Here is a 111,213-nt window from a genome sequence, read left to right as displayed (position 1 = left end):
AAGGTGCACAACCTGGCGCCGGCTCCCGGTGCCAAGAAGGCCAAGACCCGTGTGGGTCGTGGTGAGGCGTCCAAGGGTAAGACGGCCGGCCGTGGTACCAAGGGCACGAAGGCCCGTTACCAGGTCCCCGCTTACTTCGAGGGTGGCCAGACCCCGATGCACATGCGACTCCCCAAGCTGAAGGGTTTCAAGAACCCCTTCAAGGTGGAGTTCCAGGTCGTCAACCTCGACAAGCTCAACGAGCTTTTCCCCGAGGGTGGCGTCGTCACCCCCGAGACCCTGATCAAGAAGGGTGCCGTCCGCAAGGGCCACCCGGTCAAGGTCCTGGGCCAGGGTGACCTGACCGTCAAGGTCGAGATCAGCGCCAACGCCTTCTCCGGCACTGCCAAGGAGAAGATCGAGGCTGCTGGCGGAACTGTCACGGTTCTCTGACAGTTCTACTAACGTAGAGCCTGTCACGTGGGAGCGCGGCCGGGTCGCCCCTTCGGGGTCCCGCCCGCGCTCCTGCTGTTTCAGCCCTACGTGTAAGGACTGCCGTGGAGGCTGTTAGGCTGCCACGGGTTTTCGCATCGGCGCAGGCCCTGCGACCCCTGATTGTCGAAAGAGGAACCATTCGTGCTTGGCGCGTTCGCATCAGCGTTCCGTACTCCGGACCTGCGCAAGAAGCTGCTCTTCGTTCTCTTCATCGTCGTGATCTTCAGGGCTGGGTCCCAGATCCCGGCTCCTGGTGTTCACGTCGCGAACGTCCAGCAGTGTCTTGACGCGGCTCAGACCGGTGACAGCGCCGGCCTCTACAACCTGGTCAATCTCTTCTCCGGTGGCGCGCTGCTGCAGCTGACGATCTTCGCGCTCGGCATCATGCCGTACATCACCGCGAGCATCATCCTGCAGCTGCTGGTCGTGGTGATTCCCCGCCTCGAGCGCCTCAAGAAGGAGGGCCAGGCCGGGCAGACGAAGATCACGCAGTACACCCGCTACCTGACCCTCGGTCTCGCGGTCCTGCAGGCCACCGGCATCGTCGCGCTGGCCCGCTCCGGCGACCTGCTCCAGGGCTGCACCCAGCCGCTGCTGCACGACGACGGCACCGCCACCTTCCTGGTCATGGTCATCACCATGACTGCCGGCACCGCGGTCATCATGTGGCTCGGCGAGCTCATCACCGAGCGCGGCATCGGCAACGGTATGTCGATCCTCATCTTCACCCAGGTCGTCGCCACCTTCCCGGCCACCATGTGGGCGGTCAAGAACGACAAGGGCTGGTGGACCTTCGCGATCGTCATCGTCATCGGTCTGGCGATCATGGCGGCGGTCATCTTCATCGAGCAGGCCCAGCGCCGGATCCCCGTCCAGTACGCGCGGCGCATGGTCGGTCGCAAGATGTTCGGCGGCTCCTCGACCTACATCCCGCTCAAGGTGAACCAGGCCGGCGTCATCCCGGTCATCTTCGCCTCGTCGCTGCTCTACCTGCCGGCGATGGCGGCGCAGTTCAACCAGAACGCGCAGAACCCGCCGGTGTGGGTCGACTGGATCAACAACTACTTCGTCCAGGGCGACCACCCGGTCTACATGGCGACGTACTTCGCGCTGATCATCTTCTTCACCTACTTCTACGTGTCGATCACCTTCAACCCGCCGGAGGTCGCCGACAACATGAAGAAGTACGGCGGCTTCATCCCAGGAATTCGGGCCGGGAAGCCGACCGAGGACTACCTGTCCTACGTTCTGTCCCGTATCACACTGCCGGGCTCGCTCTACCTCGGTCTGGTTGCGCTCATCCCGCTGATCGCGCTGGCGCTCATCAACGCGAACCAGAACTTCCCGTTCGGTGGCACCTCGATCCTCATCATGGTCGGCGTCGCCCTCGACACGGTGAAGCAGATCGAGAGCCAGCTCCAGCAGCGCAACTATGAAGGGTTCCTCCGATGAGACTGATCATCATGGGCCCGCCGGGCGCCGGTAAGGGCACCCAGGCGAAGTTCATTGCCGAGCACTTCGAGATCCCGGCGATCTCGACCGGCGACATCTTCCGCGCCAACGTCTCCCAGGGCACGCCCCTGGGTGTCGAGGCCGCGTCCTACATGGACAAGGGAGAGTACGTCCCGGACTCGCTCACGAACCTGATGGTCCGCAACCGCATCGACGAGCCCGACGCATCCCAGGGATTCCTGCTCGACGGCTACCCGCGCACGCTCGCGCAGGTCGAGGAGCTCGACGGGATGATCAAGTACACCGGCCACGCGCTGGACGCAGTGGTCGTGCTGACGGTCGACAAGGACGAGATCGTGCAGCGGCTGCTGCAGCGTGCCGAGCTCGAGGGTCGCGCCGACGACACCGAGGACGTCATCCGTCGTCGCCAGGAGGTCTACCTCGAGGAGACCGCGCCGCTGATCGAGGTCTACAAGGGTCGCGGCCTGGTCCACGAGATCGACGGCATGGGCGATGTCGACGACGTCACCAAGCGGATCTTCGACGAGCTCGACATCGTCCCTGAGTCCTGAAGCAAATATCTTGTACGCAACGGGGGAGCAGTGGGCTTCTTGAACAAGGTCCAGATCAAGACCCCTGAGCAGATCGAGAAGATGCGTAAGGCCGGCCTCGTGGTCGGCGAGACGCTCGAGGTGCTCCGGGCCGCCGCGCGGCCCGGAGTCACCCTTCTCGAGCTCGACGCCATCGCCGAGGACTCGATCCGGTCCCGGGGTGGCGTTCCGTCGTTCAAGGGCTACCACGGCTTCCCGGGCTCGATCTGTGCCTCGGTCGACGAGGTCGTGGTCCACGGCATCCCGGGTTCCCGGGTGCTCGTCGAGGGCGACATCATCTCCATCGACTGCGGCGCCATCGTCGAGGGCTGGCACGGCGACGCAGCGATCACGGTGGCCATGGGCTCGGTGCCCGAGAAGGTCTCCGAGCTGATGCGCGTCACCGAGGAGTCCATGTGGCACGGCATCGCCGCTGCCCGCCTCGGTGGACGGGTCACCGACATCTCGCACGCCATCGAGACCTACGTCGACTCCCAGGGCGACTACGGCATCCTCGAGGACTTCAGCGGCCACGGCATCGGCACCGAGATGCACATGGAGCCGTCGGTGTTCAACTACGGCAAGCCCGGCAAGGGCGCCAAGCTGCAGCGCGGCATCGCGCTCGCTGTCGAGCCGATGCTCACCCTCGGTGGCCCCGAGGTCACCACCCTCGAGGACGACTGGACCGTCGTGACCGACGACGGCTCCTGGGCGGCCCATTTCGAACACACCTTCGCGCTCACCTCCGACGGCGTCTGGGTGCTCACCGCGCTCGACGGTGGCGAGGAGATGCTCGGCAAGCTCGGGGTGCCCTGGGGCGGTCACTGAGCCGCGCGATGACCGAGATCGTGCGCTTCGCCGCAGTCGCTGAGGTCGACGCCGATCTCGGGCTGCTCACCAACGCGGAGCGGGCGCGCCACGAGCGGCTGGTCGCCGATGCCGACAAGCAGGCGTACGCCGCCGCGCACGTCCTCGTCCGCGAGTGCGCCGCGAAGCTGCTCGGCACCGCGCGCGAGGAGATCGTGATCGAGCAGCGCTGCGCCCGGTGCGACAGCACCGAGCACGGAGCTCCGTCGGTGGCCGGTGCCGAAGCGGTCCGGGTGAGCCTCAGCCACGCCCGCGGCCAGGTCGCCGCGGTCGCAGCCACGCGCCGCTGCGGCATCGACGTGGAGAAGGTCTCGCGCGGGCCCGACCGGGCGCTCTCACCGCGCGAGATGGCCTGGGTGGCGGGGCAGGAGGATGCTGCGTACGCGTTCATGCGGTTGTGGGTGCGCAAGGAGGCGTTGGTCAAGGCGGGCCACGGCAGCATGGCGGCGGCGCGGCGCCTCGACGTGCTCGCCGGCGGCCCGTCCGGCGACGCTCCGGCGGACCAGATCGGAGAGGTCCGCCTCACCCAGTGGGAGGGCTCCGGATTCCTCGGCGCGGTCGCGATCTGTGCCGACAGGCGGACCGAAAACTGATAGGAAACTGAACGAATGCCGCTTATCCACGCGTTTGACTAGCGGATATGCGACATCACCTATCAGTTGACAGAGAAAGGGACCTCGGCATCTCGCGTGTCGGCCCCGACTGTGAGTAACTTGGTCAGCCCGCGGGGACAGAGAGAGCCCCGTACTCGGGAGGAAGAACCGGATGAGTACGCAGTTGCGACCACCAACGGCGGCGCGACCCAATCCATCAGCACGGACGCGAAGCGCGATCATCGACCGCCTCAGTCCTGAGGACATCGACATGTTCTGGGACCAGATCGCCACCTCGCTCCCGCTTGTCGAGGAGACGGGCGCCGGCGCAGCAGACGACGACGTGATCGTCACCTTCTGCTGGCGCGATGACGAGGCCGAAGAGGTGCTCCTCTTCGCCAACCGGCTGACCGACGAGCGTCATCTCGACGAGACGATGCTCGAGCGGAAGACAGGCACTGACCTGTGGCACGCCTCGTTCCTGATGAAGGGCGACTGGCGGGCCTCGTACTCCTTCCTGTGCAAGCACCCCGGTGAGCCGGCCCCGTGGGAGAGCGGCGGCCAGGTCGAGCTGCGTGCCGTGCTGCACCGCGGCTACCTCGACCCGCTCAACCCCGACTGGTGCCACAACCGGCAGGGCATCAAGCAGTCGGTCGTCTCCCTGCCCGATGCTCCGCTGCAGCCATGGCTCTTCCGCCGCGACGACGTCGTCGGCGGCACGGTCACCCTGGAAGCGGGCCCCGACGGCCGCGACGTCTGGCTCTACGACCCCGCCGGCGCCGATCTCAACGTCGACCTGCCGCTCGTGATCGCTCTCGACGGTGAGATCTGGACCGACCACCACTCGCTGCCGACCACGCTCGACAACCTGATCGCCGACGGCCACCTCCGCCACGTACGCTGCGTCCTGCCCGCCTCCGGCGGTCGCGACAAGCGCTGGGAGGAGCTCGCCGGCGGCGAGGGTGCCGACTACATCGTCAATCAGCTGCTGCCGTGGGTGCGCGAGCGTCGTGCGGTCACCGAGGAGACGTACGTCGTGGGCCAGAGCCTCGGCGGCGTCACCGCGCTGCGTGCCGGTCTGACCTACCCCGAGTACATCCACGGTGTCGCCAGCCAGTCGGCCTCGCTGTGGCTCGACGACCTCGCGGACGCGGTCACGGCGGACGCGAAGACCCGTGTGCATCTGGCGCACGGCACCCAGGAGTGGGTCCTCGACGAGCTCCACCACGACCTCGTCGACCGTCTGCGTGCCGCCGGGATCGACGTCACCTCCGCCGAGCACAACGGTGGCCACGACTACGCCTGGTGGCGCTCGGCCGTCGCCGACGGTCTGCGCGCGCTGCTGCCGCCGGAATAAGGGACGCCCCGGGGCGGGTTGAGACTTCACGTGAAGCTGAGCGTTCTCGACCTCGTCCCGGTCCGTAAGGACCAGTCCTCCGCAGATGCCCTGGCCGCGACGCTGTCGTTGGCGAAGGTGGCCGACGAGCTCGGGTACGAGCGTTACTGGCTCGCCGAGCACCACAACATGCCGGCGGTCGGGTCGACCAACCCGCCGGTGCTGATCTCACTGGTGGCCGGCGTGACCGAGCGGATCCGGGTCGGGTCCGGGGGAGTGATGCTGCCCAACCACGCACCGCTGGTGGTGGCCGAGCAGTTCTCGCTGCTCGAGGCGGCGTTCCCCGGGCGGATCGACCTCGGCATCGGCCGGGCGCCCGGGACCGACCCGGTGACCTCGTGGGCGCTGCGTCACGGCGCCGGTGGGGTGAGCGACGACGCGGTCAACCGCTTCCCGGAGTACCTCGACAACATCGTCGCGATGATGGCGCCCGAGGGCGTCGGGCTGATGGCCGGTGGCCGCCAGCACGTCCTGCACGCGACCCCCTCGGCCGCGTCGGTCGCCGAGCTCTGGCTGCTCGGCTCCTCCGACTACTCCGCGCGTCTCGCCGCCGAGAAGGGCCTGCCCTACGTCTTCGCCCACCACTTCGCCGGCAACGGCACCGACACCAAGGCGATGATCGAGCTCTACCGCTCGACCTTCGAGCCCTCCGAGCTCCTGAGCGAGCCGAAGACGTTCCTGACCGTGAACGCGAGCGTGGCCGAGACCTCCGAGGAGGCCGACCGCCGAGCGCTGCCCCAGCTGCTGACCATGCTGAAGCTGCGCACCGGCCAGCCGCTGACCGCGCAGCCCAGCATCGACGAGGCCGAGAAGACGGAGATCCCCGAGGCCCACCAGGGCCTGGTCGACACGATGCGCAGCCGTTGGATCATCGGCTCCGCCGCATACGCGAAGGCGCGCCTGGCCGGGATGGCCGAGGAGTACGGCGTGGACGAGGTCATGGTGAACCCGGTCGGATCGGCGTACGAGGGGACGGACCCGCGCACCGCGCCGGCCCGTGAGGAGACGCTGCGCCTGCTGGCCGGCTGAGTTGGGTGGCCCCGTAGGATCAGGGCACCTCGTCGCGAGGTGACGGCGCGCCTGAGCCACTTGGGACGAGGGACCTAGGACACTGTCTGCTTCTGGGTGCGTAACTCTGCGCTCGCGCACCGGTTGTGCCAGTCTGATCACCGCTCTGTTTCCTTCTCCACATTTGAAAGTGCCGCCTCATGACACGCTGGAGCCTGCGCTGGTTGAAGCGCCGGGGGCCCCAGACTGCGACGCTCGCTGAGCAGTCAGATCCGGGTCTTGCTCGCTCATTCCCTCCGACCGGGGGTCAGGCCGTGCCCTTTCCCCCGATGCCATCGAACCCCGCCATGCCACAGATCTCCTCCACGCCACCACCCCTACAGGTGGAAGAGGAAGAGGCCTGGCCCGAGATCATGGAGCAGTTCGGGCTCCACCTGATCAGCCTCGCCGAGCAGATGCGCATCTCGCTCGACGGGCTCGAAGCCGACGAGGACGACCCCGACCGGCTGAAGCAGCTCTATGAGGTCGACCACGCCGTCACCCGCATGCGGCGCGCGAGCCGCGACATGCGTACGCTCGCCGGCCGTGCCGAGGACGAGATGGGCGGCATCGACACCTCGCTGCTGGACATCATCCGGATGGCGCTGTCGGGCATCGAGCGCTACAACCAGGTCACGATCGGCCGGGTGAGCGACCTCGCCGTCATCGGCTACGCCGCCGACGACGTCTCCTGCCTGATCGCCGCGCTGCTGGATAACGCGACCAAGTACTCCCCGGGTGCGGTGACGGTCAACGTCCACCTGGCCGACGCCGGCGACGTGCTGTTCCGCATCGAGGACACCGGCATCGGCATCCCGGAGCGGTCGGTGGGGCGCCTCAACGCGCTGCTGGCGGGTCCGATAGTGGAGCTGGTCAGCAAGTCCGGGAGCCACACCGGCTTCCCGGTCGTGCACCGGATTGCCCGAAAGTACGACATCGACGTACGCCTCGCCACCCGCCCCGCGCCCGGCAACGGGATGATCGCGATGGTGACTGTGCCGGCCCAGCTCCTGTGCGAGGTGCCGGTCACGCCGCTCGAACCGGCCGAGCTGCCGAGGACCTCGAGCGCGAGCAGCGTCGCGGTCCTGCCTCCGGCTCCGCGGCGGCGGGGACCCCATTCCGTACCGCAGCCGGCTGCTCAGCCCGCGCGGATGGAGACGCGACCGTCCTCGCTCGAGCCCGTGCGCCGGCCGGTGCCACCGGCCGCGCACCAGGTCGCACCACAGACCGGGCAGCAGCCTGCGATCCAGCAGCCGGCGGCCCAGTTCGCGCCGCCGCCCATCGAGCAGCCGTCGCCGGATATCTCCGCCGACACCATGAAGACGCCGCTCCCGATTCCCGGTGAGACGGATGGGGCGGATGAGACGAACGAGGCCTCCGTGCCCGCTGAGCAGAGTGGCCCAGTAGAGTCGGGCGCGCTCCCGCGCCGGGAGCCGGTCAGCCTGCGCAGCAAGCAGACCGTGCCCGAAGCAGCCGTTGGACCGCAGACCGAAGAGTCCTCGCCGGAGGACCAGTCGGCGGCCCGGCACTCCTTCGCCGACGATCTCGACGCGTTCTCCCTTGGTAGCTAAGACCCAGCAGTGAAAGGAACCCTTTCGTAATGGAAAGCCCGGTCGTCCCCCGCGACCCCAAGGAATTCAGCTGGCTGATCGACAACTTCGCCAGCTCCACCCCAGGTGTGACCCATGCGCTCATCGTCTCCTCCGACGGACTCCCGCTGATCGGTGCCGGCGGCATGTCCGCCAACGTCGCCGACCCGCTCGCCGCGATGACGGCCGGAGTGATCAGTCTCGGCAACAACATCGCGCGCGAGGTGGGCGAGCCCGGCTGTGACCAGGTGATGCTGAAGTTCCACACCGGACACTTCCTCTTCATGGGCATCGGCGACCTCGCGGGCTTCGCTGTCCTCGTCGGCGCAGGTGCCAACCTGGGCGTCGTCGCCCACAAGATGGCCCAGATGGTCGACGCCGTCGGCCACGTACTCACCCCCCAGATGCGCGACGAGCTGCGCCAGATGACCGTCAGCTCGATGGCGGGGGAGCGCGCGTGAGTCGCAACCCTTGGGTGCGTCCCTACGTGCTCACTGGCGGCCGCACCAAGACCAACCACCAGCTGTACGTGCACACGCTGGTCTCGGCGGCGCACTTCGACGCGCGCGCGGCCGCCAAGCTGACGCCCGAGTCGCGCCGGCTCTACGACCGCGTGCGCCTAGGGCCACAGTCGGTCGCGGAGCTGTCCGCACACTGCGGGATCTCACTCGGGGTGACGCGCGTGCTGCTCGAGGATCTTGCCTCGACCGAGCACCTGCAGATCAATGAGGGGGCTTACGACTCCCCGTTCGACCACCGTCTGTTGAAGAGAGTTATCGATGGCCTTTCCGAGCTCGGCTGACCGCCCGGCACTGACCGTCACCTCTGCAAAGCTCGTGATCGCGGGCGGGTTCGGCGTCGGGAAGTCGACCCTGGTCGCCTCGGTCTCAGAGATCCCGCCGGTCAATACCGAGGCGTGGATGACGCAGGCCGGTGAGTCGGTGGACCCGCTCTCGGACGCGAGCGCCAAGACGACCACCACGGTCGCGATGGACTTCGGCCGGGTCACCCTCGCACCCGACCTGCTGCTCTACCTGTTCGGCACCCCGGGCCAGCCCCGGTTCTGGCCGATGTGGGACGACCTGTGCCGCGGCGCCAGCGGTGCCGTCGTACTCGTCGACACCCGCCAGCTCGACGCGTCCTTCCCGGCGGTCAACTACTTCGAGAACGACACCGACGTCCCGTTCATCGTGGCGGTGAACCTGTTCGACGGGAAGCTGACCCACTCCCTGGAGAAGGTGCGCGACGCGCTCTGCCTCGACGAGCGGACGCCACTGGTGACCGTGGACGCCCGCGACCGCAGGTCGACGGCCAAGACATTGGTCGCCTGCCTCTCGCACACGATGAAAACCACCCCCACACGCGCCTGAGCCCGGAGGGCGTCCCCACTCCGAAGGAGTTTCATTGCGCAAGATCCTGATCGTCGGCGCCGGACAGGCGGGCATGCAGCTCGCTCTCAGCCTCCAGGCCGAGGGCTACGAGGTGACGGTCATGTCCGCGCGTACGCCCGATGAGCTGCGCGACGGCTGGCCGACGTCGACGCAGGTCATGTTCGACCCTGCGCTGCAGTACGAGCGCGTCTACGACCTCAACCTGTGGGAGGACGAGGCGCCCCGCATCCCCGCGGTGGGCATCTCGGTCAGCCCGGAGCCCGGGGTCCGCGCGCTCAAGTTCGACGGGCCCTGGGAGCCGTACGCCATGTCCATCGACCAGCGCCTGAAGATGTCCTCGTGGCTGGAGCTGTTCGAGGACCGGGGCGGCCGGATCATCTACCACCCGGTGATGACCTCCGACCTGGCCGGCCTCGCGTCGATGTACGAGCTGACCCTGATCGCGGCAGGCAAGGGCGAGATCGTCGAGCTGTTCGACCGCGACCCGGTCCGGTCCAAGTACGACACCCCCGGCCGCGCCCTCTCGGCCATCTATCTGCACGGCATGGTCGAACCCGACGACTTCCCGGCCGGGAGCATGCGGATCAACGTCGCGCCCGGGGTGGGGGAGCTGTTCGTGATCAGCGCCCTGACCCAGTTCGGGCCGAGCCGGGTCGCGTTCGTCGAGGCGATCCCCGACGGTCCCTTCGACTGCTTCTGGGACCGCCCACGCCCCGACGAGCACCTGCGCCGGCTGCAGCACGTGATGCTCGAGCACATGCCGTGGGAGGGAGAGCTGATGCTGGACTGCGAGCCCACCGACGCCCGCGCCTCGCTCTCGGGCGCCTTCACCGGCACGATCCGCAAGCCGTACGCCGAGGTCGCGAACGACACCTTCGTCTTCGGCATGGGCGACGTCGTCGTGGTCAACGACCCGATCGCGGGCCAGGGCTCCAACAACGCCGCCCACTGCGCCGGTATCTACACGCAGGCGATCCTGGACCGCGGCGACCAGCCGTTCAGCCCCGAATGGATGCAGGCGACCTTCGAGACCTTCTGGGAGACCCGCGCCCAGCACTCGACCGGCCTGACCGACGCGCTGCTCAACCCGCTTCCCGACCACGTGCAGCAGGTGCTCGGCGCGGCCACGCAGCACCAGGCGGTGGCGGACCGGTTCACCCGGCTGTTCCCGCACCCCGAGGATCTCGGCCCGTTCCTCGGCGACCCGGAGGCGGCGCTCGCGTACGTCGCGGAGGTCGCTCAGGCGGACGCGGCCACCCGGGCTTGACGATTAGGGCATTGCTGTTCTAGGGGTCTAGGCTTGGTAGTCGGTCCAACGTGGGTCTGTCTCGTCGTGCCTCGCGGCTGCCCGGTCAGCGCGCTTCTGTGCGCTCGCGGGTGAGACATGCAGATGGCTTCACGAGGTCCACTCCGAGTATTCGGAGAGGTTCCCGGACCGCCCGCGGGTCATCCGATCCGTGGTTTGAACGGTAGATGACCGACCAACAGATTGCAGAGGGCATGCCGAAGAAAGAAGGCGTGATCGAGATCGAGGGCACCGTAGTGGAGGCCCTCCCCAACGCCATGTTCCGTGTGGAGCTGAGCAACGGACACAAGGTTCTCGCCCACATCAGCGGCAAGATGCGACAGCACTACATCCGGATCCTTCCTGAGGACCGCGTGGTGGTGGAGCTGTCTCCCTACGACCTGACGCGCGGTCGGATCGTCTACCGGTACAAGTAACCAGCCGACGATCAAGAAAGGGCTGACATGAAGGTCAACCCGAGCGTGAAGAAGATCTGTGACAAGTGCAAGGTGATCCGTCGCCACGGCCGCGTCATGGTGATCTGCGAGAACCCGCGCCACAAGCAGCGCCAGGGCTGAGCCCAGCTCGCAGCAACAACTGAATATTCGCATCGAGTCGCTAGGACGCTGAATCAGGTCCGAAGTCACCTCCGGAGCAGAGGCCGGAGCCCGAGGGTGCCACCCCGGGGCGCGACCCGACCGACACCTCTGATGAAACGTAAGGAACACAATGGCACGCCTCCAAGGTGTTGACCTTCCGCGCGACAAGCGTGTGGAGATCGCTCTCACCTACATCTACGGCATTGGCCGTACCACCTCGCAGAAGCTCCTCGAGGCCACCGGCGTCAACCCGAACACCCGGGTGCACGCTCTGGCTGAGGACGAGCTGGTCAAGCTCCGTGACGAGATCGAAGCCCAGGGCATCCAGACCGAGGGTGACCTCCGTCGTGAGGTCCAGGCTGACATCCGTCGCAAGATCGAGATCGGCAGCTACCAGGGTCGCCGCCACCGTCAGGGCCTTCCGGTCCGCGGCCAGCGCACCAAGACCAACGCTCGCACCCGCAAGGGCCCGAAGCGCACCGTCGCCGGCAAGAAGAAGGCCAAGTGATCCGACGCGCTCTGCGCGTTGATCCGGCTTTCGCCTCGATCTCACAGACCAGCCAACACAGGAGTTAATGCATGCCTCCGAAGACCCGACAGGGTGCGACGAAGGTTCGTCGCAAGGAGAAGAAGAACGTCGCTCAGGGCGAGGCCCACATCAAGAGCACGTTCAACAACACGATCGTCACGATCACCGACCCGACCGGTGCGGTGATCTCGTGGGCCTCGGCCGGCACCGTCGGTTTCAAGGGCTCGCGTAAGTCCACCCCGTTCGCCGCTCAGATGGCCGCCGAGGCCGCTGGCCGCCGCGCCATGGACCACGGCATGAAGAAGATCGACGTCTTCGTGAAGGGCCCGGGCTCGGGCCGCGAGACCGCGATCCGCTCCCTGGGTGCGATCGGCCTCGAGGTCGGCACCATCCAGGACGTCACGCCGGCCCCGCACAACGGTTGCCGTCCGCCCAAGCGCCGCCGCGTTTGATCCCCACCGAGACATAGAAGGAGACTGAAGAGTAATGGCCCGTTACACCGGACCCATGACCCGCAAGTCGCGCCGTCTCGGTGTCGACCTTGTCGGCAACGACGCGGCGTTCGAGAAGCGCCCCTACCCTCCCGGCCAGCACGGCCGTGGCCGCATCAAGGAGAGCGAGTACCTCCTCCAGCTTCGTGAGAAGCAGAAGGCTCGCTTCACCTACGGCGTGATGGAGAAGCAGTTCGCTTCCTACTACGCCGAGGCCCACCGTCGCGGTGGCAAGACCGGCGACAACCTCCTGGTGCTCCTCGAGGGCCGCCTGGACAACGTCGTCTACCGTGCCGGCTTCGCCCGCACCCGCCGCCAGGCCCGCCAGCTGGTCGTTCACGGCCACTTCCTGGTCAACGGCAAGAAGGTCAACGTGCCTTCGTTCCAGGTCTCGGCTCACGACGTCATCGACGTTCGCGAGAAGTCGCTGGAGATGACCCCGTTCATCGTGGCTCGCGAGACCCACGGCGAGCGCGTCGTCCCGGCCTGGCTCGAGGCTGTCCCGAACCGGATGCGCATCCTGGTTCACCAGCTCCCCGTCCGGGCTCAGATCGACGTCCCGGTCCAGGAGCAGCTGATCGTCGAGTACTACTCGAAGCTCTGATCAGACCCACGCAGTAACCACGGTGAGTCCCCGGCGTTCAAACTTCACAGAAGACGTACGCCGGGGCCTTGCCGCCCCCACAGCCTTCCGTCATCACCCCTTGAAGTTCGGGTCCGTCAAATAGCGGTCGGCCCGGAAAGGACAAATCAGTGCTTATCGCACAGCGCCCCACCCTGTCGGAAGAGTCCGTCGAGGAGTTCCGCTCCCGTTTCGTGATCGAGCCCCTCGAGCCGGGCTTCGGTTACACGCTGGGCAACTCTCTTCGCCGCACCCTGCTCTCCTCGATCCCCGGTGCGTCGGTCACCTCGATCAAGATCGACGGCGTCCTCCACGAGTTCTCGACCATCGAGGGCGTCAAGGAGGATGTCACCGAGATCATCCTCAACCTCAAGGGTCTGGTCGTCTCCTCCGAGCACGACGAGCCCGTCACCATGTACCTGCGCAAGTCCGGTGCCGGTGACGTCACCGCTGCCGACATCGCGCCGCCGGCCGGTGTCGAGGTGCACAACCCCGACCTGAAGATCGCGACGCTGTCCGACAAGGGCAAGATCGAGCTCGAGCTGGTCGTCGAGCGTGGCCGTGGCTACGTCTCCGCCGTTCAGAACAAGGGCGCCGAGAACGAGATCGGCCGCATCCCGGTCGACTCGATCTACTCGCCGGTCCTCAAGGTCAGCTACAAGGTCGAGGCCACCCGTGTCGAGCAGCGTACGGACTTCGACAAGCTCGTCATCGACGTCGAGACCAAGCCGTCGATCGCTCCCCGTGACGCGATCGCCTCGGCCGGTAAGACCCTGGTCGAGCTCTTCGGTCTGGCCCGTGAGCTGAACGTCGACGCCGAGGGCATCGACATCGGCCCGTCGCCGGTCGACGAGCAGCTCGCCGCCGACCTCGCCCTCCCGGTCGAGGACCTGCAGCTGACCGTTCGCTCCTACAACTGCCTCAAGCGCGAGGGCATCCACACCGTGGGTGAGCTCATCTCTCGCTCGGAGCAGGACCTGCTCGACATCCGCAACTTCGGCGCCAAGTCGATCGACGAGGTCAAGCTGAAGCTGCACGAGATGGGCCTGTCCCTCAAGGACAGCGCTCCGGGCTTCGACCCGTCCGCCGCCCTCGCCGCCTACGGCGACGATGACGACGACGCGTTCGTCGAGGACGAGCAGTACTGAGTTTCCACCAAAACCGCCCCGTGAGGGGCGTCTACCCCGGTACCTGATACGGCCGGAGAGAAGGAGCAGGCACGATGCCTACCCCGAAGAAGGGTGCCCGTTTCGGCGGCTCGCCCGCGCACCAGAAGCTGATCCTCTCGAACCTCGCCACCGCGCTGTTCGAGAACGGCCGCATCACCACCACCGAGGCCAAGGCCCGGCACCTCCGCCCCGTCGCGGAGAAGCTGATCACCAAGGCCAAGAAGGGTGACCTGCACAACCGTCGCGAGGTCCTCAAGACCATCCGCGACAAGTCCGTCGTGCACACCCTCTTCACCGAGATCGCCGAGCAGTTCTCGGAGCGTCCGGGTGGCTACACCCGGATCACCAAGATCGGTCCCCGCAAGGGCGACAACGCTCCGATGGCTGTGATCGAGCTCGTCAACGAGGCCTACGAGCCGAAGACCAAGGCCGCTCCGGCTGCCGCGGCTCCGGTTGAGGCTCCCGTCGAGGAGGCTCCGGTCGAGGAGACCGCCGCCGACGAGACCGAGGTTGCTGCCGAGGAGGCTCCCGCTGCGGAGACCACCGAGGACGAGGCCAAGGCCTGATCTGTTCTGAACTGTGGCCCGTCACCCGCGAGGGTGACGGGCCACTGTCATTTCCCGGCGCCCTGCTCGGTCCTGGCCAGTAGCCAGCAGACGACCCCGCCGACGACCATGACCACCGTCGTCGCCACGGTGGAGAGGGCCGACAGCAGCTGCGCCGCGGCGAAGTCGTCGAGAGCCATGGCCGGCGTCAACGCGAGGGACAGGGGCACCTGCACCACGATGAGCAGGAGATAGGTGACGGGGAGCCCGATCAGCCATCGGCGCCCGGTCCAGGCGGCGCATCCCCAACCGGCGAGGACCAGCAGAAGAATCACTGGCGCGACAAGGCCGATGACGACCGGGTTGTAGAACTGGAACAGCTGGACGAGGCCGTGCCAGAGCACGGTGCTCAACAGCCAGGAGAGCATCGGCAGCACGATGCCGAGGAGCCGGCCCGTCGGGGTGCGGGCGATGACTGCGGCGCCGCCTGCCACCACGGCGTACAGCAGCGCGTTGAGCACGATGGTCACGATGGCGATGACGTTCATGGCGGCTGTGGTGCCGCCGAGAAGATACATCAGGACGAACCCGATGACGGCGATCGCGATCTGCAGGATCACCACCGCCGCGATCACGACGATGGTGGTGGCCATGGTCGATCGAGGGGCAGACCCGGTGGTGTGGGTCGGTGGCAGCGGCGTCGGGGGCGGCGGGGGAGACGGCACGGCGTGGCTCATGGCAGGCAGCCTGCCGGACTCGCTGTGCGCCTGACCACCCCTTTCAGCGACGGGTTTCAGCGTCCGGCGTCAAAGGCTGGCGAGGAACTGGGTGCCGTCGAGGCTTCCGGGCTCGGCGCCCGTGCGGGCGATGTCGTGGACCGCGCGCTGGATGGCCTCGTTGGCCGGGGTCGGGACGCCATGGAGACGACCGAGCAGCACGATCTCGCCGGAGAGGTAGTCGATCTCGACGCCGGTGCCGCGGGTGAGGCTCTGCCAGGTCGAGCTGTTCTTGGCACGGGCGCGTCCGGTGATGTGGTCGGCTCGCCGAGTACGGTCCTGGTCGGCGGTCACGACGTTGATGTCGGCGGCAGCGAGGACCGACTCCGCCTCGGCCAGGCAGCGGGCGTAGATGTCCTCGTCGCTCGGGCCGGGCGCGATCGCGGCGTCGATGCCGTTGCCGAGGTTGTTGAGGAGCTTGCGGTGCTTCCAGGCCATGATGTCGGCGCGCGGCTCGCTCAGGAACCCGGCCTTGACCAGGTCGTTCGCGATCCCGGTGGCGGTCTCGTCGACGCCGGTCGGGTAGCGGCCGATGTCGAGGATGCCGGGCTTGTTGCTGGAGTCCTGGACGACCGTGCCCGGGGTCAGGAAGGTGGCGGGGAGGACGACATGGATGGCGTACGTCCGGGCGAAGCGCCGCAGGATCCGCGGCTCGTTCGCGACGCCGTTCTGCAGGGAGACGACCGGGGTGGCCGGCGGGGCGTACGCCGCCAGGTCCTCGAGCGCTGCCTCGGTCTGCTGGCCCTTGACGCTGAGGAGAACAACGGTGTCCTCGGTCCAGGCGACGTGGCTCGCGTCCGCGACGGCGGGTACGTCAAGGGTGAGCACGCCGTCGGGTGTGTCGAGGCTGAGGCCGGTGTCCTGGATCGCGCGGAGGTGCTCGCCGCGGGCCACCAGGGTGACGTCGATCCCTGCCCTGTGCAGCAGGCCGCCCACGACGCCGCCGACCGCTCCTGCTCCGAAGATCACGTAGCGCATGGGCAGAGTCTGGCAAAGCGCCCTCGCGCATTCCGCCCGGGGCAGGTGTTGCTGGGACAATGAGTGACGTGCGCATCAGGATCGACCTCGCCTACGACGGCACCACGTTCCACGGCTGGGCGACCCAGCCGGGGCTGCGTACCGTCCAGGGGGAGCTCCAGAACGCGTTGGCGACCGCGCTGCGGGTGCCGGCGACGGGGGAGCGGTCCCAGGTGTGGGTGACGGTCGCCGGGCGTACCGACTCGGGCGTGCACGCCCGCGGACAGGTCGCCCACTTCGACATCGACCCCGACGTGCTCGAGTCCTCGCGAGGACGGTCCGAGCAGTCGCCGATCGACTCGCTGGTGCGGCGCTTGAACGGGATCCTCCCCGCCGACCTGCGCGTTCGTGCCGCCGTCGAGGCGCCGGTGGGCTTCAACGCCCGGTTCTCGGCGCTGTGGCGACGCTACGTCTACCGGATCGTCGACGACCCGGCGTACGTCGACCCGCTGCAACGCGGACACGTGCTCTACCGGACGCGGCCGCTCGACTTGTCGCTGATGAACGTCGCCTCCGCCGACCTCATCGGGCTCAACGACTTCGCCTCCTTCTGCAAGCCGCGCGAGGGCGCGACCACGATCCGCGATCTGCGCCAGCTCAGCTGGGAACGACGCCCCGACGGGATCATCGAGGCGACCGTCCTCGCGGACGCCTTCTGCCACTCCATGGTGCGCTCGCTGGTCGGGTGCCTGATGGTGATCGGGGAGGGCCGCAAGGACGTCACCTGGGCCAAGGAGTCGCTGGCCTCGCGTTCGCGGTCCTCGTCGATCCCGATCGCGCCGGCCAACGGTCTGACGCTTGAAGAGGTCGCGTACCCGCCCGACGAGATGCTGGCGGCCCAGCACGAACGCACCATGAATCGCAGAGAGGCGAGCGAGCTTGACCGGGACCGATGACGAGCACTACTTCTCCGCCGACCCGTCGGTGCCCTTCGAGCGGATCCCAGTCTCGACGACCGTGTGGGACATGGATCTCTCGCTGGTGTCGGGGTCGGGGGTCTTCGCCAAGGGACGCCTCGACATCGGCACCTCGGTGCTGTTCAAGGAGAGCGAGCCGCCCTCGCTGAAGCCCGGTGCTCGGGTCCTCGACCTCGGCTGCGGCTACGGCATGATCGGCCTCGCCCTGGGTCTCGCGGTGCCGGAGGCGTACGTCACCGGCGTCGACGTCAACGAGCGCGCGGTCCTGCTGGCCAACGAGAACGCGGCGAAGCTGGGTCTGGGTGATCGGTATCGCGCCGCGGTGCCCGCCGAGATCGACCCCGAGACGACCTACGACGAGATCTGGAGCAACCCGCCGATCCGGATCGGCAAGCAGGCCCTCCACGAGCTGCTCCTCACCTGGCTTCCGCGTCTCGCTCCTGACGGCCGAGCGGTCATGGTCGTCGGCAAGAACCTCGGCGGCGACTCGCTGCAGCGCTGGATCACCGACCAGGGCTACCCCACCACCCGTATCGGCAGCGCCAAGGGCTTTCGCGTCCTGGAGACCCGCCGCTCCTGAACGGTCCAGATGCCGGTTTCCGCCGTCTCGCGCGTCTCGCGGCCGGTGGCGCGGGGTGCGCTGCCAGACTCCGTCCATGACCAGCCCCGCGATGACGACCCCCGCGCTGACGAACCGCCAGCGCCTGGCCCGCTCCTACAAGGCCTGGGGCGTCTCCGCGCTGTTGAGCCTGGTGACGGTGCTGCCTGTTTACCTTGCCGTCACGAGCTCCGGGATCGAGCTGTCGCGGCTGATGAGCGTGCCGGTGATGGTCGTCGTGGGGCTGATCGGGCCGGTGGTCGGGGCGTACCTGAGCATGCGCTTCGGGCTCGGTCGGTTCTGCACCGGGGCCGCGTTCGTGATCATCGCTACCCCGATGACGAGCCTGCCGCTGCTGGCGATCCCGGCGTACGTCCTGGCGCCCTGGATCGCCGTGGCGATCACTGAGGAGCCGGCGCCTCAGCGCTGAAACGGCTGAGAGATCAGGCGGGACCGGATCCTCAGCCACTTGAGTATCCGTGCGGATGTGCCTTCCGCATTGTTCAGCCAGGCTCGATAGGTGAGCAGACCGGACCCCACCTGGCACGGCAACGTCATCCGTTCGTACGTCGCGTGGCTGGTCGCTGGGGCGTTGGCCCTGGCGGCAGCGTGGCCTCTGTGGCACCAAGCGCAGACCGATTCGGGATTGGTCGGGTTCGGAGCGTTCGTATGGTCCTTCATCGTGCTTCTGGTCGTCGGGATCGTTGCCGGTGTGGTGCTGAACCGCGTCCTCGCGCTGCCGTGCGCGAGTGGCTTGGTCACGCTGGGGTCCTTGGGGCTGGCGTCCTTGGCCATGCTTGTCGATGACCGGCTGGCGTGGACCGTGTTCGTTCTTTCTCCTGGCGTCGGCGCAGCAGTGGCCGCAATTCCGGCGGCTTCGAGTCCCACCGTCGAGCGGATCTGCGTGGGGGTCTATGCGGCGTTGCTGGTGTTGGTGGTGGCTGGCCTCACCTGGGGGTAATGCCCCGCCGCGTCTGACCCCGCCGAGTCGGCCCGACCTAACACAGATTCCCGCTGAGTCGGCGCGTTAAGACGCGCCGACTCGACGGGAATCTCGGTTAGAACGAGCCGACTCGGCGGGAGTCGCGGGCCAGGGGCGTCGCCTACCGACGTACGGCGACAGTTTGGTGACATCGGGCACGGAGTGAGCCTTCGGTGCGGCAGGGTCCGCACGTGAACGTGGGCGAAATGGTGATGGGTCTGGGGAAACAGATCGGGAAGACGTACGCGGTCTTCCTGATCGGCATCGCGGTAGCGGTCGCCGCCGCGGCACAGATCCGCTTCGCCAGCCTCGGGCCGGAGTGGATGCCGGACGAGGCGCGAAGGGCCTATGTCGAGGGCCTGGTGGTCACGGGCACGACGTGTCTCTGGATCGCGGTCACCATGATCGCCGGCGCCATCGCGCGAGTCGCTCTCCCGGCCTTGCTGACCCTTGGCGTGACGTTCGTGATCCTCGCGTACCAACACGGGACGCTGGACCTGCAGTTCGCACGGATGCTCTTCGACTCGCCGGGGTTTGGGCCGTTCCTGGGAGACGTCGGCAAGGTCGTGATCGGACCGGTTCTGCTGGCGCCGGCGATCGGGTCGCTCGGCGGACGTGACCTGTGGCGGCTGCTGGGCCGGATCCTGGGACAGGTCCCGCGCCGGGTCCGGATCGCCGTCGTTCAGGTGGGGGTTCTTGCGAATGATGGGCTGGGCGGGATATGAAATCGCGAAGTATCGGGTCCAGAGGGCCGGCGACGTCTGGGAGGTGTACCTCAGCCCCGATAGCAACCCCGGCTTCAGGCGATCCGCTCATTCCGCAGTCGACGATGGAACCTCCCCCGCTGAGATCGCCATGGAGCTGGAACCCGGAGCCCCCGACGAGCTCGCCCGGGCCAACTGTTGGGCGTGCCCTGGGTAGTTCGGGTAGTCGGGGATCAATCGGTCGGTTACTCGCAGGTAGACCGACCGTTTGATCCCCGACTATCGGCTGCCCGGGGAATTGAGTACGTGTGCTCATGCGCGGATTCACGCCGGTCAGCACGCTCTGTGCATGAGCAGATCAGACCCCACCTGGTATGGCGCCATCCTCCTTTCGTACGCAGCCTGGATCGTCGCGGTGGCTCTGGCCGTGGCTGCGTGGCCGATGTGGCGATGGGTGTTGAACCTCGAGGGCTGGGGCGACCCGTTCGACAGGTTTGGGTGGGTGATCGTCGCCTTTGTGACGGTCGTGGCTGGCGGCGGTCTCGTGCTGACGAGGTTGTTCGGGCTGCCAGGGCTGAGCGGATTGGTGACGCTGGGATGCCTTGCGCTCTCGTACCCGGCAGCTGCCATCGACCCGACCCTCACCGTGATTCTTCTGGCCTTCGCACCCGGGGCCGGTGCCGCTGTCGCCGGGACGCCTGAGGGACAAGATCCGGACAGCTGATGGATTCGGGCGGTTGGGCCTTCAGGCGGGGACGGGGTCCTTGGCCAGTAGGACCGGGAGGCGGTCGAGGCTGTAGACGACCGAGAGGTCGCGCCAGCCGAGGTCGCCGGGGTCGTCGGTGGCCATGGCCAGGTCGGGGAAGCGGCGGGCGAGGCCGGTGAGGGCGGCGCGGAGCTCCATGCGGGCCAGCTCGGCGCCGACGCAGCGGTGCATGCCGTGGCCGAAGGCGAAGTGCATGGTGTCGGCGTTGCGGAGGTCGAACTGCTCCGGCTTCGGCATGACCGCGGGGTCGCGGTTGGCGCCCGTGAGGCTGACCAGGACGACGGCGCCCTTCTTGACCGGCACGCCGAAGAGGTCGTGGTCCTCGCGGGCGAACCGCGGGAAGGCGAGCTGCACCGGGCACAGGTAGCGGAGCAGCTCCTCGACGACCTTGTCGACCTCGGCCCTGTCGCCGGAGCGGAGGATCTCGTACGCCTCGGGGTTCTGCATCAGGACATAGGCGCCCATGGAGAGCATCGAGGCGGAGGTCTCGTAGCCGCCGAGGAAGACGCCGTCGGCGAGGCCGCCGAGCTCGACGTCGTCGTACTCCGCGCCCTTGTTGCGGATGATCTCGCCGATCATGCCGTCGCCGGGGTTGGCGCGCTGTTGGCGGACCTGCTCGATGAGGAACGTCCTGGTCTCGGTCGCGGCGCCGAAGGATCCGGCGCCACCCTCCGACAGGTCGAAACGGGCCATGCCGAGCTTGTGGAACTCCTCGCGTACGTCCTCGGGCATGCCGAGCAGCTCGCAGATCACCCGGAACGGGATCTCGAAGCCGAAGTGCTGGACCAGGTCGACCTCGGGGCCGTGGGACTCCATGTCGTCGAGGGCGTCGGTGACGATCCGGTCGATCATGTCGGTGAGACGACCGAGGCGGCGCATGGTGAACTCCGGGGTCAGCAGGCCGCGGAGCTTGGTGTGGTCGGGCGGGTCGGTCATGCCGAGGCCACCGATGCCCTCGGCGTCGGTGCGCTTGCGGGTGCCGAGCAGGTGGCGCATGTCGTTGGAGTAGGCGTTCTTGTCGGCCAGGACGTGCTTGGACTCGGCGTGCCCGGTGACCAGGACGATGTCGAGGCCGAGCACCGAGCCGAGCTTGGTGACCGGCGCCTGCTCGCGGCTCTCGGCGAGCAGCGGCACCGGGTCGACGCCGTCACGGCGCAGCGGGAAGGTCAGGTGCTCGGGGATCTTGCGCAGCGTGGTGATGTCGGGAATCGGCGACTCCTTGTCCCGCATCGCGAACTGCAGGGCAAGCTTGCGGACGCGTTCCGTCAGCGGTCGCGTCATCGCCCGTAGAAAGGAGGGCACCTGGGCAGCAATCGGCATGCGGCCCAGTCTGGACCATCGTCAATCGCCGGTCATCAGGAATACCCCTGGTTTGAGGGTGTGTCTTGGCTCACCTCTCGGGGGCGCCCCGAATCACCCGTGGAGCACGGTCCTGAACAGCGCACACGTCTCCTCGATCGCGAGCTGTGCGGCCTGCGAGTGCTGGCCCATGGCGAAGAAGCCGTGGATGAGTCCGTCGCAGTGGTGGTAGGTCGTGGGGACCCCTGAGCTCTCCAGCGCCTTGGCGTACGCGATGCCCTCATCGCGCAGCGGGTCGAACTCCGCGGTCACCACGACCGCCGGTGCCAGACCCTCCAGGTTGCCCTTGATCGGGCTCAGCCGCGGGTCGGCGCGATCGGCGTCGCCCACGTAGTTGTCGGAGAACCACTTCATCGTCGGCAGCTCGAGGAAGTAGCCGTGGCCGTTCTCCGCGTAGGACGGGTAGCCGCTGGTCATGTCGGTCGCCGGGTAGATCAGCAGCTGGCCGGCGAGCTCTCGCCCCTCGGCGCGGAAGACCTGGGCGACCACGGCCGACAGGTTGCCGCCCGCGCTGTCGCCGGCGACCGCGACCCGGCCGTCACCGCCGAGCGTCGCGGCGTTGTCACTGACCCAGCGAGCGGCGGCCAGCGCGTCGTCGTAGGCGGCGGGGAAGGGGTGCTCGGGGGCGAGCCGGTAGTCGACCGCGACTACCACGGCGTCGCAGATGGTGGAGAGGTTGCGGGCCTGGTCCTCATGGGTGTCGAGGTCGCCGACCACCCAGCCGCCGCCGTGGAACATCACGATCGTGGGCAGCGGGCCCTGCGTGGTGGGGCGGTAGATGCGTACGTCCAGGTCGCCGGCCGGGCCTGGGATCACCGCGCTCTCCACCGATCCGACTGGTGGAAGTGGGATGCCCTCGCCCAACGCACGGTAGAGCGCTCGTGCCGTCGGCGGGTCGAAGGACTCCAGGGGCTGGCCCTTCGCGAAGAGGGTGAGCAGGTCAGCGATCTGGCTGTCGAGCGGAGGCATGGCGACAGTCATATCGCTAATAGCCAAAATGTGTCGAGCGTCACGTTCTACTGATGGGACCGCTTTACATAGAACGTCTGCCGGACGGCTCTACCGACACGGCGGGAATAACCATTCGACACGGGTGCCAGACTGGACGGTTGTGGGACATGTGGACGTTGCTGGAGTGAGATTCCAGCTGCCTGACGGACGAGTGCTGCTCGAGGACGTCTCCTTCCGGGTGGGTGAGGGCGCGAAGGTGGCGCTGGTCGGCGCCAACGGCGCCGGGAAGACGACGCTGCTGCGGATCGTCACCGGTGAGCTGACCCCGACGGCGGGCTCCGTCGTGCGCTCGGGCGGCCTCGGGGTGATGCGGCAGATGGTCGGCAAGGGCTCCTCGACCGTCGGTGAGCTGCTGCTCTCGGTGGCGCCCGCGCGGGTGCGCGAGGCGGCCGCGGCCGTGGACGCGTGCGAGCTGGAGCTGATGTCGTCGGACGACGAGCGGCTGCAGATGCGCTACGCGACCGCGCTGGCCGAGTACGCCGACGCTGGCGGCTACGACATCGAGGTCGTCTGGGACGTGTGCACCATGGCCGGGCTCGGGGTGCCGTACGACCGCGCCCGCTACCGCTCCCTGGACACCCTCTCCGGCGGCGAGCAGAAGCGGCTGGTGCTCGAATTCCTGCTGCGCGGCCCCGACGAGGTGCTGTTGCTCGACGAGCCGGACAACTTCCTCGACGTGCCCGGCAAGATCTGGCTGGAGCAGCGTATCCGGGAGTCTCCGAAGACGATCCTCTACGTCAGTCACGACCGTGAGCTGCTGGACAACACCGCGACCAGGGTGGTCACGGTCGAGCTCGGCGCGTCCGGCGCCGGCAACAGCACGTGGACGCATCCTGGTGGGTTCGCCTCCTACCACGAGGCCCGCAAGGACCGGTTCCTGCGGTTCGAGGAGCTGCGCCGTCGCTGGGACGAGGAGCACGCCAAGATCAAGGCGCTGGTCCTGCGGCTGAAGGTCAAGTCGGAGTACAACGACGGGATGTCCAGTCAGTACAGGGCGGCCCAGACACGGCTGCGGAAGTTCGAGGAGGCCGGGCCGCCCGTCGAGCAGCCACGTGAGCAGGCGGTGCAGATGCGGCTGCGCGGCGGGCGCACCGGCAAGCGGGCGGTGGTCTGCGAGGCGCTCGAGCTCACCGGACTGATGCGCCCGTTCGACCTGGAGGTCTGGTACGGCGAGCGGGTTGCTGTGCTCGGCTCCAACGGCTCAGGTAAGTCCCACTTCCTACGGCTGCTCGCTCGCGGTGGCACCGACCCGGACGTGGAGCACCGCCCGGTCGAGGACACCCCCATCGAGCCGGTCCGCCACCGTGGGAAGGCCAAGCTCGGCGCCCGCGTGCGGCCGGGCTGGTTCGTGCAGACCCATGCGCATCCGGAGCTGGTGGGGCGTACGCTGCTCGACATCCTGCACCGCGGTGAGGGCTCGCCCGACGGGCGAGGGCGCGCGGGTATGGGGCGCGAGGCCGCCTCACGGGTGCTCGACCGCTACGAGCTCGCGCACGCCGCGGAGCAGACCTTCGAGTCGCTCTCGGGCGGACAGCAGGCGCGCTTCCAGATCCTGCTGCTCGAGCTGAGCGGCGCCACCCTGCTGCTGCTCGACGAGCCGACCGACAACCTCGACGTCCAATCCGCCGAGGCGCTCGAAGCAGGGCTGGAGTCGTTCGAGGGCACCGTCGTCGCGGTCACCCACGACCGCTGGTTCGCCCGTGGCTTCGACCGTTACCTGGTCTACGGCGCCAACGGTGATGTCTATGAGTCCCCGGAGCCGGTCTGGGACGAGACGAGAGTGGAGAGGTCCCGATGAGTGAGCTGGTGATCGAGCGCGTCGACCCGTTCGAGGACGACGTCTTCGACGCGTGGTACGACGTGATGACCGCGTCGTGGCTCGACGTACGCGGCCCCGACGCGGACCTGTGGGCGCGTGAGGAGCAGCGCGTCGAGCTGCAGCAGCAGACCGAGAAGACCGACCGGAGGGCGTACGTCGGCCGTGTCGGTGGTGAGGCGGTCGCCGCCGCCTGGATGGCGATGCCGCTGCTCGACAACCTCCACCGGGCGACCCTCGTGGTCGCCGTGCTGCCGGCCCACCGGCGACGGGGCCATGGCACCGGTCTGCTCGACCATGTCGAGGCGGAGGCGCGCGCCCAGGGGCGTACGTCGTTCACGGGTGAGGTCTGGTGGTCCTGGGCGCTCGGGTCCGGCGGTGAGGGATCGCCGGGACGGGAGTTCGGAATCGCGCGGGGCTATGCGCCCGCCCTGGTGGAGGTACGCCGCCTGCTCCGGCTCCCGGTGGCGGACGACGTCCTCGACCGGCTGGCGGCGGAGGCTGCGGCGAAGCACGGGGACTACACGCTGCGCTCCTGGGTCGGCCGGGTGCCCGACGACATCGTGGAGAGCTGGGCGGTGCTCGACGCCAGCCTGGAGACCGAGGCGCCGACCGGCGACCTGGACATCGAGGCGCTCGAGCCCGACGTGGCGAAGGTGCGCGAGACCGAGGAGCTGGTCGCGGCCCAGAAGCGCACTCTCTACCACTCGGTGGCGCTGGACGCCGACGGCCGGGTGGTGGCGTACACGGTGATCGGCTACTCGAGCCTGGACGGCAACAGCTATCAGTGGGGCACCCTGGTCGAAGGGGCCCACCGAGGCCACCGGCTCGGCCTGGCGGTCAAGGTCGCCAACCTCAGACTGCTCCAGTCCGAGCGGCCCGAGGTGCCGACCCTGACGACCTACAACGCCGAGGTCAATGCCCACATGATCCAGGTCAACGAGGCCATGGGCTTCGAGCCGGTCGAGTGGCTGTGCAGCATCCAGAAACAGGTCTCCTGAGCACGAGAGCGCCTCATCCCGGTCAGAGACGGGGATGAGGCGCTCGCCGTGATGGCACCCCGCGACGCTGGTTCCCTGCGGGCCCCAGCGTCTCGCGGGGAGATCAGGACGCGTCGGAGTCCAGGGTGACCTTCGCGGTCTGCTCCTCGCCGTTGCGTGACCAGCTGACCTCGACCTCGTCGTCGGGGCGGTAGGAGCGGACGGTCGCCACGAGGGAGTCGGATCCGGTGATGACGTGGTCGTCGACCTTGGTGATGATGTCGCCCTTCTCGAGGCCCGCCTTCTGGGCGGTGCTGCCCTCGCCGACCTCCTGAACCTGGGCCCCGGTGACCGAGGTCTGACCGTTCTGGGCCTGCGGGGCGTCCGAGACCGAGATGCCGAACTGCGCGTGGGTGGCCTGCTCGCCCTTCTCGAGCTGCTCGACGATCGGGCGGATCTCGTCGATCGGGATGGCGAACCCGATGCCGATCGAGCCGGCGTCCTCGCCGTTCGCCCCTGTGCTGGAGCGGATCGACGCATTGATGCCGACGAGGTTGCCGTTGAGGTCGACGAGCGCGCCACCGGAGTTGCCCGGGTTGATCGCCGCGTCGGTCTGCACCGCGGGGTAGACGGTCGCCGCACCGCTCTGGTCGACGCCGACGTTGACCGGGCGGCCGAGCGCGCTGACGATGCCGGTGGTCACGGTGGAGTCGAGCCCGAACGGGGAGCCGATCGCCACGACGCTCTGGCCGACGGTCAGGTTGGAGGACTTGCCGATCGTGATCGGCGTCAGGCCGGAGACGCCGCTCGCCTTGATCACGGCGGTGTCGGTGAGCGGGTCGGTCCCGAGGACCTCGGCGGAGGCCGACGTACCGTCGTTGAAGTCGACCGTCACCGTGCCACCGTTGGCCGCGAGCTCGACCACGTGGTTGTTGGTCAGGATCGTGCCGTCGGAGGAGATGACGACCCCGGAGCCCGAGCCGGAGCCCTGCTGCGATGTGACCTCGATCTTCACGACGGAGGGGAGCACCTTGGCCGAGACCTTCTCGATGCTGCCCTCGGGGGCCTTCGCGTCGACGACCTGCGAGGTGGCCGGGGTGTTCGCCCCGCCGCCGATGCCGTCACCGTTGAGGGCGCCGTAGACGGCCGCGCCACCGACGCCGGCGGCACCACCGGCGACCAGGGCACCGGCGAGGACCGCGGCGACGAGCCCGGTGCGGCCCGCGGCGCGCTTCTTGATGGGAGAGCCGGGGGCGGCGGGCACGGCCGGCATGACGGAGGTCTGGGCGGGCGGGGGCGCGAACGGACCGGCGGGAGGCTGGGTGGGGCCGGCCGGAGCCGGGGGAGTCCACTGCGGCGGGGTCCCACTCGGCTGCGGAGGAGGGATTTCGGTCATGTCTTCGAGTGTGGCCAGCGTCCCTGTGAACCGGCTGAGACGCGGCTATGCGGTCTCGAAGAGAAGACTCAGGACCCTATTCGGCCTCGATCCGCAGGGTCACCTGCTTGAGCAGAGCCGCCAGTTCCGTACGCCGCTCCGGGGTCAGCGTCTCCAGAAGTCTGGTCTCGGCCTCGCCGCGCAGGTCCATCGCCCGCCGCCAGATCTCGATGCCGGCCTTCGTCGCCTCGACGCTGATCTTGCGACGGTCCTCGACCGATGCCGTACGCCGCACCCACCCGGCCTTCTCCATGCTGTCGAGCCGGCCCGTCATCCCGGCCGGGCTGATGTCGAGGTCCTTCGCGAGAGCCGTGGGCGAGGCGTGGCCGGGGGTGTCACGGATCATCAGCATGTGGAGTGTCTTGTATTCGAAGTCGGCCAGTCCGACCTCGCCGGCTGCCGCGGCGCGGGCGTCGTTGAAGAACTTCGCGATGAACCCGATCCGCACCGTGATCGCCTCGATCTCGTCGTCGAAGTCGATGTCGAGCCAGTGGTCGCGCCAGCGAGCCACGTGCCGATCGGCCCGGTCCTCAGGGAGGTCGTCATCGAGCGTCTCAGAGGGTCGCAACTCGGACATGATCTGATCCTACCCTTCGCCGGCTGATAATTCGTTGACGAATAGTTCGCCAGCGAAGTACCTTCGGGGTATGACCGCCACGACCGAGCCACCGACGATGCCCCCGGCCAAGCGTCGTTCGCCGCTGCAGCATCGCAACTTCCGCCGGCTCGTCACCGGGACGGCGTCCTCGTCGCTGGGCAACGCGATCACTCCGGTGGCGCTGGCGTTCGCGGTGCTCGACCTCGGCGGGACCGTCACCCAGCTGGGCATCGTGGAGGCGATCTTCGCGACCTGCCAGGTGGTGACCACGCTGGCCGGGGGAGTGCTCGGCGACCGGGTCTCGCGCAAGCTGATGATGGAAGGCACGGCGGCGATCAGCGCCGTCGTGATCGGCGCACTGGCGGCGACGGTGATCCTCGGGTGGGCGACGATCCCCTCGATCGCGGTGATGGGTGGTCTCGCGGGCATCATCGCGGCGCTCAACCAGCCCTCGGCGATGGCGATGACCAAGGTGGTCGTGCCCGCGGAGGATCTCGGTGCCGCCGTCTCGCTCCGGTCGCTGCTCCAGACCACCGCCTCGACCGTCGGCTACGCCCTCGGCGGTGTGCTCGTCGCCGCGGTGGGATCAGGCTGGGCGATCATGGTCGACGCGCTCACCTTCGCCATCGCCGCCGTCGCCTACGCCGGGATGCGGGTGCCCCATGAGCGCCCGCCCCACAAGGCGTCGATGCTCGGCGACCTCGCCGAGGGCTTCCGCGAGGTGATGCGCCACTCGTGGCTCTGGTTCCTCATCCTGCAGGCGCTGCTCTACCACCTGTTCTGGTCGGGGGCGCACAGCGTGCTCGGCCCGATCGTGGTCGGCGAGGGCATCGGCCGGGCTTCGTGGGGCTTCGCGCTCGCCGCCCTGATGGCCGGCTTCATCGTCGGCGGCCTGTTCTGCCTGAGGTTCCGCCCGCGCCGGCTGCTCTCCGTCGGTGTGTTCTTCCTCGCGATGACCGGCCTCTTCCCGATCTCGATGGCCGTCTCCGACACGCTCTGGCCGATCCTCCTGGGCGCGTTCCTGCACGGGTTCGGGCTGCAGGTCTTCGACATCTTCTGGCAGATCGCGATCCAGCAGGAGATCCCCGAGGAGAAGCTCTCCCGGGTCTACTCCTTCGATATCGTGGGCTCGTTCGTCGCCCGCCCCCTCGGGCTCGCGCTCGTCGGCCCGGTCGCGGTCGCGGTGGGCTTCGACACCTGGCTGTTCGTGGTCGCCGCGGTGATCTCCGGCAGCGCCCTGATGTCGATCTCCTTCGCGGGCGTACGCCGTCTGGAGCGCGCGCCCGAGCAGGCCCTCTAGAGCGGGAGGCCGAGCGCGACCAGGTCCTTGCGGAGCTGCTCGGCCCCGGTGAACTGGATCGCGTGCATGCCCAGCGCTGCGGCGGCGGCCACGTTGGCGATGCTGTCGTCGATGAACGCCAGCCGGTCCAACGGCATCCCGGCGCGCTCGGCGACCAGCTGGTAGATCGCCGGGTCGGGCTTGGCCAGGCGCACCTCGCCGGAGACGACGACGTCGCCGAGCAGGTCGATCACGTCGTACGTCGCCGGCGCATGCGGATAGAGCTCGGCCGACCAGTTGGTCAGCCCGAGCTGGGCAAACCCGACCGCGGCGAGCTCGCGGACCATCTCATGGGTGCCGGGGACCGGCCCCAGCAAGGAGAGCGGGAAGTTGTCGACGTACGCCGCTCCGGCGCTGAGCCACTCGGGCGCCGCATCCTCGAGCACCGTGAGGGCCTGGGCCCAGGTGCGGCCGGCGTCCTGGACGTGGTTCCACGACCTGAAGTCGAAGGACTCCATGAACCTGCGGGCATCGGCGTCCCCGACTCCGGCCGCGATCGCCGGGAGCGGGTCCCAGCGGATCAGGACGTTCCCGAAGTCCCAGACGACCCCGTCCACCACGGGGGTGGACGGGGTCTGCGTGTCGGGGACCGTCACGCCCAGCGAACGTCGCGCGGGACGAAGGTGAGTCCGCGCTCGCCGGTGTAGATCTGCTTCGGACGAGCGATCTTCTGCTCCTTGTCCTGGACGAGCTCCAGCCACTGGGAGAGCCAGCCCGGCGTACGCCCGATGGCGAACAGCACGGTGAACATCTCCGGCGGGAACTCCAGGGCCTCGTAGATCAGGCCGGAGTAGAAGTCGACGTTGGGGTAGAGCTTGCGCTTGACGAAGTATTCGTCCTCGAGCGCGATCTTCTCCAGCTCCATCGCGATGTTGAGCAGCGGGTTGGTGCCCGTGACCTCGAAGACGTTGAGCGCCTGCTGCTTGATGATCGTCGCGCGCGGGTCGTAGTTCTTGTAGACCCGGTGGCCGAATCCCATCAGCCGCTCGTTGCCGGCCTTGACGCCCTCGATGAAGGCGGGGATGTTCTCCACCTTGCCGATGCGGCGCAGCATCCGGAGCACGGCCTCGTTGGCGCCGCCGTGGAGCGGGCCGAAGAGGGCGCCGACGCCGGCGGCCACCGAGGAGTAGGGGTCGACCTGGGTCGAGCCCACGCTGCGGACGGCGTTGGCCGAGGCGTTCTGCTCGTGGTCGGCGTGCAGGATGAAGAGCGTGTCGAGCGCCTTCTCGATGCGGTCGTCCGAGGCGTACTTGCTCTCGCTCATCTTGAAGAGCATCGAGAGGAAGTTGCCGGTGTAGGACAGGTCGTTGTCCGGGTAGACGTACGGCTTGCCCTGCGCGTGCCGGAACGCCCATGCGCCCAGCGTCGGCATCTTGGCGATCAGCCGGATGATCTGCAGGCGGCGGTTGTCGGGGTCGGAGATGTTCGCGGCGTCCGGGTAGAACGTCGACATCGCACCGACCGACGCCATGAGCATGCCCATCGGGTGGGCGTCATAGCGGAAGCCCTGCATGAACTCCTTGATGTTCTCGTGCACGAACGTGTGGAAGGTGATCTCGTGCACCCACGCGTCGTACTCCTCCTTGGTCGGCAGCGCGCCGTGGACCAAGAGGTAGGAGACCTCCAGGAAGCTCGACTTCTCGGCGAGCTGCTCGATGGGATAGCCCCGATACTCGAGCACGCCCTTGTCACCGTCGATGAAGGTGACGGAAGATCGGCAAGAAGCGGTGTTGACGAAGCCGGGGTCATAGACCGCCAGGCCAGGACCTTCTTCGTCGGTGGCCGGGTCAGCGGCCTTGATCTTCCCCAGGTCGGCGGCGCGGATGGTGCCGTCGGTGATCGGGATGTCGTACTCCACCCCGGTGCGGTTGTCACGCACTGTTAGAGATTCGGTCACGATCAGCAACGGTAACCCTCTTGAAATCCCCTACGTAACTCGGCGTCCCACCCATTGGCCGATTTCGAGTCAGAGTCGGAACCTGTCACGCGCCGGTTTGGTGTCGCCGGACGGCTCGTCGTCGCCGAACCGGGTCAGCGCATCGCGCAGCCGATGAAGGTCGAGAGCGGTCTGCACAGACCGCTCGTTGAGGGTGTCGTCCTCTCCTCGGAGCGCACGCAGCGCATCCTGGACCTCGGTCTCGCTCGGCTCCCCGGTCATGGGGACATAATCTAGGTGCCCGGACCAAGGCTCGCCTAGTGCGGATCGTCCACGACCTGCTGGTCGGTGCCGTGGGCCACACGCCACAGCAGCAGCGTGACCGCCGCGCGCTGCCGTCCCCGCCCCTTGGTGGGCGAGTAGCCGAGCTGACCACTCAGCCACGTCAGCCGCTCCTGCAACGTCGAATGGTGCACGTGGAGCATCGCGGCCGACTGCCGCAGGCTCGGCTGGTCCAGCACCGCGTAGAGGGTGTCCACGACCCACGGATGACCGGCGAGCAGCCCGTGCAGACGTCGTACGTCACCCACGCCCGCGGCCTCGTCGGCGCTGATCCGCTCGGCGATGACGGCAAGTGCGCCGAGGTCGTCGTAGCGGACCACCGCGGGCGCGAGACCGCCGACGTCGGCGGCCAGCCGGAGGGCCGTCCGCGCCTGCTCCAGCGCGGTCGGCAGCTGGAGCGGATCGGGGGCTACGGCGGCCCCCGCGCTGATGCCGTCCGGGATGGTGGGCGTGCCAGGAAGCAGGGCGACCACCAGGGCGCCGACCGTGCTGATCAGCGTCGCCCGCAGGTGGACCGAGGTGCTCAGTACGACCGTGACGGGGCCGGTCAGGCCGAGCCGTGCGACCGCGTCACGCCGGTCGGAATCGGTCGCGTCGGGGTCGCACGCGATCCTGACCAGCCCGCTGGTCGAGGGGTCGGACGAGCCGGTGCTGAGCGCCTGCAGGGCGCGGGCGGCGCGCTCGAGGATGAGCGCGTCGAGCGGGCCGGCGTCCCCGGTGCGCTCCAGCCAGAGCCAGGAGCCGGGCTGGCCGGGGATCGGTGCGTGATGCCAGCTGCCCTCGGTCTCGCCGGTCAGTGTGCGGCCGTCGGGCGCGAACCGCTTGACGAGGCCGCGGGCGGCGTCGTGGAGCCCTGCGGGGGAGCCGGCCAGCGCCGCCGCGGCGCGTACGACCGCGGCGGTCGAGGCCCGTTCGTCCGCGAGCCGGTCGAAGTGGTCGATGACGCGCAGCGCACTGGCCGTGTCGTCGTCGACCACCTCGAGCTTGCCGATCAGATCTCGCACCTGAACCTCCCTGGCCTACTCTCGCCCACGGAAGGCGAGCAAGCCAGCGGATCAGGCCTCGAGTGCCCTGCGGACGAACTCGTCACGGGTTGCGATCGAGGCACGGGAGACCGCGGCGTGCCCGGCCATCATGTCGAACCCGTGGAACCCGCCGCCCCACATGTGGAGATCGACGCTGACGCCGGCCTCCGAGAGTCGGCGCGCATAGGTGAGCGTCTCGTCGCGGAAGGTCTCCGTCGAGCCGGTGTCGATGTAGGTGCGGGGGAGGCCGGCGAGATCCTCGGCGCGCGCGGGCGCTGCGTACGGGGAGACGTCGGGGCCACCCCGGCGTTCGCCGAGCAGTGCCGTCCAGCCGAACAGGTTGGCCTCGCGGTCCCAGACTCCCTCGTCGTCGAGCATCCTGCTGCTGTGAGTCTCGAAGCGGTCGTCGAGCATCGGGCAGATGAGGATCTGGTGGCTCAGCTTCGGGAAGGACCGGTCGCGGGCGAGCAGCGCCGTGCCCGCGGCGAGGCCGCCGCCGGCACTGGCTCCCGCGATCATGAGGCGCTCGGGGTCGATGCCGAGCTCAGCGGCGTTCTTCGCGGTCCAGACCAGGCCGGCGTAGCAGTCCTCCACGGGCGCGGGGTCGGGATGCTCCGGGGCGAGGCGGTACTCCACCGACACGACCACGGCGGTGCCGTCTGCGACGTTCGGGAGGAAGGCCTCCACGCCGAACACCCGATTTCCGATCACCATGCCGCCGCCGTGGATGTGGTAGATCACCGGGCGCGGCGGCCCGTCGACGGTCGGGCTCAGGATCAGCAGCGTGATGTCGGGGGCGCCCTCCGGGCCGGGAACCTGCCGCTCCTCGACCCTGACCGCGCCGCCGACGGTCAGATCCGCCGGCTCCATGCCGGGGAACCCGTCGGCGCTCTGCTGCCGTATCAGCGGGAGGATCTCCGCCGAGAAGGGCGGGATGCCCTGGCGTACCGCCTCGAGGACCGGCACGAGCTCGGGATCGAACGGCGGCCGGATGGGGGTGTCGGGGTAGATCTCGCTGGTGGTCGTCTCGGTCATGGCCACTCCTTCGTCGGGGGTGCCCCCAGCCTCCCTCGTGACCGTTGACGACGGAACCCGGCCTGTGGCGGGAATCACATCCGCTGCCCCCGCCATCCGGCGGGCCGGGTGCGGCGAGAAACCGATGTGCGGTCGAGGGGTACGCCGGGGGAGAATGGGTGACCTCATGTCCGAGTCCGACCAGCCCGCCGCCACCTCCGTCGCGATCACCTACCCTGCCGAGCTGCCGGTCACCCAGCGCCGCGAGGACATCGCCGCGGCCATCCGTGACCACCAGGTCGTGATCGTCGCCGGTGAGACCGGGTCGGGGAAGACGACGCAGCTGCCCAAGATCTGCCTGGAGCTCGGGCGCGGGTCCGCCGGGCTGATCGGCCACACCCAGCCGCGCCGGATCGCGGCACGGTCGGTGGCCGAGCGGATCGCCTCCGAGCTCAACACCTCGCTAGGGGACCTGGTCGGCTACCAGGTGCGGTTCATGGACAAGTCCTCGGCCGCCTCGCGGATCAAGCTGATGACCGACGGCATCCTGCTCGCCGAGCTGCAGCGCGACCGCGACCTGCGCCGCTACGACACGATCATCATCGACGAGGCCCACGAGCGGTCGCTGAACATCGACTTCCTGCTGGGCTACCTGCGCCGGCTGCTGCCGCGGCGGCCGGACCTGAAGATCATCATCACCTCGGCGACGATCGACCCGGAGCGGTTCGCGGCCCACTTCGCCGAGCCGTCGGGGGAGCCGGCGCCGATCATCGAGGTCTCCGGCCGCACCTATCCGGTCGAGGTCCGCTACCGGCCGCTGATGGAGCTCTCCGAGGAGGACGAGGAGGGCGAGGTCGTCGTCCGCGACCAGACCGAGGCGATCGTCGACGCGGTCAAGGAGCTCTCGGCCGAGGGGCCGGGTGACGTCCTCGTCTTCCTGCCCGGCGAGCGCGAGATCCGGGACGCGGCCGACGCGTTGTCGGATGCGCTCGGGCTGAACAAGGGGCGCTCCGGGACGGGTCTCGTCGAGATCATCCCGTTGTTCTCGCGCCTGTCGGCCGCCGACCAGCATCGGGTCTTCTCGCCCCACACCGGCCGCCGGATCGTGCTCGCGACCAACGTCGCCGAGACCTCGCTGACGGTCCCCGGGATCAAGTACGTCGTCGACACCGGCGTCGCCCGCATCTCGCGCTACTCCGCCCGCACCAAGGTGCAGCGGCTGCCCATCGAGCCGATCTCGCAGGCCTCGGCGAACCAGCGGTCGGGACGTACGGGGCGGGTCGAGGCGGGCATCGCGATCCGGCTCTACTCCGAGGAGGACTATCTCGGGCGGCCGGAGTTCACCGACCCGGAGATCCTGCGCACCAACCTGGCCTCGGTCATCCTGCAGATGGCCTCGCTCGGACTGGGCGACATCGCCCGGTTCCCGTTCGTGGAGGCGCCGGACCGGCGCAACATCACCGCCGGCGTACAGCTTCTCGAGGAGCTCGGCGCTATGCACGGGCAGCGGCTGACGAAGCTGGGCCGCCGGCTGGCCAGGCTGCCGATCGACCCGCGGCTGGCTCGGATGGTGCTCGAGGCCGAGCGGCTCGGGTGCGTACGCGACGTCATCGTCGTCGCTGCCGCGCTCTCGCTCCAGGACCCACGCGAGCGGCCGGGGCAGGACCATCCCAAGGAGCAGGCGCAGGCCGACCAGCTGCACGCGCGGTTCAAGGACGAGACCTCCGACTTCCTCACCTGGCTCAACCTGTGGCGCTATCTGAAGCAGCAGCAGCACGAGCTCTCCTCCAGCGCGTTCCGGCGGCTGTGCAAGCGGGAGTTCCTGCACTACGTACGCGTCCGGGAGTGGCAGGACCTGGAGTCGCAGCTGCGTCAGGTGTGCCGGGAGATGAAGATCGACCTCGGCAAGGGGCACCGCGATGTCATCGAAGCCAGCGAGGACGCGGCCGAGGACAAGGTGACCTACGACGCCGACGGGATCCACCAGGCGCTGCTCTCCGGGCTGCTCTCGCACATCGGGGCGCTGGAGGAACGAGACAAGAAGGCGGAGGCGGCGGCCGGAAGGGACCGACGGCGGCCGGGTCCGCGGGAGTACGAGGGCGCCCGCGGGGCGAAGTTCGCGATCTTCCCCGGCTCGGCGCTGCACCGGAAGAACCCGCAGTTCGTGATGTCCGCCGAGCTGGTCGAGACCTCCCGGCTCTGGGCCCGGCAGAACGCCTCGATCAAGCCCGAATGGGCCGAGAGCCTCGGCCGTGACCTGGTCAAACGCACCTACTCGGAGCCGCACTGGTCGCAGAAGCGTGCCTCGGTGATGGCACGGGAGAAGGTGACCCTCTACGGCGTGCCGCTGGTCGCCGACCGTCCTGTCGCCTTCGGCAAGATCGATCCCGAGCTGAGTCGCGAGCTCTTCATCCGGCATGCGCTGGTCTACGGCGAGTGGCGTACGAATCACCGCTTCCTGCGCGACAACGCGAAGCTCGTCGAGGAGGCCGAGGAGCTCGAGCACCGCGCTCGGCGCCGCGACATCGTGGTCGACGAGCACGCGCTCTTCGACTTCTACGACCGCCGGCTGCCGGCCTCCATCGTCTCCGGCGCCCACTTCGACCAGTGGTGGAAGCAGGCCCGGCGGGAGGCGCCCGACCTGCTCACCTTCGAGCTGTCGATGCTCACCAACGACGCCGCGGGCGAGGTGACCGAGAGTGACTTCCCGGCCGAGTGGGACGCCGGGCCGCTCACGTTCTCGCTGAGCTACCACTTCGAGCCGGGCGCGGCCGATGACGGGCTGACGATCGACGTACCCGTCGCCACGCTCAACCGCGTCGGCGCCGACGACTTTTCCTGGCTGGTGCCGGGGCTGCGCGAGGAGCTGGTGACCGCGCTGATCCGGTCGCTTCCCAAGCCGCTGCGGGTCAGCTTCGTGCCCGCGCCCGACAAGGCGCGCGCCTTCCTGAAGGAGACGCCGCCGGGGGAGGAGCCGCTGCTGACCGCGCTGGAGCGCTGGGCGCGCTCGACCGCGGGCGTACACATCCCCCGCGAGGCCTGGGACTGGGACAAGGTGCCCGAGCACCTGCGGCCGACCTACCGGGTCGTCGGCGAGGACGGTCGCGAGACGGCGAAGGGCAAGGACCTCGATGCGCTCAAGGCTCCGCTCGAGGGCGAGTTCGAGGCTGCGATCGCCGAGGTCGCGGCGTCGGCTGGTCACACCCGCACCGGCGAGACGAGCTGGGTCTTCGGTGACATCGCCGCGACCGTGACCGAGAAGCGTGCCGGTCACGAGGTCACGGTCTTCCCGTGCCTCTCCGACGAGGGCACGACTGTCGGTCTCGTCGTCGCCGGATCCGCGGAGGAGGCCGAGGCACGTCATCGTCTTGGCGTCGTACGCCTGCTTCTCCTCGCTCTCCCGAATGTGGGCAAGCAGGTCGTCGACGGGCTCTCCACCATGGAGAAGCTCGCGCTGGCCGGATCGCCCTACCCGAGCGCCGCCGAGCTCGTCGAGGACTGCCGCGCCGCCGTCGTCCGTCAGCTGGTCGATGCCCGTCCGCTGCCGCGGACCCAGGAGGCGTACGCCGCCGTCCTGGCCGCCGCCGGCACTCCGGCCGACCTGGTCGCGGCCGTCCGCGCGGTCCTGGCCGACGTGATGCGGGCGCTCGAGGCGTATCGCGAGACCGACAAGGCGCTCTCCGGGCGGGCCGACATGTTCCAGCTCCCCGCGCTGACCGACATGAAGGACCAGCTCGCGCGGCTGGTGCACCGTGGGTTCGTCGCGGAGGCGGGCGCTCAGCAGATCAGGCGGTATCCGACCTATCTGAAGGCCATCGTCGAACGCCGCCGCAAGCTCGACGCCGACCTGCGCGCCGACCGGGCGACCCACGACCGGATCGCGTCGCTCCAGGACGCCTACCTGCACCAGGTCGAGGCGCTGGCCGAGGGCCGGCCGCCCGGTCCGCGGCTGCGCCAGGTGCGGTGGATGCTCGAGGAGTACCGCGTCCAGCTCTGGGCTCAGCATCTCGGCACCGCCGAGAAGGTCTCCGACGCGCGGATCCGCAAGCTGCTGGGGTAACGCCGCAAGGCTGTTACATGCGGGCGGCGGCCGCTACGCTCGATCCGATGTCCAGAGAGTTTCATTCGCCGATGCGTCCCGGGGACGGCTTCTTCGACTCCCTCCTCGGGGGCGCCGACCCTGCCCTGGTGCAGGAGGCGGCCGACGCGGCGGCGACGGCGCTCGTACGTGGGGCGCGGGACAGCGACGACCCCGCTGTCGCCGAGCGGATCCTGCATCTGGCCGAGTCCGAGGGCATCGAGACGATCGCGGAGGTCTGGTCGAGCTCGCCGGCTGAGTCGCTGGCCGGCTGTCTGTGGCGGCTCTACCTGCTCCGCAGCTGGGTCTACGCCGACCCGGTCGGTGCCGCGCGCGAGTTCGAGGCCGGGCGGGCGAAGGCCCAGGTCGCGCAGGTCGTGGCTGGTGTCGCGGAGCCTCCGGGCCCGCAGGAGCTCAAGGCGATGGTCGACGAGGTGCTGCGCGGCATCGCCGGCAGCGACTTCGCCGTGGTGCTTCTCCGTGCCGCGGCGTTCTCCCGCGTCATCGCCGCGGGGCGGGCGGCCCTGGACCCGGACGCGGACGCGAAGGACGTACGCAACATGCTGCAGCTCTCCGAACAGCTCGAAGCGGCGGGTCACGCGGAGCTGGAACAACGATTGCTCTGAGGTGCTGTAGCCTCCTGTCCGCTTTGATGCGGAGGAGGTTGGGGGCACCGTTACACTGGTGACCGAACACGTCGGGCTGCGGCAGCCCCGGGTCCCAACTTCAGCCGCTTCGAGCGGCCTTGCGCCGTGAGGCGCTCCCGGTCCGGCGTGTTCATCATCTTTTCGGTGCACCTCGGCTGGGCGGCCATGACGCCAGCCACCGACCAAGGAGCCGAAGTGACCGACACCCAGCCCGCACCGCGCGAGAGCGCCATCTCCTACGAGCCCGAGATCGGTGACGGCAACGCCGACCCGGGCGAGGTCGTGTGGGGCTGGGTGCCCTACGAGGACGACGAGACCCAGGGCAAGGACCGGCCCGTTCTCGTGATCGGCCAGAAGGCCGGCGTACTCCTGTCTCTGATGCTGACCAGCAAGGACCACGACCGCGACGAGGCGCAGGAGGCGCGGAACGGGCGGCACTGGATGGACGTCGGCACCGGCGGCTGGGACCGCCAGGGCCGGCCCTCCGAGGTGCGCCTGGACCGGCTGATCCGGATGGATCCCGCGGATGTACGCCGTGAGGGCGATGTGCTCGCCAAGGAAATCTTCGATGATGTGATCAAGGCCGCACGCGATCACCTCGCCTGAGGCCGGTCCTGGAGCATCCTTCTCAGGAAGTGTCCAGGTACGTATCGTAAAGTGAATCGCTGGTAAACCGGGTCTGTGGTTGCATCACAGACCCGGTCCTGGTGTTGAGATGGAGGAAATGGTGCGGCGCACGCGGCTGGCAACGGCGCTTCTGGTGACGGTTCTCTCGGCGTCCCTCGCCGCCTGCGGTGGCGGTGATCCGGCCTCGAAGCCGTCACCGAGCACCACGACGAAGGCGCCGACCAAGGTGAAGCTCGTCTTCGGGGTCTCCGGCCACAAGACGCTGGTCGACACCTACAAGCAGCTGGCTGCCGAATACACCCAAGAGGTCCCCAACGTCACCGTCGAGGTGAAGTCCTGGCCGACCGCCGACCAGCTCACCGCAGCGGTCAACAGCGGCGAGAAGGTCGACGTGGTGCTCACCCCGCGTGCCGACGTCGCCGCGTTCGCCGAGGACAAGCGGATCCAGCCCGTCGACACCCTGCTCGAGGCTCGCAACGTCGACTTCGGCGACAAGTACTCCCGCGAGGCGATGGAGGACTTCTCCGTCGAACGCCGCCTCGAGTGCATGCCCTACTCGGTCTCCCCGCAGGTCGTCTACGTCAACACCGGGCTGATCGACTTCGACGCCATGAAGGAGGAGGGCCTGCCCACCCCCAGCGTCCGGGCCGATGGCTCCCTGCGTGGCTGGACCGTCGAGCAGTTCAGCTCGGCGATGACGTATGCCGCCGAGCACAACAAGGGCGTCCGGGGCACCTACGTCGAGCAGAACCTCACCGCGCTGATGCCCTGGCTCGCCGGCGCCGGCGCGACCCTCTTCGACGACCCGCTGGCTCCGACGACCACCGCGCTCGAGGATTCGGCCGGGGCCTACGAGGACCTGGTCGAGGCGATGACCCAGCCCAACGTGCTGGCCACCGCGAAGGACCTCAACGGGCGCACTCCGTTCCAGGCATTCAAGCAGGGCCGCCTGGTGGCGCTGGTCGGTGACCGTTCGCTGGTCTCGGACCTTCGGGCGACCGACGCGATGGAGTGGGACGTGATGCCGATGCCGGGTGGCAACGGCACCACCGGCGACTACGCCGGACTGTGCATGGGCTCGGAGACCGCCGACCCCGACGCCACCGCCGACTTCCTCACCTACCTCATCTCGACCGAGTCGGTCGTGAAGATGGTCCGCACCGGCCACTTCGTGCCGGTCAACTCCGAGGTCGGCTACGCCCCGGTCTTCACCCAGCCCGAGCGCAACCCCAAGAACGCTCGCATCTTCACCGACACCGTGCGTGACATGCAGGTCCTCCCCGAGGCCACCCAGCTCGCCCAGCTCCAGAAGGTCGCCGCCGTCGCCGTACGAGGCTCCTTCGCTGTCGCCGAGCCCGATCAGATCGAGGACTACGCGGTCCAGATCGACGAGCTCTCCAAGACCGTCTTCCCCCAGCCCACGCCGCTCGCTTCTCCGTCCCCCTCCATCTCACCCAGCTCGTAGCCGCCGAGGCGTCACCCCGGTCGCCCGAGGCGTCACGTACGTCGGTCGAGAAGTCGGTTAGGTCGGTCGAGCCGTCACGTCGACGCCAGCTCGGCCGTCCTGGGTGACGCTTCGGGCGACGTACGTGACCTCTCGGCCGACGCGCCTGACGTCTCGCCAGGGGGTCTACGCCCGGGTCAGGCTTCGATGTCCGCGTGCAGGACGGCGTCGGTGAGGAGCGGGGCGGTGAGGGCGATCTGCCAGCCGCGGGCGCCGAAGCCGGAGAGGAGCTCGATGATGTCGTCGAGCAGGGCGCCGGGGTCGCGGGTCTTCGGGGGCGTCCACATGGCGCGGCGCAGGAAGTCGGGAGTGAGCAGGTTCTCGGCAGGGAGGCTGCGGGCCTCGGCGAGGGCGTTGACGGACTCACGTGCCAGCGCGAGACGACGGGCGGCGACGGGATCCTTGTCGGCCCACGCGCGCGGCGGGGGAGGACCGTCGGAGCGTGGCGACCGCACCGGGAGCTCGTCCTCCTCCATCGTGACCGCGCGGTTGAGCGCCTTCACCCAGGAGGTCGCGTAGCGCTCGGCGCCACGGCCGTGGAAGCCCTTCAGCCCGAGCAGCGCGCCCTTCTCCTGCGGGAGATCCTGCGCGGCGGCGACGATCGCGGCGTCGGGGATGATCCGGCTCGGGGTGACGTCACGCTGCTGCGCGATCCGGTCGCGCTCGGTCCACAGCTCACGCACCGCGGCGAGGCCGCGGCGGCCGCGGACGCGGTGCATGCCGGAGGTGCGTCGCCAGGCATCGGTACGCACCGGCGCCTCGAACCCGCGCAGCCAGTCGAACTCCTGGCGGGCCCAGGCGTCCTTGCCCTGCGCGACGAGCTCGGCAGCCAGCGCCTCGCGCAGCTCGACGAGGACCTCGACGTCGAGCGCGGCGTACTCCAGCCAGGCGTCCGGCAGCGGACGGGTCGACCAGTCGGCCGCGGAGTGCTCCTTGAGCATGGTGAAGCCCAGGACCGTCTCGACAAGAGTGCCGAGCCCGACGCGCGGATAGCCCAGCAGCCGTCCCGCGAGCTCGGTGTCGAAGAGGGCGGAGGGGTGCAGGCCGAGGTCGCTGAGACAGGGGAGGTCCTGGGTGGCGGCGTGCAGGATCCACTCGGTGCCCTCGAGCGCGTCGACCAGCGGCTGCATCGTGGTCAGCCCGATCGGGTCGATCAGCCAGATCCCGGAGCCTTCACGGCGCAGCTGGATCAGATAGGCGCGGTTGGAGTAGCGGTAGCCGGAGGCGCGCTCGGCATCGATCCCGACAGGACCCGAGCCGGCGGCGATGGCGGCAGCGGCCTTGACCAGGCCCTCGTCGGTGTCGGTCACCGGAGGCAGCCCGTCGCGCAGGGTCAGTAGTGGCGCCGGAGCAGCATCTTCTGGTGTGTCCGGCCCCGTCTCGGCCTCGGTGTTGTCTTCGATCACGCGCCTCGCTGCCCTCGCCGGCTCGGTATGACGGTGACGCCCTCCGGCACCGGAGGAAGTCCCGCGGCCGTGCAGAGCAGCTCGCCCCATGCCTCGGTGTGTGGTCGCAGGTCCAGGTCGCCCGAGGCCGTGCCGACCGGCGTCCAGGAGGCGCGGATCTCGATCTGCGCAGTGCCGTCCTCGTCGGCCATCCCGCCGTAGGACTCGGTGGCGACGCGGGTCACGGTGCCCGCCGCGGCGACGTGCTCGGCGCCGTGACCGGAGAGCGCGTCGAGGAGCCAGGACCAGCCGACCTCACCCAGCAGCGGGTCGCTGATGTGCTCGACGTCGATATCAGCCCGTGCGTATGCCACCAGGCGGAACGTGCCGGGCAGTCCGTGCACCGTGCCCCAGGCGTCGTTGCCGTCGGGGTCGTGCAGCAGGATCAGCCGTCCGGTCGCCACGTCGACGTCGTCGACGGTCACCTCGGCGGAGAGCGCTGCGGCGTACGGAGCGATCCGCTGGGGCGCCGGCATCTCCTCGGCCAGCACCTCGGGTCTAAAGGTCGCGGCGCGCATCCCTTCCGCGGCGGACCGGAACACGGCGGGACCGGTCTCCGGTCCCGCGGCGGGACGCGACTCTCCACGGACGACCATGTGAACAGGGTATGTCTTCTGCGCGATTCGCGATGTGCGTACACGCCGCACCGGATGGGACCATTGCCAGGTGGCCGCTGAACACACCTCTGGGAAGACCCCCGACCTGCTCGCATCTTCCCCGTTCCTGCAGGCGCTCGCAGGGCAGAAGCCGAGCCGTACGCCGGTGTGGTTCATGCGCCAGGCCGGCCGGTCGCTGCCCGAGTATCTGAAGGTCCGCGAGGGCATCGGCATGCTCGAATCGTGCCAGGACGCCGACCTGATCACCGAGATCACCCTGCAGCCCGTACGCCGCTACGGGGTCGACGCGGCCATCTTCTTCTCCGACATCGTGCTGCCGCTGAAGGCGGTCGGGGTCGACCTCGACATCAAGCCCGGTGTCGGCCCGGTCATCGCCAATCCGGTGCGCACCCTGGCCGACGTGGAGGCGATCCCGGACCTGACGCCGGAGCACGTCACCTACATCACCGAGGCCGTCCAGAACCTCACCGGTGAGCTGGCCGGCATCAACGGCGGCACCCCGCTGATCGGCTTCGCCGGCGCCCCGTTCACCGTCGCCTCCTACCTGGTCGAGGGCGGCCCCTCGAAGGAGTACGCCAAGACCAAGGCGCTCATGTTCGGTGCCCCCGATGTGTGGGACGCCCTCATGCGCAAGATCGCCGGGATCTCCGGCGCGTTCCTGGAGGTCCAGGTCCGCGCGGGCGCCTCCGCGGTGCAGCTCTTCGACTCCTGGGCCGGCGCCTGCACGCCCGCCGACTACGAGCGTCACGTGCTGCCCTACTCCACGCAGGTGTTGACCCGGATCGGCGAGCTCGGCGTCCCGCGGATCCACTTCGGCGTCAACTCCGCCATGCTCCTTCCGCTGATGGGCAGCGCCGGTGCCGAGGTCGTCGGTGTCGACTGGCGTACGCCGCTGGACTGGGCGATCACCCAGCTCGGCGACGACTTCGGAGTCCAGGGCAACCTCGACCCCGCCCTCGTCTTCGCGCCCACCGAGGTGATGCTCGAGCAGGCCGGGAAGATCATCGAGACCGGGCGGCGCGCCAAGGGCCACATCTTCAACCTCGGCCACGGCGTCATCCCGACCACCGACCCCGACCAGCTCGCCCGGCTCACCGAGTTCGTGCAGAGCTACGAGCCGGCCGAAGGCTGAGTCGAGGGCTGCGAGCGGGCAGCCGTCTCGGCCAGCAGGTCGAGGAGGCTGCGCGCCCCCGAGGTCGTACGCGCGTTGTGCCGTCGCACCGCGACCATCGTGACGCGTGAGCGATCTCCGGCGAGGGGACGTACGGTGATGTGCCCGCCGGTCTCGCGTGGGTCGCCGACGACGCTGTAGTCGGGCAACAAGGTCAGTCCGAGGCCCTCGCCGACCATCATCTTGCCCATCTCGGCGCCGTCGGTGGCGTGCCAGTGGTGGGGGAGGTCCCGGCCGAAGACGCGGTGGGCGAAGCGATACATCAGGTAGCCCGAGCGCATGCCGACGAACGGCTCCTCGCGAAGCTCCTCGACGGTGATCTCCTCGTACGAGGCGAGCGGGTGGACTGCGGGCAGCACGACGATCGGCCGCCCGTGGAGAAGCACGCTGCCCTCGACCGTCGGCGGCAGATCGTCGCCGTCGAGCAGGTTGACCAGGCCGATGTCGATCGTGCCCTCGACGAGGGCGAGGTAGATGTCCTCCTGCACCATCGTGCGCACCTCGACGCTCGTCCGCGGATGCTCGTCGGCGAATCGCCGCAACGTCGGTAGCAGCACGGTCGAGGTGCCGGCGTGGACGGTGCCGACCCGCACCGAGCTGACCCCGGCGTGCTGGTCACCGGCGGCCAGGCGGAGGCGGTCGACGGCCTCCAGGACGTCGGCCATGGAGTGCAGCAGGTCCTGGCCCTCGCGACTGATCCGTGCCCCGGCGCGGCGGCGGTCGAGCAGCGTCACGCCGAGCTCGCGCTCGAGCTTGGTGATCGCCTCGCTCAGGGCGGGCTGGGAGATGTGGAGCTGCTCGCTCGCGCGGCGCAGCGAGCCGTACTGGGTCACGGCCGCGATGTACTCCAGCTGCTCGATCCTCACGCTGTCCTCTCGTCGGTCGGTGATCGGTCATCCCGAGCGGGTGATCGGTGATCGCTGGCGTCCAGCCCGCCTCACGCTGTCTATTCTCCAGTAATTTGGTCGACTAAAGACGGAAACGTTCACGACGCAAGACTGAGAGGGCGCGATGACAACCGAAGCTGTACGCAACGCCGCGGAGTTCGGCGCGGCACCCACGACCCCGGAGGGCTGGGTCGACCGTGCCCGCGAGGTGGCCACCAGGCTCTCTGCGGACGCGGTCGCCCGCGACCGGGCCAACCAGGTCCCGACGTACGAGGTGAACCTGCTCAAGGAGAGCGGCCTGGTCACCCTGCTCGGCCCGTCCGAGCACGGCGGAGCCGGCCAGGACTGGACGACCGCGCTGCGCGTGGTCAGGGCGGTCGCGGCGGGCGACGGCTTGATCGGGCAGCTGCTCGGCTACCACTACCTGTGGGCCTGGGCGGCGCGGCTGGTCGGCAACCCGGAGCAGATCGCCGCCGTCGAGCAGCTCTACACCGAGAACAACTTCTTCTTCGGCGGCGCGGTCAACCCGCGCGACGATGACCTGGTGATCAGGGTCGAGGGCGACGAGCTCGTCTTCACCGGCCGCAAGTCGTTCTCGACCGGCGGAAGGATCTCCGACCTGACCGTGCTCGAGGGGGTCATCGAGGGCACCGAGAAGCACGTCTTCGCGATCGTCCCGACCCAGCAGGAGGCCATCGTCTTCGCCGGCGACTGGGACAACCTCGGCCAGCGGCTCACCGAGTCCGGCGGTGTCGAGATCAACGGCGTGCGGGTCCCCTGGGAGTCCGCGGCCGGCTACGTGAAGCAGGAGGACGGGACGTACGACTTCGTCCCGCGGGTCTACAACACGCTCAACGTGCCGATCATCCAGCTCATCTTCACCAACTTCTACCTAGGGATCGCGGAGGGTGCCCTGACGACCGCGGCGACCTACACCCGCGACACCACCCGCGCCTGGCCCTACGCCGGAGACGTCAAGGAGACCGGGAGCGAGGAGTTCTACATCCAGGAGACGTACGGCGACCTCACTTCGAAGCTGTGGGCGGCCCAGGCGCTGGCCGAGCGGGCGGCGGGCCTGATCGAGGCCATCAACGCGCACGCCGACGAGGTCACCGAGCAGGAGCGTGGTGAGGCGGCGGTCGTGATCGCCGCGGCCAAGCAGGTCGCGATCGACGTCGGCCTCGAGATCGGCACCAAGGTGTACGACCTCACCGGTGCCCGGGCGACCTCCAACAAGGTGGGTCTGGACATCTTCTGGCGCAACATCCGCACCCACTCGCTGCACGACCCGGTGGCGCACAAGCGGGCCGAGGTGGGCCGCTACGCGCTGCTCGGGGAGATCCCCGCGCCGACCTGGTACACGTGAGCCGGCCCTGGGTGATCTGTAGGGCCTCTCGCCTCGACACCGCCTGATAGGCGGCACCTATCACGGGATCTGGGCCACTGATCAGCACGGCCGGTGGTCCACATCGGGAGACCCGGTCCCGCCGTCTGTTTAATCAGATAAGTTTAGTAGACATTAGCGATCCAAGGAGACCAGCATGACTTCACCGGCAACTGAGCCCCTGAAGTTCGCCTACTGGGTGCCCAACGTCAGCGGCGGCCTGGTGGTGAGCAAGATCGAGCAGCGCACCGACTGGGGCTACGACTACAACAAGAAGCTGGCTCAGCTGGCCGAGAACAACGGCTTCGAGTACGCCCTGTCACAGGTGCGCTACATGGCCTCCTACGGCGCGGCCTACCAGCACGAGTCCACCTCGTTCTCGCTCGCGCTGCTGCTGGCGACCGAGCGGCTCAAGGTGATCGCCGCCGTCCACCCGGGGCTCTGGCAGCCCGGCGTACTCGCCAAGTTCCTGGCCACCGCCGACCACATCTCCGGCGGACGCGCGGCCGTCAACGTCGTCTCCGGCTGGTTCAAGGACGAGTTCATCCAGCTCGGCGAGCCCTGGCTCGAGCACGGCGAGCGCTACCGCCGCTCGGAGGAGTTCATCCGCTACCTCCGCGAGATCTGGACGAGCGACGCCGCCGAGCTCAACGGCGACTTCTACCGGCTGCACGACTTCGACCTGAAGCCGAAGCCGCTGGCCAGCGAGGGCCGTCCGCACCCGGAGATCTTCCAGGGCGGCAACTCCTCCGACGCCAAGGCGATGGCCGGCCGGGTCTCGGACTGGTACTTCGCCAACGGCAACACCCCCGAGGGCCTGGCCGCGCAGATCAGGGACGTCAACGCGGTCGCCGAGCCGCTCGGCCGCCGGGTCCGGTTCGGGATCAACGGCTTCATCGTCGCCCGCGACACCGAGAAGGAGGCCAAGGACACCCTGCGCGAGATCATCGACAAGGCCGACCGCGAGGCCGTCGAGGGCTTCGGGTCCGCGGTCAAGCAGGCCGGGCAGTCGACCGGTGACAAGACCGGGATGTGGCAGGACTCCAGTTTCGAGGACCTGGTGCAGTACAACGACGGCTTCCGGACCGGGCTGATCGGCACGCCCGAGCAGGTCGCCGAGCGGATCGTGGCGCTCAAGCGCGCCGGCGCCGACCTGATCCTGGGCGGCTTCCTGCACTACCTCGAGGACGTGGCGTACTTCGGCCAGCGGGTGCTGCCGATCGTGCGCGAGCTCGAGGCGCAGCAGCTGGAGTCCGTGGCTTGAGCACCACCGAGATCGCCCGCCTCGACGCCGAGACCGCGCCGCTGGTGGCGCGGCGGCTGGCCGACGAGCTCGCGCTCGGCGACGGCGGACGCGACCGGGTCAGGGCGCTGCCCTACGACCAGGTCAAGGCGTACGCCGCTGCCGGGCTCGGCGCGCTCACCGTCCCCCTCGAGTTCGGTGGTCCGGCGCTCCCTGCGACGACCGTGGCGGAGGTGTTCCGGCTGGTCTCGTGGGGTGATCCCAACGTCGGCCAGGTCCCGCACAGCCACTTCGTCTTCCTCAACCAGCTCCGGCTGAACGGCACCCGCGAGCAGCAGCAGCGGATCTACAGCGAGGTGCGGGCCGGAGCTCTGGTCGCCAACGCGCAGTCGGAGTTCGGCACCAAGCACGTGCGGGACATCCGCACGACCCTCACGCCCGCTCGGGAGGAGGGGGAGTGGCTGCTGAACGGCGAGAAGTTCTACTGCACCGGCTCGCTCTTCGCCGACTATCTCGCCGTGCTCGCGCGGCGTGACGTCGACGGGCCGTTGCAGGTGGCGTGGGTCCGTACGGAGACCGACGGCGTCGAGATCGTCGACGACTGGGACGCCGTCGGGCAGCGTACGACCGGGTCGGGCACGGTGCGGCTCACCGATGTCTCCGTGGCCGAGGAGTGGGTGACGCCGTTCGCGGTCACCTTCGACGTCCCGACGACCTACGGCGCCTTCGCCCAGCTGCTGCACGCGGCCATCGACGCCGGGATCGCCCGTCGCGCTCTCGACGAGGCCTCCGAGTTCGTACGCACCAAGTCCCGTCCCTACGCCGACGCCGTCGCGCTCGCCGGAGCTGAGACGGCCGCGCAGGACCCGCTGGTCGTCCAGGCCTTCGGCGAGATGGAGCTGGCCGTACGCAGCGCCGAGGCGCTCCTCGCCGAGGCCGCGCGACGCGTGGACGAGGCCGACGCCGACCTCACCGAGGCGTCGGCCGCGGAGGCGAGCCTGGCCGTGGCCGCCGCCCGCGCGTCGACGGCCAAGGTGTCGGTCGACGTCACCAGCCGGCTGCTCGAGGTCTCTGGCACCCGGGCGGCTCTGACGTCCACCAACCTCGACCGCCACTGGCGCAACGCGCGCACTCACACCCTCCACGACCCGGCCGCGTGGAAGGTCCAGCACCTCGGGCGGTGGGCCGTCGACGGCACCGCACCGCCGCGTCACGGCCAGATCTGACATCCCTACATCCCCCTCGAAAGGCAGCAGCGATGAGCACCCTCAAGTTCCACTGGTTCCTCCCGACCAACGGCGGCGACGGCCGTCACGTGATCGGCGGCGGTCACGGCGTCAGTGCGCTGGCGTCGGGCCGCCCCGCGACGGTGCCCTACCTCGGCCAGATCGCCCGCAGCGCCGAGCAGCTCGGCTTCGAGGCGGCGCTGACGCCGACCGGCGCGTGGTGCGAGGACGCCTGGGTGACGACCGCGATGCTCAGCTCCCTCTCGGAGCGGCTGAAGTTCCTGGTCGCCTTCCGGCCCGACTCGGTCTCGCCCTACCTGGCCGCGCAGATGGCGGGCACCTTCCAGAACCTGTCCGGGCAGCGGCTGCTCCTCAACGTCGTCACCGGAGGTGAGGACCACGAGCAGCGGATGTACGGCGACTTCCTGGCCAAGGACGAGAGGTATGAGCGGTGCGGGGAGTTCCTGCACATCGTCCGCCGGCTGTGGGCGGGGGAGACGGTGACCTTCTCGGGCAAGCACCTCTCGGTGGAGAACGCGCGCCTCGAGCAGCGGCCGACGCCGGTCCCGGACGTCTACTTCGGCGGCTCCTCGCCCGCCGCACTGGAGGTCGCCGCCGACTACGCCGACGTCTACCTGACCTGGGGCGAGCCGCCGGCCGCGGTCGCGGAGAAGATCGCGAGGGTGCAGAAGCTGGCCGCCGACCGGGGGCGCGAGCTCCGCTTCGGGATCCGGCTGCACTCGATCGCGCGCGAGACCTCGTCTGCCGCGTGGGCCGAGGCCGACCGGCTGCTGGAGAACATCTCGGACGAGGACATCGCACGGGTCCAGGCCGGGCTCTCCCGCAGCGTCTCGGAGGGGCAGCGGCGGATGCTGGAGCTCAACCAGGGTTCGCGCGACGGGCTCGAGGTCTACCCCAACCTGTGGGCGGGCGTCGGCCTGGTCCGCGGTGGTGCCGGGACCGCGCTCGTCGGCTCCTACACCGAGATCGCCGACCTGATCGAGGCCTACCACTCCGTCGGGATCTCAGAGTTCGTGCTCTCCGGCTACCCGCACCTGGAGGAATCCTACTGGTTCGGCGAGGGCGTCCTCCCCGAGCTCGCCAGCCGCGGCCTGTGGTCCCATCCCGCCCCGGTCGCCGGCCGAGGGGCAGCGGTGCCCTTCGGTGCCGCGGCCCAGTAGGGAGGATCCTGATGTCTGCTGTCACCGCCAATCCGAAGCGGGTCGCGCTCGCGGCCTCGGTCGGCGCCACCATCGAGTGGTACGACTTCTTCCTCTACGGCACCGCCGCCGGTCTCGTCTTCGACCGGCTCTACTTCAACGGGCTCAGCGGCACCGCGGCGACCTTCGCCTCCTTCGGCACCTTCGCCGTGGGTTTCCTGGCCCGCCCGGTCGGAGGGCTGATCTTCGGCCACTTCGGCGACCGGATCGGTCGCAAGACCATGCTGATCTGGACGCTCGTGATCATGGGAGTGGGTACGTCGCTGGTCGGGCTGCTCCCGACGTACGACTCCATCGGGGTGCTGGCCCCGATCGCGCTCGTGGTGCTCCGGATCCTGCAGGGGATCGGCGTCGGCGGTGAGTACGGCGGCGCGGTGCTGCTGGCCACCGAGTACGCGCCGGCCGGGCGCCGCGGGCTCTACGGCAGCTTCGCGCACATCGGTGTCCCGGGCGGTCTGGTGCTCGCCTCCGGGGCGTTCGCGGTGGCGTCGCAGCTTCCCGACGAGGCGTTCCTGGCGTGGGGATGGCGGGTCTGCTTCCTGATCTCGATCGTGCTGCTCGCCATCGGCGCCTGGATCCGGCTCTCGATTATGGAGACGCCCTCGTTTCAGGAGGTGCAGCAGGAGAAGAAGGTCTCCAAGCTGCCGGTCGGGGAGCTCTTCCGGCGTCAGCCGCGCACGCTGCTGCTCGGGATGGGGACGCGGTTCGTGGAGGGGTTCACGTACAACCTCTACTCGGTCTTCCTGCTCTCCTACGCGGTGGCGGACGCGGGCCTGAGCCGGTCGGTGGTGCTCAACGCGATCATGGCCGGCGCGCTGCTGGGTGTGGTCATGACCGTCGTCTCCGGAGCGCTCAGCGACCGGTTCGGACGCCGCCCGGTCTACACGGTCGGGGCGGTGCTGGGGCTGGTGATCGCCTTCCCGGTCGCTGCCGCGGTGCAGTCCGGTGCGGTGGTGCCGTCGGTGGCGGCCTTCGTCGGTGGGCTGGGCCTGGTCTACGGCACCGTCTACGGGCCGCTGGCTGCGTTCTGGAGCGAGCTGTTCGACACCCGCTACCGGTTCTCCGCGCTCAACGCGCTCTACCAGATCTCAGGAGTGGTGGCCTCCGGGCTGACGCCGCTGATCGCGGCCGGCCTGGTGGCGCTCTCCGATGACCGCTCGCTGTGGTGGGTGGCCGGCTACAACGTCGTGGTCGCCGTGATCAGTCTGACCTGCATGTGGCTGCTGCCGGAGACCCGTGGCGAGAGGCTGCGGGACACGGCCGTCGACGAGGCGCGGGCTGTGCCCGCGAGAGAGGTGGTGGCGTGATGTCCGGTCCGCTGCGTACGAATCAGGATCTCGACCCGGCCGCGTTGCGGCAGGCCTTCGGGGTCTTCCCCAGCGGGGTGGTGGCGGTCGCCGCGGTTGTCGACGGACGTCCCGTCGGTCTGGCCGCGTCATCGTTCACCTCGGTGTCCCTGGACCCGCCGCTGGTCTCCTTCTCCGTGGCCCGGACCTCGAAGACGTGGCCGGACCTGCGGCGCTCCTCGCACCTGGGTGTCACCGTCCTCGCCGAGCACCACGGCGAGGTCTGCCGCCAGCTCGCCGGCCCCGTCGACTCCCGCTTCGACGGCCTCGTGGTCAGCTCATCCCTCGACGGAGCCCTCACCCTCGACGAGGGCCTCGCGCAGTTCGACTGCACCGTCTACCGCGAGGTCGAGGCCGGCGACCACATCGTCGTACTCCTCCAGCTCCACGCCGCCGACCACGGCGCCGGCCAACCCCTCGTCTTCCACCGCTCCAACTTCGGAAAGCTGGCCAGCTGACCCCCTCGCGCCGAGGCGTCAGGTACGTCGGCCGAGACGTCACTTCTGTCGGCCGAGTGCGCACTTCGGTGCCGTCTCGGCCGACGCGGGTGACGCCTCGGCACTAGGGTGCGGCTGTGGATACCTTCGGAGTCGCAGCCCTCGTCGGTCTGATCCTGCTCTACTTCGTGATCGAGTCGTCGGCGAGCAGAACTCGAGCGGAGTTCACCCGCCGGCTGAACAGACTCGAGGAGAAGGTCGACCTGCTCCTGAAGCACGATGGGCTGGAGGAGCCGCCGGCGCCGCGCCAGGACGAGGTCGTCGCGCTGGCGCGCGCGGGCAAGAAGATCGAGGCCATCAAGGTCTACCGGGAGGCGACCGGTGTGGGGCTGCTCGAGGCCAAGGAAGCGGTCGAGCGGCTCACCTGATCCAGGCGATCAGGGGGATGCGAGACTTCTCCTGTGCGTGTCATCGTCGTCGGAGCAGGGATCGCCGGGCTGACCGCGGCCCGCGATCTGTCGCTGAAGGGCCACCGGGTCACGGTGCTGGAGGCATCCGACCGGGTCGGAGGAAAGATCCGCGGGGAGTCCGTGGCCGGGCAGACGGTCGACGTCGGCGCCGAGGCGATGCTCAACCGCCGGCCCGAGGGCGTATCCCTGGCTCGTGAGCTCGGCCTCGACGTGGTCCACCCGACCGACGCGAAGTCTTCGATCTGGTCGCGCGGCGCGCTACGGCCGATCCCGCGGTCGATCATGGGCGTACCCCTCGACCTGGCCGCGTTGGAGTCCTCGGGCCTTCTCTCGGAGGAGACCCTGGAGGTCGTACGCCGCGAACCCACCCTCCCACCTGCGAAGACGGACGAGGACATCTCGGTCGGTGACTTCATCGCGTCGCGCTTCGGGGACGAGACGGCCGACCGGCTGGCGGAGCCGCTGCTCGCGGGTGTCTACGCCGGCCATGCCCGCGCGATCTCGGTGAAGGCGGCTGCCCCGCAGCTGTTCATGCTGGCCGAGAAGGGGTCGCTGCTGGAAGCCGCGGCCGCGCTCCCGAGCTCGACGGTCCCGGTCTTCGCCGGGATCGACGGCGGCATGTCCCGGTTGCCCGCGATCCTCGCCGGGGGCCTCGACATCCGGCTCAACACCCCCGTTGACACCGTCACCAGGACCCCGCAGGGCTTCTTGATCGAGAGCGGCGGCGTCGTGGAGGCCGCCGACGCCGTCGTGGTCGCGACACCCGCTCCGGTCGCCGCGAAGCTGCTCCGCTCGACCGCTCCGTCGGTCGCGCGCGAGCTGTCCGGGATCGAGACCGCGAGCGTCGCCGTGGTGACCTTCGCCTTCCCCGACCTCCCCGCGGAACTGGCCGGCAGGTCCGGATTCCTCGTCCCGCCCGTCGAGGACTGCGCGATCAAGGCCTCCACCTTCTCCTTCGCCAAGTGGGCCTGGGTGGGGGAGCGCGGCAACTACCTGCGTACGTCCATCGGACGCCACGGCGAGCCACCCTCGGACGATGACGACCGGCTCGTCGCCGACTCCCTGGCGGCCTTAGAGCAGATCGCCGGCATCACCGCGAAGCCGACAGATGTGCACGTCCAGAGCTGGGCCGACGCCCTTCCGCAGTATCCGGTCGGCCACCTCGACCGCGTCGCCCGCATCCGCCAAGGTCTCCGCGGCGTACCCGGTCTGGCCCTCGCCGGGGCCTCCTACGACGGCGTCGGAATTCCCGCCACGATCGGCTCAGCTCATCGCGCCGCGGCCGAGCTGGGGTGAACATCCCGCAGGAACTCGATGATCCCGTCGAGAGCTTCCCGGGCGGCCGGCGCGACCCCGGGGAGCGACATGAACCCGTGGAACGCGGTGTCGTAGTCCATGAGCGAGACGGAGGTCCCGGCGGCACGGAGGGCATCCGCATACCGCGTGCCGTGGTCGCGGATCGGGTCGTGCAGCGCCGTGATGATGTGTGCCTGCGGCAGGTCGGCGTGCGACGCAGCACGCAGGGGAGAGGCCTGCCACGACTCGTCCCCGTAGCGCTCGCCCATGTAGAGGTGTCCGAAGGTGCTCATCTGCGTCGAGGTGAGCACCGGTCCGTTGGCGTTGGCCGCCTCGGATGGGAACTTCTCGTACATCTCCACCGCCGGGTAGATCAGCACCTGCGCACCGATGGCGGGACCGCCCGCGTCACGTGCCATCAGCGAGACCACGGCCGCCAGGTTGCCGCCGGCGCTGTCGCCCATCACCGCGATCCGTGACGGGTCTCCGCCCAGGTCAGCGGCGTGTTTCGCGACCCACTCGACGGTGGCCCAGGCGTCCTCGACGGCAGCCGGGAACGGATGCTCCGGCGCCAGCCGGTAGGACGGCGCGACCACGATCGACCCGGTCCCCGCGGCCACGTGCGAGGAGACCCAGGCGCTCTGCTCCGGTGTCCCGAGACACCAGCCGCCGCCGTGGAAGTTGATGACGACCGGCGCAGACTCGCTGACGTCATGAGGCGTGTAGATCGCGAAACGGCGCCCGTCGACGTACGTCTCCTTGATCTCGACGTCCGCGGGACGGCCGAAGAGGAACGCGGTGACCGGCCCGGTGCGGAGCCCCTCGCGCTGGGCGCGCAGGGCGATCATCTCCTCGGCGTTCAGCGGTGTCTTGACCAGGCGCTCCTGGAGAAAGGCGAAGATGCGGGTACGCAGCGGCAGCATGCCCACACCCTAGAGGCCGGACGATGGAGCCCGAAGGGGATCGGCGAACGGCCGTAGCGCAAAATGGGGCCATGACCGACCCGCAGGCCGACATCAAGTCCAACGCAGCCAAGATCAACGAGCTCAACGACACGATCCGCTACACGATGTGGTCGGTCTTCTCCCTGGAGGAGACCCTCGGCGACGCCGACCGCAAGGCCGAGGCGGTCGAGGTCGAGGAGCTCTTCGCCGCCTTCGCGGGCGAGGACATCGTGGTGCGCGGCACCTACGACGTGGCCGGCCTGCGCGCCGACGCCGACGTGATGTTCTGGCTGCACGCGGAGTCCTCCGACAAGCTCCAGTCGGCCTACCACCGCCTGCGCCGCACCGCCTTCGGTGGCCGGCTCGTGCCGGTCTGGTCGCAGATGGCGCTGCACCGCCCCGCCGAGTTCAACCGGAGCCACCTGCCCGCGTTCCTCGCCGACGAGCGCACCCACGACTACGTCGCGGTCTACCCGTTCATCCGCTCCTACGAGTGGTATCTCCTCGACGACAAGGAGCGCCGCCGCCTCCTCGCCGAGCACGGCCAGATGGCGCGCGACTACCCGGACGTACGGGCCAACACCGTCCCGTCCTTCGCCCTCGGTGACTACGAGTGGATGCTTGCCTTCGAGGCCGACGACCTCTCCCGCATCGTCGACCTGATGCGCCACCTCCGCGGCTCCGAGACCCGCCGTCACGTACGCGAGGAGGTGCCCTTCTACACCGGCGCCCGCGTCGAGATCGGCGACCTCCTGGAGCGCCTTCCCTGACGCTCGCCTCACCGGTCAGAAGATCTCGGAAATTCACTGTCCGGCCCTGTACGTCTCCACTAACCTCATCTGTCGCGGTGGCTCCTGCTCGGGTTCGTGTGCCGATCCCGTCATGGGCTTATGACATGTCCGCATGACGACGGGGAGGGCTGAGACGTGGGGATGACCATCCCTGGGGAGCTGGATTTCGTACTCGACCTGCTCGGGTACGAGTGGCCGAACGTCAACGAGGACGCGGTCCGCGATGCCGCACAGCTGCTGCGAGGTCTGGAGTCAGACCTTCGCGGCACGCTCGACGAGCTGGAGATCCGGGTCAACGAGCTCGGCGACGGGGCCACGGCACAGTCGGTGAATGCGCTGATCAGGGCGTGGACCGATAACCGGACGGCCAACATGGATGGGTTGCTCGACGCACTGCCCGGGGTCGCAACGGGGATCGATGTCGCCGCTGATGCGATCGTTGCGCTGAAGATGAAGGTCATTGCCGAGCTGACGATCACGGCGGCACAGATCGCTGCAGCCGCCGCGACCGCTGTGGTCACGGGGGGCCTCAGCGTGGTCGGCAACGCAGCGATCATCGCCGCTCGGAAGAAGGCGCTCGACATCGCCACCGACATCGCGATGGAAGGGGTGATCGGTGAGGTCGCAAGCATGGTGACCGAGCCGCTGACCGGAACGATCACCGAACTCGCCATGTCGATCGCGGAGGCTCCGATCGTGACCGACGGCGAGGCGACCGCCGCGACCAAGCTCAGCTACGACCTGATGGAGCAGATCGCCACGGCGCTCAGCGACTGTGGCGCCGACCAGTACGACCTTTGCGCCACGTTCGCAGCCGAAGTTTCCGCCCTGCCCTTCTTCGAGTCCTAGGAGACTTCGATGGCCAGAAAGATGGATGACGTCGTCGAGGAGCTTCGGGAGGCGGCGACCAAGACTCTCAGCGACGTCGGACAGTCCCTGAAGAAGAACGCTGACGACGTCGCCGACGGGATTCGGAAGCACGCGGATGCTCGTCGTGACCTGGACAGCGACATGGCCAGGTCCGGCTCCGACCGTCCGGGCGGCAACACGCAGAACGCCACCACCACGGATGGCTCCTCACGCAACGGAGACCGGGACCAACAGGGTTGTGGTGACCCGGTCGACGTGGCCACGGGCGCGGTCTTTCTGCAGCGGACCGATCTGACGCTCCCTGGCGACCTCCCGTTGATCCTTAGCCGGAAGCATTCGAGCGACTGGACTTATGGTCATTGGTTCGGCCCTTCATGGTCCTCGACGTTCGACGAGCGGATCGACGTCCACACCGACGTGGTGGGTCGGCGTGCAGCGGTCGTGGTGGCTGCTGACACCAGAGCGCGCGTCTTCAAGAACCTCACGGCTGGTGTGGAGGCCCGCCCGGTCGCGGGTGGGGCTCTGCGGCTGCAGGTCAGCGAGGACGGTGAATACCGTCTGCTCGACGCCGCGACGGGGGTGACCCGCCACTACACCGGCGTCGGCGGTGCGGGTGGCACTGCTTGGTTGTCGTCGATCACGAACGCCTCGGGTGATTGGATCCGGTTCGCGCGTGACGAGCAGGGTGCGCCCGCAGAAGTCACCCACAGTGCCGGGTATCGAGTGCAGGTCGCCACCGCCGAGCATCGGGTCACCGGTCTGACGGTGACCCGTCCCGACGGCACCGATGCGGTGCAGGTGACGGGCTACCGCTACGACGTCAATGGCGATCTGGTCGGGGTCGTCAACGGTTCCGGCGAGGAGCTGGAGTTCGGCTACGAGCACCACCGTCTGACTCGCTGGGTCGACCGCAACGGCACCTTCTACGACTACGTCTACGACACCCAGGGTCGCTGTGTCAGCCAGGGTGGCTCCGACGGCGTCATGCGGAACACGTTCGAGTACGGCGAGCCCAACGCCAGCGGCCTGCGTGAGACCAGAGTGACGGATTCTCGTGAGAACGCCACCGTCTTCAAGATCAACACTCGGTTCCAGGTCGTCGCCACGGTTGACCCGTTGGGAGCCGCGACCAGTTCGGAGTGGAGCGAGCAGAACCAGCTCCTCGCGCGTACCGACCCGCTCGGCCGCCGCGCGACCTTCGCCTACGATGAGGCCGGCAACCTCACGGAGGTCACCCGCCCGGACGGCAGCCAGACCACGATGGAGTGGATCGACACCCTCGCGGGGCCACGCCTGGCACGTCAGGTGCTGCCCGACGGCGCAGTGACGACGCTGGGCTACGACGAAGCCGGACGGCGCATCTCGGTGACCGACGCGACCGGAGCGACCACCGGGTTCTGCTACGACGACCACGGCCACCTGGCCTCGGTCACCGATGCCCTCGGTCGGGTCCGTGCCATCGAGACCGACGCCGCCGGTCTACCGCGGCGGGTGGTCGAGCCCGACGGCCGCTGGGCCGAGTTCGAGCGCGACCACCTCGGCCGGGTCGTCGCCAGCACCGATGCGCTCGGTGCGCGCACGGAATACTCCTGGACCGTCGACGGCCAGCTCGCGTCCCGACTGCTTCCGGACGGCTCCACGGAGTCCTGGACGTACGACGGCGAGGGCAACCCGGTCTCTTACACCGACCCCGTCGGGCGCACCACCATGACCAGGTTCACCCACTTCGACATGCCCGCCGAAGTCCTGGCTCCCGACGGCTCGATCACGCAGTACGCCTACGACCCCGAGCTCCGCCTTACCAGCGTCACCAGCCCCCAGGGCACGACCTGGCGCTACGAGTACGACGAGGCCGGCCGACTCGCGACCGAGACCGACTACAACGGCCGGACGCTCACCTACGCTTACGACGCCGCTGGCCAGATGGTCGAGCAGGTCAACGGCGCAGGTCAGCGGTTGGCCTACGACTATGACGCTCTCGGCAACGTGGTCACCGAGCAGGCCGATGACCAGACCACAACGATGGCGTACGACCCACTCGGTCGTCTCCTGCGTGCGACCTCTCCAAGCGTCGATCTGGTCATCGAACGCGATCCGCTCGGCAGGGTGCTCGCGGAGTCGGTCAACGGTCGGCGCGTGGCCAAGACGTACGACGCCCTCGGTCGGCCGACCCGTCGCTCGACACCTGCGGGCGTCGAGACTGAGTGGTCCTACGGTCTCGGCCTCGCCCCGGAGCGGATGACCGTCGCCGGCCAGGAGATCGCCTTCGAGCACGACCTGTCCGGTCGCGAGACCCGGAGAACCACAGGCGAGCTCGTCCTGGAGCAGACCTGGGACCTCCTCGGTCAGCCCCTGACCCAGCGCCTCGAGCGCAGCGACTCTTCCTCACCGGCGGATGTGCTCCAAGAGCGCACCTACGCCTACGAGTCAGTGGGCCGTCTGATCGGCGTCGATGACAAGATCACCGGCGCCCGCCGCTTTGAGCTCGACCTCGCTGACCGGATCACATCGGTCGCCCTGGACGACTCGGTATCTGAGGTCTACACCTACGACCCCCTCGGCAACATCACCCGCTCCGCCACCGGCGGCGGTGACACCGAGCGCCGCGATTATGAAGGCACGCTCCTCACCCGCGCCGGCCGCAGTCGCTACGCCTACGACACCCAAGGCCGCCTGGTACGCCATACCCGCAGCCGTCTCTCAGAGAAGCCAGATACCTGGCTCTACGAGTGGGACGCCAACGACCGCCTCACCGCCGTTCGCACCCCCGACGGAACCCGCTGGACCTACTTTTATGACGCCCTCGGGCGCCGCGTCGCCAAGCGCCGCCACGCCGACAGTGGCAGCGTCGTCGATGAGATCCTCTTCGCCTGGGACGGCGCCGTCCTCATCGAGCAGGCCGGTGGACGCGGCCATACGCTCTCCTGGGCACACCAGGGTTACCAGCCCCTCGCCCAGGTCGAGCTCACCCAGGGCGAGGTCGACGCCCGCTTCTACTCCATTGTCACCGACCTCGCCGGCGCGCCGTTGGAGCTGGTCGACTCTGATGGGGAACTGCACTGGCACGCGCGCCGGACGATCTGGGGCGTCTCGCTCGATGCGTCAGCCACGCCGCTCCGCTTCGCCGGCCAATACATGGACGAAGAGACCGGCCTCTACTACAACAACCAGCGTTACTACGACCCTGGCACTGGTCGTTATCTTTCTCAGGATCCGCACGGGCTCGCGCCCGCGCCAAACCCAAACACCTACGTCGGGAACCCAACGACCTGGATGGACCCGGTCGGACTGGCCCCGGATGGATCCCTCAACGGGTCTTTCGCCAAGATGTACGATGGCGGCGGCGGAGTGATGGCCGACCTCAACGACGGTGTCTTGTCGATGGCGATCGAAAAGGGGGCTGGCAGTCCATCCGGTGGCCAGATGTTTGGAGAGGTGATGGACCACTTCGGTGCGTCAAACGTCCGTGCCTTTGACGCCAAGTGGGTCACGGCGATGCCGACCAACTTGGATGCATTTAACGCAAATCTTCGAGCCGGGATGTCATATGCAGACGCTGCACGCGGAACGTTCACTGGCCACATGGTCGGCAGATACGGTTTGACAGACGTGGCCGTCGACCCGAGTTCGTTCTCCGGTTCGTTTGGCGAGTACACGAATGTCGCATTGCGCTTCCAACGCCCGGGAGGGTGTCGTGGGTAGTGAGGACAGACAGGACCACGAGGACCTTCGCGCCATGATTCGACAGGGGGCCACGTTCTTGGACATCGTCGCCTACTTGCGCGATCGCGAGTCTGGACGGATCACGCCCTTTGGCGTTCTGGCTGCTTTGCAACAGGAAGCGAACTTGTCCTTCGTTGACACCAGGGATGTGCTGGAGTACTTCGATCCGCAGATGCATCCGATAGTTGATGCAGACGAGATCGAGCGGCGGTGGGCCGAAATCGTTGGGCGGACTGACGAATGACATGGCCGCCTCGTCGTCCGGCGACACGAGCGTTCGCGGGCGTGGGCTGAGAGTGGCCCATGGGATCACCCCAGCTGCGAACTAGCCCCGCAAACGAGTGGGCGGCGAAGAGGATCGTCGAGCTGGTGGGCGAGGATGACATCGAGGTTCGGTTGGTCTGGTCTGACGTTCCGGGTGCGACGCCGCATCCTGATCCGATGAACATCTGATCGAGGAAAGGCGTGAAGATGGACGAACTGATCGCGCGGGGATTCTGGGGTCCGCGGCAGGAGCCACCGGATCAGATCGCCGACAAGCTGGTGGCGTTTCTCGCGGCTCTGGACGACGTGGTCGGCGAGACCCTTCGGTGGTCGTCACTCCACCTCGCGAGCAGGCTGATCGCCGAGCCTGCGAACGCCCTGCAGGTGATATCCGACGCCTTCCATCGCAACACCGACGCTCCGCATCTCGGGGTGACCCAGGCGTATGAAGCCCGTGGAGAGAGGATCGAGGACTTCTCGATCACTATGACTGTGGGCGGATACTCCGAGACCCCGAACGTACGGAACACCTTCGTGCTCAAGGGGCGAGGAGAGGACGCGGAGGCGTTGGCGGACCCGATCTTGCGCCAGCTCGTCTCGGTGTGGGACCCGGACTGGGCCGCTGTGGCCCCGAGGTCCATCATGCGCCTGCTTTCCGAGGTGCATCCGGTCGGCGAGCCTGGCCCGAAGATGGGATGCCTGACCTACCTTTCCGCGGGGAGGGCGCAGGCGCTACCGAGTGGCATGGACAAGCACCTCGAGAAGCTTGACAACGGCGGCGTCGTCATCGGCTCTGGTGAGCCCGATGGCTTCCTGTCCGTGGAGAAGGTCACCGAGTTTGCCAAGGTGCTCCGCCTCAGCGCCGCCTTCTCGCCGACGCCGACCGATCGCAGCAAGCTCTGAGCAAGCCCTGAGCCGGCTCAGCGGCGGCCTCGCAGGCGCGCCAGGGCGCTCATCCCGTGGTAGATCACGATCGCGGCGATGGTGCCCAGCGCGATGCCGGTGAAGGTGAGGTCGCCGAAGGTCAGGGTGAGGTTGCCGATGCCGATGACCAGGGCGACGGCGGCGGTGAACTGGTTGACCGGGTCGGCGAAGTCGACCCGGTTGTCCAGCCAGATCCGGATGCCGATCAGGCCGATCAGGCCGTAGAGCGCGACGGTGATCCCGCCGAGCACGCCGGCAGGGATCGTGTTCAGGAGAGCCCCGAACTTGGGGGACAGTGACAGCAGGATCGCCACGACGCCGGCGACCCAGTAGGCCGCGGTCGAGAAGACCCGGGTCGCGGTCATGACGCCGATGTTCTCGCCGTACGTCGTGGTCGCCGAGCCGCCGAAGCCACCGGCGATGGTGGTGGCGAGGCCGTCGGCGAAGAGGGCCCGGCCGGTCTCGCGGTTGATGGTGTCGTCGCCGGCGAGGTGGGCGACGCTGCGTACGTGGCCGACGTTCTCGGCGACGAGGACGAGCACGACCGGCAGGAACATGGGTACGACCGACCAGGACACGGTCGGCGTGGAGAAGTCCGGGAGCCCGAACCAGGCAGCGTCCTGGAAGGCCGAGGTGTCGATCTGGCCGAAGAGGAGCGCAGCGATGTAGCCCACGACGACACCGACCAGGATCGAGAGCCGGGCGATCAGCCCGCGGAAGGCGACCGCGACGACCAGCACGGTCGCCAGGGTGATCGCGGCGACCACCACGGCCCCGTTTTCGGGGTTGGCCGGGTCACCGCCGACCACGTTGTTGGTCGCGGCCGACGCCAGGTTGAGACCGATCAGCGCGACGATCGCACCGGTCACCACCGGGGGCATCAGCGCCTCGATCCAGCCGGTGCCGGTGACCATCACGATGACGCCGACCAGCGCCAGCAGCGCCCCGGTGACCAGGATGCCGAAGAGCGCCGACCCCATCCCGCCGCCGCCCATCGCGGCACCGATCGGCGCGATGAAGGCGAACGAGGAGCCGAGGTAGCTGGGCAGCCGGTTGCGCGTGATGAGCAGGAACAGCAGCGTGCCGATGCCGGAGAAGAACAGCGTCGTGGTCGGCGGGAAGCCGGTCAGCAACGGCACCAGGAACGTGGCGCCGAACATCGCGACCACGTGCTGGCCGCCGAAGCCGATCGTCCGGGGCCAGCTCAACCGCTCCCCGGGCTTGACGATCGCCCCCTCGCGTACGTTCTTGCCGTCATCGTGCAGATCCCAGCCGAGTCGCATCTCGCACCCTCTTCAGCTCTCGTACGGCGCCGTTCGCCGCGTGCCGAACGATAGGGCCGAATTGAGCGAGGACGGAAGCCAGGCACTCCGTAGGGTTGGACACATGACGATCCGTATCGGAGTCCAGATCCAGCCCCAGCACGCCGACTACGCCCAGATCCGCGATGCCGCCCGGCGCGCGGAGGAGATCGGCGTCGACATCCTCTTCAACTGGGACCACTTCTACCCGCTCTACGGCGAGCCCGACGGCAAGCACTTCGAGGCCTGGACCATGCTCGCGGCCTGGGCCGAGCAGACCACGCGTGCCGAGATCGGCTGCCTGGTGACCTGCAACTCCTACCGCAACCCCGAGCTGCTCGCCGACATGGCCCGTACCGTCGACCACATCTCCGACGGCCGGCTGGTCTTCGGGATCGGGTCCGGCTGGTTCGAGCGGGACTACACCGAGTACGGCTACGACTTCGGCACCGCCGGCTCGCGCCTCGACGCGCTCGGCGTGGCGCTCCCGCGCATCGAGAAGCGGTGGTCCGAGCTCAACCCCGCGCCCGTCCGGAAGATCCCGGTCATGATCGGTGGCGGCGGGGAGAAGAAGACCCTGAAGTACGTCGCGAAGCACGCCGACATCTGGCACTCCTTCTCCGACGTGGCAACCCTGGAGCGCAAGCGCGGCGTGCTCGCCGGCCACTGCGAGGCGATCGGCCGCGACGTGAACGAGATCGAGATCTCGACCGCGGCCGACAGCTCGGAGGCCGCCAAGCCGCTCTACGACGCCGGTGCCCGGCTGTTCACCTACGGAGTCAACGGCCCTGACTACGACCTCAAGCCGCTGGAGGACCTCGTCGCCTGGCGTGACAGCCAGTCGAGTGCAACCTGAGCCCTGCCTCGGACGTCTGTAGGTCATGTGGCGATATGGGTGGGTGCTGCTCCTCGTGGCGGCGAGCGCGTGTGGGAACGACCAGGTGCTCGACCCTGCCGCAGGGAGCGGCACCGTCCGCTCAGCGGGCACCGTGACGGTGCTCGACGACGGCGGTGGGCCGCAGCTGTGCCTCGGGGCGATCCAGGAGTCGATGCCGCCACAGTGCGAGGGGCTCGAGGTGACCGGCTGGGACTGGGCCGACCATCCCGAGCACGAGGAGGCCGGAGGCACCCGCTGGGGCGACTTCCAGGTCACCGGCACCCTCAATGACACGACGTTCACTGTGACCGAGGCGGTGCCGGCCGCCGACGCGTCGGTTCCGCCGGCAGAGGAGGTCGTCGACTTCAGCAGCCCGTGCCCCGAGCCCGAGGGCGGCTGGAAGGTGATCGACCCTGAGCGGACCACGATGGAGACCCAGGAGGCGACCGTGTCCGCTGCGCACCGGTTGCCTGGCTTCACCGACCTGTGGCTCGACCAGACTCGGGTGGCGCAACCGATGAACGACCCGCGCAAGCTCATCCTCAACGTACGCGTCACCAGTGATCCTGCCGCGGCCGAGAAAGGGCTGCGCAAGACCTGGGGCGGGATGCTCTGCGTCTCGCGCGCGACGGTGTCGAAGGAGGAGCTCGCCGATATCCAGGACGAGCTCGAGGACCAGCCGCACTACCTCGGCAGCGGTCTGTCCCGTGGTGCCGTCCACCTGCGTGTGCTGCTCGACGACGGCAGTCTCCAGCAGCGCCTCGACGAGACGTACGGCAGGGGCACGGTCATCCTCGAGCGCGCCCTCTTCGAGCCGGTCGGGTGAGCCGTCAGGCGACGACCGTCCCCGTCGTCGCCTGCAGGTCCGCGTACGCCTTCGAGAGCTGCTGCGTCATCGGCCCGCGCTCGATCGGCCGGCCGTCGAGGGAGACCACCGGGGTGAGTCCGCCCATCGTGCCGGTGACGAAGGCCTCGTCGGCCGTGTGGGCGTCGGTGAGCGAGAAGTCGCCGACATCCACCGGCAGACCCAGCTCCGCCGCGAGGTCGAGAACAGTGGCGCGAGTGATCCCCTCGGGGCACGCACGGGTCGTCGAGGTGCGCAGCACCCCGTCGCGTACGTGGAAGAAGTGGGTCGCGTTGGTCTCGGCGATGAAGCCGGCGTCATCGAGCATCAGCGCGTCGTCGGCGCCCGCGTTGTTGGCCTCGACCTTGGCCAGGATCGACGGGATCAGGTTGTTGTGATGGATCTTCGGGTCGAGCATGTCGGCGCGCGGGCGGCGCTGGGCCGCGGTGATCAGCGTGATCCCCGAGTCGTCGTAGACCGGCGACTTGAACTCGGCCAGCACGATCAGCGTCGGACCCGACTGGTTGAGCCGCGGGTCCATGCCGGAGGTGACCTTCACCCCGCGCGAGAGCGTGAGCCGGATGTGGACGTCGTCGCGCATCTCGTTGGCCGCCAGGCACTCCCGGATCGCCTCGGTCATGAACGCGTCGGAGGGAATGTCCGAGAAGGCGAGAGCCCGCGCCGAGCGCCGCAGCCGCTGCAGGTGCTCATCGAGCTTGAAGATGCGCCCCCGGGTGAGCCGCAGCCCCTCCCAGACGCCGTCGCCGCCCTGGGCGAGCGAGTCGAACGGCGAGATCCGCGCCTCCAGGCGGTGGCTGAGCTCGCCGTTGATCCAGACCTGGAGGTGGTCGTTGCGGGGGTCGTAGGTCTGCAGCATCAGTCGCCGTTCTTGATATCGGGAGCCATGACATAGGGGGCGAGGCGATCGTAGTAGGGCAGGCAGCGCTCCAGCAGCGGCGCCAGGCGCGAGGGCAGCGGGTCGGCGGCGCCGGGGGAGGAGGCCGCGAACCCGGTCGACGCCCACACCCCGGAATACCAGTGCGGGGCCCACACGCCGTCGGAGTCGCGCGGGCCGGCCGGCCACGACAGCATCGCCTCGTCGAAGCCGATCCCCAGCGCCTCGCACAGCCCGACGAGAGCCGCCCGCGGCGAGGCCAGGATCGAGGCGGCATCGACCACCGGCCCGCCGAACTCCTCGAAGAGCGCCACCTGCTGCGGCAGCCCGAGGTCCTCCAGCGTCGGCTCCTCGCGGACCTTGGCGTACGAGGTCAGCACCCGCTCCGGGTCGCGGACCAGGAACGCGTGCGAGAGCCCGGCGAAGGCGCCGTGGTCCATCTCCGGGAGCAGGTGATGGGTCATGTGCTTCTGATACTGGACCGCCGAGCCGACCGGCCCAGACGTGATCTCCTTGGCCACGACCCGCCAGTCGTTCGGCTGGGAGGCGAGCACGTCGTCACGGCCGGGATGGTCGAGGCCAGTGGACGAGAGGTAGGCGGCGTACAGCGGCTCGTCGAGAACCGTGCAGTCCGGCCGGTTCTCGAACGAGCGCATCAACGCCGTGGATAGGTTTCTCGGTCCTGACCACATCGCGATCCGCACAGTCACGGCGCAACGCTAGCCGGGTCAGGCCTGGTCGGCAGGCTCCAGCGAGATCGAGATCGAGTTGATGCAGAACCGGTCGCCGGTCGGGGTGCCGTAGCCGTCGGGGAAGACGTGGCCGAGGTGGGAGCCGCAGTTGGCGCAGCGGACCTCCACCCGGTCCATCCCGTGCGACTTGTCCTCGATGTACTCGATCGTCTCGCTGATCGGCTGGTAGAACGACGGCCAGCCGCAGCCGGAGTGGAACTTGGTGTCCGACTCGAACAGCTTGGCCTTGCAGGCCTTGCACGAGTAGACGCCCTTGGTCTCGGTGTCGGTGTATTCACCCGTGAACGCCCGCTCGGTGCCCGCCTGGCGCAGCACCGCGTACTCCTCCGGCGAGAGCTCTGCTCGCCACTCCTCGTCGGACTTCTCCACGTTGTAACCCATGGTTGAAATGGTACGTCTGGGGTGGGAGCAGAACTCCATTGCCAAAGTCGAGCAATCTACTATACTTAAACTCACGACGCTTCTGGAGGAGGCCACCTTGACCGCCCTTGCCATACAGCCCCTGCTGGACGCCATCCGCACCTACGCCGAGGACGACCTGCTCGCGCGGGTGCAGGTGCCCGAGACCGGCCGCGAGTTCCACCTGCTCCACCGCGACGACGAGGTCGAGGTCTGGATGATCGCCTGGTCGCCGGGCGCCAGCACCGGCTTCCACGACCACGGCACCGCGACCACCGCCTTCACCGTCCTGACCGGCAGCCTGGTCGAGCACAACTGGCTCGGTGGTCTGCAGATCGCCGACGTCGGCCCGGGCGACGCCCGCGCGCACGACGCCGGCCACGTCCATGACGTACGCAACGTCGGCTCGCGCCCGGCGATCAGCCTGCACGCGTACGCACCGAGGCTGGACGCGATGCACAACTACCGCTTTCACGGCGACCGGATCAGCCTGATCGGTGCCGAGCCCGGACGCCCCTGACGCTCAGAAGCCGGTGATGCAGTAGGGCAGCGGGCCGCCGTCGGCCATCGCCGCCCAGGTCTCGATCGCCTCGGGCGAGCCGGTAATCCGGCCGGCGGCTGCCAGGGTGCGTACGTCGACGCCGCCGAGATACAGGGCACCGAGGGTGTCCGCGGCGAGCTCCACGGTCGGGGCTACGTCGGTCCGGGTGACCTCGGCCGTGCCGTCCTTCACCGCGACCCGCCAGGCACCGGCAGCGTGGCCGAGCGGGTCGTCGACACCGAGGACGACCTCGCCAGCGGCGTACCAAGGGCGTGCCTGCAGGGCCACCGGCACATCGAGCACGCGCATCCACAGCATGTCGTCGATCTCGGCGCTCTTGACCGCGAACGGCTCGGCGAGCGCCCAGTAGAGCGGGTCCTGCAGCGGCGCCCGGTTCCAGGAGACCCGCTCGACGAGGTCGATGTCGGCGAGGAACCGCCACAGCTGCAGGTAGGCCGCCGGGGTCAGCGCCACCAGGTCGACGACCCGCGCCATCCGCAGCCCGGAGTCGTTGCGCTCGTCGGCGGTCTTGTAGATCGCGTAGCCGTCGGGCGTGCCGGAGGCGTCCAGGTGCAGCACGGCGCGCTGCTTCGACTCGCCCTTCGAGTCGCCGCCGAAGTCGTAGGCGCTGGATAGCCAGGGCTCGTAGAACTGCGGCCGGGTGACCGAGCCGCGGGTGCGCTCCTGGAAGGTGCCGTAGATCTCGGCGACCGTCTTCCAGGCGTCGGCCGGCTCGACCATGGTCACCGAACCGTCATCGGCGGGCACCTCGGGGCGGTAGCGGAACTTCGCGGTCACGTCGACCTCGACCTGGCGCAGATGGGTGGCCGTGCCGAACCCGAAGCGGCCGTAGATCGACCCCTCGGAGACGGTCAGCGCCGCCAGCGGCACGCCCGCGGCGACCGCATCGGCGAGCGAGACCGTCATCAGCTTGCGCAGCAGTCCCTGGCGCCGATGGGTCGGGGAGACGGTCACATCGCTGATCAGCAGCGTCGGCAGGCTGACGCCGCCGCCCACGTTGACCGGTGACGTCCAGGAGGAGAACGTCGCGACCGGGATCGTGGCCGAGGAGAACTCCGAGTTCTCCGTCCACGCTCCCAGCAGCGTCACCGAGTCGGAGCGGGTGTGGTCGCGCCAGACCTGGATGCCGTCGTCGTTGCCTCGGGACTGGTGGAAGCCACGTCGCGTGCCTTCGTACCACCCCTTCAACAGGGCCTCGTCCCCGTCGAAGGGGTCGAGGCTGCGGAAGACGAGGCCGGGGTGCTCGAGCGCGCTCATGTTCAGAACGTACGCCGCCGAGCACCCCGATCTCGACTGGTTATTCCTCCGCCGGGCCGGTGGCGGGCACCGGAGTGACCACCTGCTTGCGCCGTCGGGAGAGGAGCCAGACGGGCGCGATGAGGAGCAGGAGGACCGGCGTCCACGGGATGATGGCGCCGAGCGCGACCGCGAGGACACGGGCCGAGTCGCCCAGCGCCTCCCAGCCGGCGCTCAGCCCGGCCAGGAAGCCGGGGTCGTCGTCGGAGGAACCGCCGGGACCGGCACGGTCGATGTTGACCGTGATGGTCGACAGCGAGGTCTGGTCCTCGAGGGCTGCCTGCTGGGCGAGCAGCGAGTTGAGGTCGGCTTCGCGGCGGGCGAGCTCGGACTCGATCGCGATGACATCACCGATCGCCTCCGCGCGGGAGAGGAGCGTACGGATCCTCTCGATGCTCGTCCGGGCGTTCTTCACCCGCACCTCGGTGTCGACGACCTCGGTGGTGACGTCGGTGGACGTGGTGTTGGAGTCGACCAGGGTGGCGGTGTCCTCGAGGTCGGCCATCGCGTCGTCGAACGACTTCGAGGGGATCCGGAGGACCATCCGGGCATAGCTGGGTCCGTCGTCGTCGCTGTCGCTGGTCTCCTGCTCGGTGACCTGGCCGGCGTACCTGTCGGAGATCTGCTGCACCTGCGTACGTGTCTTTCCGACGTCCTTCGCGTCGAGCGAGACGGAGCCGGTGGAGATGATCGATGCTTTCGTGACGGCCTGCTTCGGAGCCGCGGCGTCCGCATCCTCCGCAGCCATCTCCGGACCTGCCGCCTTCCCGGCTGATTGGTCGGCCAGCGACTCGACCGAGCCGGAGTCGGCGGAGGCGCCGTCCGATCCGTTCGACCCGCCGCAGGCGCCGAGGGCGAAGATGCTGACGATGCTGATCACAAGGGCCGCACCCGAGATAGGCCTGACCTTTGCTGTTTTCATGCCCCTAGTACGCCCGGGGGCATGAAAACGGTGCGGGCGACGGCTAGTCACTTCGGGCCATCTCCTTCGGTCCATCTCCGGATCAGCTCGTCGCCGCAGCCGCCACCAGATCGGTGGCCTGCGCAACGATGTCGGCCCGCATGTCGGCCAGCGGTTCGCCGGTGGCGTCCCCGTCGAGGACCGGTACGTGGATGTGACCCTGCTTGGTGTCGGCCTGGAGCGCGTCGCGGAGGGCGGTGGTGCGGTAGGCCGACTCGTTCGACAGGTAGTCACCGCCGCCACCGGCGACCGCCGTGGAGCCCGGCGTCGGGTCCTCCCGGGTGACCGGCGTGGTCGATCCGGCCGGGATCTCGGTGACGACCCGGTTGATGTTCACCGGGAAGGTGCCGGGCACGGCCGCCTTCATCGCCTCGACCGGCAGCGTGGTCCGGGTCCACTGCGGCTGCGGGTCGGCATGAGGAAGGTCCTCGGGGATCGGGATCGTCTCGTTGACGCTGACCCGGTCGTTGTCGGGGAAGGTGCCGCGATGGGCGCCGTTCCAGACCTCCAGGTCGAAACGGCCGGCGCGGCCTTGGCTGATGGTGATGGCGGTGTCCACGTCGCGCTTGCCGGGGATCAGGTGGGGCAAGAAGGCGCGCTCGACGATGCCCTGGGCGAACGGCTCCCACAGCACCGGGAACACCACGGTCTGGATCTCGACGGGCCCCTTCGCCGTGTGCACGACGCGCCCGTCCATCGCCAGCGCCGTCGCCCCGGACGGGTTCGACTGGCGGATGTTGCGATCGAGGGTGAACGGGTCGAATCCGGAAGCCAGCACCTGCCGTGACCGGCCGGACCCCCCGCGCGCGAAGGCGGTCGACTCGATCCCGCGCGAGCTCCGATCGAAGGCCGCCAGCACCTTCGCCCGGGTGTCCTCTGACCAGGTTCGGTACGCAGGAGCGACCCGCGCGATCTCCAGCTCGCCCGCCAGTCGGGCCCAGTAGAGCGGCCGGTCGTCGCTGCGCGGCAGGTCGCCGCCGGCGTCACCGCGGCCCTGCACCCGGTCGACCGCGCGCTGCCACAGCGCCTGGCCGGCGAGCCGTGCCGCAGCGGTGGCGGCCCTGCTGCTGCCCGCGTCGCAGACGGCCGTCCTCACCGCGCGGGCGACGTCGTCGAATCCGGAGCGCGCCAGGATGTCGATCACCGCCGGGTCGGCGAGCCGAGTGTGCTCCACCCGGGTGTCGGGCGAGGCGACCGTCCCGCACGCCGGGCCGGTGCTCGCGGTCGCAGGCGCGCCGGTGAGGCCGAGGGTGATGGCGGCGGCCAGGGCCGCCGTGGCGGCGGTCAGTGCCGTGGTTCGAGTCGACATGGGGGTCCTCCGAGATCGTGGCGGTCGCCGTACGTTGGGGCGGATCATGCCGGTCTCAAGACGTACTGGCCAGTGAGTTGCGGATGTCGTCCGGGCGATTTCGCTGGGGGAGGGGCTTGGAGCGGGCTAGGTTGGCGCCATGGCGAAGACACCGGCGGCACACGTGCAGGCAGGCGAGCGCGAGGTGCGGATCTCCAGCCCTGACCGGGTGATCTACGAGGCGACCGACCGCACCCCCGAGGTCACCAAGCTGATGGTCGCAGAGTTCTTCGCGACCGTCGGCGACCCGCTGATGCGGGCGCTTCGCGATCGCCCGACTGCTCTGGAGCGCTGGCCCGACGGCTGGCGCGAGGGCATGAAGCTGGCCACCGGGCCCACCGACAAGGAGGGTGACGGTTTCTACCAGAAGCGCACACCCAAGGGTGCCCCCGACTACCTCGAGGAGGTCGAGATCACCTTCCCGAGCGGGCGCAAGGCGCGAGAGATCTGCCCCACCGAGCCCGCTATCCCGGTCTGGTGCGCCCAGATGGGCGCGCTCACCTTCCACCCCTGGCCCGTCCGTAGCGCTGACGTCGACCACCCCGACGAGCTGCGCATCGACCTCGACCCCCAGCCGGGCACCGACTTCGCCGACGCCGTGCGGGTCGCCGGCGTCGCCCGGGAGACCCTCGAAGAGTTCGGCCTGCGCGGTTTCGTGAAGACCAGCGGCAACCGTGGCGTACACATCTACGTGCGCATCCGGCCGGAGTGGACCTTCGAGGATCTGCGTCACGCCGCGATCGGTTTCGGCCGTGAGCTGGAGCGTCGCGACGGGGGAGTGACCACCGCGTGGTGGAAGGAGGAGCGCGGGGAGCGCATCTTCGTCGACTTCAACCAGAACAACCGAGATCGGACCATCGCTTCGGCCTACTCGCTGCGTCCCAAGCCCGGCGCCCCGGTCTCCACGCCGCTCACCTGGGACGAGCTGGCCGACCTGAAGGACCCGCGCGAGCTCAACCTCTTCACCGTCCCCGACTTCCTCGCCGACGGCGACCGCTGGGCGGAGATCGACGACGAGGCGTACGACCTCACGCCGCTTCTCGAGCTGTGGGAGAAGCTGCCCGGAGGCGAGCTCAACTTCCCGCCCGACTACCCGAAGATGCCGGGGGAGCCGCCGCGCGTGCAGCCGAGCAAGAAGGTCGCGTCCCACTGGGACGAAGAGGGCAACCGGATCGGCGACAAATAGCAGAAGTGCCCGCTCAGCGCGGATCCCCCGATCGCACGAGCAGGCACTTCCTCGTCGCTGGATCCCCCCGGAACAGCGAACCCCAAGATACTAGGGGAATGTGGTCCACAACTGCCAGGTGGAGCCGGTAACAGAGCGGTAACCTTCGGTGTGTTGCGGTCACTTCTGTTGATTCGGCTGTCATGGGGACGAAACGCTTCACATGCCGCTGATTCCTTCGCCTTCGCCGGCCTGCTCGTCGAAGTTCTCGTGCTCGATCAGGTGCAGCACCGGGACGTGGAGGTGGCGACGGGCCTGGTGGGTCCAGTCGACGTGGAAGAACTCCGCGACCACGTGCGGGCGGGTCATGATGATCGCCTCGCGGCCGTCGACCGCCGCGACCTTGGCGCGCAGCGCCTTGACCGGGTCCTGCACCAGCTCGCCGTGGGCGGAGGCACCGGAGGTCTTCAGGACCTTCAGGGTCTGCTCGAGCGCCTTCTCGGCCTCTTCCTTGGCCTCCTCGCGCACCGCGTCGAGGTCGATCTCGTTCATCATCATCGCCGAGCCGAGATATTCGGCCGCGCTGAGCGTGCCCATCGCCGACTCGATCCGTGCGGCGGCATCTTCCAGAGGCAGCAGCACGTGGTAGACCGGGTCCTCGACTCCCTCGTGGAGGGAGTGGACCCGGGTCGCGTCGTCGAGGGTGATTGCCTGCTCGACAAGGAGAACGACGTCGTAGCTCATGGCCCCGACACTAGCCGGATTTAACTGTGCTGTTTAGCAGGGACCTCCGAGCACTTCCGACAGATCGTACGCCACGGGTTCCTCGAGCTGCTCGTAGCCGCACGACTCCGGGTCGCGGTCGGGGCGCCAGCGCTTGAACTGGGCGGTGTGCCGGAACCGGCGTCCCTCCATGTGGTCGTAGCCCACCTCGAGCACCCGCTCCGGCCGCAGCGGGGTGAAGGAGAGGTCCTTCCCCTGCGACCAGCGGCTCTGCGTGCCGGGGACGCGGTCGGGGTTGGCGGTCAGCCACTCGCTCCAGCGCCCCCACGGGTGGTCCTCGATCGGGACGACCAGCTCCTGCAACTCCTGCCACAGCTCGGCGCGTCGCGCGGCGGTGAAGGACGCCGAGACCCCGATGTGCTGCAGCTCCGGCTGACCGTCCTCGCCGGGGGCGTACAGACCCAGCAGCAGGCTCCCGAGCAGCGGGTTCTCCGGCGTCGAGGTCTTGTGCTCGCGGTAGCCGGCCACGACCACGTCAGCCGTACGCGAGTGCTTGATCTTCAGCATCGTCCGCTTGTCGGGGACGTAGGGGGCGTCCAGCGGCTTGGCCATCACCCCGTCCAGACCGGCGCCCTCGAACCGGGTGAACCAGTCCTGGGCGACCTCGGGGTCGGTCGTCGTCGTGCAGAGATGGACGTTGTCCGAGCTCACCTCGGCGAAGACTGCCTCTAGTGCTGCCCGCCGCTCCGTCAGCGGTTCGTCGAGGAACGACTTTTCGCCCAGCGCGAGCAGATCGAAGGCCGCGTACGCAGCAGGCGTCTCCTCCGCCAGCAGGGTGATCCGCGACGCGGCCGGGTGGATCCGCTGCTGCAGCACCTCGAACTCCAGCCGGTCCCCGATCGCCACGAAGATCTCCCCGTCGAGCACGATCTTCTCCGGCAGCGCCTTCCGCAGCGCCTCGGCCACTTCAGGGAAGTAGCGCGTCAGCGGCTTGGTGTTCCGCGACGCCAGCTCCACCTCGTCCCCATCCTTGAACACGATGCACCGAAACCCGTCCCACTTCGGCTCGAACGCATAGCCGCCGTCGGCCGGAACTCCCTTCGCAGGCTTCGCGAGCATCGGCAGGATCGGCGGCATCACGGGAAGGTCCACGTCGCCACGATAGGTCAGTTGATGTGTGGTCGCCGCCTCATTCGGTCGGCTCAGGCGTGGGCGCCCTGGACTTCCTTGGCCGCGGCCTTGATGTCGTCTGCCTCGACCTGCTCGAGGGTGGACTCCACGATGGTCTCCGCCCGCTCGAGCGCCTTGCGGATCTTGATCTCGCCGGGGTCGGAAACCAGGGCGAGCAGGCCGGAGTGCCCCGGCGTGATCGCATTCTCGAGCTTCTGCTCGAGCTCGTGGTTGTGGTGGCGCTGCCGCAGCTTTCCGACGATGGCGCCGGCCCCGCCGGCCACTGCGGCACTGCCGAGGATCGACGGCGGGAAGATCACGCCGAGCGCAATGCCGCCGACGACGCCCCACTTGAGGCCTGACTTCGTGCTGTGGTCGGTTGCCTTCTGGATCTCCAGCCGGCCCTCGGTCGTACGCCTGACCACGATGACGCCCTCGATCTCGACGCTGCGGCCGTCCTCGACCGACTTGAGGGTCTCGTACGCCTCCCACGCCATGTCCGTGTCACTGAAGTCCGCGATGATGAGGGTGTAGGCGCCGTCGGACACGGACGCCGCGTTCACCTCGAGGTCAGGGTTGTTGGTCTCGTCTGCCATGACATCCGCTCCTTGGTGGTTGAGATTCCACTCTCGAACGGTCATGACTTGGCGGCATCACCCGCTGCGGGTGGGATGGTGCGCTGCGCTGATCATTGGCCTGCGCCAGAACCCCACGCCCAGGTGAGAAGCAGGGCTCCCAGGATCGACCCGATCAACCCTGTCGCCTCGCTCAACTACCCGGTCAATCGATGGCGAGCACCAGTTTGCCGGTGTTGATGCCTTTGAAGAGCCCGAGCAGGGCATCGGGGAAGGCCTGCACGCCGCCGTCGAGGATGGTCTCGCGCGCCACCAGGGTGCCGTCTGTGATCATCTGGCCGATCTCAGCGACCGCCTCGGGGTAGCGGTCCTCGTAGTCGAAGACCACGAAGCCGGTCATCGACGCACGGAAGACCAGCAGCGACATGTAGCGGCGCGGGCCGTCGGGCAGCTTCTCGGCGTTGTAGCTCGCTACGGCGCCGCAGATGACCACGCGCGCACGCGGGGCCAGGTTGGCCAGCCCCGCGTCGAGGATCTCGCCGCCGACGTTGTCGAAGAAGACGTCGACACCATCGGGCGCGACCTCGCGGAGGCGCTTGAGCGGGTTCTCGGCCTTGTAGTCGATCGCCTCGTCGAAGCCGATCTCGCGCAGCCACGCGCACTTGTCCGGTCCACCGGCGATGCCGATCACCCGGGCGCCGCGCGCCTTGGCGACCTGGCCCACGACGCTGCCGACCGCACCGGCCGCGCCGGAGACGAGCACGGTGTTGTCGTCGGCGAGCTTTCCGACGTCGAGCAAGCCGAAGTACGCCGTCATACCGGGCATGCCGAGCGCACCGAGCCATGTCGGGGCAGGGGCGAGATCGGTGTCGATGCGGGCGAGACTCGTGTCATCGGCCGGGGTGCACAGCGCGTGCTCACTGACGCCGAACAAGCCCGTCACCGCGGTGCCGACGGGGTAGGCCGGGTGCTCGGAGGCGAGGACGGTGCCTGTGCCTTGGGCACGCATGACCTCGCCGATGCCGACGGGCGGGATGTAGGAGCGGGCGTCGTTGAGCCAGCCCCGCATCGCCGGGTCGAGGGAGAGGTGGTCGACCTTGACGAGCACCTGGCCGGTGGTGGGGTCGGGAAGCTCTGCGGTGGTCACCGCCCAGGTGCCGGCGTCGGGATAGCCCTGCGGCCGCCGGGCGAGGCGTACCTGGGTGGTCGCGGTGGTCACGCGCCCGCCTCTGCCGGGTGCTCGGTGAAGCGACCGATGGACTCGGCGACGCAGATCGGTCCGAGCTCGGTGCCGACGAGATCGGTCAGCTCCTTGATCGTGGTCGGTCGAAGGATCGGGGACTCGGTCATGGATGACCTCCTGGGAGCGGCGAGTACGCGGTCTACGAGCAGATGTGACGAAATGTGACGTCTGACACGTTAGGCCAATATTGAAGTTGATGTCATGTTTGACCAACGATGCGGCGTAGGTCACACTCGGCCCGTGCCGGGCTGCCGTCTCGGTACGCGTCTTCCCAGGTGAAGGAGCCTCATGGACCTCGACAACCTCTTCTCTCTCACGGGTCGCACCGCGATCGTCACGGGCGGCTCGCGCGGCATCGGCCGGATGATCGCGGAAGGCTTCGTACGCTCCGGCGTCCGCACCTACATCACCGCCCGCAAGGCCGAGGCCTGCGACCGCACGGCCAAGGAGCTCTCCGAACTCGGGCACTGCGTCTCGATCCCGGCCGACGTGTCGTCGACCGCGGGCATCGCCGACTTCGTCGCCGCCTTCCGTGAGCACGAGTCCCGCCTCGACATCCTGGTCAACAACGCAGGCGCGGCGTGGGGGCAGCCCTTCGAGGAGTTCACCGAGTCCGGCTGGGACAAGGTGATGGACCTCAACGTGAAGACGCCGTTCTTCCTCACGCAGGCGCTCAAGAGCGAGCTGGTGGCGGCTTCGGCCGACCATCTGGCCAAGGTCATCAACATCGCCTCGATCGACGGCATCTCGCTCAACCCGGCCGAGACGTACTCCTACCACGCCTCGAAGGCCGGCCTGATCCAGCTGACCCGCCGGATGGGCGTGCGGCTGATCGAGGACGGCATCGTCGTCTCGGCGATCGCGCCGGGCGCGTTCGCCTCCAACATGAACAAGGAGGCCCGCGACCACGCCGACGAGATCGTCGACCACATCCCGGCGAAGCGGATCGGGGCGGCGGAGGACATGGCCGGCGCCGCGATCTTCCTTGCCTCGCGGGCGGGCGACTACGTCGTCGGCTCCACGATCACGGTGGATGGTGGGGTGACCCACGCCCGATGAGCGGGCTCCCCACGACCGTCCACGATGTTGAGGTCGGATTCAGTTAAGGTGATCTGCGGGTGTCAGTCGCGGGCGTGGAGGTCGTCCGGGCCAGAGCGGAGGAGCCGACATGTCGATCATCGAAGGTGAGGTCGACAAGACCGAGGACGAGGTGGGCCGCCAGCCGGTCACCCGCAGGGGCGCCCGTACGCGGCAGGCGCTGGTCGCGGCGGCCCGGGTGGTGTTCGAGCGCGACGGCTATCTCAACGCGCGGCTGACCGACATCACCGTCGAGGCGAAGTGCTCCACCGGCACCTTCTACACCTACTTCACGGGCAAGGAGGAGATCTTCGCCGCGGTCATGGAGGCCGCGAAGAACGAGATGCTCCACCCGGGCACTCCGCACGTGAGCGATGACGAGGAGCCGGGCGTCATCATCGAGGCCAGCAACCGTGCCTATCTGGAGTCCTACCGGCGCAACGCGAAGCTGATGCAGCTGCTCGAGCAGGTGGCCAACATCGACCCCGACTTTCGTGCGATGCGCCAGGCGCGCGGCCGTACGTTCGTCGAGCGCAACGCCAAGGGCATCGAGGACCTGCAGCGCCGAGGGCTCGCCGACCCCGCCCTCGATCCGATGATGACCTCGCGAGCCCTCTCCGGCATGATCAGCAGGCTGGCGTTCAACGCCTTCGTGCTCCATGAAGGCGAGGACTTCGACGAGTTGCTCCGTACGGCCACGCGGGTCTGGTGCAATGCGCTCCGCATCGACTACCCGGTCGATCGCACGAGCTGACCCGCGCGAGGGAGCGCTGTCGCGGTCACACCGCGACGGCGTCCCGCATACGACGCAGCTCGACCCTGGCGATGGTGCGCTTGTGCACCTCGTCGGGACCGTCGGCCAGCCGCAGGGTGCGCTGATGGGCGTAGAAGCTGGCCAGCGGGAAGTCGTCGGTGACCCCGCCGCCGCCGTGCACCTGGATGGCGCGGTCGATGATCTCGAGGGCCATGGTGGGAGCAAGGACCTTGATCGCGGCGATCTCGGTGCGGGCCTTCTCGTTGCCGACGGTGTCCATCAGCCATGCTGTCTTGAGGACGAGCAGGCGGGTGGCCTCGATCTGGATCCGGGCCTCCGCGATCCAGTCCTGGATGTTGGCGCGGTTGGCCACTGGCTCGCCGAAGGTCTCGCGGGTCTGGGCTCGCTTGATCATCAGGTCTAGCGCACGCTCGGCCATGCCGATGGAGCGCATGCAGTGGTGGATCCGGCCGGGGCCGAGGCGGGACTGGCTGATCATGAAGCCGTCGCCCTCGCCGGCGAGCAGCGCGCTGACCGGCACCCGGACGTCCTCGAAGAGGATCTCGGCGTGGCCCTCGCGGTCGAGGTAGCCGAAGACCGGCAGCCCGCGGACGATGGTGACACCCGGGGTGTCGATCGGCACGACCATCATCGACTGCTGTCGGTGGGTGGGCGCATCGAAGTCGGTCTTGCCCATCACGATGAGCACCTTGCAGTTCGCGTGCAGGGCGTTCGAGGCGAACCACTTGCGGCCGTTGAGGACGTACTCGTCGCCGTCGCGGTCCATGCGCAGCTGGACGTTGGTGGCGTCCGAGCTGGCGACGGCCGGCTCTGTCATGCAGAACGCCGAGTTGATCTTGCCGGCGAGCAGCGGCCTGAGCCACTTCTCCTTGTGCTCGGCGGTGCCGAAGAGCTCCAGCACCTCCATGTTGCCGGTGTCGGGGGCATTGCAGTTGGTCGCCTCGGGGGCGAGCAGCGGGCTGCGACCCATGATCTCGGCCAGCGGGGCGTAGTCGAGGTTGCTGAGCCCGGGGGAGCCCCACTCCTCGTTCTTGTGCGGGTGGAAGAGGTTCCACAGGCCCCGCTTGCGCGCCTCGGTCTTGAGCTCCTCGAGGATCGGCGGATGGAAGTTCGGGTTGCCCGACTCGATCATCTGGACGGTGTAGACGGGCTCGGCCGGATAGACGTGCTCGTCCATGAAGGCGAGCAGCTTCTCGCGGTACTCCTCGCAACGCTCGGACAGCTTGAATTCCATGTCTGTTTCCTTGTCTGTATCGATGGGCGCTCGGTCAGTCGAGCGCGGAGGGGGAGCGGAGCGGGCCGAGGTCTTCGGTGGCGTGCCACCCGACCGGGAAGGTGGGCGTCTTCTTGTCCACGAACGCCCTGACGGCGTCGACGTGGTCGCTGGTGAGGCCCGTGGCCTTGTGCAGAGGCACCTCTGCGTGCATGGAAGCCGCGAGGTCCTCGGCGGGTGCGCGCAGCAGGTTCTGCTTCATGGCGCCCAGCGCGTGCGAAGGCCCCGCCGCCAGCCTGGTCGCCAGCTCGCGGGTCTTCGGCTCCAGCTCGTCCTCGGTGACGATCCAGTTGACCAGGCCGAGCTCGGCGCACTGCTCGCCACGCACGCGCGGGTTGAGGAAGAGCAGCTCTCGAGCCAGGGCCGGGCCGACCAGCTGGTGCAGCAGCCAGGTGACGCCGAAGTCACCGGCGAGGCCGACGCCGCCGAAGGCCGTGGCGAACACGGTGCGCGTGCTGCCGATGCGCAGGTCGGCGGCGAGCGCCAGGCCGATCCCGGCACCGGCGACCGCGCCCGGGATCGAGGCGAGCACCGGCTTGGCGCAGCGGTAGAGGCGGCCGACCGTCTCCTCCTGGACCCGACGCTGGGCGTCGACCGAGGCCTCGTCGACCACGGCGGCGCCCCCGCCCTCTCCGCCGGACTCGTGGAAGCCCTGGACGTCACCGCCGGCGCAGAAGGCACCACCCGCACCGGTCAGCACGATGGCGCCGACCGCGGGGTCGCTCTCCATCTGCGCAGTCGTGGCTGCGAGCCCCTGGAGCATCTCGTGAGAGAAGGCGTTGCGCCGATCCGGCCGGTTGAGCGTGATCGTGCCGACGCCGTCGCTGATGTCGGTCAGGACGGGGCTCGTCTCTGCTGCTTCTCTCACGTGGACTCCAAAGTTGAGTTCAGATTCAGGTTCAAGTTAGTGACCGGCCCCTGCCGGGTCAAGACAGATCGAGGAGTTGCATGCTCGTCGGTCGGTTAGTCTGTCGGGACATCGTCCCGAGGGAGTGAGTCCGTTGACAGTGCAGGCGCAGCGACGTACTGGTCGTCCGCCGTCGATGGTGGACGGCAAGACCGTGCCGCAGCGGATCCTTGCCGCGGCCCTCGAGTTGTTCGCGGAGAAGGGGTTCGAGAGCACCTCCGTCCAGGACGTGGTGGTCGCGGCGGGCGTCACCAAGGGCGCGATGTACCACTACTTCAGCTCCAAGGAAGACCTGCTCTACGAGATCTACGGCAGGGTGCTCCGGATGCAGAAGGAGCGGCTCGACAACGCCGTCGCCCAGGAGGGGCCGGTCGAGGACCGGTTGCGCGCCGCCTGTGCCGACGTCGTCGTCACCACGGCCAACAACCTGGAGAGCACCACCATCTTCTTCCGCTCGCTCCACCAGATGAGCGCAGAGAAGCAGCAGGAGGTGCGCCGCGAGCGCCGCCGCTACCACGAAACCTTCCGTGGCCTGATCCTGGAGGGCCAGAAGGCCGGCGTCTTCCGCGACGACATGAGCGCGGACCTTTGTGTCGACTACTTCTTCGGCTCCGTGCACCACCTTCCGATGTGGTTGAAGCCGAGCGGCCCGATGTCGGTCGAAGAGGTGGGCAGGTCGTTCGCGGACCTGTTCCTCGGCAGCCTGACCAGCCGCTGAGCTCGCGGGCCCGGCAAGGTCCGGTCCCGCTCTGCGAGATCGCTGTCCGGGCGGGTTGACCCTGTGCCGTGATTGACCTCACACTCTCATACCAACTAGCCGGTATGAAAGAGAGGTCAGGATGTACGAGACTGCGAAGGGCGGAGCCGATAAGGGGCCGCTGCGCAAGCTGATGGCCGCGGGAATGGTCGGTAGCGCCATCGAGTGGTACGACTTCTTCATCTACGCGACGGCCGCCGCGCTCGTGTTCGGGCCGGTGTTCTTCCCGGACGCGTCGCCCCTGATGGGCACGCTGCTGTCCTTCAGCACGTTCTGGGCAGGGTTCGTCGCCCGCCCCATCGGCGGTCTCGTGTTCGGGCACTTCGGCGACAAGGTCGGCAGGAAGCCCGCCCTGGTGGTCTGCCTGGTGATGATGGGCGCGGCGACGTTCACGATCGGTCTGATGCCCTCGGCGGCCAGCATCGGCGTCGCGGCGCCGATCCTCCTGGTGGTGCTGCGGTTCGTCCAGGGAATCGCGGTCGGCGGTCAGTGGGGTGGTGTCGCGCTCCTGCTCACCGAGAGCGCGGGCACGGGCAAGCGGGGCTTCGCCGGCAGCTTCGGTCAGATCGGCGTACCTCTCGGTGTCATCCTCGGTAACGCCGCCTTCCTGATCGTCGGAGCGTCTCTGTCGGATGCGGCCTTCGTCTCGTGGGGCTGGCGGATCCCGTTCCTGGCCAGCGCGCTGCTGTTCCCTGTCGTCATGTTCATCCAGCTCAAGGTCGAGGACACTCCGGTGTTCCGCGAGCTCCAGGCCAAGGCAGAGGAGAGCGCCCAGGCGGTCGTCAAGGCGCCGCTGTCGCAGGCGCTGCGCACCCACAAGAAGGAGATCCTGTTCGGTGCCGGTCTGCTCTTCGCCACCAACGCGATGTTCTACATCACGATCGCGGGCCTGCTCGACTACGGCACCCGCGAGCTCGGTCTCGCGCACGCTTCGCTGCTTCAGGTCGTGCTGGCGATGTCCGCGCTCATGGTCGGGGTCACGATCGCGGGTGGCTGGCTCTCTGACCGGATCGGGCGCCGTCCGCTGATCCTGATCGGCAGCGCCCTGATCACTGTCTGGGCCTTCCCGTTCTTCTGGCTGGTGAACACGGCTTCGATGCCGCTGATCATGCTGGCGACGCTGGTGGGTGGCATGGGCTGCACCATGATCTACGGTCCGTTGGCGGCCTACCTCGCCGAACTGTTCGAGCCGAGCGTGCGCTACTCGGGAATGTCGCTGGCCTACCAGCTGGCCGCGATCGTCGTGAGCGGAGGTACGCCGTTCATCATGACCGCGCTCCTTGCAGCGACCGGCACGACTGCGGCGGTGTCCGGCTTCCTACTCGTGATGGGCCTGGCCACCGTGGTCTCGGTGCTGGTCCTGCCCGAGACCAACCCGCGGGAGGCCGCGAGGCGCGGCAAGAGCGCGGTCAACCACGCCGTGGCGCCCTAACGGCGCGCCACCAGCACCAACCCCACGAAGCTCACATCACGAGAAACGGACCGTCACGACTCTGTCCTGATCGTTCGTCTACCGGGCGCAGGCGCTGGTCGGCACCGCCTCGATGTGAGTTTGGTCATACCCCGAGAACCGTTGACGTGACGGCGATCACTGGGGCAGGCTATTCGCAATCCCACTAAGCAACTGCTTAGTTTGTATGAGGAGGCCCCATGCCGGAAGCTGTCATCGTCGCCACTGCCCGCTCGCCGATCGGTCGGGCGGTGAAGGGCTCGCTCAAGGACATGCGTCCTGACGACCTCGCCGTCCAGATGGTGCAGGCCGCTCTGGCCAAGGTGCCCGAGCTCGACCCGCGTGAGCTCGACGACCTGATGCTGGGCGTCGGTCAGCCCGCCGGGGAGTCCGGCAACAACCTCGGCCGAGCGGTCGCGGTGCTGGCGGGGATGGACCACCTGCCCGGCACGACCGTGAACCGCTACTGCTCCTCGAGCCTGCAGACGACGCGGATGGCGCTGCACGCGATCAAGGCGGGAGAGGGCGACGCCTTCCTCTCCGTCGGCGTCGAGACGGTGAGCCGCTACTTCAAGGGCAACGCCGACGGCCTGCCCGACACCCAGAACCTACTCTTCGCCGACGCCCAGGCGCGTACTGAGAAGCTGGCCGGCGGCGGGGAGACCTGGGCCGACCCTCGGGAGCGCGGCGCGCTCCCCGACCTCTACATCGCGATGGGCCAGACCGCCGAGAACGTCGCCCAGCGAGACGGCATCACCCGCGAGGACCAGGACGCGTTCGGCGTACGCAGCCAGAACCGCGCCGAGCAGGCCATCGCCGACGGCTTCTGGGCCAAGGACATCACCCCGGTCACCCTGCCGGACGGCACGGTGGTCAGTGCCGACGACGGTCCCCGCGCGGGCGTCACCCTGGAGGCCGTCTCGGCGCTCAAGCCGGTCTTCCGCCCCGACGGCACCGTCACCGCGGGCAACTGCTGCGCGCTCAACGACGGCGCCGCCGCGGTGGTGGTCATGTCCGACACCAAGGCGAAGCAGCTGGGCCTGACCCCACTCGCGCGGATCGTGAGCACCGGCGTCAGCGGCCTCTCGCCCGAGATCATGGGCCTCGGCCCGGTCGAGGCGTCCCGGCAGGCGCTGGCACGCGCGGGCCTGACGATCAACGACATCGACTTGGTCGAGATCAACGAGGCCTTCGCCGCCCAGGTCATCGGCTCGGCGCGCGAGCTGGGGATCGACGAGGACCGTCTCAACGTCAATGGCGGGGCGATCGCGGTCGGCCACCCGTTCGGCATGACCGGTGCACGCATCACCAGCACGCTGATCAACTCTCTCCAGCACCACGACAAGCAGTTCGGCCTCGAGACGATGTGCGTCGGTGGTGGCCAGGGCATGGCGATGGTGCTGGAGCGGCTCTCTTGACGGCCCGATGAGCCGCTCGATCGACCCTCGAGCGCGTCGGCCTGCCGCCCGGACAGGTCTTCTTCGTGAACGACGCTGAGCCCAATGTGCTGGGTGCCCGCGCGCTCGGCATGCAGGCCATCCAGCACACCGATCCCGAGTGCACCCGAGCCACGCTCGCCGGGCTCGTCCCCCTCTCCCCGACACCACCAGGAGTGAACACATGACCCGCACCGCCATCGTCACCGGAGCTGCCCGCGGCATCGGAGCCGGCGTCGCCAAGCGGCTTGCCGCCGACGGACTCTCCGTCGCCGTGCTCGACCTCGACGAGACCGCCTGCAAGCGCGTGGCCGACGAGATCGAGGCCGCCGGTGGACGTGCCATCGCCGTCGGTGCCGACGTCGCCGACGAGGAGCAGGTGGCCGCCGCCGTCGAGCGAGTCGTGAGCGAGCTCGGCGCCCCGACCGTACTGGTCAACAACGCCGGGATCATCCGCGACAACCTGCTCTTCAAGATGAGCGTCGACGACTGGGACTCGGTCATGAGCGTGCACCTGCGCGGCTCGTTCCTGCTCACCCGCGCCGTCGAGAGCCACATGCGGGAGGCCGGCTGGGGCCGGATCGTCAACCTGTCGAGCACCTCGGCGCTCGGCAACCGAGGCCAGGCCAACTACGCCGCCGCCAAGGCCGGAGTCCAGGGCTTCACCAAGACGCTCGCCCTCGAGCTCGGCCGCTACGGGGTGACCGCCAACGCGATCGCCCCCGGCTTCATCGAGACCGAGATGACCGCCGCCACCGCGGAGCGTGTCGGGGTCCCGTTCGAGGAGTTCAAGAAGGGCGCCGCCGCGCAGATCCCGGTCGCGCGCACCGGGAAGCCGGAGGACATCGCCCACGCGGTCTCGTTCTTCGCCAGCGAGGGCGCCGGGTTCGTCTCCGGCCAGGTGCTCTACGTCGCGGGAGGGCCGAAGTCATGAGGACCTTCAACGGGATCGAGGAGCTCCAGGGGGCGGTCGGTACGCACCTGGGCCACTCCGAGTGGCACACCGTCGACCAGAAGCAGATCGACCTGTTCGCCGACGCCACCGGCGACCATCAGTGGATCCATGTCGACGCCGAGAAGGCGGAGGCAGGGCCGTTCGGGACGACCGTCGCACACGGCTTCCTCACCCTCTCCCTACTGCCGATGCTCGCCGCCCAGGTCTACCGGCTCGAGGGCGTGAAGATGGGCGTCAACTACGGCGCGAACAAGCTCCGCTTCCCCTCCCCGGTGCCGGTCGAATCCCGCGTACGCGCCGGCGTGGAGCTGCTCGCCGTCACCCCGAGCTCGCTCGGCTACCAGGTCGCCACCCGGGTGACCATCGAGCGCGACGGCGGCGACAAGCCGGCCTGCGTGGTCGAGTCGCTGGCCGTCGTCGTGCCCTGAGCCCGTCCTCCCAACGAAGGAGCAGTAGAACAGATGTCGTTCAACCTCGCCACGATGCTGAGGGAGTCCGCTACCGCGCGGCCCGACAAGCCGCTGGTGCACGCCGGCGACACGGCGTTCACCTACGCCGAGGTCGACGCGCTCTCGGGGAGGCTCGCGGCGTCGCTGCGGACCCGCGGTCTCGAGCCGGGCGACAAGGTCGCCGTGCAGCTACCCAACCTGCCGCAGTTCCTGATCAGCTACTTCGGGATCCTGAAGGCGGGCATGACGATGGTGCCGCTCAACCCGCTGCTGGCCAGTCCTGAGGTGGCATACCACCTCGAGGACAGCGACGCCCGGATGCTGGTCACCTTCGAGTCCTCCGTCGGAGCAGGCCTGGCCGGGGCGCGGGCGGCCGGTGGCGTACCGACGTACGTCGTGAGCGTTGGTGAGGGCGCTGCGCCGGAGGGCGCGCGCTCCTTCGACGAGCTGCTGGCCGGCGAGGACGACGGCGACGTCTACGCGACGTCCGCCGACGACACCGCTGTGCTGCTCTACACCAGCGGCACCACGGGCAGGCCGAAGGGTGCCGAGCTCACCCACTTCCAGCTCTACATGAACTGCACCGTCTCGGGCGAGCTCTTCCAGGTCAGTGCCGACGACGTCTCGCTCGCGGTGCTGCCGTTCTTTCACGTCTTCGGGCTCTCCAGCGTTCTCAACAACGTCGTCCGGTTCGGTGCGAGCCTGGTGCTGCTGCCGCGGTTCGAGGCGAAGGTCGCTCTCGACGCGCTCGAGAGGCATCAGTGCACCATCTTCGCCGGCGTGCCGACGATGTACGTGGCGCTGCTCCAGGAGGAGCTCGGCAGTCGCGACCTCTCCGCGCTGCGAGCGTGCATCTCCGGCGGCGCCTCGATGCCTGGTGAGGTGATCCGGGAGTTCGAGGAGAAGGTGCGCGGCGTCGTGATCCTCGAGGGCTACGGACTCTCGGAGACGGCGAGCACGACGACGTTCAACATCAGCGCCGAGCAGCGAAAGGTGCACTCGGTTGGCAAGCAGATCTGGGGCGTAGAGGTGCGCGTCGTCGACCCCGAAGGCAACGCACTGCCACCGGGCGAGGACAACGTAGGCGAGATCGTGGTGCGCGGCCACAACGTCATGAAGGGCTACTACAAGCGGCCCGATGACACGGCGAAAGCGATCAGGGGCGGCTGGTTCCACACCGGCGACCTCGGCTACCAGGACGACGCGGGTTACTTCTTCGTCGTCGACCGGCTCAAGGACCTGGTCATCCGCGGCGGATACAACGTCTATCCGCGCGAGGTGGAGGAGGTGCTCTACGAACACGCGGACGTCGTCGAGGCCGCCGTTGTAGGCCGTCCCGATGACCGGCTGGGTGAGGAGGTCATTGCCTTCGTCGCCCTCAAGCCCGGCGCCACCGTCGGACCGGCGGAGCTCACGGCACACTGCAAGGAGCGGTTGGCCGCCTACAAGTATCCCCGCGACGTCCGGGTGCTGGAGGCGCTCCCGAAGGGCGCGACGGGCAAGATCCTCAAGCGTGAGCTGCGGAACTGAGCCGCGGGATCAGGATTCTTCGCTCACGGTAGCGACCGGTGAGCCGGGCGCTGCCGGTCAGGCGCTGCGGGTCTGGAGCCAGATGCGGTAGCGGCGCAGTTGCTGGCGTACGCGGGCCATGCTTGCGGCCGAGGCAACGGCCTTGACCCCGATCCGGACCGGCGCCAGATCGACGCGTGCCTCGGCATCGTGGCGCCAGGTGGACGAACTCGAGGCGATCTTCACTGGCCTTGACGCGACCTGCGCCAGAACCCCCACACCCAGGTGAGAAGCAGGGCTCCCAGGATCGACCCGATCAACCCGGTCGGGTGGAGATCGAGGCCGTTGCCGGTCGCGAGGCTGAGCCCCAGACCGCCGACGAAGGAGCCCAGGAGGCCCGTCACCGCCGCGGTGGCCCAGTCGATCTCCTTCATCGAACGACCGAGAAGGAGTTGTGCCACGCCGCCTGCCACGATGCCGAACAGGATGATCGCGATGATGAGCATGTCGGCAAATCTATAGCATCCAAATGCGTTCTTTTCGGTGTTCGGCGACTCGAAGCGATCTTGAAGCGCAGATGCAGAGAAAGACGTGGCCCAATCGCACTCAATTGCTGATTCCGAGCCGAATACGCGACGAGATCTGACAAACCGAATGGTCAATCTAGGGGACGACAGAGTGGTCGGCGAGACCTAGTTTGGATAGAACTCAGGACGCGCCCAGAAGAAGTCTCCGACGCCTGAGCGGTGATGAAAGCGAAGGTGGCGCCATGCGCCGGATTCTCATCGCGTTGATCATGTGCTTCGGGCTGCTCGTCAGCGGCGCGCCCTACGCCTCGGCGAGCCCTCCCGAGCAGGACCGGTGCCCGACGGACCGGCCGACGCTGTACGACGTGACCATCGGCAACACCAACGTGGCGGACTTCGGCAGCGACGGGCACGTCTGGGCTCTTGACGACTACCTCCAGCACGTCCAGGTGTGGAAGATCGGTCAGAAGCACTACTGCTTCCGCATCGAGTACGACGGGACCTGGACCAGCTTCGCGGGCGTCAGCCCGGGCGGCACCGGAACGATCAGCGAGGGCCTCACCGGCACGTTCCACGGAATCCGGTTCGCCCGGTTGACCGGAGAGTTCAACCCGCAGTATCCGCTCAGCGGCCACGTCGCAGACTTCGACTGGCAGTGTGGGGCAGACGGCACCTGCACCGGGCCGCGGCCATCGCCCGGCATGTACTTCTCGCCCATCGTCAGCTTCAACATCGTCTGGTCGGACTTCGTCGCGACCAGTCCATCCAACGGCACCTGGCACCAGACCCAGTACGGCGACTTCGGCGACATCACCGGCTGACGTCAGGCGCTGCGGGTCTGGAGCCAGGTGCGGTAGCGGCGCAGGGCGCGGCCCTGCAGAAAGGTCTCCTTGGCCAGGGCGAGCCTGGGGTCCAGGGCGGGGCGGGTGCGGCGGCCGGCGCCGAGGCGGCGCAGCTGCTGGCGTACGCGGGCCATGCTCGCCGCCGAGGCGACGGCCTTGTCCTCGATCCGGACTGGCGCCAGGTCGACGCGTGCCTCGGCGTCGTGGCGCCAGGTGTTCGGCAGGTCGGGGTCGACCGCCAGGGCGCTGCCCATGCCGACCAGGTCGACGCCGCCGGCGAGGACCTCCTCGGCGACGGGACGCCGGACGATGCCACCAGTGAGCATCAGGGGCAGCGGGCTGGTCCGGGCCAGGTCCTCGGCGAGGGTCAGGAAGTAGGCCTCGCGGGCCTCGGTGCGCTCGTCCTTGGCCTGGCCGGTCATGGCCGGGGCCTCGTAGCTGCCACCGGAGAGCTCGACGACGTCGACGCCCAGCGGCGCCAGCATCTCGATGACCGCCTTGGCGTCCTCGGCGTCGAATCCGCCACGCTGGAAGTCGGCGGAGTTGAGCTTGACTGCGACGGCGAAGCCGGGGGAGACCACGGCGCGTACGGCCCGGACGATGTCGAGCAGGAGCCGGGCCCGGTTGGCCAGATCGCCGCCCCACCGGTCGGTACGCTGGTTGGCCAGCGGCGAGAGGAACTGGGAGAGCAGGTAGCCGTGGGCGGCGTGGATCTCGACGCCGTCGAAGCCTGCCTTCTCGGCCCGGCGGGCGGTCTCGGCGAACCGCGCGACCGTCTCCTCGATCTGCGTCGCGGTCATCTCGACGGGCTGGGCGAACCGCTTGGTGTTCTTGCCGACGTCGACGCGTACGGCCGAGGGGCCCCAGGCGACGCCGGGCATGTCGGCGCGCACCTGGCGGCCGGGGTGGTTGATCTGCATCCACACCTGCGAGCCCCCGCTCTTCGCGGCGGTCGCCCACTCCTGGAACGGGGCCAGGGGCGACTCCGCGTCGAGGACGACACCACCGGGTCCGGTGAGCGCCTCCGCGTGGACCATGACGTTGCCGGTGATGATCAGACCTACCCCGCCCTGGCTCCAGCGGCGGTAGAGCCGGACGAGAGGGGCGTCCGGGAGTTGGCCGGCCGCGGCCATGTTCTCCTCCATGGCGGCCTTGGCCAGCCGGTTGGGGAGCACGGAGCCGTTGGGAAGGGTGAACTGCTCGAATACGGATGACATGAACTGCTCCTGAGTGCGGTATGTTTACGGTGCTCACATGAGCGTAGAAAGGAATGTAAGCAGTGTCAACTTCTGAGAAGAGTGGCTATCACCACGGCGACCTCCGGGCCTCGCTCCTGTCTGCCGCGATGCGGATGCTCGAGGATGGCGAGCCGTTCTCGCTCCGCGCGCTCGCGCGGGAGGCGGGTGTCTCGCCGACGGCGCCGTACCGCCACTTCAAGGACCGTGATGCCCTGGAGTCCGCGCTGGCTGCCCAAGGGCTGCGCGACCTGAAGGCCGACCTGACCGATGGGCGGGCCCTTCCGGAATCTGCTGCGGAGTTGGGCGAGTTCGCCGTCGCGTACGTCGAGTTCGCGCTGCGTCGGCCGGCGCTGTTCCGGGTGATGTTCGGTAACGCGTGCGACACGGGCAGCGAGGAGCGGGTCCAGGCTGCCGCGGAGATCCATGACCTGCTGGCGCTGGCCATGACGAGGGTCTTCCCCGATGTCGACGCGGATGCCCTCGCCTCGGCCGGCTGGGCGCTCGCGCATGGGATGGCCTACCTCTATATGGACGGCAAGCTCCAGGCGCAGTCGGTCAACGAGGTCGGCGACCGCGTGCGGGCCGCCTTCGCTGCGATCCTCGCTGCCCGCGCCGACTAGCGGGGCGTGGCGCTCGCCACGCCGGTCGGTGTTGACGCTGCTTACATTGCGCCGTAGGCTCTTGATGTAAGCATTGTTAACATTGAGGAGTCTTCGATGGCTGCAATCGAACACCAGCCCCGGCAGACGGTGACCGCCCAGCTGGGCGAGCGCACGGTCGAGGTGCCCCGTGGCGAGTTCTACGACCGCTACCAGATGAATCCCGACCTCGACGAGATCGCCCGCGACCCACGGGTGAGCGGGGTCGACTTCTTCCGTCCCCTCGCCAAGACCCGCGTCGACTCGCCGATCGGCCCGACGTACACGCCCAACTTCTACTACCGGATGTCCTCGGCGCGGCTGACCATGCTCGCCCGTTCCTCGGCGATCCGAGCCCGCCTTCCCGAGGAGCTCGAGCCGCTCGAGCTCGCTCCGGGGATCGGGCTCGCCTCGGTCATCTTCTTCCGCTACGACGTGTGCGACATCGACTTCTACACCGAGGCCGCGGTCGGCGTCGCGGTGCGGCCGGCGCGGCACGGACGGCTCGGTCTCGTCGACCTCGTCGCCGGCCTCAAGAACGACCACCTGCACTCGTACGTCTTCTCACTGCCGGTCAACACCGAGATCGCGCAGGTCCGTGGCCATGACGGCTACGGGTTCCCGAAATGGGTAACCGAGCTCGACGTGGAGATCAACGCCTCGACCAGCACTGCGCGTGTCGCCAACGACACCGGTGGGGTCGACGTCGCCTTCTCGGCGCCCACGCCGGCGCAGACCGGGTTCCGGTCGGGTGAGCGGGTCTCGTCGCTGACCTCCTACACGAAGGTCGGCGATCGCTGGCAGTCGACGCTCAACCAGACCAACGTCCTCGCCGCGGGCAGCTCGAGCCTGCCGCGCGGTGTCGAGCTGGAGCTCGGTGAGGGGCGGATGTCGGACGACATCAGATCCCTCGCGACCATGCGTACGCTCCGCCTCGACGTCGCCACCGAGGCCCAGGCCGCCCTCCACATGCCCGTGCCGACCTCGGTCCGGGCCACCGCCCAGCGTTCCGACCGTTCGGAGATCTGACATGTCCATCGACCACGCTGCCGCCGCGACCCGCACTCGCGGTCTTCCCGCCTCGATCACGCCCGCACTGCTGCATCGGCTCGCCGGCCAGGTCACCGCCGCTCCGGGGGCGGCCGCCGTCACCAACACCGCTCCGTACACGGGCGAGCAGCTCGCCGAGCTCCCGACCTCGACGCCGGAGGACGTGGAGACCGCCTTTGAGCGGGCGCGAACCGTGCAGGGCGGCTGGGCGGCGACGCCGATCGCCGACCGTAAGCGCATCCTGCTCCGGTTCCACGACCTCGTCCTCGAGCGCCAGGACGAGGCGCTCGACCTGATGCAGGCCGAGAACGGGAAGACCCGTCGCGACGCCTTCCTCGAGGTCACCGACATCGCGATCACGGCCCGCTACTACGCGCGCAGCGTCGAGCGTCTCCTTGCGCCGAAGCGGCGTCGCGGGGCGTTTCCGCTGCTCACCCACACCACCGAGCTGCACCACCCCAAGGGTGTGGTCGCGGTGATCTCGCCCTGGAACTACCCGCTCAGCATGGCGGCCGGCGACACGATTCCGGCGCTGCTGGCCGGCAACGCCGTCGTACAGAAGCCCGACACCCAGACCGCGCTGACCGCGCTGTGGGCGCTCGACCTGATGAAGGAGGCGGGCCTGCCCGAGGACGTGTGGCAGCTCGTCGTCGGGCGTGGCCGCGACATCGGCGACCCGCTGCTCGCCGGCGCCGACTATCTGATGTTCACCGGGTCCACCGCCAGCGGGCGTCAGCTGGCGCGGAGTGCGGGTGAGCGCCTGATCGGCGCCTCGCTCGAGCTCGGCGGGAAGAACCCGATGATCGTCCTGCCCGATGCTGACATCGACCGCACGGTGACGGGCGCGATCGCAGCCTCCTTCCCCTCCGCCGGACAGCTCTGCGTGTCGGTCGAGCGGATGTACGTCCCCGACGAGATCTACGACGAGTTCGTCTCCCGGTTCGTGGCCAGGACCAAGGAGCTCCGGATCGGTGCTGCCTACGACTACAGCATCGACGTCGGCAGCCTGACGACCACCTCGCAGCTCGACACCGTCTCCACGCACGTCGAGGACGCGGTCGCCAAGGGCGCGACCCTGCTCGCCGGCGGGACACCTCGACCCGACCTCGGTCCGCTGTTCTACGAGCCGACGATCCTCGCCGACGTCACCCCGGAGATGACCCTGTTCGAGCACGAGACCTTCGGCCCGGTCGTCTCGATCTACCGCTACACCGAGATCGACGACGCGGTCAGGATGGCCAACTCCACGGCGTACGGCCTCAATGCCAGCGTCTGGAGCCGCGACGGCGCCAAGGGCCGGGCCGTCGCGGCCCGCATCCACGCCGGCACGGTCAACGTCAACGAGGCGTTCGCCGCGGCCTGGGGCAGCATCGACGCTCCGATGGGCGGTATGGGCGATTCAGGTCTCGGACGCAGGCACGGCGCCGACGGGCTGCTCAAGTACACCGAGGCCCAGACCGTCGCCCATCAGCGGTTCCAGGGATTCTCCCCGCCCAGCGCGATCAACCACGATCAGTGGTCGCGGATGCTTACGCTCGCGCTGAAGACACTACGCAGGACCGGCGTTCGGTGAGTCGAGCGTGCCGTCAGCACACGGAGGAGACCAGGGTATGACCAAGCGCATCCTGAACGTCGTCACCAACGTCGGTCACTACGACGACCCGTCCCATCCGACCGGTCTGTGGCTCTCCGAGCTCACCCACGCCTGGCAGGTCTTCGAGGAGCACGGCTTCGAGCAGACCCTCGTCAGCCCTGCCGGGGGAGCGGTGCCCCTCGAGCCGCGGGCGCTGAAGTTCCCCAGCTACGACAAGACCGCCAAGGCCTGGCGTGCCTCTCCGGAGCGGATGGCCCTGCTCGAGAACACGCTCAGCCCCGACCAGGTCGACTCCGCCGACTACGACGCCATCTACTTCACCGGCGGCCACGCGGTCATGTACGACTTCCCCGACAGCGAAGGGCTCCAGCGCATCACCCGCGAGATCTACGAGCGCGGCGGCATCGTCTCCTCCGTCTGTCACGGCTACTGCGGTCTGCTCAACACCCGCCTCTCCGACGGGTCCTACCTCATCGCCGGGCGCAAGATGACCGGTTTCGCCTGGCAGGAGGAGGTCCTCGCGCGGGTCTCCGAGCTCGTGCCATACAACGCCGAGGACGAGGCCAAGAAGCGTGGTGCGCTCTACGAGAAGGCCAAGCTTCCGTTCGTCTCTTATGCGGTCGTCGACGGCAACCTTGTCACCGGGCAGAACCCTGGGTCGGCGAAGGAGACTGCCGAGAAGGTCGCTGAGCTTCTCTGACTGGCCACCCGCTGGTCGAGCCGCCGGAGCTGCCTTGCTCGCTGGTCGAGCCGCCGGAGCCGCTAGGCGGAGGCGCGTCGAGACCAACACGGTTCTTCTTGTTGGGGAGATCTCGCTTACGGGCTGAGTTTTCGTTTCGGGGTTCGCCGCCGACCCATGACCCTCTGTCCAGGCTCGACCGGCATGCAGTGTCAGTGCGCGCGGTGGGGGCGCTGCCGTCTACAGTTGTCCCGTGCGTTTCGGCGTACGTTCCCCGGTTGGTCTGCCGGCAGGGCCCGCCTGACTTTGAATCAGGACTAGCGACGTAGGTTCGACTCCTACCCGGGGAGCAGAGAGCCCGTCTTGACCTGCACTTTGGCAGATCAAGGCGGGCCTTGTCGTTCCGGATGGCACACGGGAATGGCACACAGCGGCTCAGAAACGGTCCCGGTCGCTCGCCGTGTCGACTCCAACCTGAGTGTCGAGATCCAAGAAAGCTTGGCGATCTGGCCGCGACGTACGGGATGGTGATGTCTGTGGAAGAGGAGGACTTGATCGACTGGCTCATGTCTAGCGTCATCGATCAGATCCTGAGCAGCGTATTCAGCTCGGCAGAGCGACAAGGCTTGAAGGTCTCGACGATGCTGGGTACTGAACTCGGTCCGACCAGTCAGTATGGAGGTCCCAGTCCAGAACTAGACGACTACGTCTGGCTGTCGCTGAAGGTCCGTTCCACTGGTGACACGGGAACGTGGCGGATATGCCAGGTCATCGAGATTGCCGACGTCGACGAGATCTCTAATCGAGCGTTCGAGTTTGGGTGGCGCCTGGAGCAGTGGATCTCTGAGTCGTCAAAGTGGTGGGGGCAGGAGCGACTTGTTCATCTCCCAGAACTGAATGGTCCCTAAGACTCGACGCGTGCGATGCTCGCCGGCGCGCCGGGAGAGTCGCTTGATCACGTCTCGTCAGTCTTCGCTGCATCTCGACTGAGAAGCTGAACGGCCCAGGTCATCTGAACTTGGGTCGCTCGTGACTCGCCGCTCTCTCTGGCTAGAACCGAAATGACCGAAGCCTAGATAACTAAGGCTTCTGATCGCCCTCGCCGTCGCCCTCGACCAGTGCTGTAGATGCGTTGCCAGCGAGTGGCCCAGCACGGACACCCTTCGATGGGCTTGAAGTTCGCCTCTTGGAGCGCGCGGGCCTGGCTGTGCCTCGGTGGGGTCAGCCGACGGGTTCTCAATCTGCCGAGCATTGAGGACGGTTCCTGTCCGCGATGGCTTCTACGGTCACATCAACCGATCGCCGCACGGTGCGCATCGGCATGTCGCTGAAAGGACAAAGCAGTGTCAGAACCCATCGATTTTCCCGAGCCGAGCATGATCGCCGTCAACGGGATCGAGCTCGAAGTCTTCGAGGCGGGGCAGGAGAACGCAGGCAATCCCATCGTCCTCTGCCACGGCTGGCCGGAGCTGGCCTTCTCATGGCGCCATCAGATGAGCGCGCTCGCCGCGGCCGGCTACCACGTCATCGCCCCCAACCAGCGTGGCTTCGGCAACTCGTCGCGCGCCGCCGAGGTCTCCGACTACGACATCTTGCATCTGTGCGGCGACCTCGTCGGTCTCCTGGACCACTTCGGATACGAGGATGCGACGTTCGTCGGCCACGACTGGGGCGCGAACGTGGTGTGGAGCGCTGCCGTGTTGCATCCCACCCGAGTCAACAAGGTGATCGCGCTCAGCGTGCCGTACATGGAGCGCGGTGAGGTGCCGCCCCTCACGTTCATCGAAGCGATCGTCGGCAGCGACTCGTACTTCGTCCACTTCAACCGCCAACCCGGGGTGGCCGACGCCGTGTTCGACGCGAACGCCCGCCAGTTCCTGCGCAACCTGTACCGCAGGAACGAGCCCGCGGCCGAGCCGGAGCCGGGCATGCCGCTCATCAACCTCGCGCATGCCGAGACGCCACGCGGCGAGCCCGTGATGAGCGACGGCGAGCTGGCGGTGTTCGTCGAGGCGTTCGGGGCATCGGGGTTCACTCCGAGCGTGAACTGGTACCGCAACGTGGACCGCAACTGGGAGCTGATGGAAAACGTCGACCCGATCGTCCGCCAGCAGGCGCTGATGATCTACGGAGCACGTGACACGGTCATGAGGGCGCCGAACCTCGAGGTGTTCGTACCGCGCGTCGAGGTCGTGGAGCTGGACTGCGGCCATTGGATCCAGCAGGAGCTGCCGGAGGAGACCAACCGCCTGATTCTCGAATGGCTCGGGCGAGGTGCATCTCGAGTGTGAGTGCGGGTCATGCAGCGTGGCGGCGGAGGAAGCTGCGGAGGATGTCGTTGAACGTCTGCGGATCCTCGAGGTTGCTGACGTGGCCGCAGTCGGGGATGACCTCGAGGCTGGCGCCTTCGATCTGGCGCTCGAACTCGTGGGCAACGGATAGAGGCGACCGTACGTCGAGGGCGCCCCAGATGAGCTGGGTGGGCACCTGGATCGCCCCGAGCACGTCGGTCAGGTCGGCGTGAGCCATCGCGGTCAGGGCGGTCAGCATGCTGTGGGGGCGTACGTCGGCTGCCATCGCCTCCAGCAGGGACATGAACTTCGCTGGCGGAGGGCCGGCGAATAGGCCCGGGAGGGTCGGGTCGAAGCTGTCTGACGGCTGGTTGAGCAGGCCCGCGAGGCGGGCGTCGGCCTCGTTGGGTCCGAGCGAGCCGCGCCAGCCGGCGTAGCCGTCGGCGAGCACCAAGCTTCGTGCCACCTCGGGGTGGCGCCGGTAGAGCTCGAGGATGACGGTCACGCCCCAGGAGAGCCCGACGAGCGTGCACGGAGAGACGTCCAGCGCGCGGATGAGTCCGGCCAGGTGGTCTGCATAGTCGCTCAGTGCGAAGCCCGCGGGCACGTCGTCGGAGCCGCCGGCGCCCGGTTCGTCCCACGCGATGACGGTGAACTCGTCCGAGAGCGCGTCGAGCTGTGGGGTCCAGGCGCGGCCGTCCTCGGCGCCGCCGTGGACGAACACGACCGCAGGACCGTTCCCGGCCCGCCGGAAGGCGAGGCGCAACCCGTCGATCTCGACGACATCCATGACCCGACGCTAGCGCGCTCCGGGTTCGGGCAGGGGATCCCCTGATGCGCTCGCCGCGCCGGGATTCGTAGCGTCGGGACCATGACGACTCTCGCGAGCCAGAGGGGACCGGTGGCGCCCGCGGCGCTGGCCGCAAGCCCTGCCGTCATCGCTGTCGCGGTGCTGATGGCGTTGGGCTGCCTGGCGTTCGCCGGGGTCAACGTGGTCTTCGAGGTCACCGATCGTTTCGCAGAGGGGCGCTACGCCGAGTACGCCACCGGCCTCTCGGTCATGAACTGGACCGTCACGGCCCTGAAGGTGCTGGGCGCCGCGGTCGCTCTGCTGTCGGTGGCCGCGCGTCCGGTCAGGTTCGTGACGCCCTGGGCCATGTCGGTGCTTCTCTGGGGTGCCTTCGCAACGCTCGCGCTCGACGCTGTCGGCAGCACGGCGGAGGCTGCCACGATCCTCGCAGGAGCGAGCGGCGACTCGGCTGACCTCGGGCTGCGCTCGGTGGCGTACCTCCTCGGATCGGTCGTCTCGGCCGCGGGATTCGGGGTGCTCGCCGTGTCCTACCTGCGGCGGTACGCCGTCTCGAAAGTCACCATCCTTCTGGGCGTGCTCGGTGGCCCGGTCCTGCTCGGACTACTGTTCCTCGGCCTCCCCGGACTGCTCGTCGTCCTCGGGGTCATGCCGCCCGGCTGACCCCGGCCCTCGTCATTGATGGCCACGCGCCGTTCATCTTCGTGTAAGGTCGCCGGGCTTCCTGTGGACGTCCGCGTGTCGCGTTGGTGATTCCGGAGATGCGCAGGGAGACATGGATACTGGCCTGGTATCAAGGTCGTGGGGGAGCAGGGTGTAAAGTCGCCCAAACTAATCGACAAACACTTGGAGGAAGCGTGGGCATGGGACCGATCATCGGTTACGTTCCTGGCGTGTTCGATCTCTTCCACATCGGTCACCTCAACATGCTTCGCCAGGCGCGCGAGCGCTGCGACACGTTGATCGCGGGTGTGGTCTCCGACGAGGTCTGCGAGACGACGAAGGGGATCATCCCGACCGTCCCGCTCGTCGAGAGGCTGGAGATCGTCGAGGCGATCGGGATCGTGGACGCGGTCTATGCCGAGCGCACCACCGACAAGGTCGACTCCTGGCGCGAGGTCGGGTTCACCCACCTCTTCAAGGGCGATGACTGGAAGGGCACCGAGAAGGGCGACGCGCTCGAGAAGAAGATGGCGTCGGTCGGTGTCGAGGTCGTCTACTTCCCCTACACGCTCCAGACCAGCAGCACCGCTCTGCGGAAGGCCATCGCGCGAGAGGATGCCCAGGTCTCGTGACCGGCAGTGCCCCCACGACTGGCGGACAGTTCGAGATCTCCGACGACGGGGTCCTTGTCCGGGACTCCTCGACGCCGGTCCTGATTCTCTCCGTCGACGGCCAGTACGTCTGGTCCCTCACGCCCGACCGCGACGGCCACCCGGCAGACGGGGGCACCTTGGTGCCGTGGCCGACTGTGCTGACACGGTTCCTGCACGGCTCCGCGACGGTCACCATCGCCGACTACGAGGGCGAGGTGCTCTTCGAGGACAAGGTCATCCTCGGCTCCGGTGAGGGCAACATCTCGATCGTCGACGGCGGCGGCAACCCGCTCAGCGTCGACAAGGTCGGCCACCTGACTCGCTCCTTCGAGGCCACCGACACGCGCATCCGTGAGGAGATCCTCGACGGCACCCAGCGTGTCCTCGCCGACCTCCGCGACGTGGTCGGCGTCGAGGCCTACCTCAACTACGGCGCGCTCCTCGGCGCGATCCGCGAGGGCCGGATGCTCGGCCACGACTCCGACACCGACGTCTGCTACCTCTCCAAGCACACCGTCCCCGCCGAGATCATCACCGAGTCGTACGCCATCGAGCGCACCATGCGCGAGCGCGGCTGGAGCGTCCTGCGGATGTCGGGCGGCGACATCAAGGTCCTGCACCAGGTCTCGGACGGCCGCAAGGTGCACATCGACATCTTCGTGGCGTTCTACGTGCCCGACGGTGACGGCGAGCCGGTCTTCTACCAGCTCGGCAACCGCTCCGGCCGGCTGCGCCGCGAGGCGATCGTGCCGGTCTCGACGATCAACCTGCATGGCTACGACTTCCCGGCTCCCGCTGAGCCCGAGGAGATGCTGGCCTTCATCTACGGCCCGAAGTGGCGCACCCCGGACCCGTCGTTCAAGTACGCCGACCCGCCGGCCGGCGTACGTCGTCTGGACGGCTGGCTGCGCGGCTTCCGCACCGACATGGGCCACTGGACCGAGTTCCACAACACCCACGGGAGCGAACTCGAGAGCAAGCAGTCGGCCTTCGGCGCCTGGGTCCAGAAGCAGCTGCCCGAGGACGCGAAGGTGGTCGACATCGGCTCCGGCGCGATCGGGCGTGACGGTCGCTTCTTCGCCCGCAAGGGACACCAGGTGCACTCGGTGGACTTCTCCCGCGCCGCGGTGGCCGCCGTACGCCGCAGGGCCGAGCGCCACAAGCTTCCCCTGGTCTCCGAGCAGCTCATCCTCGGCGAGCTCCGTTCGACGCTGACACTGGGTGCGCGGCTGGCCCGTGACCCCCACCATCTCTACGCTCGGGACCTGATCGGCTGCCTCGACAACGGGGCGCGGAGCCAGCTCTGGACCCTGGCGAAGATGGCGCTGCGGCCCGGCGGCGGCAAGCTCTACCTCGAGTTCGCGGTCACCGGTGAGAACCTCCCCGACCCGCAGCCCGAAGGCCTCGTACGCCGCATCGACCCCGCCCTCGTCCAGGCCGAGATCGAGGCGGCCGGCGGTGTGGTCGAGCACCTCGGCATCAACGAAGGCCAGGACATGCTCGGCAACCCGCTGCCGGGCGTCGCGCGGCTCCGCGCCTCCTGGCCCGCCCTCAAAGCTGCAGAAGGAAACTGACATGTCCGACGAATCCGGCATCAAGAACATCGCTCGCGGTGCCCGCGACGCGGCCCGTACGCGTGCCTCGCTGGTGCGCCGCATCGAGGCGCTCGAGGCCGAGGTGCAGGAGCAGCGCCAGCTCAACCGGCGCGTCGCCGAGCTGACCGACATCGTCGCCGAGCTGCTCATCCCGCTGCAGGACGCCGACAAGGAGAAGGCGGAGCAGGTCCTCGCCGCCTACCGCGCGAAGATCTGATCCATAGCTCTCGGGGTCCGATCAGCCCAGCGCGTCGAGCGCCTGCCTGAGATCGTCGAGCCGCGTCCCGAGACGGCGGCGGGCATCGCCGCCGGGGCCGAGGTCGCCGCCCGTGTCGAGTTCGGCCACCGCCTCCTCCACCCCCGCGAGCCGGGAGCGGAGGTCGGTGACGACGTCGACGTCGACCCGGCCGGGCTGGGCGGCTCGCTCGTCCAGGGACCGGCGCAGCAGGTCGGCCTGGATGCTGAGCTTGCGGCTGGCGTGCCACAGGTCGACGAAGACCTGCACCTTCGCCCGCAGCAGCCACGGGTCGAACGGCTTGGCGAGGAAGTCGGCGGCACCGGTCGCGTAGCCGCGATAGGCGAGATGAGTGTCGAAGTCGTTGGCGGTCAGGAAGATGATCGGGACGTCCTTGGTGCGCTCCCGCGCCTTGATGCGGGTGGCCGTCTCGAAGCCGTCCATCCCCGGCATCTGCGCGTCGAGCAGGATCAGCGCGAAGTCGTCGTGGAGCAGGGCACGTAGGGCGTCCTCGCCGGACCCGGCTCGGACGAGGCTCTGGTTGAGCGACCCCAGGATCGCCTCGAGCGCGACCAGATTGGCGGCCCGGTCGTCGACGAGCAGGATCTTCGCCGTCCCCTGCTGATGGCGATCGCTCATGACAGCCACAACCGGAACAGCGAGAGCAGGTCGGCGACGTCGACCGGCTTGGTGATGTACTCCGAGGCGCCGGCAGCGAGGCTGTCCTCGCGGTCACCGGTCATCGCCTTCGCGGTCAGAGCGATCATCGGCAGGCTCTTGAACTGCGGGATGTCGCGGATCAGGCGCATCGCGGTCAGACCGTCCATGCCCGGCATCATGATGTCCATCAGTACGAGGTCGACGCCCGGCTCCCGCTGGAGAGCCTCGATCCCGGCCTCCCCGGACTCGGCATAGAGGACGTCGATGCCGTGCTGCTCGAGGGCGCTGGTGAGCGCGAAGACGTTGCGTACGTCGTCGTCGACGATCAGGATCCTGCGACCGACGAACTGGCCGTTCGGGTCGGCCGGCTCGGGAACGTACGTCCTGGGGGACTGCCCACCGGTTCGGCCCAGCAGCACGCTCACGTCGTCGATCGCCTCCTCGGTGGTTGCCGGTGTCTTGAGGGTCATCGCCTGGGCGTACCTGTCCAGGCGGCTCCGCTGAGCCTTGGTCACCTCGCCGACCCTACTCAGCACGACGGGGATGTTCTTGGTGCGCTTGTGGGTGCGCATCCAGCGGAGCACGTCGAAGCCGCCCTCCGTCAGGGGAAGGTCCAGGACCACACAGTCGACCTCGCGGTCGGCGAGGACCGCTTGAGCCTCGTCGGGCGAAGCCCCCAAGACCGTCTCGACCTCGTCGACCGAGCCGAACAGAGCCTCCACGACGGCGCTGGTGCCCGGGCCGGAGTCGTCGCTGCCGCCGCTGAGAACCAGCAGGACCTGGTCAGCGCCCCGGTCGGCCGCATCCTGCTGAAGGGGTGAGACCGGCTCGCTGAGGGCAGGCGTCGGAGTCTGGGCATCGATCGTCCCGGCGCTGATCCTGGGGACGTACAGCGTGAAGGAGCTGCCGTGTCCGGGGTCGCTCTTGACCTGGATCTCGCCGCCGATGAGGTGGGCGACCTCGCGGCTGATCGACAGGCCGAGACCGGTGCCGCCGAACTTGCGGCTGATCGTGCCGTCGGCCTGCTGGAACGCCTCAAAGATGACCTTCAGCTTCTCCGGCGGGATGCCGATGCCGGTGTCGACCACAGAGAACGCCAGCACCGCGTCGGCCTGCTGCAGGCTGGGTGTCGAGAAGCGCTCGCCGGAGGCGTTGCGGATCATCAGCCGGACCCCGCCGCCGTCGGTGAACTTCACCGCGTTGGAGAGCAGGTTGCGCAGCACCTGCTGCAGCCGGTGCTGGTCCGAGCGGAGCACCCGGGGCACGTCGGGGTCGACGCTGACGATGAAGTCGAGGTCCTTCTCGGCGGTCAGCGGCCGGAAGGTCGCCTCGACGTACTCGACCACCGAGGTCACCGCGACGTCGGTGACGTGGACGTCCATCTTGCCCGCCTCGACCTTGGACAGGTCGAGGATGTCGTTGATCAGCTGGAGGAGATCGGTGCCGGCGCCGTGGATGGTGCGGGAGTACTCCACCTGGCGGGAGTTGAGGTTGCCGTCGACGTTGTCGGAGAGCAACCGGGCCAGGATGAGCAGCGAGTTGAGCGGCGTACGCAGCTCGTGCGACATGTTGGCCAGGAACTCGGACTTGTAGCGGGACGAGAGGGCGAGCTGCTCGGCGCGTTCCTCCAGGCCGCGCCGGGCGTCCTCGATCTCGAGGTTCTTGATCTCGATCGCCTGGTTCTGGTCCGCGAGCTGGCGCGCCTTCTCCTCGAGAGCGGCGTTGGTCTGCTGCAGCTCGACCTGCTGACGCTCGCCCTCGTCCTGCTTGTCCTGGAGCTCGGCGGCGAGACGCTGCGACTCGACCAGCAGCTCCTCGGTGCGCGAGCTGGCCATGATCGCGTTGAGCGAGACCCCGATCGACTCCGCGAGCTGCTCGAGGAACTGCATGTGGACGGCGCTGAAGGGCCGGAACGAGGCCAGCTCGACGACGCCGATCACCTTCTCCTCGAACGCCACCGGGAGCACGACGATCGAGGTCGGTGCCGCCGACCCGTGGCCCGAGGAGATCCGCAGGAACTCGGCCGGCACGTCGCGCACGATGATCGGCTGGCGGTCGTACGCCGCCTGCCCGACCAGTCCCTCGCCGAGCGCGAAGACGTCGGGGACGTCGGGACCGGGCTGGTAGCCGTAGGAGGCGATCCGGCGCAGGACCTTGGGGCCGCCGTGCTCGGAGGTCTGGTCGGTGAGGAAGATCGAGCCCTGCTGCGCGCCGACCAGCGGGGTGAGCTCCGAGACGATCAGCCGGGCGACCTCGAGCAGGTCCCGCCCGCCCTGCATGTGGCCGGTGAACCGGGCAAGGTTGGTCTTGAGCCAGTCCTGGTCCTCGTTGGCCCTGGTGGTCTCCCGCAGCGAGTCGATCATCTCGTTGAGGTTGTCCTTCAAGTCGGCGACCTCGCCGGCGGCCCCGACGGTGATCTGCCGGCTCAGGTCGCCCTGGGTCACCGCAGCGGAGACCTCGGCGATCGCGCGGAGCTGTGTGGTCAGCGTCGAGGCGAGCTGGTTGACGTTCTCCGTGAGCCCGCGCCAGGTGCCGGAGACGTCGGCAACCTCGGCCTGGCCACCGAGCTTGCCCTCGGTGCCGACCTCGCGGGCGACACGGGTGACCTCGTCGGCGAAGGAGGAGAGCTGGTCGACCATGGTGTTGACCGTGGACTTGAGCTCGAGGATCTCGCCGCGGGCGTCGACGGTGATCTTCTGGGTCAGGTCGCCTCGGGCGACGGCGGTGGTGACCTGGGCGATGTTGCGGACCTGGGAGGTCAGGTTGGAGGCCATCGAGTTGACCGAGTCGGTGAGGTCCTTCCAGGTGCCGGCCACGCCGCGTACGTGGGCCTGACCGCCCAGCGATCCCTCGGTGCCGACCTCGCGGGCGACACGGGTGACCTCGTCGGCGAAGGTACGCAGTGTGTCGACCATCGCGTTGAGCGTGCCGGCCAGGGCGGCGACCTCACCGCGGGCCTCGATGGAGATCTTCTGCGACAGGTCGCCCTGCGAGACCGCCTTGGAGACCTGGGCGATGCTGCGGACCTGGTTGGTCAGGTTGGAGGCCATCGAGTTCACCGAGACGGTCAGGTCGCGCCAGGTGCCGGCGACACCCGGGACCTGAGCCTGGCCACCGAGCGCGCCCTCGGTGCCGACCTCGCGGGCCACACGGGTGACCTCGTCGGCGAACGAGCCGAGCTGGTCGACCATGGTGTTGATGGTCGACTTGAGCTCGAGGATCTCGCCGCGGGCGTCGACGGTGATCTTCTGGGTCAGGTCGCCTCGGGCGACGGCGGTGGTGACCTGGGCGATGTTGCGGACCTGGGAGGTCAGGTTGGAGGCCATCGAGTTGACCGAGTCGGTGAGGTCCTTCCAGGTGCCCGAGACGTCGTGCACGTCGGCCTGGCCGCCGAGCTTGCCCTCGGTGCCGACCTCGCGGGCCACACGGGTGACCTCGGCCGCGAAGGAGGAGAGCTGGTCGACCATGGTGTTGATCGTCGACTTGAGCTCGAGGATCTCACCGCGGGCGTCGACGGTGATCTGCCGGCTCAGGTCGCCACGGGCCACCGCGGTGGTGACCTGGGCGATGTTTCGCACCTGGGCGGTCAGCGTGCCGGCCATGAAGTTCACCGAGTCGGTCAGGTCGCGCCAGGTGCCGGAGACGCCGGGCACCGCGGCCTGGCCACCGAGCTGACCCTCGCCGCCGACCTCGCGGGCGACGCGGGTGACCTCGTCGGCGAAGGCGGAGAGCTGGTCGACCATGGTGTTGACGGTGGTCTTGAGCTCGGCGAGCTCGCCGCGTACGTCGACGGTGATCTTCTGGGACAGGTCGCCGCCGGCCACCGCGGTGGTGACCTGGGCGATGTTGCGGACCTGGTTGGTCAGGTTGGTCGCCATGGAGTTGACGGAGTCGGTGAGGTCCTTCCAGCGGCCGCCGACGCCCGGGACCTCGGCCTGCCCGCCCAGCATGCCCTCGGTGCCGACCTCGCGGGCGACTCGGGTGACCTCGTCGGCGAAGGCGGAGAGCTGGTCGACCATGGTGTTGACGGTGGTCTTGAGCTCGGCGAGCTCGCCGCGTACGTCGACGGTGATCTTCTGGGACAGGTCGCCGCCGGCCACCGCGGTGGTGACCTGGGCGATGTCGCGGACCTGGTTGGTCAGGTTGGAGGCCATCGAGTTCACCGAGTCGGTGAGGTCCTTCCACCGGCCGGCGACGCCGGGAACCTCGGCCTGGCCTCCGAGGATGCCCTCGGTGCCGACCTCGCGGGCGACGCGGGTGACCTCGTCGGCGAAGGTCTGCAGGGTGGCGGTCATCGAGTTGAGCGTCTCGGCGAGTTCGGCGACCTCACCGCGCGCGGTGACCGTGATCTGCTGCGACAGGTCGCCGCGGGCGACGGCCTTGGCGACCGAGGAGATACCTCGCACCTGGGAGGTCAGGTTGGAGGCCATCGTGTTGACCGAGTCGGTCAGGTCGCGCCAGGTGCCGGAGACGCCGCGTACGTCGGCCTGGCCGCCGAGACGGCCCTCGGTGCCGACCTCGCGGGCGACACGGGTGACCTCGGCGGCGAACGAGGACAGCTGGCCGACCATCCGGTCGACGGTGTCCTTGAGCTGCGCCATCTCGCCGGAGACCTCGATGGTGACCGTACGGGACAGGTCGCCGTTGGCGACGGCGGTGGTGACCTCGGCGATGTCGCGGACCTGAGCGGTCAGCCGCGAGGACATCGTGTTGACCGCGTCGACGAGGTCGCGCCAGGTGCCGGAGGCGTTCCGCACGCGGGCGCGACCACCGAGCTTGCCCTCGGTGCCGACCTCGCGGGTGACCCGCGCGATCTCCTCGGTGATCGTGGCGAGCTGGGCGACCAGGCCGTTCACGCTCTTGGCGACCAGCAGCGGGTCGCCCTTGAGAGCGCGGCTGCCGTGGCGTACGTCCATCGTCTGGGTGAGGTCGCCCGCAGAGACGGCGGCGACGACCCGGGCGACGTCGGCGGTCGGGCGTGCCAGGTCGGCGACCAGCTTGTTGGCGTCCTCGACGGCGCCGGCCCAAGCACCGCCGCCGATGCTCGGCCGGAGCCGTTCGTCGTGGTGGCCGTCGCGGCCGGCCTCGCGGCGTACGCGCGCGATCTCGCCGGTCAGGTGGTTCAGCCGTTCGGCGATCTCGTTGTGAATGGAGGCGAGGTCACCGAGCGGCCCGTCGACAGGCTCGAGCCGGCCGGTGAAGATACCGTCGCGCATCGCGGTCATCGCGTCCTTGAGTTGGCGCAGCGTGACCTGATCGACCGTCACCTGCTCGGGGAGCGTGGCCGACCTCGATGCGTCCGTCGATGAGGGCATCCCTGCCTCCTCTCGCGCTGATCCGCGCGTCTGCTGAAGTGTCCCACTCCTCGGCTGGCCGTGGCCCACAAATGATCGTTCACCACCGATTCTGGTAATTCCTTGACCTACCTGCCGGTACCTTGCCGTGATCAGTGCCATACCAGCGCCAAAGGGGTGCACAATCGGCGGTGGTCATGAGTATCGGAGCCAAGACACTCTCTCGAACCTTCGAGCCGGCACCGACGTCGGTCTCCGAGGCGCGCCGTTTCGCGCGCGAGGTGCTTGACGAATGGGGCCTCGACGACCTCCTCGACGACGTCGTCCTGCTGACCAGCGAGCTGGTGACCAACGCCGTGACCCACGCCGGCACGCCCATGACCGTGGCGGTCGTACGCGAGGAGGACCGGCTCCGCATCGACGTCTTCGACCAGCACCCGACCCGGGTGCTCCCGGTCGGTGCCAACGCTCGTCCCGGGGCAGGCGAGCACGGCCGCGGGCTGCTCATCACCTCGGCGCTGGCGACTGCCTGGGGAGTGGAGTACCGCCGGGACCACAAGCGGGTGTGGGCAGCGTTCGCGCTCGTGGAGACGACCCTCGACGTGGATGCGCCCAACGGGGTAGTCCCGGAGGGCCAGGACGTACGCCGCCGGGAGAGCGTGGCCACGCCCGGCCGGGATCCGCTGGGACTGAGCGGGCTCGCCCTCAACCAGCTCGCGCTCGCCGACATCCTCGACCTCGTGGTGGAGCAGACCCGGGAGCGTTTCGACGCTGACGCTGCGTACCTCCTGCTCGAGGACGAGATGGAGGACCGGTTCGTCGTGGCCGCGACGAGCGGGTCGGCTGCGCTGATCAAGGGGCGGAGCGTGCGCCGTGGCGAGGGCGGTGCGCCGAGCCTCAAGGCCTCGTTCCGGCCGCTGGCGATCGGGGACCTGCGTGCCACGCCGGTCGAGCTGCTCCGCGGGCTCGAGCTGCGCTCGCTGGTGACCGCCCCAGTGGCCTTCGAGGGCCGGGTGATCGGCACCTTGGCGGTCGCGAAGAAGAAGCCGGGCAGCTTCGCGACCGAGGACGGCGCCGAGCTGCAGCGGGTCGCGGACTGGGCCGCACCGAGCGTCGACCGGGCCTCCACGCGGGCTGCGGATGGTGAGCGGCGCGCCTGGCTGTCGTTCCTGGGGGAGACGAGCGTGATGCTGGCCGGGTCGCTGGACCTGGAGACGACGACCGCGATGACCGGCCAGATCGTCGTGCCCCGGCTGGCGACCTGGTGCGGCATCTACCTCAACGACGTACGTGACCATCCTCGGCTCCAGTTCGCCTGGCACGCCGACGAGCACCAGCTCGACGAGGTGCGGGACGCCTTGGAGGATGCGACCCCGGACGGCCCGGAGGTGCCCGCCGTGCCCGACCTCGACGGCGAGGTCGCGATCCTCCCGTTGGAGGCCCGCAACCGGGTCATCGGGTGGCTCACCCTCGGACGCCCGGCCGGTGAGCCGCTGCGCCGCGAGCGCCTGATGGTGGCGGAGTCGGTGGCCCGCCGGGCGGCCCTGGCCATCGACAACGCCCGCGCCCACACCGAGCTCCAGGAGATCGGCCGGTCCCTGCAGCGCAGCCTGCTGCCGGCGGTGCTGCCAGAGATCCCGGGCGTCGACATCGGGGTGGGCTACGAGCCGACGGGGGAGTTCAACGAGGCCGGCGGCGACTTCTACGACATCTTCGCGCTCGGCGCCGGGCGCTGGGGCTTCATGGTCGGCGACGTGTGCGGCGTCGGGCCGGAGGCGGCTGCGGTCGCCGGGATGTCGCGGCACACGGTACGGGCGCTGATGCGGGCCGGCATCCCGATCGCCCCGACCCTGGAGCGGCTCAACTCCGCGATCAGCGACGAGGGCCTGCGGGGCCGGTTCATCACGCTCGTGTGCGGCACGCTCGAGGTCACCTCCGCGTCCCGCTTCCGAGTGCGGCTCGTCTGTGCCGGCCATCCGCCGCCGTTCCTGGTCACCCGTGCCCGGCCTGGCGTCTCCGCTCGACGGGTAGGCCGGTCGCAGGCGCTCCTCGGAGTGCTCGACTCGGTCGACTACATCGAGGAGGAGGTGACGGTCGAGCGGGGCGACCGGCTCGTCGTCGTCACCGACGGTGTCCTCGAGCGGCGCGCCGGGGACACGATGTTCGAGGAGGCCGGGGTCGAAGCCGTCCTCGCCACGGGCATCGACGTGGGAGCGCAGGTCGTCGCCGACCGGCTGCTGCGGGCTGTCGCCGACTTCTCCGCCGTGCCGCCCTCCGACGACATGGCCGTCCTCGTCCTCGACCTGGGCAGAGCCGTCTCCTAGGGTGCGCTGAACTCCTCGTGACCGAGGACCGCGAGCAGCCGGATCTTCTCCTCCGCCTCGCTGCCCGGCACCGGCGTCAGCACCAGCAGCGCCTGGCCCTGGTCCTGGGCGGACAGCACCTGGCAGTCGACGTCGATGCGGCCGACCTGCGGGTGCAACAGCGTCTTGTGGTCCTCGTAGCGGTGGGTGACCTCGTGCCGTTCCCACAGCTCGCGGAACTCCTCGGACCTGTCGAGCAGGAGGCGTACGAGCTCGCCGGCGCGGGAGCGCTCGCCGAGTGCTCCGTACGCCATCCGCAGGCTCGCGACCAGACCCCGGCCGTGCGTGTCGTGGTAGTCCGGCGGGTAGACGCTGCGCGTCGAGGGATCGGTGAACCAGCGGTAGGCCTCGCAGCGGTCCCAGCCGGTCAGCGCCGCCCGGTCCCCGAAGATCGTGGTCGCGAGCCGGTTGGCGACCAGCGTCTCGCCGAGCGCGGACATGATCATCGCCGGGGTGTCCTCGAGCCGGTCCAGCACGCGCAGCAGCGCCGGGGCGACGTGGCCGTCCTCGAACGTACGCCGCGGGGCGTTGTGGCCGGCCAGCCGGTAGAGATGGTCGCGCTCGTCGATGGTCAGGCGCAGCGCCCGGGCGAGCGCGGAGAGCATCTGGTCGGAGGGCTGCGGACCGCGCTGCTGCTCGAGGCGTACGTAGTAGTCGGTCGACATCCCGGTCAGCGCGGCGACCTCCTCGCGGCGCAGGCCGGGCGTGCGCCGGCGGGGCCCGGAGATCAGGCCGACGTCCTGCGGGCGGAGCGCCTCACGGCGGCGTCGGAGGAAGTCGGCGAGGGAGGCGCGGTCCATGGCATCCATGATGCGGGTCAGGCTCGTACGCAACCAGGGACCGCCGATCCCACGATCACCAGGTCTCTCCCGCAGCCGGATCCGCCGCCGCAAGGTGGAGGCATGAACATCACCGGAAACACCATCTTCATCCCCGGAGCGACCTCCGGGATCGGCCTCGCTCTCGCTCTGCGCCTGAAGGAGCGCGGCAACACCGTCATCGTCGGCGGCAGGCGTACGTCGCTGCTCTCCGAGCTGGCCCAGGTGCACGGCTTCGACACCGTCCGCATCGACACCGCCGACGCCGCCTCGATCGCGGAGGCGACCGCCGATGTGGTCAGTCGCTTCCCGGATCTGAACGTGCTCGTCGCGATGGCGGGGATCATGCGCCAGGAGGACTGGACCACGCCGGGCTTCCTCGCCGATGCCGAGGAGACCGTGGTGACCAACGTGCTCGGTCCGATCCGGCTCATCGACGCGCTCGTGCCGCAGCTGCGTGAGCGTCCCGGCGCCACGATCCTCACCGTCTCCTCGGGGCTCGCCCACACGCCGCTGCGGTTCACGCCCACCTACAACGCCACCAAGGCGGCGATCCACCAGCTCTCCGAGTCGATCCGGATGCAGCTGGAGCCGATCGGGATCCAGGTCACCGAGCTCGTCCCGCCGGCGGTCCGCACGGCCCTGATGCCTGGCCACGAGAGCTCTGAGCACGCGATGCCGCTCGAGGCGTACGTCGATGAGGTGATGGCGCTCCTCGAGGCCGATCTCGAGGCCCACGAGGTGCTCGTGGAGCAGGTCAAGCTGCTGCGCTACGCCGAGGTCCGCGGTGACTACGACCAGATCATCGGGGTCCTCAACGCGGCCGAGGAACGGGTCCGCTGACCCCGGATCTGCGGCCGGGCGCGGCGGCCTAGACTGAGCCAACATGAGCGAGCTCACCGTGATCGTGCTGGCCGCCGGGGGCGGCACCCGGATGAAGTCCAAGACTCCCAAGATGCTCCACCAGATCGCGGGCCGGAGTCTCGTGGGCCATGTCCTGGCCGCGGTCTCGGAGGCCGGGGCGTCCCGTGTCGTCGCCGTCGTGGGACACCAGCGGGAGCTGGTCGAGCCCCACATCAACGAGATCCTGCCCGAGGCCGTGATCGCGGTCCAGACCGAGCAGCTCGGCACGGCGCACGCCGTGCGGGTGGCGGTCGAGGCCGGCGCGGTCTCCGGCGGGACGGTGCTCGTCACGTACGGCGACACGCCCCTGCTGCGCGGTGAGTCGCTGCGCGCTCTGGTGGCCGACCACGAGGCCGCCGGCCGGGCCGCGACGATCCTGAGCGGGATCGTCCCGGAGCCCTTCGGCTACGGCCGGATCCTGCGTGGCGACGCCGGGGTCGCCGGGATCGTCGAGGAGAAGGACGCGACCGACGAGGAGCGGGCGATCACCGAGATCAACTCGGGGATCATCGCCTTCGACGGCGGGTTCCTGGCCGAGGTGCTGCCGCGGATCGGCAACGACAACGCCAAGAAGGAGTTCTACCTCACCGACGCGATCGCGCTGGCGGTCTCGGACGGGCTGGGGGTGGACGCGTTCGTCCTCGACGACGTCAGCGAGGCCGAGGGCGCCAACGACCGGGCCCAGCTCGCCGCGCTCGGGAAGATCCTCAACGACCGGATCGTGACCCGGTGGATGAAGGACGGCGTCACCGTGATGGACCCGGCCACGACCTGGATCGACGCCGACGTCGAGCTCGCGCCCGACGTCACCATCCTGCCCGGCACCCAGCTCATCGGTGCCACCCGGATCGACGAGGACGCGGTGGTCGGCCCCGACTGCACGCTGAAGGACACCGAGGTCGGCCACGGTGCCCGGGTGGTGCGTACGCAGGCAGAGCTCGCCGTCGTCGGACCCGGTGCCAACGTCGGACCGTTCTCCTACCTGCGGCCTGGCACGGTGCTCGGCGAGGAGGGCAAGATCGGCGGCTTCGTCGAGGTCAAGAACTCGACCATCGGGCCCGGCGCCAAGGTGCCGCACCTGTCCTACGTCGGAGACGCGACGATCGGCGAGGGCTCCAACATCGGGGCCGGCACGATCTTCGCCAACTACGACGGGGTCAACAAGCACAAGACCCGGATCGGACGCCACGTGAAGTCGGGGTCAGGTGTGACCTTTGTCGCCCCGGTGGTCGTCGGAGACGGTGCGACGACCGGTGGCGAGGCCCTCATCCGGGAGGACGTCCCGCCTGGTGCGCTGGCCGTCTCCGCAGGTCAGCAGCGGATCATCGAGGGGTGGGCGTTGACCAAGAGGGCGGGCACAGCGCAGGCGGCCGCTGCCGAGGAAGCACTCGAGTCGGGCGTACCCATCCTCGGTGAACCCCCGGCGACAGGCGAGTGACCCCCGGGGTTGGGTCAGGCAGCGAAGTTGATGGAGAATCCAAGTGCAGTGACCCCGGGGGTAGGAGCCAGCACATGACCAAGCGCACCACCGAGAAGCAGATGATGCTCTTCAGCGGCCGGGCTCACCCGGTCCTCGCCGAGGAGGTCGCCGACCTTCTGGGAACGAAGCTGACACCGACCTCGGCCTACGACTTCGCCAACTCCGAGATCTACGTACGCTACGAGGAGTCGGTGCGCGGTTCGGACGCGTTCGTCATCCAGTCGCACACGGCGCCGATCAACCAGTGGCTCATGGAGCACCTGATCATGGTCGACGCGCTGAAGCGTGCCTCGGCCAAGCGGATCACCGTCGTGATGCCGTTCTGGGGCTACTCCCGCCAGGACAAGAAGCACCGCGGTCGCGAGCCGATCTCGGCTCGTCTGGTCGCTGACATGTTCAAGACCGCGGGTGCTGACCGGATCATCTCCGTCGACCTCCACGCCGACCAGCTCCAAGGCTACTTCGACGGTCCCGTCGACCACCTGATGGCGCTGCCGCTGCTGACCGACTACATCAAGGACAAGTACGGCAACCAGCCCCTCGCCGTCGTCTCTCCCGACGCCGGCCGGATCAAGGTCGCCGAGCGCTGGGCGGCCCGCCTTGGTGGGGCGCCGCTGGCGTTCATCCACAAGACCCGCGACATCAACCGGCCCAACGAGACGGTCGCCAACCGCGTCGTGGGTGAGGTCAAGGACCGCATCTGCATCCTCACCGACGACATGATCGACACCGGTGGCACGATCGTGAAGGCCGCTGACGCGCTCATGGCCGAGGGCGCCGCCGGTGTGATCATCTGCGCCACCCACGCGATCCTCTCCGACCCCGCCGTCGACCGGCTGAAGAACTCCACCGCCACCGAGGTCGTCATCACCAACACCCTCCCGGTGCCGGAGGAGAAGCAGTTCGACAAGCTCACCACGCTCTCCATCGCCCCCATGCTCGCCCGCGCGATCCGCGAGGTCTTCGAGGACGGCTCGGTGACCTCGATGTTCGACGGTCACGCCTGACCCTGCTTCTGTCGTGGCGGGCGACTTCGAGCTGACGATCGACGAGCTCCGTGTCGTCGCCCGCTACGTCTCGGAGACCGCTGCCGAGGTCCTGCCTCTGTTCGAGGCTGCCTGCCCCGACGACCTTCGACCGAGGCTGGCGCTGGATGCGGCCTGGGAGTTCGTCGGTGGTGCCAGACGTACGAAGCTGCAGCGCGTCACCTCCTTGGACGCCCATCGCGCGGCCAAGGAAGCGCCTTCCGAGGCGGCTCGGCTGGCCGCCCGAAGCGCGGGCGACGCCGCTTCGGCCGCCTACCTCCATCCGCTCGCCGATGCCGCCCAGGTCGGGCACATCCTCCGCGCCGCGGCCAGCGTCGCTCGGATCGCGGAGATCTCCGAGTCCGGGGCTGCCGTGGCCTCCCTGGACCGTGCGGTCGAGCGGGCGAGCCCGGTGCTGATCGACGTACTCGCGCGCTATCCCGTCGTGCCGGCCGGCAAGAACCGTGTCGCAGAGCTCATGAGCACCCTCGACAGCCGATTGAGAGCGTCTGGCTGACGATCGGTTGTCAGGGCCCGATGAACCGGGCCGCGACCTCATCGGAGAGCGCGGCGTCGATCCGCGCCCGGAGCTCGGGCTGCGTCTCCGGGAGCGGGAGCCAGAGCAGCTCTGTTCCAATCTTGCGGCGGAGGTCGACGATGAAGTCTGGGATCGCCATGTTGTTCACGGTAGCTGGGCGATTTTCGGGGCTGGGGTGGGCCGCCGACCCGTTTTGGGAGGGTCTTCTCGATCTGGTCCGGCGTCAAGGACGGGCCTTCGGCCCGCCGGCTTCGCCGGCCGCTTCGCGGTCCTGGACTCCGGACCAGATCGAGAAAAGATTTGGCTGGCTAT

The 111,213-nt window shown here is 68.7% G+C and carries 112 protein-coding genes and 1 tRNA gene (1 of these 113 only partly in view); 76 read left to right on the top strand and 37 right to left on the bottom strand.

Annotated features, from left to right (window positions below; genetic code table 11):
• From rplO to rplQ, 19 genes are all read left to right on the top strand, one after another.
• Positions 1-432, top strand: partial view of a 50S ribosomal protein L15 gene (rplO, locus tag ABTW65_RS13105; RefSeq protein ID WP_350660651.1) — the 3' portion only. Its footprint begins 9 nt before the window's first position; the window shows 432 of its 441 coding nt (coding positions 10-441); its start codon lies off the left edge, out of view; its stop codon occupies positions 430-432.
• A 183-nt stretch (positions 433-615) separates the two neighbouring features.
• The gene (gene secY, locus ABTW65_RS13100) at positions 616-1,926 is read left to right on the top strand and encodes a preprotein translocase subunit SecY (RefSeq protein WP_350660649.1); all 1,311 of its coding nucleotides are present in this window, start codon (positions 616-618) and stop codon (positions 1,924-1,926) included.
• Complete coding sequence (locus ABTW65_RS13095) at positions 1,923-2,498, top strand: adenylate kinase (RefSeq protein WP_350660647.1); 576 nt, start codon at positions 1,923-1,925, stop codon at positions 2,496-2,498. Before secY ends, ABTW65_RS13095 begins: the two co-directional genes overlap by 4 nt.
• Before the next feature lie 30 nt (positions 2,499-2,528).
• Entirely contained in the window at positions 2,529-3,344 is an 816-nt protein-coding gene (gene map, locus ABTW65_RS13090) for a type I methionyl aminopeptidase (RefSeq protein WP_350660645.1), read from the top strand.
• An 8-nt stretch (positions 3,345-3,352) separates the two neighbouring features.
• Positions 3,353-3,976, top strand: a complete 624-nt coding sequence (locus ABTW65_RS13085; RefSeq protein WP_350660642.1) for a 4'-phosphopantetheinyl transferase family protein — start codon at positions 3,353-3,355, stop codon at positions 3,974-3,976.
• Positions 3,977-4,148: 172 nt separating this feature from the next.
• Positions 4,149-5,333 carry an enterochelin esterase domain-containing protein gene (locus ABTW65_RS13080; protein WP_350660640.1) on the top strand — a complete coding sequence of 395 codons (1,185 nt, stop codon included), beginning with the start codon at positions 4,149-4,151 and terminating at the stop codon, positions 5,331-5,333.
• Between the two features lie 30 nt (positions 5,334-5,363).
• The gene (locus ABTW65_RS13075) at positions 5,364-6,401 is read left to right on the top strand and encodes an LLM class flavin-dependent oxidoreductase (protein WP_350660638.1); all 1,038 of its coding nucleotides are present in this window, start codon (positions 5,364-5,366) and stop codon (positions 6,399-6,401) included.
• Between the two features lie 362 nt (positions 6,402-6,763).
• Positions 6,764-7,990, top strand: a complete 1,227-nt coding sequence (locus ABTW65_RS13070) for an ATP-binding protein (RefSeq protein WP_350660636.1) — start codon at positions 6,764-6,766, stop codon at positions 7,988-7,990.
• A gap of 29 nt (positions 7,991-8,019) precedes the next feature.
• Entirely contained in the window at positions 8,020-8,469 is a 450-nt protein-coding gene (locus ABTW65_RS13065) for a roadblock/LC7 domain-containing protein (RefSeq protein ID WP_091052410.1), read from the top strand.
• Positions 8,466-8,810 (top strand): DUF742 domain-containing protein, encoded by a 345-nt coding sequence (locus ABTW65_RS13060; RefSeq protein WP_350660634.1) that lies wholly within the window; start codon positions 8,466-8,468, stop codon positions 8,808-8,810. Before ABTW65_RS13065 ends, ABTW65_RS13060 begins: the two co-directional genes overlap by 4 nt.
• A complete protein-coding gene (locus ABTW65_RS13055) occupies positions 8,788-9,378 on the top strand; it encodes a GTP-binding protein (RefSeq protein ID WP_141806202.1) in 591 nt (196 codons plus the stop codon). Before ABTW65_RS13060 ends, ABTW65_RS13055 begins: the two co-directional genes overlap by 23 nt.
• 34 nt (positions 9,379-9,412) lie before the next feature.
• The gene (locus tag ABTW65_RS13050) at positions 9,413-10,666 is read left to right on the top strand and encodes a styrene monooxygenase/indole monooxygenase family protein (protein ID WP_350660632.1); all 1,254 of its coding nucleotides are present in this window, start codon (positions 9,413-9,415) and stop codon (positions 10,664-10,666) included.
• Positions 10,667-10,899: 233 nt separating this feature from the next.
• On the top strand, positions 10,900-11,121 hold the full coding sequence (infA, locus tag ABTW65_RS13045) for a translation initiation factor IF-1 (protein ID WP_011757309.1): 222 nt from the start codon (positions 10,900-10,902) through the stop codon (positions 11,119-11,121).
• A 27-nt stretch (positions 11,122-11,148) separates the two neighbouring features.
• A complete protein-coding gene (gene rpmJ / locus ABTW65_RS13040) occupies positions 11,149-11,262 on the top strand; it encodes a 50S ribosomal protein L36 (protein WP_008361054.1) in 114 nt (37 codons plus the stop codon).
• A 151-nt stretch (positions 11,263-11,413) separates the two neighbouring features.
• On the top strand, positions 11,414-11,791 hold the full coding sequence (gene rpsM / locus ABTW65_RS13035; protein ID WP_008361056.1) for a 30S ribosomal protein S13: 378 nt from the start codon (positions 11,414-11,416) through the stop codon (positions 11,789-11,791).
• 71 nt (positions 11,792-11,862) lie between these two features.
• Positions 11,863-12,264 carry a 30S ribosomal protein S11 gene (gene rpsK / locus ABTW65_RS13030; RefSeq protein WP_091052417.1) on the top strand — a complete coding sequence of 134 codons (402 nt, stop codon included), beginning with the start codon at positions 11,863-11,865 and terminating at the stop codon, positions 12,262-12,264.
• A 34-nt stretch (positions 12,265-12,298) separates the two neighbouring features.
• Positions 12,299-12,907 (top strand): 30S ribosomal protein S4, encoded by a 609-nt coding sequence (gene rpsD / locus ABTW65_RS13025; RefSeq protein WP_141806200.1) that lies wholly within the window; start codon positions 12,299-12,301, stop codon positions 12,905-12,907.
• Between the two features lie 149 nt (positions 12,908-13,056).
• Positions 13,057-14,073, top strand: a complete 1,017-nt coding sequence (locus tag ABTW65_RS13020) for a DNA-directed RNA polymerase subunit alpha (protein ID WP_008361061.1) — start codon at positions 13,057-13,059, stop codon at positions 14,071-14,073.
• Between the two features lie 74 nt (positions 14,074-14,147).
• The gene (gene rplQ, locus ABTW65_RS13015; protein ID WP_350660625.1) at positions 14,148-14,660 is read left to right on the top strand and encodes a 50S ribosomal protein L17; all 513 of its coding nucleotides are present in this window, start codon (positions 14,148-14,150) and stop codon (positions 14,658-14,660) included.
• A gap of 47 nt (positions 14,661-14,707) precedes the next feature.
• Here the strand turns inward: rplQ and ABTW65_RS13010 are convergent, their stop codons facing one another.
• A complete protein-coding gene (locus tag ABTW65_RS13010; protein ID WP_350660623.1) occupies positions 14,708-15,292 on the bottom strand; it encodes a hypothetical protein in 585 nt (194 codons plus the stop codon).
• Between the two features lie 153 nt (positions 15,293-15,445).
• Entirely contained in the window at positions 15,446-16,393 is a 948-nt protein-coding gene (locus ABTW65_RS13005) for a ketopantoate reductase family protein (RefSeq protein WP_350660621.1), read from the bottom strand.
• Positions 16,394-16,461: 68 nt separating this feature from the next.
• On the opposite strand from ABTW65_RS13005, the gene truA reads away from it, so the two are divergent.
• The 6 genes from truA (at position 16,462) to ABTW65_RS12975 (ending at position 20,357) form a co-directional block, all read left to right on the top strand.
• Positions 16,462-17,328: a tRNA pseudouridine(38-40) synthase TruA gene (gene truA / locus ABTW65_RS13000; RefSeq protein ID WP_350661247.1), complete on the top strand. Its 867-nt coding sequence runs from the start codon at positions 16,462-16,464 to the stop codon at positions 17,326-17,328.
• Positions 17,312-17,929, top strand: a complete 618-nt coding sequence (locus ABTW65_RS12995; RefSeq protein WP_350660619.1) for a class I SAM-dependent methyltransferase — start codon at positions 17,312-17,314, stop codon at positions 17,927-17,929. The genes truA and ABTW65_RS12995 overlap by 17 nt, the downstream gene beginning before the upstream one ends.
• 76 nt (positions 17,930-18,005) lie before the next feature.
• A complete protein-coding gene (locus tag ABTW65_RS12990) occupies positions 18,006-18,377 on the top strand; it encodes a hypothetical protein (protein ID WP_350660617.1) in 372 nt (123 codons plus the stop codon).
• Between the two features lie 90 nt (positions 18,378-18,467).
• Positions 18,468-18,908: a hypothetical protein gene (locus tag ABTW65_RS12985; protein WP_350660615.1), complete on the top strand. Its 441-nt coding sequence runs from the start codon at positions 18,468-18,470 to the stop codon at positions 18,906-18,908.
• 212 nt (positions 18,909-19,120) lie between these two features.
• Complete coding sequence (locus ABTW65_RS12980; protein WP_350660613.1) at positions 19,121-19,654, top strand: hypothetical protein; 534 nt, start codon at positions 19,121-19,123, stop codon at positions 19,652-19,654.
• 328 nt (positions 19,655-19,982) lie between these two features.
• Positions 19,983-20,357 carry a hypothetical protein gene (locus tag ABTW65_RS12975; protein ID WP_350660611.1) on the top strand — a complete coding sequence of 125 codons (375 nt, stop codon included), beginning with the start codon at positions 19,983-19,985 and terminating at the stop codon, positions 20,355-20,357.
• Positions 20,358-20,378: 21 nt separating this feature from the next.
• On the opposite strand, the gene ABTW65_RS12970 is transcribed toward ABTW65_RS12975, so the two are convergent.
• Both ABTW65_RS12970 and lipP1 read right to left on the bottom strand, forming a co-directional pair.
• A complete protein-coding gene (locus ABTW65_RS12970) occupies positions 20,379-21,719 on the bottom strand; it encodes a cytochrome P450 (protein WP_350660609.1) in 1,341 nt (446 codons plus the stop codon).
• Positions 21,720-21,812: 93 nt separating this feature from the next.
• On the bottom strand, positions 21,813-22,727 hold the full coding sequence (gene lipP1, locus ABTW65_RS12965; RefSeq protein ID WP_350660608.1) for a LipP1 family hormone-sensitive lipase: 915 nt from the start codon (positions 22,725-22,727) through the stop codon (positions 21,813-21,815).
• 142 nt (positions 22,728-22,869) lie between these two features.
• Here lipP1 and ABTW65_RS12960 point away from each other — a divergent pair, with 142 nt between their 5' ends.
• Together ABTW65_RS12960 and ABTW65_RS12955 are read left to right on the top strand one after the other, a co-directional pair.
• A complete protein-coding gene (locus ABTW65_RS12960) occupies positions 22,870-24,567 on the top strand; it encodes an ABC-F family ATP-binding cassette domain-containing protein (RefSeq protein ID WP_350660605.1) in 1,698 nt (565 codons plus the stop codon).
• Positions 24,564-25,586: a GNAT family N-acetyltransferase gene (locus tag ABTW65_RS12955; protein ID WP_350660603.1), complete on the top strand. Its 1,023-nt coding sequence runs from the start codon at positions 24,564-24,566 to the stop codon at positions 25,584-25,586. Before ABTW65_RS12960 ends, ABTW65_RS12955 begins: the two co-directional genes overlap by 4 nt.
• A 103-nt stretch (positions 25,587-25,689) precedes the next feature.
• Here the strand turns inward: ABTW65_RS12955 and ABTW65_RS12950 are convergent, their stop codons facing one another.
• Positions 25,690-26,961, bottom strand: a complete 1,272-nt coding sequence (locus ABTW65_RS12950) for a S1C family serine protease (protein WP_350660601.1) — start codon at positions 26,959-26,961, stop codon at positions 25,690-25,692.
• A 76-nt stretch (positions 26,962-27,037) separates the two neighbouring features.
• Entirely contained in the window at positions 27,038-27,577 is a 540-nt protein-coding gene (locus ABTW65_RS12945) for a MarR family winged helix-turn-helix transcriptional regulator (RefSeq protein WP_350660599.1), read from the bottom strand.
• 70 nt (positions 27,578-27,647) lie between these two features.
• On the opposite strand from ABTW65_RS12945, the gene ABTW65_RS12940 reads away from it, so the two are divergent.
• Positions 27,648-28,898, top strand: a complete 1,251-nt coding sequence (locus ABTW65_RS12940; protein WP_350660597.1) for an MFS transporter — start codon at positions 27,648-27,650, stop codon at positions 28,896-28,898.
• Here the strand turns inward: ABTW65_RS12940 and ABTW65_RS12935 are convergent.
• The 5 genes from ABTW65_RS12935 to ABTW65_RS12915 all read right to left on the bottom strand — a co-directional run bounded on the left by ABTW65_RS12935 (position 28,895) and on the right by ABTW65_RS12915 (position 33,215).
• On the bottom strand, positions 28,895-29,533 hold the full coding sequence (locus ABTW65_RS12935; protein ID WP_350660595.1) for an HAD family hydrolase: 639 nt from the start codon (positions 29,531-29,533) through the stop codon (positions 28,895-28,897). The two genes, ABTW65_RS12940 and ABTW65_RS12935, sit on opposite strands and share 4 nt — an antisense overlap.
• Entirely contained in the window at positions 29,530-30,834 is a 1,305-nt protein-coding gene (locus ABTW65_RS12930) for a citrate synthase (RefSeq protein ID WP_141806185.1), read from the bottom strand. The genes ABTW65_RS12935 and ABTW65_RS12930 overlap by 4 nt, the downstream gene beginning before the upstream one ends.
• 69 nt (positions 30,835-30,903) lie before the next feature.
• Entirely contained in the window at positions 30,904-31,095 is a 192-nt protein-coding gene (locus tag ABTW65_RS12925; protein WP_091052443.1) for a hypothetical protein, read from the bottom strand.
• A 35-nt stretch (positions 31,096-31,130) separates the two neighbouring features.
• Positions 31,131-32,159, bottom strand: a complete 1,029-nt coding sequence (locus ABTW65_RS12920; RefSeq protein ID WP_350660592.1) for a helix-turn-helix domain-containing protein — start codon at positions 32,157-32,159, stop codon at positions 31,131-31,133.
• 51 nt (positions 32,160-32,210) lie between these two features.
• Positions 32,211-33,215 carry an alpha/beta hydrolase gene (locus ABTW65_RS12915; protein WP_350660590.1) on the bottom strand — a complete coding sequence of 335 codons (1,005 nt, stop codon included), beginning with the start codon at positions 33,213-33,215 and terminating at the stop codon, positions 32,211-32,213.
• Positions 33,216-33,369: 154 nt separating this feature from the next.
• On the opposite strand from ABTW65_RS12915, the gene hrpA reads away from it, so the two are divergent.
• From hrpA to ABTW65_RS12895, 4 genes are all read left to right on the top strand, one after another.
• Positions 33,370-37,254: an ATP-dependent RNA helicase HrpA gene (gene hrpA / locus ABTW65_RS12910; protein WP_502890569.1), complete on the top strand. Its 3,885-nt coding sequence runs from the start codon at positions 33,370-33,372 to the stop codon at positions 37,252-37,254.
• 47 nt (positions 37,255-37,301) lie between these two features.
• Complete coding sequence (locus ABTW65_RS12905; RefSeq protein WP_350660585.1) at positions 37,302-37,898, top strand: hypothetical protein; 597 nt, start codon at positions 37,302-37,304, stop codon at positions 37,896-37,898.
• A gap of 216 nt (positions 37,899-38,114) precedes the next feature.
• Complete coding sequence (locus ABTW65_RS12900) at positions 38,115-38,525, top strand: type II toxin-antitoxin system PemK/MazF family toxin (RefSeq protein ID WP_350660583.1); 411 nt, start codon at positions 38,115-38,117, stop codon at positions 38,523-38,525.
• A 118-nt stretch (positions 38,526-38,643) separates the two neighbouring features.
• Complete coding sequence (locus ABTW65_RS12895) at positions 38,644-40,011, top strand: ABC transporter substrate-binding protein (RefSeq protein WP_350660582.1); 1,368 nt, start codon at positions 38,644-38,646, stop codon at positions 40,009-40,011.
• A gap of 176 nt (positions 40,012-40,187) precedes the next feature.
• On the opposite strand, the gene ABTW65_RS12890 is transcribed toward ABTW65_RS12895, so the two are convergent.
• Together ABTW65_RS12890 and ABTW65_RS12885 are read right to left on the bottom strand one after the other, a co-directional pair.
• The gene (locus ABTW65_RS12890; RefSeq protein ID WP_350660580.1) at positions 40,188-41,456 is read right to left on the bottom strand and encodes an HRDC domain-containing protein; all 1,269 of its coding nucleotides are present in this window, start codon (positions 41,454-41,456) and stop codon (positions 40,188-40,190) included.
• Positions 41,453-42,091 (bottom strand): DUF3000 domain-containing protein, encoded by a 639-nt coding sequence (locus tag ABTW65_RS12885; RefSeq protein WP_350660578.1) that lies wholly within the window; start codon positions 42,089-42,091, stop codon positions 41,453-41,455. Before ABTW65_RS12885 ends, ABTW65_RS12890 begins: the two co-directional genes overlap by 4 nt.
• Positions 42,092-42,161: 70 nt before the next feature.
• Between ABTW65_RS12885 and hemE the strand changes: the two genes are divergently transcribed.
• On the top strand, positions 42,162-43,244 hold the full coding sequence (gene hemE / locus ABTW65_RS12880) for a uroporphyrinogen decarboxylase (protein WP_350660576.1): 1,083 nt from the start codon (positions 42,162-42,164) through the stop codon (positions 43,242-43,244).
• Here hemE and ABTW65_RS12875 read toward each other — a convergent pair.
• The gene (locus ABTW65_RS12875; protein ID WP_350660574.1) at positions 43,223-44,149 is read right to left on the bottom strand and encodes a LysR family transcriptional regulator; all 927 of its coding nucleotides are present in this window, start codon (positions 44,147-44,149) and stop codon (positions 43,223-43,225) included. The two genes, hemE and ABTW65_RS12875, sit on opposite strands and share 22 nt — an antisense overlap.
• A gap of 145 nt (positions 44,150-44,294) precedes the next feature.
• On the opposite strand from ABTW65_RS12875, the gene ABTW65_RS12870 reads away from it, so the two are divergent.
• The 8 genes from ABTW65_RS12870 to hemG all read left to right on the top strand — a co-directional run bounded on the left by ABTW65_RS12870 (position 44,295) and on the right by hemG (position 52,792).
• Positions 44,295-45,536 carry an acyl-CoA dehydrogenase family protein gene (locus ABTW65_RS12870; RefSeq protein ID WP_350660572.1) on the top strand — a complete coding sequence of 414 codons (1,242 nt, stop codon included), beginning with the start codon at positions 44,295-44,297 and terminating at the stop codon, positions 45,534-45,536.
• A 175-nt stretch (positions 45,537-45,711) separates the two neighbouring features.
• A complete protein-coding gene (gene sfnG / locus ABTW65_RS12865) occupies positions 45,712-46,818 on the top strand; it encodes a dimethylsulfone monooxygenase SfnG (RefSeq protein ID WP_350660570.1) in 1,107 nt (368 codons plus the stop codon).
• The gene (locus ABTW65_RS12860) at positions 46,815-48,023 is read left to right on the top strand and encodes an SfnB family sulfur acquisition oxidoreductase (RefSeq protein ID WP_350660568.1); all 1,209 of its coding nucleotides are present in this window, start codon (positions 46,815-46,817) and stop codon (positions 48,021-48,023) included. Before sfnG ends, ABTW65_RS12860 begins: the two co-directional genes overlap by 4 nt.
• Positions 48,024-48,055: 32 nt before the next feature.
• Complete coding sequence (locus ABTW65_RS12855; RefSeq protein ID WP_350660566.1) at positions 48,056-49,204, top strand: LLM class flavin-dependent oxidoreductase; 1,149 nt, start codon at positions 48,056-48,058, stop codon at positions 49,202-49,204.
• Positions 49,205-49,215: 11 nt separating this feature from the next.
• Positions 49,216-50,550: an MFS transporter gene (locus ABTW65_RS12850; protein WP_350660564.1), complete on the top strand. Its 1,335-nt coding sequence runs from the start codon at positions 49,216-49,218 to the stop codon at positions 50,548-50,550.
• Complete coding sequence (locus tag ABTW65_RS12845; RefSeq protein WP_350660562.1) at positions 50,550-51,047, top strand: flavin reductase family protein; 498 nt, start codon at positions 50,550-50,552, stop codon at positions 51,045-51,047. The genes ABTW65_RS12850 and ABTW65_RS12845 overlap by 1 nt, the downstream gene beginning before the upstream one ends.
• A gap of 116 nt (positions 51,048-51,163) precedes the next feature.
• A complete protein-coding gene (locus tag ABTW65_RS12840) occupies positions 51,164-51,454 on the top strand; it encodes a ribosomal protein L7/L12 (protein WP_350660560.1) in 291 nt (96 codons plus the stop codon).
• Positions 51,455-51,487: 33 nt separating this feature from the next.
• Positions 51,488-52,792 carry a protoporphyrinogen oxidase gene (hemG, locus tag ABTW65_RS12835; RefSeq protein ID WP_350660558.1) on the top strand — a complete coding sequence of 435 codons (1,305 nt, stop codon included), beginning with the start codon at positions 51,488-51,490 and terminating at the stop codon, positions 52,790-52,792.
• On the opposite strand, the gene ABTW65_RS12830 is transcribed toward hemG, so the two are convergent.
• Positions 52,765-53,715: an alpha/beta hydrolase gene (locus ABTW65_RS12830; protein WP_350660556.1), complete on the bottom strand. Its 951-nt coding sequence runs from the start codon at positions 53,713-53,715 to the stop codon at positions 52,765-52,767. The two genes, hemG and ABTW65_RS12830, sit on opposite strands and share 28 nt — an antisense overlap.
• Before the next feature lie 71 nt (positions 53,716-53,786).
• Here ABTW65_RS12830 and hemQ point away from each other — a divergent pair, with 71 nt between their 5' ends.
• From hemQ to ABTW65_RS12805, 5 genes are all read left to right on the top strand, one after another.
• A complete protein-coding gene (gene hemQ / locus ABTW65_RS12825; RefSeq protein WP_350660553.1) occupies positions 53,787-54,506 on the top strand; it encodes a hydrogen peroxide-dependent heme synthase in 720 nt (239 codons plus the stop codon).
• Positions 54,507-54,668: 162 nt separating this feature from the next.
• Entirely contained in the window at positions 54,669-55,376 is a 708-nt protein-coding gene (locus ABTW65_RS12820; RefSeq protein WP_350660551.1) for a WXG100 family type VII secretion target, read from the top strand.
• A 9-nt stretch (positions 55,377-55,385) separates the two neighbouring features.
• Positions 55,386-59,099, top strand: a complete 3,714-nt coding sequence (locus ABTW65_RS12815; RefSeq protein ID WP_350660550.1) for an RHS repeat-associated core domain-containing protein — start codon at positions 55,386-55,388, stop codon at positions 59,097-59,099.
• A 58-nt stretch (positions 59,100-59,157) separates the two neighbouring features.
• A complete protein-coding gene (locus tag ABTW65_RS12810) occupies positions 59,158-59,364 on the top strand; it encodes a hypothetical protein (protein WP_350660548.1) in 207 nt (68 codons plus the stop codon).
• 227 nt (positions 59,365-59,591) lie between these two features.
• Complete coding sequence (locus ABTW65_RS12805; protein ID WP_350660546.1) at positions 59,592-60,287, top strand: Imm52 family immunity protein; 696 nt, start codon at positions 59,592-59,594, stop codon at positions 60,285-60,287.
• Between the two features lie 17 nt (positions 60,288-60,304).
• Here ABTW65_RS12805 and ABTW65_RS12800 read toward each other — a convergent pair whose 3' ends face one another.
• Positions 60,305-61,591, bottom strand: coding sequence for a uracil-xanthine permease family protein (locus tag ABTW65_RS12800; protein ID WP_350660544.1), 1,287 nt, complete (start codon positions 61,589-61,591; stop codon positions 60,305-60,307).
• Positions 61,592-61,694: 103 nt separating this feature from the next.
• On the opposite strand from ABTW65_RS12800, the gene ABTW65_RS12795 reads away from it, so the two are divergent.
• Positions 61,695-62,465 (top strand): LLM class F420-dependent oxidoreductase, encoded by a 771-nt coding sequence (locus ABTW65_RS12795; protein ID WP_350660542.1) that lies wholly within the window; start codon positions 61,695-61,697, stop codon positions 62,463-62,465.
• A gap of 25 nt (positions 62,466-62,490) precedes the next feature.
• Positions 62,491-63,312: a hypothetical protein gene (locus ABTW65_RS12790; protein ID WP_350660540.1), complete on the top strand. Its 822-nt coding sequence runs from the start codon at positions 62,491-62,493 to the stop codon at positions 63,310-63,312.
• 4 nt (positions 63,313-63,316) lie between these two features.
• Here the strand turns inward: ABTW65_RS12790 and ABTW65_RS12785 are convergent, their stop codons facing one another.
• Genes ABTW65_RS12785 through msrB form a run of 3 tightly spaced genes read right to left on the bottom strand, consistent with a single transcriptional unit; the run spans position 63,317 to position 65,358 of the window.
• Positions 63,317-64,207 (bottom strand): aminotransferase class IV, encoded by an 891-nt coding sequence (locus ABTW65_RS12785; RefSeq protein WP_350660538.1) that lies wholly within the window; start codon positions 64,205-64,207, stop codon positions 63,317-63,319.
• Positions 64,207-64,917: a sulfotransferase-like domain-containing protein gene (locus ABTW65_RS12780; RefSeq protein WP_350661245.1), complete on the bottom strand. Its 711-nt coding sequence runs from the start codon at positions 64,915-64,917 to the stop codon at positions 64,207-64,209. The genes ABTW65_RS12785 and ABTW65_RS12780 overlap by 1 nt, the downstream gene beginning before the upstream one ends.
• A gap of 36 nt (positions 64,918-64,953) precedes the next feature.
• Entirely contained in the window at positions 64,954-65,358 is a 405-nt protein-coding gene (gene msrB / locus ABTW65_RS12775) for a peptide-methionine (R)-S-oxide reductase MsrB (RefSeq protein WP_350660535.1), read from the bottom strand.
• Here msrB and ABTW65_RS12770 point away from each other — a divergent pair.
• Positions 65,357-65,896 carry a cysteine dioxygenase gene (locus tag ABTW65_RS12770; RefSeq protein WP_350660533.1) on the top strand — a complete coding sequence of 180 codons (540 nt, stop codon included), beginning with the start codon at positions 65,357-65,359 and terminating at the stop codon, positions 65,894-65,896. The two genes, msrB and ABTW65_RS12770, sit on opposite strands and share 2 nt — an antisense overlap.
• Before the next feature lie 3 nt (positions 65,897-65,899).
• Here the strand turns inward: ABTW65_RS12770 and ABTW65_RS12765 are convergent, their stop codons facing one another.
• From ABTW65_RS12765 to ABTW65_RS12755, 3 genes are all read right to left on the bottom strand, one after another.
• Positions 65,900-67,195, bottom strand: a complete 1,296-nt coding sequence (locus ABTW65_RS12765) for a GNAT family N-acetyltransferase (RefSeq protein WP_350660531.1) — start codon at positions 67,193-67,195, stop codon at positions 65,900-65,902.
• Positions 67,196-67,235: 40 nt separating this feature from the next.
• Positions 67,236-68,114, bottom strand: a complete 879-nt coding sequence (locus ABTW65_RS12760) for a DUF4349 domain-containing protein (protein ID WP_350660529.1) — start codon at positions 68,112-68,114, stop codon at positions 67,236-67,238.
• A 124-nt stretch (positions 68,115-68,238) separates the two neighbouring features.
• A complete protein-coding gene (locus ABTW65_RS12755; RefSeq protein ID WP_350660527.1) occupies positions 68,239-69,504 on the bottom strand; it encodes a PA0049 C-terminal domain-containing protein in 1,266 nt (421 codons plus the stop codon).
• A gap of 139 nt (positions 69,505-69,643) precedes the next feature.
• Between ABTW65_RS12755 and ABTW65_RS12750 the strand changes: the two genes are divergently transcribed.
• A complete protein-coding gene (locus tag ABTW65_RS12750) occupies positions 69,644-70,729 on the top strand; it encodes a DNA polymerase domain-containing protein (RefSeq protein WP_350660526.1) in 1,086 nt (361 codons plus the stop codon).
• A gap of 198 nt (positions 70,730-70,927) precedes the next feature.
• Here the strand turns inward: ABTW65_RS12750 and ABTW65_RS12745 are convergent, their stop codons facing one another.
• The 5 genes from ABTW65_RS12745 to ABTW65_RS12725 all read right to left on the bottom strand — a co-directional run bounded on the left by ABTW65_RS12745 (position 70,928) and on the right by ABTW65_RS12725 (position 74,526).
• On the bottom strand, positions 70,928-71,452 hold the full coding sequence (locus ABTW65_RS12745; protein ID WP_350660524.1) for a hypothetical protein: 525 nt from the start codon (positions 71,450-71,452) through the stop codon (positions 70,928-70,930).
• Between the two features lie 33 nt (positions 71,453-71,485).
• Entirely contained in the window at positions 71,486-72,583 is a 1,098-nt protein-coding gene (locus ABTW65_RS12740; RefSeq protein ID WP_350660522.1) for an ATP-dependent DNA ligase, read from the bottom strand.
• 50 nt (positions 72,584-72,633) lie between these two features.
• The gene (locus ABTW65_RS12735) at positions 72,634-73,197 is read right to left on the bottom strand and encodes a DUF1269 domain-containing protein (protein WP_350660520.1); all 564 of its coding nucleotides are present in this window, start codon (positions 73,195-73,197) and stop codon (positions 72,634-72,636) included.
• 184 nt (positions 73,198-73,381) lie between these two features.
• Positions 73,382-74,395, bottom strand: coding sequence for an NADP-dependent oxidoreductase (locus tag ABTW65_RS12730; protein WP_350660518.1), 1,014 nt, complete (start codon positions 74,393-74,395; stop codon positions 73,382-73,384).
• Positions 74,392-74,526, bottom strand: coding sequence for a hypothetical protein (locus ABTW65_RS12725; protein WP_350660516.1), 135 nt, complete (start codon positions 74,524-74,526; stop codon positions 74,392-74,394). Before ABTW65_RS12725 ends, ABTW65_RS12730 begins: the two co-directional genes overlap by 4 nt.
• 181 nt (positions 74,527-74,707) lie before the next feature.
• Between ABTW65_RS12725 and ABTW65_RS12720 the strand changes: the two genes are divergently transcribed.
• Positions 74,708-75,478, top strand: a complete 771-nt coding sequence (locus ABTW65_RS12720) for an SDR family oxidoreductase (protein WP_350660514.1) — start codon at positions 74,708-74,710, stop codon at positions 75,476-75,478.
• 109 nt (positions 75,479-75,587) lie between these two features.
• Positions 75,588-76,250, top strand: a complete 663-nt coding sequence (locus ABTW65_RS12715; RefSeq protein ID WP_350660511.1) for a TetR/AcrR family transcriptional regulator — start codon at positions 75,588-75,590, stop codon at positions 76,248-76,250.
• A gap of 25 nt (positions 76,251-76,275) precedes the next feature.
• Here ABTW65_RS12715 and ABTW65_RS12710 read toward each other — a convergent pair whose 3' ends face one another.
• Both ABTW65_RS12710 and ABTW65_RS12705 read right to left on the bottom strand, forming a co-directional pair.
• Entirely contained in the window at positions 76,276-77,505 is a 1,230-nt protein-coding gene (locus tag ABTW65_RS12710) for an acyl-CoA dehydrogenase family protein (RefSeq protein WP_350660509.1), read from the bottom strand.
• Between the two features lie 34 nt (positions 77,506-77,539).
• Positions 77,540-78,412, bottom strand: a complete 873-nt coding sequence (locus ABTW65_RS12705) for an enoyl-CoA hydratase/isomerase family protein (RefSeq protein WP_350660507.1) — start codon at positions 78,410-78,412, stop codon at positions 77,540-77,542.
• A gap of 139 nt (positions 78,413-78,551) precedes the next feature.
• Between ABTW65_RS12705 and ABTW65_RS12700 the strand changes: the two genes are divergently transcribed.
• From ABTW65_RS12700 to ABTW65_RS12670, 7 genes are all read left to right on the top strand, one after another.
• The gene (locus ABTW65_RS12700) at positions 78,552-79,169 is read left to right on the top strand and encodes a TetR/AcrR family transcriptional regulator (RefSeq protein ID WP_350661243.1); all 618 of its coding nucleotides are present in this window, start codon (positions 78,552-78,554) and stop codon (positions 79,167-79,169) included.
• 121 nt (positions 79,170-79,290) lie between these two features.
• Complete coding sequence (locus ABTW65_RS12695) at positions 79,291-80,640, top strand: MFS transporter (RefSeq protein ID WP_350660505.1); 1,350 nt, start codon at positions 79,291-79,293, stop codon at positions 80,638-80,640.
• A gap of 218 nt (positions 80,641-80,858) precedes the next feature.
• Positions 80,859-82,076 (top strand): acetyl-CoA C-acetyltransferase, encoded by a 1,218-nt coding sequence (locus tag ABTW65_RS12690; protein ID WP_350660504.1) that lies wholly within the window; start codon positions 80,859-80,861, stop codon positions 82,074-82,076.
• Positions 82,077-82,141: 65 nt separating this feature from the next.
• On the top strand, positions 82,142-82,282 hold the full coding sequence (locus tag ABTW65_RS12685; RefSeq protein ID WP_350660502.1) for a hypothetical protein: 141 nt from the start codon (positions 82,142-82,144) through the stop codon (positions 82,280-82,282).
• Positions 82,279-83,028: a 3-oxoacyl-ACP reductase FabG gene (fabG, locus tag ABTW65_RS12680; RefSeq protein ID WP_350660500.1), complete on the top strand. Its 750-nt coding sequence runs from the start codon at positions 82,279-82,281 to the stop codon at positions 83,026-83,028. Before ABTW65_RS12685 ends, fabG begins: the two co-directional genes overlap by 4 nt.
• The gene (locus ABTW65_RS12675) at positions 83,025-83,477 is read left to right on the top strand and encodes a MaoC family dehydratase (protein ID WP_350660498.1); all 453 of its coding nucleotides are present in this window, start codon (positions 83,025-83,027) and stop codon (positions 83,475-83,477) included. The genes fabG and ABTW65_RS12675 overlap by 4 nt, the downstream gene beginning before the upstream one ends.
• A 33-nt stretch (positions 83,478-83,510) precedes the next feature.
• A complete protein-coding gene (locus ABTW65_RS12670; protein WP_350660497.1) occupies positions 83,511-85,028 on the top strand; it encodes a long-chain-fatty-acid--CoA ligase in 1,518 nt (505 codons plus the stop codon).
• A 57-nt stretch (positions 85,029-85,085) separates the two neighbouring features.
• On the opposite strand, the gene ABTW65_RS12665 is transcribed toward ABTW65_RS12670, so the two are convergent.
• Positions 85,086-85,253, bottom strand: a complete 168-nt coding sequence (locus ABTW65_RS12665) for a hypothetical protein (protein ID WP_350660495.1) — start codon at positions 85,251-85,253, stop codon at positions 85,086-85,088.
• On the bottom strand, positions 85,250-85,513 hold the full coding sequence (locus ABTW65_RS12660) for a GlsB/YeaQ/YmgE family stress response membrane protein (protein WP_350660493.1): 264 nt from the start codon (positions 85,511-85,513) through the stop codon (positions 85,250-85,252). The genes ABTW65_RS12665 and ABTW65_RS12660 overlap by 4 nt, the downstream gene beginning before the upstream one ends.
• A 263-nt stretch (positions 85,514-85,776) precedes the next feature.
• On the opposite strand from ABTW65_RS12660, the gene ABTW65_RS12655 reads away from it, so the two are divergent.
• Positions 85,777-86,355, top strand: coding sequence for a hypothetical protein (locus ABTW65_RS12655; RefSeq protein WP_350660491.1), 579 nt, complete (start codon positions 85,777-85,779; stop codon positions 86,353-86,355).
• 2 nt (positions 86,356-86,357) lie between these two features.
• On the opposite strand, the gene ABTW65_RS12650 is transcribed toward ABTW65_RS12655, so the two are convergent.
• Entirely contained in the window at positions 86,358-87,593 is a 1,236-nt protein-coding gene (locus tag ABTW65_RS12650) for an NADH:flavin oxidoreductase/NADH oxidase family protein (protein WP_350660489.1), read from the bottom strand.
• A 62-nt stretch (positions 87,594-87,655) separates the two neighbouring features.
• Between ABTW65_RS12650 and ABTW65_RS12645 the strand changes: the two genes are divergently transcribed.
• The 7 genes from ABTW65_RS12645 (at position 87,656) to ABTW65_RS12615 (ending at position 93,866) form a co-directional block, all read left to right on the top strand.
• A complete protein-coding gene (locus tag ABTW65_RS12645; RefSeq protein ID WP_350660487.1) occupies positions 87,656-88,234 on the top strand; it encodes a TetR/AcrR family transcriptional regulator in 579 nt (192 codons plus the stop codon).
• 96 nt (positions 88,235-88,330) lie between these two features.
• Positions 88,331-89,281, top strand: a complete 951-nt coding sequence (locus ABTW65_RS12640) for an acetoacetate decarboxylase family protein (RefSeq protein WP_350660486.1) — start codon at positions 88,331-88,333, stop codon at positions 89,279-89,281.
• A gap of 1 nt (position 89,282) precedes the next feature.
• Positions 89,283-90,875 (top strand): succinic semialdehyde dehydrogenase, encoded by a 1,593-nt coding sequence (locus ABTW65_RS12635; protein ID WP_350660484.1) that lies wholly within the window; start codon positions 89,283-89,285, stop codon positions 90,873-90,875.
• A 37-nt stretch (positions 90,876-90,912) separates the two neighbouring features.
• Complete coding sequence (locus tag ABTW65_RS12630) at positions 90,913-91,596, top strand: type 1 glutamine amidotransferase domain-containing protein (RefSeq protein ID WP_350660482.1); 684 nt, start codon at positions 90,913-90,915, stop codon at positions 91,594-91,596.
• A 250-nt stretch (positions 91,597-91,846) separates the two neighbouring features.
• A tRNA-Gln gene (locus tag ABTW65_RS12625) sits at positions 91,847-91,925 on the top strand.
• 186 nt (positions 91,926-92,111) lie between these two features.
• A complete protein-coding gene (locus ABTW65_RS12620; RefSeq protein WP_350660480.1) occupies positions 92,112-92,483 on the top strand; it encodes a hypothetical protein in 372 nt (123 codons plus the stop codon).
• Between the two features lie 435 nt (positions 92,484-92,918).
• Positions 92,919-93,866 carry an alpha/beta fold hydrolase gene (locus tag ABTW65_RS12615; RefSeq protein WP_350660478.1) on the top strand — a complete coding sequence of 316 codons (948 nt, stop codon included), beginning with the start codon at positions 92,919-92,921 and terminating at the stop codon, positions 93,864-93,866.
• A 7-nt stretch (positions 93,867-93,873) separates the two neighbouring features.
• Here the strand turns inward: ABTW65_RS12615 and ABTW65_RS12610 are convergent, their stop codons facing one another.
• Positions 93,874-94,656 (bottom strand): alpha/beta fold hydrolase, encoded by a 783-nt coding sequence (locus ABTW65_RS12610; protein ID WP_350660476.1) that lies wholly within the window; start codon positions 94,654-94,656, stop codon positions 93,874-93,876.
• Positions 94,657-94,737: 81 nt separating this feature from the next.
• Between ABTW65_RS12610 and ABTW65_RS12605 the strand changes: the two genes are divergently transcribed.
• From ABTW65_RS12605 to ABTW65_RS12590, 4 genes are all read left to right on the top strand, one after another.
• Complete coding sequence (locus tag ABTW65_RS12605) at positions 94,738-95,337, top strand: hypothetical protein (protein WP_350660474.1); 600 nt, start codon at positions 94,738-94,740, stop codon at positions 95,335-95,337.
• A 200-nt stretch (positions 95,338-95,537) separates the two neighbouring features.
• Complete coding sequence (locus tag ABTW65_RS12600) at positions 95,538-95,969, top strand: FAD synthase family protein (protein WP_350660472.1); 432 nt, start codon at positions 95,538-95,540, stop codon at positions 95,967-95,969.
• Positions 95,966-97,564 (top strand): LicD family protein, encoded by a 1,599-nt coding sequence (locus tag ABTW65_RS12595; RefSeq protein WP_350660470.1) that lies wholly within the window; start codon positions 95,966-95,968, stop codon positions 97,562-97,564. The genes ABTW65_RS12600 and ABTW65_RS12595 overlap by 4 nt, the downstream gene beginning before the upstream one ends.
• A 1-nt stretch (position 97,565) precedes the next feature.
• Positions 97,566-97,802, top strand: coding sequence for a DUF6752 domain-containing protein (locus ABTW65_RS12590; RefSeq protein WP_350660468.1), 237 nt, complete (start codon positions 97,566-97,568; stop codon positions 97,800-97,802).
• Positions 97,803-97,823: 21 nt separating this feature from the next.
• On the opposite strand, the gene ABTW65_RS12585 is transcribed toward ABTW65_RS12590, so the two are convergent.
• Positions 97,824-98,459 carry a response regulator gene (locus tag ABTW65_RS12585; protein ID WP_350660465.1) on the bottom strand — a complete coding sequence of 212 codons (636 nt, stop codon included), beginning with the start codon at positions 98,457-98,459 and terminating at the stop codon, positions 97,824-97,826.
• Positions 98,456-103,795, bottom strand: a complete 5,340-nt coding sequence (locus ABTW65_RS12580; protein WP_350660463.1) for a hybrid sensor histidine kinase/response regulator — start codon at positions 103,793-103,795, stop codon at positions 98,456-98,458. Before ABTW65_RS12580 ends, ABTW65_RS12585 begins: the two co-directional genes overlap by 4 nt.
• A 176-nt stretch (positions 103,796-103,971) precedes the next feature.
• Between ABTW65_RS12580 and ABTW65_RS12575 the strand changes: the two genes are divergently transcribed.
• On the top strand, positions 103,972-106,098 hold the full coding sequence (locus ABTW65_RS12575) for a SpoIIE family protein phosphatase (RefSeq protein ID WP_350660461.1): 2,127 nt from the start codon (positions 103,972-103,974) through the stop codon (positions 106,096-106,098).
• On the opposite strand, the gene ABTW65_RS12570 is transcribed toward ABTW65_RS12575, so the two are convergent.
• Positions 106,095-106,937, bottom strand: a complete 843-nt coding sequence (locus ABTW65_RS12570) for a helix-turn-helix transcriptional regulator (RefSeq protein ID WP_350660459.1) — start codon at positions 106,935-106,937, stop codon at positions 106,095-106,097. The genes ABTW65_RS12575 and ABTW65_RS12570 overlap by 4 nt on opposite strands.
• Before the next feature lie 102 nt (positions 106,938-107,039).
• Here ABTW65_RS12570 and ABTW65_RS12565 point away from each other — a divergent pair, with 102 nt between their 5' ends.
• The 4 genes from ABTW65_RS12565 (at position 107,040) to ABTW65_RS12550 (ending at position 110,880) form a co-directional block, all read left to right on the top strand.
• The gene (locus ABTW65_RS12565) at positions 107,040-107,798 is read left to right on the top strand and encodes an SDR family oxidoreductase (RefSeq protein WP_350660457.1); all 759 of its coding nucleotides are present in this window, start codon (positions 107,040-107,042) and stop codon (positions 107,796-107,798) included.
• A 43-nt stretch (positions 107,799-107,841) separates the two neighbouring features.
• Positions 107,842-109,296 carry a bifunctional UDP-N-acetylglucosamine diphosphorylase/glucosamine-1-phosphate N-acetyltransferase GlmU gene (glmU, locus tag ABTW65_RS12560; protein WP_350660455.1) on the top strand — a complete coding sequence of 485 codons (1,455 nt, stop codon included), beginning with the start codon at positions 107,842-107,844 and terminating at the stop codon, positions 109,294-109,296.
• A 74-nt stretch (positions 109,297-109,370) separates the two neighbouring features.
• The gene (locus ABTW65_RS12555; RefSeq protein WP_350660453.1) at positions 109,371-110,345 is read left to right on the top strand and encodes a ribose-phosphate diphosphokinase; all 975 of its coding nucleotides are present in this window, start codon (positions 109,371-109,373) and stop codon (positions 110,343-110,345) included.
• Between the two features lie 13 nt (positions 110,346-110,358).
• Positions 110,359-110,880, top strand: a complete 522-nt coding sequence (locus ABTW65_RS12550; RefSeq protein WP_350660451.1) for a putative immunity protein — start codon at positions 110,359-110,361, stop codon at positions 110,878-110,880.
• Positions 110,881-110,890: 10 nt separating this feature from the next.
• On the opposite strand, the gene ABTW65_RS12545 is transcribed toward ABTW65_RS12550, so the two are convergent.
• Positions 110,891-111,040 (bottom strand): hypothetical protein, encoded by a 150-nt coding sequence (locus tag ABTW65_RS12545; RefSeq protein ID WP_350660449.1) that lies wholly within the window; start codon positions 111,038-111,040, stop codon positions 110,891-110,893.
• Positions 111,041-111,213: the final 173 nt, after the last annotated feature.

It is taken from the genome of Nocardioides sp. NPDC127503 (assembly GCF_040302165.1).
Taxonomy (GTDB): Bacteria; Actinomycetota; Actinomycetes; order Propionibacteriales; family Nocardioidaceae; genus Nocardioides.
This window is presented reverse-complemented; position numbering and strand designations above follow the sequence as displayed.

Excerpts from the sequence above, each read along its gene's own strand:
- ABTW65_RS13095 (WP_350660647.1), top strand. The coding sequence starts at position 1,923 with ATGAGACTGATCATCATGGGCCCGCCGGGCGCCGGTAAGGGCACCCAG.
- ABTW65_RS13085 (WP_350660642.1), top strand. The coding sequence starts at position 3,353 with ATGACCGAGATCGTGCGCTTCGCCGCAGTCGCTGAGGTCGACGCCGAT.
- ABTW65_RS13080 (WP_350660640.1), top strand. The coding sequence starts at position 4,149 with ATGAGTACGCAGTTGCGACCACCAACGGCGGCGCGACCCAATCCATCA.
- ABTW65_RS13065 (WP_091052410.1), top strand. The coding sequence starts at position 8,020 with ATGGAAAGCCCGGTCGTCCCCCGCGACCCCAAGGAATTCAGCTGGCTG.
- ABTW65_RS13055 (WP_141806202.1), top strand. The coding sequence starts at position 8,788 with ATGGCCTTTCCGAGCTCGGCTGACCGCCCGGCACTGACCGTCACCTCT.
- infA (WP_011757309.1), top strand. The coding sequence starts at position 10,900 with ATGCCGAAGAAAGAAGGCGTGATCGAGATCGAGGGCACCGTAGTGGAG.
- rpmJ (WP_008361054.1), top strand. The coding sequence starts at position 11,149 with ATGAAGGTCAACCCGAGCGTGAAGAAGATCTGTGACAAGTGCAAGGTG.
- rpsM (WP_008361056.1), top strand. The coding sequence starts at position 11,414 with ATGGCACGCCTCCAAGGTGTTGACCTTCCGCGCGACAAGCGTGTGGAG.
- rpsK (WP_091052417.1), top strand. The coding sequence starts at position 11,863 with ATGCCTCCGAAGACCCGACAGGGTGCGACGAAGGTTCGTCGCAAGGAG.
- rpsD (WP_141806200.1), top strand. The coding sequence starts at position 12,299 with ATGGCCCGTTACACCGGACCCATGACCCGCAAGTCGCGCCGTCTCGGT.
- rplQ (WP_350660625.1), top strand. The coding sequence starts at position 14,148 with ATGCCTACCCCGAAGAAGGGTGCCCGTTTCGGCGGCTCGCCCGCGCAC.
- ABTW65_RS13010 (WP_350660623.1), bottom strand. The coding sequence starts at position 15,292 with ATGGCCACCACCATCGTCGTGATCGCGGCGGTGGTGATCCTGCAGATC.
- ABTW65_RS13005 (WP_350660621.1), bottom strand. The coding sequence starts at position 16,393 with ATGCGCTACGTGATCTTCGGAGCAGGAGCGGTCGGCGGCGTCGTGGGC.
- ABTW65_RS12990 (WP_350660617.1), top strand. The coding sequence starts at position 18,006 with ATGACCAGCCCCGCGATGACGACCCCCGCGCTGACGAACCGCCAGCGC.
- ABTW65_RS12975 (WP_350660611.1), top strand. The coding sequence starts at position 19,983 with ATGAGCAGATCAGACCCCACCTGGTATGGCGCCATCCTCCTTTCGTAC.
- ABTW65_RS12970 (WP_350660609.1), bottom strand. The coding sequence starts at position 21,719 with ATGCCGATTGCTGCCCAGGTGCCCTCCTTTCTACGGGCGATGACGCGA.
- lipP1 (WP_350660608.1), bottom strand. The coding sequence starts at position 22,727 with ATGCCTCCGCTCGACAGCCAGATCGCTGACCTGCTCACCCTCTTCGCG.
- ABTW65_RS12955 (WP_350660603.1), top strand. The coding sequence starts at position 24,564 with ATGAGTGAGCTGGTGATCGAGCGCGTCGACCCGTTCGAGGACGACGTC.
- ABTW65_RS12950 (WP_350660601.1), bottom strand. The coding sequence starts at position 26,961 with ATGACCGAAATCCCTCCTCCGCAGCCGAGTGGGACCCCGCCGCAGTGG.
- ABTW65_RS12945 (WP_350660599.1), bottom strand. The coding sequence starts at position 27,577 with ATGTCCGAGTTGCGACCCTCTGAGACGCTCGATGACGACCTCCCTGAG.
- ABTW65_RS12940 (WP_350660597.1), top strand. The coding sequence starts at position 27,648 with ATGACCGCCACGACCGAGCCACCGACGATGCCCCCGGCCAAGCGTCGT.
- ABTW65_RS12925 (WP_091052443.1), bottom strand. The coding sequence starts at position 31,095 with ATGACCGGGGAGCCGAGCGAGACCGAGGTCCAGGATGCGCTGCGTGCG.
- ABTW65_RS12915 (WP_350660590.1), bottom strand. The coding sequence starts at position 33,215 with ATGACCGAGACGACCACCAGCGAGATCTACCCCGACACCCCCATCCGG.
- hrpA (WP_502890569.1), top strand. The coding sequence starts at position 33,370 with ATGGGTGACCTCATGTCCGAGTCCGACCAGCCCGCCGCCACCTCCGTC.
- ABTW65_RS12905 (WP_350660585.1), top strand. The coding sequence starts at position 37,302 with ATGTCCAGAGAGTTTCATTCGCCGATGCGTCCCGGGGACGGCTTCTTC.
- ABTW65_RS12895 (WP_350660582.1), top strand. The coding sequence starts at position 38,644 with ATGGTGCGGCGCACGCGGCTGGCAACGGCGCTTCTGGTGACGGTTCTC.
- ABTW65_RS12885 (WP_350660578.1), bottom strand. The coding sequence starts at position 42,091 with ATGGTCGTCCGTGGAGAGTCGCGTCCCGCCGCGGGACCGGAGACCGGT.
- ABTW65_RS12870 (WP_350660572.1), top strand. The coding sequence starts at position 44,295 with ATGACAACCGAAGCTGTACGCAACGCCGCGGAGTTCGGCGCGGCACCC.
- sfnG (WP_350660570.1), top strand. The coding sequence starts at position 45,712 with ATGACTTCACCGGCAACTGAGCCCCTGAAGTTCGCCTACTGGGTGCCC.
- ABTW65_RS12855 (WP_350660566.1), top strand. The coding sequence starts at position 48,056 with ATGAGCACCCTCAAGTTCCACTGGTTCCTCCCGACCAACGGCGGCGAC.
- ABTW65_RS12850 (WP_350660564.1), top strand. The coding sequence starts at position 49,216 with ATGTCTGCTGTCACCGCCAATCCGAAGCGGGTCGCGCTCGCGGCCTCG.
- ABTW65_RS12845 (WP_350660562.1), top strand. The coding sequence starts at position 50,550 with ATGTCCGGTCCGCTGCGTACGAATCAGGATCTCGACCCGGCCGCGTTG.
- ABTW65_RS12830 (WP_350660556.1), bottom strand. The coding sequence starts at position 53,715 with ATGCTGCCGCTGCGTACCCGCATCTTCGCCTTTCTCCAGGAGCGCCTG.
- hemQ (WP_350660553.1), top strand. The coding sequence starts at position 53,787 with ATGACCGACCCGCAGGCCGACATCAAGTCCAACGCAGCCAAGATCAAC.
- ABTW65_RS12820 (WP_350660551.1), top strand. The coding sequence starts at position 54,669 with ATGACCATCCCTGGGGAGCTGGATTTCGTACTCGACCTGCTCGGGTAC.
- ABTW65_RS12815 (WP_350660550.1), top strand. The coding sequence starts at position 55,386 with ATGGCCAGAAAGATGGATGACGTCGTCGAGGAGCTTCGGGAGGCGGCG.
- ABTW65_RS12805 (WP_350660546.1), top strand. The coding sequence starts at position 59,592 with ATGGACGAACTGATCGCGCGGGGATTCTGGGGTCCGCGGCAGGAGCCA.
- ABTW65_RS12800 (WP_350660544.1), bottom strand. The coding sequence starts at position 61,591 with ATGCGACTCGGCTGGGATCTGCACGATGACGGCAAGAACGTACGCGAG.
- ABTW65_RS12795 (WP_350660542.1), top strand. The coding sequence starts at position 61,695 with ATGACGATCCGTATCGGAGTCCAGATCCAGCCCCAGCACGCCGACTAC.
- ABTW65_RS12790 (WP_350660540.1), top strand. The coding sequence starts at position 62,491 with ATGTGGCGATATGGGTGGGTGCTGCTCCTCGTGGCGGCGAGCGCGTGT.
- ABTW65_RS12785 (WP_350660538.1), bottom strand. The coding sequence starts at position 64,207 with ATGCTGCAGACCTACGACCCCCGCAACGACCACCTCCAGGTCTGGATC.
- ABTW65_RS12780 (WP_350661245.1), bottom strand. The coding sequence starts at position 64,917 with ATGTGGTCAGGACCGAGAAACCTATCCACGGCGTTGATGCGCTCGTTC.
- ABTW65_RS12770 (WP_350660533.1), top strand. The coding sequence starts at position 65,357 with ATGGTTGAAATGGTACGTCTGGGGTGGGAGCAGAACTCCATTGCCAAA.
- msrB (WP_350660535.1), bottom strand. The coding sequence starts at position 65,358 with ATGGGTTACAACGTGGAGAAGTCCGACGAGGAGTGGCGAGCAGAGCTC.
- ABTW65_RS12765 (WP_350660531.1), bottom strand. The coding sequence starts at position 67,195 with ATGAGCGCGCTCGAGCACCCCGGCCTCGTCTTCCGCAGCCTCGACCCC.
- ABTW65_RS12755 (WP_350660527.1), bottom strand. The coding sequence starts at position 69,504 with ATGTCGACTCGAACCACGGCACTGACCGCCGCCACGGCGGCCCTGGCC.
- ABTW65_RS12750 (WP_350660526.1), top strand. The coding sequence starts at position 69,644 with ATGGCGAAGACACCGGCGGCACACGTGCAGGCAGGCGAGCGCGAGGTG.
- ABTW65_RS12745 (WP_350660524.1), bottom strand. The coding sequence starts at position 71,452 with ATGAGCTACGACGTCGTTCTCCTTGTCGAGCAGGCAATCACCCTCGAC.
- ABTW65_RS12735 (WP_350660520.1), bottom strand. The coding sequence starts at position 73,197 with ATGGCAGACGAGACCAACAACCCTGACCTCGAGGTGAACGCGGCGTCC.
- ABTW65_RS12725 (WP_350660516.1), bottom strand. The coding sequence starts at position 74,526 with ATGACCGAGTCCCCGATCCTTCGACCGACCACGATCAAGGAGCTGACC.
- ABTW65_RS12720 (WP_350660514.1), top strand. The coding sequence starts at position 74,708 with ATGGACCTCGACAACCTCTTCTCTCTCACGGGTCGCACCGCGATCGTC.
- ABTW65_RS12715 (WP_350660511.1), top strand. The coding sequence starts at position 75,588 with ATGTCGATCATCGAAGGTGAGGTCGACAAGACCGAGGACGAGGTGGGC.
- ABTW65_RS12710 (WP_350660509.1), bottom strand. The coding sequence starts at position 77,505 with ATGGAATTCAAGCTGTCCGAGCGTTGCGAGGAGTACCGCGAGAAGCTG.
- ABTW65_RS12695 (WP_350660505.1), top strand. The coding sequence starts at position 79,291 with ATGTACGAGACTGCGAAGGGCGGAGCCGATAAGGGGCCGCTGCGCAAG.
- ABTW65_RS12690 (WP_350660504.1), top strand. The coding sequence starts at position 80,859 with ATGCCGGAAGCTGTCATCGTCGCCACTGCCCGCTCGCCGATCGGTCGG.
- fabG (WP_350660500.1), top strand. The coding sequence starts at position 82,279 with ATGACCCGCACCGCCATCGTCACCGGAGCTGCCCGCGGCATCGGAGCC.
- ABTW65_RS12675 (WP_350660498.1), top strand. The coding sequence starts at position 83,025 with ATGAGGACCTTCAACGGGATCGAGGAGCTCCAGGGGGCGGTCGGTACG.
- ABTW65_RS12670 (WP_350660497.1), top strand. The coding sequence starts at position 83,511 with ATGTCGTTCAACCTCGCCACGATGCTGAGGGAGTCCGCTACCGCGCGG.
- ABTW65_RS12660 (WP_350660493.1), bottom strand. The coding sequence starts at position 85,513 with ATGCTCATCATCGCGATCATCCTGTTCGGCATCGTGGCAGGCGGCGTG.
- ABTW65_RS12655 (WP_350660491.1), top strand. The coding sequence starts at position 85,777 with ATGCGCCGGATTCTCATCGCGTTGATCATGTGCTTCGGGCTGCTCGTC.
- ABTW65_RS12650 (WP_350660489.1), bottom strand. The coding sequence starts at position 87,593 with ATGTCATCCGTATTCGAGCAGTTCACCCTTCCCAACGGCTCCGTGCTC.
- ABTW65_RS12640 (WP_350660486.1), top strand. The coding sequence starts at position 88,331 with ATGGCTGCAATCGAACACCAGCCCCGGCAGACGGTGACCGCCCAGCTG.
- ABTW65_RS12635 (WP_350660484.1), top strand. The coding sequence starts at position 89,283 with ATGTCCATCGACCACGCTGCCGCCGCGACCCGCACTCGCGGTCTTCCC.
- ABTW65_RS12630 (WP_350660482.1), top strand. The coding sequence starts at position 90,913 with ATGACCAAGCGCATCCTGAACGTCGTCACCAACGTCGGTCACTACGAC.
- ABTW65_RS12610 (WP_350660476.1), bottom strand. The coding sequence starts at position 94,656 with ATGGATGTCGTCGAGATCGACGGGTTGCGCCTCGCCTTCCGGCGGGCC.
- ABTW65_RS12605 (WP_350660474.1), top strand. The coding sequence starts at position 94,738 with ATGACGACTCTCGCGAGCCAGAGGGGACCGGTGGCGCCCGCGGCGCTG.
- ABTW65_RS12600 (WP_350660472.1), top strand. The coding sequence starts at position 95,538 with ATGGGACCGATCATCGGTTACGTTCCTGGCGTGTTCGATCTCTTCCAC.
- ABTW65_RS12590 (WP_350660468.1), top strand. The coding sequence starts at position 97,566 with ATGTCCGACGAATCCGGCATCAAGAACATCGCTCGCGGTGCCCGCGAC.
- ABTW65_RS12585 (WP_350660465.1), bottom strand. The coding sequence starts at position 98,459 with ATGAGCGATCGCCATCAGCAGGGGACGGCGAAGATCCTGCTCGTCGAC.
- ABTW65_RS12580 (WP_350660463.1), bottom strand. The coding sequence starts at position 103,795 with ATGCCCTCATCGACGGACGCATCGAGGTCGGCCACGCTCCCCGAGCAG.
- ABTW65_RS12575 (WP_350660461.1), top strand. The coding sequence starts at position 103,972 with ATGAGTATCGGAGCCAAGACACTCTCTCGAACCTTCGAGCCGGCACCG.
- ABTW65_RS12570 (WP_350660459.1), bottom strand. The coding sequence starts at position 106,937 with ATGGACCGCGCCTCCCTCGCCGACTTCCTCCGACGCCGCCGTGAGGCG.
- ABTW65_RS12565 (WP_350660457.1), top strand. The coding sequence starts at position 107,040 with ATGAACATCACCGGAAACACCATCTTCATCCCCGGAGCGACCTCCGGG.
- glmU (WP_350660455.1), top strand. The coding sequence starts at position 107,842 with ATGAGCGAGCTCACCGTGATCGTGCTGGCCGCCGGGGGCGGCACCCGG.
- ABTW65_RS12555 (WP_350660453.1), top strand. The coding sequence starts at position 109,371 with ATGACCAAGCGCACCACCGAGAAGCAGATGATGCTCTTCAGCGGCCGG.
- ABTW65_RS12545 (WP_350660449.1), bottom strand. The coding sequence starts at position 111,040 with ATGGCGATCCCAGACTTCATCGTCGACCTCCGCCGCAAGATTGGAACA.